The following is a 113714-nucleotide window of genomic DNA, read 5'->3' as shown; positions in this document are numbered from 1 at the left end:
GCTTCCGCGTCGGCGGACGGCTGGCAACCCTGAACGTCGATGAAGGCGATGAAATTCGCCGCGGGCAAACCCTCGGCGAACTTGACCGCGCGCCGTATGAGAACGCGCTGCAGCAGGCGCAGGCCAACGTCTCCACCGCCCAGGCGCAGTACGATTTGATGATGGCGGGCTACCGTGCCGAAGAGATTGCGCAGGCGGCGGCCGCGGTTAATCAGGCGCAGGCCGCCTGGGTCTATGCGCAGAATTTTTATCAACGTCAGCTCGGCCTGCGCGCCAGCAGCGCGATTTCAGCCAACGACCTCGAAAACGCCCGTTCTTCACGCGATCAGGCGCAGGCGACCCTAAAATCGGCGCAGGACAAACTGCGTCAATATCGCGCCGGTAACCGCCCGCAGGAAATTGCCCAGGCCAAAGCCAGCCTTGAACAGGCGCAGGCGGCCCTGGCGCAGGCCAAACTGGACCTGCACGATACCGTACTGACCGCGCCATCCGACGGTACCCTGATGACCCGAGCCGTAGAGCCCGGCACCATGTTGAACGCCGGCGGCACGGTGTTGACGCTATCGTTAACCCATCCGGTTTGGGTACGCGCCTACGTTGACGAGAAAAACCTTGGCCAGGCGCAGCCGGGGCGCGAAGTACTGCTGTATACCGATAGCCGGCCGAACAAGCCCTATCATGGTAAAATCGGCTTTGTCTCCCCCAGCGCCGAATTCACGCCGAAGACCGTGGAAACACCGGATTTGCGTACCGATCTCGTCTACCGCCTGCGCATCGTGGTGAACGACGCCGACGGCGCGCTGCGTCAGGGCATGCCGGTCACCGTCTCCTTCAGCAACGGAAACGGGCATGAGTAAGGACGCGATAACTTTAACCGGACTGACACGCGGTTTTCCCGGTATGGACCGACCCGCGGTCGCGCCGCTGAACTGTACGATTCACTCAGGCTACGTCACAGGGCTCGTCGGCCCCGATGGCGCGGGTAAAACCACCCTGATGCGAATGCTGGCCGGTTTACTTAAGCCTGATGAGGGCAGCGCCAGCGTTATCGGCTTCGATCCGCTCAAGGACGACAGCGCGCTGCACGCGGCGCTCGGCTATATGCCGCAGAAATTCGGCCTGTATGAAGATCTGACGGTGATGGAAAACCTGAACCTGTACGCCGATCTGCGCAGCGTCACCGGCGAGGCGCGGAAGAAAATATTCGAGCGCCTGCTGGAATTCACTTCTCTTGGCCCTTTCACCGGGCGATTAGCCGGCAAACTCTCCGGCGGCATGAAGCAAAAACTGGGGCTCGCCTGTACGCTGGTAGGCGATCCGAAAGTGCTACTGTTAGATGAGCCCGGCGTCGGAGTCGATCCTATCTCGCGCCGCGAGCTGTGGCAGATGGTCCACGAACTGGCCGGCGACGGCATGCTTATTTTGTGGAGCACCTCTTATCTCGATGAAGCCGAGCAGTGCCGCGATGTGCTGCTGATGAACGAAGGTAAATTGCTTTACCAGGGCGAACCGAAGGCGCTGACGCAAACCATGGCCGGGCGCAGCTTTCTGGTCTCCAGCCCGCAGGAAAACAACCGCCGTCTGCTGCAGCGAGCGCTGAAACTCCCGCAAATTAGCGATGGCGTGATTCAGGGCAAATCGGTGCGTTTGATTCTGAAAAAGGAAGCCCGCATTGATGAAGTTCAGCAACATAACGACATGCCGCCGCTACAGGTGGCCGAAACCGCGCCGCGTTTTGAAGACGCCTTTATCGACCTGTTAGGCGGCGCCGGAACCGCCGAGTCGCCGCTGGGAGAGATTATTCATCACGTGGACGGCAGCAAAGACGAAACGGTCATTGAAGCACGGTCGTTAACGAAAAAGTTTGGTGATTTCGCCGCCACCGATCACGTCGATTTCCAGGTTAAGCGCGGTGAGATTTTCGGCCTGCTCGGGCCCAACGGCGCCGGTAAATCCACGACCTTCAAAATGATGTGCGGCCTGCTGGTGCCGACCGACGGAAAAGCGCTGGTGCTGGGGATGGATCTCAAGGTTAGCTCCGGTAAAGCGCGCCAGCATCTGGGCTACATGGCGCAAAAATTCTCGCTGTATGGCAACCTCAGCGTCGAGCAGAACCTGCGTTTTTTCTCCGGCGTTTACGGCCTACGCGGCCGGGCGCAAAATGAAAAAATCGCGCGCATGAGCGATGCCTTCGGCCTGAAAAGTATCGCCAGCCACGCCGCCGATGAGCTACCGCTCGGCTACAAGCAGCGGCTGGCGCTGGCCTGCTCGCTAATGCATGAACCCGACATCCTGTTTCTCGATGAACCCACCTCCGGCGTCGACCCGCTTACTCGCCGCGAATTCTGGCTGCATATCAACAGCATGGTCGATAAAGGGGTTACGGTGATGGTGACTACCCACTTTATGGATGAGGCGGAATACTGCGACCGCATCGGGCTGGTCTACCACGGTAAGCTTATCGCCAGCGGCACGCCGGACGCGCTGAAGGCGCAGGCGGCGAATGACAGTCAGGCGGATCCCACCATGGAACAGGCGTTTATTACCCTGATTAACCAATGGGACAAGGAAAACGGTCATGAGCAATAGCATTCTCTCCTGGCGACGGGTTCGCGCGCTGTGCGTCAAAGAGACCCGGCAGATCGTCCGCGATCCCAGCAGTTGGCTGATTGCGGTGGTGATCCCGCTACTCCTGCTGTTTATCTTCGGCTACGGCATTAACCTCGACTCCAGTAAACTGCGGGTCGGCGTATTGCTGGAACAGCAGAGCGAAGAGGCGCTGGACTTTGTCCATACCATGACCGGCTCGCCCTACATCGACGCCACCGTCAGCGATAATCGCCAGCAGTTGATTGAGCTGATGCAGGCCGGGCGCATTCGCGCGATGGTCGTCATTCCCGTCGATTTTGACCGTCAGATGGCCCGCGCCGGCGCCAATGCGCCGATTCAGTTGATTACCGACGGCAGCGAGCCTAACACCGCTAACTTCGCGCAGGGCTACGTCGAAGGTATCTGGCAGATCTGGCAACAGCAGCGGGCGGAAGACCGCGGTGAAACCTTTGAACCGCTTATTGACGTGCAGATGCGCTACTGGTTTAACCCAGCGGCCATCAGTCAGCACTTTATTATCCCCGGCGCAATTACCATCATCATGACCGTGGTCGGCGCGATATTGACCTCGCTGGTGGTAGCGCGCGAATGGGAACGCGGCACCATGGAAGCGCTGCTATCCACCGAAATCACCCGCGCCGAACTGCTGCTGTGCAAGATAATTCCCTACTATTTCCTTGGCATGCTGGCGATGTTGCTGTGTATGCTGGTATCGGTATTTATTCTCGGCGTGCCCTATCGCGGCTCGCTGCTAATTTTGTTTGTCATCACCAGCCTGTTTTTGCTCAGTACGCTGGGAATGGGGCTACTGATCTCGACCATTACCCGCAACCAATTTAACGCCGCGCAGGTCGCGTTGAACGCCGCTTTTTTACCGTCGATTATGTTGTCGGGGTTTATTTTCCAGATAGACAGTATGCCGGCGGTGATCCGCGCGGTGACCTACGTGATCCCGGCGCGTTATTTCGTTAACACCCTGCAAAGCCTGTTTCTGGCGGGCAATATTCCCGTGGTGCTGCTGGTGAACGTGCTGTTTTTGATTGCTTCGGCGGTGATGTTTATCGGCCTGACGTGGCTTAAAACCAAACGGCGTCTGGATTAACCCTGGCGCTCGAATTTTGCCCGGTGGCGCTACGCTTAACGGGCCTACGATAGGTTTCGGTCGCCCGGGTCCGACATGAGGAAGGTTCTATGTTTCATCGTTTATGGACATTAATCCGCAAAGAGCTGCAGTCGCTGCTGCGCGAACCGCAAACGCGGATGATTTTAATCATGCCGGTGCTGATTCAGGTACTGCTGTTTCCCTTTGCTGCCACGCTTGAGGTGACCAACGCTACCATCGCTATCTATAACGAAGATAGCGGCCGCCACGCGGTGGAGCTCACCCAGCGCTTTGCCCGCGCAAAGGCCTTTACCCACGTCCTGCTGCTGAAAAGCCCGCAGGAGATCCAGCCGACCATCGATGAACAAAAAGCCCTGCTCGTGGTGCGCTTCCCGGCGGATTTCTCGCGTAATCTCGACAACTATCAAACCGCCCCGCTACAGCTACTGCTCGACGGGCGTAACTCCAACAGCGCGCAAATCGCCGCTAACTATCTACAGCAGATTGTTAAAAACTATCAGCAGGATCTGCTGCAGGACAAAGCGAAACCGAACAACAGCGAACTGGTGGTGCGCAACTGGTACAACCCGAATCTCGACTATAAATGGTTCGTGGTGCCGTCGCTTATCGCCATGATCACCACCATCGGGGTGATGATCGTCACCTCGCTGTCGGTGGCTCGCGAGCGCGAACAGGGCACCCTCGATCAGCTGCTGGTTTCACCGCTCGCCACCTGGCAAATATTCGTTGGCAAAGCGGTACCGGCGCTGATAGTCGCCACGATGCAGGCGACTATCGTGCTGGCAATCGGCATCTGGGCCTATCAGATCCCATTTGCCGGCTCGCTGCTGCTGTTCTATTTCACCATGCTGATTTACGGACTCTCTCTGGTGGGCTTTGGCTTATTGATTTCTTCGCTGTGTTCAACCCAGCAGCAGGCATTTATCGGCGTGTTCGTCTTTATGATGCCGGCGATTCTGCTTTCCGGCTACGTTTCACCGGTAGAAAACATGCCGCAGTGGCTGCAGGACATCACCTGGATCAACCCTATCCGGCACTTTACCGATATCACCAAACAAATTTATCTGAAGGATGCGAGTCTGAAGATTGTGTGGGGAAGTTTGTGGCCGCTATTAGTCATAGCGGCCACTACCGGCTCAGCGGCGTATGCGATGTTCCGAAGAAAGATTGCCTAGTTTTTTATCTTTCGCCAGCAGCGATACCACCGCCGGGCCTGCCAGTATGACCAGCCCGGCGAGGGCCAGCAGCAGGTTGTTGTGCAGCACGCGCGACAACAACCAGAGCACTATCATGGCGGCGCCGAAGTACCAGGTTGTGGTGAGCTCCTCAAGGAAGTCCCCCACATCGCGCCAGCGTGCTTCATGGTGACGCTGTAAAAACAGCATCGCCAGCAGCGTGACGCCGTACAGTACGCACAGCCCTAATCCGACGCGCACCAGCGCGCCGCTCATCCAACCCATCACCAGTACTGCCACGACCAGTAGATGCAACATAATCTGCCAGCAACTAAGACCTGTTGCGACGCGTACACGTTGTTGCCACTTCATGGCTTCTCTCCTGAAGGATTTTTCTCTGCTACTCAGAGTACCGCACTTTACGGAAAATTCCGTATCACCGCATCTTTTTGTGACGTCTACTACACTATTTTATTCAGGAAAGTGACATTAACTGGAGAATTATGGCTGAGCCAACGTCGCGAATTTCGGTGAACGTGCTGACAATTAACACTCATAAAGGCTTTACGGCGTTTAATCGGCGTTTTATTTTGCCCGAACTGCGCGAGGCCGTTCGCAGCGTCAGCGCCGACATAGTTTGCCTACAGGAAGTGATGGGCGCGCACGAAGTGCACCCTTTGCATATCGAAAACTGGCCTGACACCACCCATTACGAGTTTCTTGCCGACACCATGTGGAGCGATTACGCCTACGGGCGCAACGCGGTCTACCCCGAAGGCCATCACGGCAATGCGGTACTGTCGCGCTTTCCCATTGAATACTATGAAAATCGCGATATCTCAGTCGGCAATGGCGAAAAACGCGGCCTGCTTTACTGTCGCATCGTACCTCCGCGCAGCGGCGTGACGATCCACGTCATCTGCGTGCATCTCGGTCTTCGCGCGCACCAGCGGCAGGCACAGCTAACGATGCTGGCGGAGTGGGTCAATACGCTACCGGCAGACGATCCGGTGGTAGTAGCTGGTGATTTCAACGACTGGCGCCAGCAGGCTAATCAGCCCTTAAAAGCGCAGGCGGGGCTTGAAGAGATTTTTACTCGCGCCCGCGGGCGGCCGGTGCGCACCTTTCCGGTCGCTTTTCCGCTGCTGCGCCTCGATCGTATTTACGTTAAGAATGCTCATGCCAGCCATCCGAAGGCGCTGGCTCTTAAACACTGGCGGCATCTGTCCGATCATGCGCCCCTGAGCGTGGAGATACATCTGTGAAATGTCGCTGGCAGGAAGGCAATCGTATTACCCTACTGGAGAATGGCGACCAGTATTATCCGGCGTTATTCGCCGCCATTGGCCGCGCGCAGCGCAAGGTGATCCTCGAATCCTTTATCTGGTTTGAAGATGAGGTGGGCTGGCGCCTGCATGCGGTGCTGCTGAAAGCCGCCCGCCGCGGTATTCAGGTGGAAGTGCTGCTCGACGGCTACGGCTCGCCTGATCTCAGCGATGAGTTTGTTGGCGAACTCACCGCCGCTGGCGTGGTCTTCCGCTACTACGATCCGCGCCCCCGGCTAATGGGTATGCGTACCAATTTATTCCGCCGCATGCATCGAAAAATCGTGGTGATTGACGACACAACGGCGTTTGTCGGCGGCATCAACTACTCTGCCGAGCACATGAGCGATTACGGTCCGGAGGCGAAACAAGATTATGCCGTGCAGGTTGAGGGGCCGGTGGTGCTCGATATTCTACAATTCGAGCTGGAGAACCTGCCCACCAGCGAGGCAGCCCGCCGCTGGTGGCGTCGCCGTCGCCATCAGCCGGAAATTAACCAAACCCCTGGCGAAGCGCAGGCGCTATTTATCTGGCGCGATAATCACGAACATCGTGACGATATTGAACGTCACTATCTGAAGATGCTGACCAGCGCCCGCCGCGAGGTCATCATCGCCAACGCCTATTTCTTTCCCGGCTACCGTCTGCTGCACGCCATGCGCAATGCCGCCCGGCGCGGCGTACGGGTCAAGCTGATTGTCCAGGGCGAGCCGGATATTCCGATTGTTAAGTTTGGCGCCCATCTGCTGTACCACTACCTGATTAAAGGCGGCGTTCAGGTGTATGAATACCGCCGCCGTCCGCTGCATGGCAAGGTAGCGCTGGCGGACGACCACTGGGCCACCGTCGGTTCCAGTAACCTCGACCCGCTGAGCCTGTCGTTGAATCTGGAGGCCAACCTGATTATCCACGACCGCGAGTTCAACCAGACCCTGCGCGATAACCTCAACGGCCTTATCGCCAGAGATTGCCAGCAGATAGATAAGTCTATGCTGCCAAAACGCAACTGGTGGCGGCTCGGCGTCAGCGTGCTGGCCTTCCACTTTCTGCGCCACTTCCCCGCCTGGGTCGGTTGGCTGCCGGCGCATACCCCGCAGTTGGCCAGGGTCAGCCCGCCGGTGCAGCCGGAAATCGAAACCCAGGACCGGGTAGAAACGCAAACCAGAGACAATCCGCTATGAGCAAATCGCATCCCCGCTGGCGGATGGTGAAAAGAGTGCTGACCGTGCTCTTTTTTATCGCCGTTATCGTATTGCTGGTGATTTACGCGCAAAAGGTCGACTGGCAGGATGTATGGAAGGTTATCCGCGGCTACGATCGTCTGGCGCTATTTAGCGCCGTTGGGTTGGTTATCGTCAGCTACCTGATTTATGGCTGCTACGATCTGCTCGGGCGAGCCTGGTGCGGCCATAAGCTGGCAAAAAAACAGGTGATGCTGGTGTCGTTTATCTGCTACGCCTTTAACCTGACGCTGAGTACCTGGGTCGGCGGGATCGGAATGCGCTATCGGCTATACTCGCGGCTGGGGCTGAACGGCAGCACCATTACCCGTATTTTCTCGCTTAGCATTACCACTAACTGGCTGGGCTATATTCTGCTGGGCGGCGTCATATTCACCGCGAATCTGGTGACGCTGCCGCCGCACTGGTACATCAGTCAAACTACGCTACGTATTATTGGCAGCTTTCTGCTGCTTTTTACCCTGCTCTATCTTTTCGCTTGCGCCTTCGCTAAACGCCGCCACATGACGATTAAGGGGCAGCGGCTGGTGCTGCCCTCTTTTCGTTTCGCTCTACTACAGATAGGGATTTCGGCGGCGAACTGGATGGTGATGGGGGCGATTATCTGGCTGCTCCTGGGCAGCGAGATTAACTATTTTCTGGTGCTGGGCGTGTTGCTGGTGAGCAGTATCGCCGGTGTTATCGTTCATATTCCCGCCGGAATTGGCGTGCTGGAGGCGGTGTTTATCGCCATGCTCTCCGGCGAGTCGATTTCGAAGGGGGCGATAATCGCCGCTCTGCTGGCGTGGCGCGCGCTGTACTATTTTCTGCCGTTGCTGCTGGCGACCGTCGCCTATCTGGTGCTGGAGAGTCGGGCGAAAAAGCTGCGGCAGAAGAACGAACGCAAGCTGGCCCGCGGATGAAACGGCCCGGTTGCGCTCACCGGGCGACATTTTTGCGGATTGCCTGGATTGGTAGCCCGGATAAGGCGCATCGCGCCGCTATCCGGGATAACATTAACGGCGGTTGCCGAAGATACGCAGCAGCATCAGGAACAGGTTGATGAAGTCCAGATACAGCGTTAAAGCGCCGAGAATCGAATATTTACGCAGCGTGGCGCTATCGCGGGTATCAATCTGCTCGCCGATGTTTTTCAGCTTCTGGGTATCGTAGGCGGTCAGGCCGACAAACACCACCACACCAATGTAAGTCACCGCCCACATCAGCGCTTCGCTCTTCAGCCACAGGTTAACCAACGACGCCAGCACGATACCAATCAGCCCCATAAACAGCATGCTGCCGAAGCCGCTCAGATCGCGCTTGGTGGTGTAACCATACAGGCTCATCGCGCCGAACATTCCGCCGGTCACCACAAAAGTACTGGCGATAGACGAATAGGTATAAACGATAAAGATGCTCGCTAAGGTTAGCCCGGTCAGCGCCGAATAAAGCATAAATAGCGTTGTCGCCATGCCCGCGCTTAAGCGCTGCACCATCCCCGAGAGCACAAACACCAGCGCCAGTTGGGCGATAATCAGCCCGAAGAAAGTGATTTTGCTTGAAAAGACGAACATCATGACCGCCGGGGTATTCGCCGCAAACCACGCGATAAACGCGGTTAACAACAACCCGACCGTCATCCAGCCGTAAACCTGCGCCATATAGGTCTGCAGGCCGCTGCGGCTCTGAACAATTGAATCGGAACGAGGGAATCTGTCCATGACTATCTCCTGATTAACAAGTTTCTCTCAGTAAGCGTATCACACTACCAGCGCTCTGCCGCCTGATGATCGCTGTCGCGGGCATCGACCCAGCGTTCGCCTTCCGGCGTCGCCTCGCGTTTCCAGAACGGCGCGCGGGTTTTCAGGTAATCCATAATGAACTCGCCGGCGGCGAAGGCGCTGCCGCGGTGGGCGCTGGTCACGCCAACAAAAACAATCTCTTCGCCCGGCCACATTTCGCCAATGCGATGGATAACCGTCACCCGGCCAAGCGGCCAACGCTCTCGCGCCTGTTCGACGATTTCCGCCAGCGATTTCTCGGTCATGCCCGGATAGTGCTCCAGCGTCAGCGCTTTCACGCTGTCGCCGAGATTATGATTACGCACTTTGCCGGTGAAGGTGACCACCGCGCCGTCTTCATCGCGCTCGGCCAGCCACGGATACTCATCGCCGACGCAAAAGCGCGCCGGGCTAACCACGATACGAGTTTGCGTCATCTTAGCCCCCGGTGACCGGCGGGAAAAACGCCACTTCGTCGCCGCTCGCGACCGGATGGTCAAACGAGGTCAGCGTCTGGTTGACTGCCGCCAGCAATTTTCCCTCTTCCAGCGCCAGCGCCCAGCGGTCTCCGCGCGCGGCAAGCTGCTGACGCACGGCTTCAACGGTCGGCAATTCGCTGGCGTCGAGAGTCAGGGTATCGGTGCCAACCAGTTCGCGCACCTGGGCAAAAAACAGGACGTTAATCATGGGCTTCCTCCACCTTAAAATCGCCGGACTTACCGCCGCTTTTCGCCAGCAGACGTACCGGGCCAATCACCATATCTTTCTGTACCGCTTTACACATATCGTAAATCGTCAGCGCGGCAACCGAGGCCGCGGTCAGCGCTTCCATTTCTACGCCGGTTTTACCGGTCAGGCGGCAGAGTGACTCAATGCGCACGCGGTTATGTTCCGGCTGCGCCTGCAGGTTCACTTCTACTTTGCTGAGCATCAGCGGATGACACAGCGGGATCAGCTCCCAGGTACGTTTCGCAGCCTGGATCCCGGCGATACGCGCGGTGGCGAACACATCACCTTTATGGTGGCTGCCGTCAATAATCATCGCAAGCGTTGCGGCCTGCATTTCAACGTAAGCCTCAGCGCGCGCCTCGCGTACCGTTTCCGCTTTGCCGGAGACGTCAACCATGTGGGCTTCGCCCGCGGCGTTAATGTGGGTCAGTTGTGACATAAACTATTTCTTTAAATGAGGAATGAAGTTACACGGGCGAGTGCGTGCATCCAGCTGCGGCGCGATAATATTGTCCCACGCGGTGGCGCAGGCCTTAGTCGAGCCCGGCATGGCGAAAATCAGCGTGCGGTTGGCAACACCGGCAACGGCGCGGGACTGCAGCGTCGAGGTGCCAATCTCTTCAAACGAAAGCATACGGAACACTTCGCCAAAACCTTCGACCTCGCGGTCAAACAGCGGCAGCAGCGCTTCCGGCGCCTGATCGCCGTCGGTAAAACCGGTACCACCGGTGATCAGCACCACCTGCACCTCATCGCTGGCAATCCACGCCGAGACCTGGGCGCGAATCGCGTAGCGGTTCTCTTTCACAATCGCCTTATCGACGAGGGTATGTCCCGCTTCGTGCAGCGCATCGCGCAGCCAGTGGCCGGAGGTATCGTCCTCTTCGCCGCGGCGGTTGGAAACGGTAAGAATAGCAATACGGGTCGGGATAAACTCAGCGCTAGCCTGGCTCATCTGAATGCTCCTTTCGAAAACGATTATCCGCCAATATACGATAGATTCTGCGTAATACCGGTGTTGCCCTGGTGCAGGAAATGGGTCTGCTTTTTATGGGTTAAGGCTTCGGCTATCCGCGCTTCCAGCTCGGCCTGCTGCTCGTCCTCGGCCATCAGGTCGCGCAGATCTACGCCGCCTTCGCCAAACAGACACAGGTGCAGTTTGCCAACGGATGAGACGCGAAGACGGTTACAGGTGGCGCAGAAGTCTTTTTCATAGGGCATGATCAAGCCGATTTCGCCGGCGTAATCCGGATGGCAAAAGACCTGTGCCGGGCCATCGCTTCGCTGACGGATCTGATGGATCCAGCCGCGACGCAGCAGTTCATCGCGCAGCACCATGCCGGAAATGTGGTGACGGCGGAACAGGTCGCTGCCCTCGCCGGTTTCCATTAACTCAATAAAACGCAGCTGAATACGACGTGGTTTGATCCACGCGAGGAAGGTGTCGAGCTGGTGATGGTTGACATCACGCATCAGCACGGTGTTGACCTTAACCTTTTCAAAACCGGCGGCAAAGGCGGCGTCAATACCGTCCATCACCTGCTGGAATTTATCCTGACCGGTAATGGCATGGAACTGGCGAGCGTCGAGGCTATCGACGCTGACGTTTATCGCCGTCAGCCCGGCATCGCGCCAGCGTTCGACATCGCGAGCCAGACGGTAACCATTGGTGGTCACCGCGATCTGACGAATCGCGCTGTTTTCACGCACGGCGGCAATAATCTCGGTAAAGTCGCGACGTAAAGAGGGTTCGCCGCCGGTAAGGCGGACTTTTTCCGTGCCAAGGGCGGAAAAAGCGCGCGTCACGCGGCGCACTTCGTCTACGCTAAGAAAGCCCTTGTTGGTCACGGCGCCGGGCTTGTAGCCGTCCGGCAGGCAGTAGGTGCAACGAAAGTTACACACGTCGGTAATCGACAGGCGCAAGTAATAAAACTTACGCGCAAATGCATCAGTAAGCTGTGAGGCCATATACACCTTTCCAAGTACGGGAGGCGTGGTCATTTCTTTCCACGCCCTGGCGACAGCGCGGCTGCCGCGGCCAGAGCACCATATCTTGCGACACAGGTACTAAGGCTAGAGTGTTAGTTGGTTATGCCGATAGTAGCGCTTTCACGATGGTTTCGCCATTTTCATTTTCGCTATATAATCATCTATATATCGCTAATATCTTGCATTTTCAGTACAGAATAGCCAAAAATCACACTTTAACATTGATATCGGTCAGTTTGACGGAAACCGGGCATTATCTTTTAGGGGTAGATCGGATACGCTAAACCCGAACATTGAACAGAAGGAATTCGTATGCGCAATCGCACTTTCGCCGATCTGGACCGCGTCGTCGCCCTTGGCGGAGGCCATGGTCTGGGGCGGGTGATGTCGTCGCTCTCGTCGCTCGGCTCGCGCCTGACCGGCATCGTGACCACCACCGATAACGGCGGATCAACGGGGCGAATTCGCCGCTCGGAAGGGGGGATCGCCTGGGGCGATATGCGCAACTGCATTAATCAATTAATCGCCGAACCCAGCGTCGCTTCAGCAATGTTTGAGTACCGTTTTGGCGGCAATGGCGAGCTTTCCGGACATAACCTCGGAAATTTGATGTTAAAGGCACTGGATCACCTGAGCGTACGGCCTTTAGAGGCCATCAATTTGATCAGAAATCTGCTTAAAGTAGATGCTTTCCTGATTCCGATGTCGGAACAACCAGTCGATCTGGTGGCGCTCGATCATGAAGGCCATGAAGTTTATGGTGAAGTGAATATCGATCAGTTGGATCACGTGCCTCAGGAACTGATGCTGAGCCCACCGGTGCCGGCGACTCGCGAAGCGGTTGAGGCCATCGCCGAGGCCGATCTGATCCTGATTGGGCCCGGAAGCTTCTACACCAGCCTGCTGCCCATTTTACTGCTCGACGAAATGGCCCAGGCGCTGCGGCGGACCCCGGCGCCCATGGTGTTTATCGATAACCTGGGTAAGGAACATAGCCCAGCCGCCAATCTGACGCTGGCGGACAGAATTACTATTCTGGAACATTACGTCGGCAAAAAAGTGATTGATGCCGCCATCGTCGGGCCGAAAGCCGATGTTAAGGGTATGGAAGAACGACTGGTGATTCAAACCGCGCTGGATGCCAGCGATGTCACCTATCGGCATGACCGCGTACTGCTTCGCCAGGCGCTGGAGCAGGCTATTCAGGCATTAGGTTAATCCTCAAGCGGCACTATTGTAAACAAGACGACGCCTCAGATTAAAATCTTAAGGTTGTCTTAAAATATCGCTGTCAACATAACGAGCATCTCCTACTACGGGTATTCGTTATGTCGTTTATTTCTTTACGTCGGCCGGTACTCGGCCGCACGGCTTATTTGATTCTCTTTGCCTGTTATATCGGTATCTTTCTTAACCTGGCCTTTTATCGCCAGGTTTTCCCGCTGCTGCCGGTAAACAATCTCCATAACTGGCTGGTTTTCCTCAGTATGCCGATCGTGGCGATTAGCGTGATGAACATCATCACCACCCTCGCCTCGTTCTTAAAACTCGACCGGGTGGTCATCAGCCTGTTTATTCTGCTGAGCGCCTCGGCGCAGTACTTTATCTGGACCTTCGGCGTGGTGATTGACCGTTCGATGATCGCCAATATCTTCGATACGACACCTGCGGAAAGCTTTGCTCTGCTGTCGACGAAAATGGTCATCATACTGGGCCTCTCCGGGCTATTGATGGTTCTGGTCGCCTGGTGGATTAAAGTTCGTAAACCGGCCTCTTTCTGGCGCGGCGCGGCGATGCGCCTGCTCAATATCGCCGTTTCAGCACTGCTGATTGTGCTGGTGGCGGCGCTGTTCTACAAAGATTACGCCTCGGTGTTCCGTAACAATAAAGAGCTGGTGAAATCGTTAAGTCCCTCCAACAGCATTGTGGCGCTGAACTCATGGTATGCGCATAACCGGATGGACAACCTGCCGCTGGTGAAGATCGGCGAAGATGCCAAACAGAAAGCGGTGATGCATAACGGCGCGCGTAAAAATCTGACCATCGTGGTGCTTGGAGAAACCTCACGCGCCGAGAATTTCTCGCTGGGCGGCTACGATCGCGAGACTAACCCGCGCCTGAAGCAGGACGATGTGGTGTACTTCCCGAAAACCACCTCCTGCGGCACCGCAACCGCGATTTCCGTCCCCTGCATGTTCTCCAATATGCCGCGCGCGCATTACGATGAAGAACTGGCGCACCATCAGGAAGGCGTTCTGGATATTCTGCAACGCGCCGGTGTGCAGGTGCTGTGGAACGACAACGATGGCGGCTGTAAAGGCGCCTGTGATCGCGTACCGCACCAAAACGTCACCAACCTGAACCTTAGCGGCCAGTGCATTGATGGCGAGTGCTACGATGACGTGCTGTTCCATAATCTTGATAGCTATATCGATAATTTACAGCAGGATGGCATTATCGTTCTGCACACCATTGGTAGCCATGGCCCGACCTATTACAACCGCTACCCGGCTGAATTCAAAAAATTCACCCCGACATGCGATACCAATGAAATCCAAAGTTGTACACAACAACAGTTGACCAATACCTATGACAACACCATTTTGTATGTCGACTATGTGGTTGATAAAGCGATAAAATTGCTGCAATCAAAACAAGATAGATTTACCACCAGTCTGGTGTATTTATCTGACCACGGCGAATCGCTGGGTGAAGATGGCGTGTATCTGCATGGCCTGCCTTACTCAATTGCGCCGGACACGCAAAAACACGTGCCGATGCTGCTGTGGCTGTCGCCGGATTATCAGCAACGCTATGGCGTATCCAGCCAGTGTTTGCAACAACAGGCGAAGGCGAACGATTATTCACAAGATAATCTGTTTTCTACCCTGCTTGGCCTGCTCGGGGTAGACACCCGCGAGTATCAGGCAAAAGACGACCTTTTAACGCCATGTAGAGAGACCGGCAGATGAAAATCTTAGTCATTGAAGACGATGCGCTCCTGTTACAAGGGTTAATCCTGGCCATGCAAAGCGAAGGCTATGTCTGCGATGGCGTCGCCACCGCGCACGAAGCCGCGCTGTCGCTAGCCAGCAACCATTACAGTCTGGTGGTGCTCGACCTGGGCCTGCCGGATGAAGACGGTCTGCATTTCCTGGCGCGTATGCGCCGGGAGAAATTCACCCAGCCGGTGCTCATCCTCACCGCCCGCGATACCGTAGGCGACCGCATCAGCGGGCTGGATACCGGCGCAGACGATTACCTGGTGAAACCTTTCGCGCTTGAAGAGCTCAACGCCCGCATTCGCGCGCTGCTGCGTCGTCATAATAATCAGGGCGATAATGAGCTGACCGTCGGCAACCTGCGCCTTAATGTTACCCGTCGTCAGGTGTGGCTGGCCGGCGAATCGCTGGAGCTGACGCCAAAAGAGTATGCCCTGCTCTCGCGCCTGATGATGAAGGCCGGAAGCCCGGTGCATCGCGAAATTCTCTACAATGATATCTACAGCTGGGATAACGAACCGGCCACCAATACCCTCGAAGTGCATATCCATAATCTGCGCGACAAGATTGGTAAAGCGCGGATCCGCACCGTCCGCGGCTTTGGCTACATGCTGGTGAATAATACGGAGTCAGAATAACGCTATGGCACTGTTTGCGACCGAAACCTGGACCATGCGCCACCGCCTGCTGCTGACCATCGGCGCGATTCTGGTGGTCTGCCAGCTGATCAGCGTATTTTGGCTATGGCATGAAAGCAAAGAGCAAATCCAGCTGCTGGTTGCCAGCGCCATTGAGGGTCATAACAATCAAAGGCACGTCGAGCATGAGGTACGCGAAGCTGTCGCCAGCCTGCTGGTACCCAGCCTGCTGATCATCGGGCTGGCGCTGTATATCAGCCTGGTGGCGGTGAAGAAAATCACCCGTCCGCTATCAAATCTGCAGAGCGAGCTGGAAAGCCGGACGCCGGATAATCTGCAACCCATTATTCTGCAGGAGTCGGTGCCGGAAGTGACCGCAGTGACCATGGCGATTAACCAACTGGTGTCGCGGCTGACCATGACGCTCGATCGCGAGCGTTTGTTTACCGCCGACGTCGCCCACGAACTGCGTACCCCACTTGCCGGGCTGCGCCTGCATCTGGAACTGCTGGCGAAGGTTCACGGCGTCAGCGTTGATCCCTTAATTCAACGTCTCGATCAGATGACCAACAGCATTTCTCAGCTGCTACAACTGGCGCGCGTTGGGCAGTCGTTTTCCGCCGGGAGTTACCAGCAGGTTCATTTGCGCGAAGATGTGGTGGAGCCTCTGCAAGATGAGCTGAAAACAATGCTCGAAGCGCGCCAGCAGACGCTGGAGATAGAAAGCGGCGCAGGCGAGGATCTCATTTCCGGAGATGCGACGCTGGCGCGGGTGATTTTACGCAATCTGGTGGAGAATGCGCACCGTTATAGCCCCGCGGGGTCGAAGATTAAGATTTCGGTAAAACCGGGAAATACGCCGATTCTGGCAGTAGAAGATGAAGGGCCGGGCATTGATGAGGCCAAGAGCGGAGAGCTGAGTAAAGCGTTTGTCCGCATGGACAGCCGCTATGGCGGAATAGGCCTCGGTTTAAGCATTGTCACCCGCATCGCTCAACTTCACGATGCGCAATTCTTTTTACATAACCGCCAGCCCGGGCCGGGCGTCCGCGCCTGGGTGCTGTTCCCACGCAGTTCGCGTCAGAAGGTTAATACCCATTGATGGAAGAAGGCGACCACAATCACAAAGGCGGTCGCAATGGCCAGATATTCACGGTTGGTCAGTTTTTGCATGGCGCTATCCTCATTAAACTGAGGATAGTTTGGCTGAAGAAAATTAAGCCAACATTAAGACCCTAAGATAATAGCGTGACGGCAATTGCAAATTACGCATTGCCGTCATTTTTTAACCGTTCCCCGTATCGCCCTCACGATGCCGCAATAAACAGTTCGCGTAGCTGATGCAATTGATCGCGAATCTGTGCCGCTTCCTCAAACTCAAGGTTCTGCGCGTGCTGCATCATTTGCCCTTCCAGCTCGTGGATCTTCTGCTGCAGCGCTTTCGGCGTCAGTTCGACGCTATCGGCTTCCACCGGAGAACGGGCTTTACCGCGGCCTTTGGCTTTGGTCTTCGCGATGTTCTGACCCAGCGCCAGAATATCGACCACTTTCTTATTCAGCCCCTGCGGCACAATACCGTGCTCTTCGTTATAACGCTGCTGCTTCTCGCGGCGGCGTTCGGTTTCACCGATCGCCTTCGCCATCGATGGCGTGATTTTATCGCCGTAAAGGATCGCCTTGCCGTTCACGTTACGCGCCGCGCGGCCGATGGTCTGGATAAGCGATCGCTCGGAACGCAGGAAGCCCTCTTTATCGGCATCAAGTATCGCCACCAGCGATACTTCCGGCATATCCAGCCCTTCGCGCAGCAGGTTGATACCCACCAGCACGTCGAACTCGCCAAGACGCAGATCGCGAATAATTTCCATGCGCTCGACGGTATCGATATCGGAGTGCAGATAGCGCACCCGCTCGCCGTGCTCTTCCAGGTATTCGGTTAAATCTTCCGCCATGCGTTTGGTCAGCGTCGTCACCAGTACGCGCTCATTAATCGCCGCACGGGTACGGATTTCTGATAACAGGTCGTCGACCTGCGTCGCCACCGGACGCACCTCGATGACCGGATCCAGCAGCCCGGTTGGGCGGACGACCTGATCTACCACCTCATCGCCGGATTTTTCCAGCTCATAGGCGCCCGGCGTCGCCGAAACGTAGATAGTCTGCGGCGCCAGCGCTTCAAACTCTTCGAACTTCATCGGCCGGTTATCCAACGCCGACGGCAGGCGGAAGCCATATTCCACCAGCGTCTCTTTACGCGCCCGGTCGCCGCGGTACATACCGCCGATTTGCGGGATAGTCACGTGCGATTCATCGATAACCAGCAGGCCATCCGCCGGCAGGTAGTCGAACAGCGTCGGCGGCGGCTCGCCCGGCCCGCGGCCGGAGAGAAAGCGCGAGTAGTTCTCAATTCCCGAGCAGTAGCCCAGCTCGTTCATCATCTCGAGGTCGAACTGAGTGCGCTGGCTCAGCCGCTGCTCTTCAAGCAGTTTGTTGTTCGCCAGCAGTACCTTGCGGCGGTCAGCGAGCTCGTCTTTGATCTCTTCCATCGCCTGAACGATACGCTCGCGCGGCGTAACGTAGTGGGTTTTCGGATAGATGGTATAGCGTGGAATGGACGATTCAACGTGGCCGGTCAGCGGATCAAACAGCGATAGCCGTTCGACCTCTTCGTCAAACAGTTCAATACGCAGCGCGATATCATCGGATTCCGCCGGGAAGACATCGATAACTTCGCCGCGCACGCGGAAAGTGCCGCGCTGGAAGGCCTGATCGTTGCGGGTGTATTGCAGTTCCGCCAGCCGGCGCAGGATCGCCCGCTGGTCGATCAGCATGCCGGTGGTCAGGTGCAGCATCATCTTCAGATACAGATCCGGATCGCCAAGACCGTAGATGGCGGAAACCGAAGCCACCACCACCACGTCGCGCCGTTCGAGCAGCGCTTTGGTGGCCGACAGACGCATCTGCTCAATGTGTTCGTTCACCGAGGCGTCTTTTTCGATAAAGGTATCCGAGCTCGGAACGTAGGCTTCAGGCTGATAATAATCGTAATAGGAGACAAAATACTCCACCGCATTCTCGGGAAAGAACTCTTTCATCTCGCCATACAGCTGCGCCGCCAGGGTTTTGTTCGGCGCCAGCACCATCGTCGGGCGCTGTAAATCAGCGATAACGTTGGCGATGGTGAAGGTTTTCCCCGAACCGGTTACCCCAAGCAGGGTCTGATGCGCAAGGCCATCTTCCAGCCCCTCTTCCAGGCGGCGGATGGCTTCGGGCTGATCGCCGGAAGGACGGAATGCGGAGTGCAGCTTGAACGGTTTGCTCATATTTCAGGACCTGAAGATGGGATTGGCCAGCAGGTGTTTAATTCTACCCTTCAGTTTGACTTTTGCCAATAAATAATACTGGATATAAAAACAGTATCGCATTATTGTATGGCGGTAAACGGACGCGTTGTACTCTGACGGCGGGCGTAAAATGCGCGCTTTGCGGAATAATCCACCAGCCTGTGTGGTTATCCCCAGAAACATTTATCATTTAACATTTGTCAAGCAAGGTAATGAATCTTTTATGGCAGCCGGTGACACTTTTCTGACAGCCATTGCTTTTATTTAACTTGCTGAAATAAAACATAATTTACCAAAAGACGGGTTTCGCGCCAATTTGCTCGCAGGCCGCGTACTCTCTAGCTTACCGCAAGTTTTCTAACTCTAATACACAAGGTTATCCACAGGAATAGTGGATAACTGTCTGCAGGCCGCGAGGTCTGCCACCCGGCAGAAAAGTCTCATCGGACCAAAGCCCGCGGCTAAAAAAAATTATCGAATTTTTTTTGATATTTATCAGCTAAAGACGGCTGGATTTTTTGCGTTTTCTGGACCACATTTCATCGTCCTGTCAACAAAAAATAGAGCCGTCTCGCAGGCTTATGCGGGATTATTGCAGTGGGCTCAGATCCAGGTACTGCGCGAGATCCTTACGCTGCGATGCGTCGGCAAGCCAGGGAATTTCCCCCAGCAGCGGCGCTGGCAATACCCGCGTTAAGGTTTGCAGATATTCGCGATGGCGTTTACCCGGCGGCTGGATATCGTTGGCGATCCAGCCCACGAGCGGCAGCCCTGCCTTGCGTACCGCCTGGGCGGTGAGCATCGCGTGATTGATACAGCCAAGCTTAACGCCGACCACTAAAATCACCGGCAGTTGTTCCTGCTGCGCCCAGTCGGCGAAGGTCAGGGTTTCCGAGAGTGGCGTAAACCAGCCGCCCGCCCCTTCCACCAGCACCCAATCGGCCAGGCGTTCCAGCTCGCGTAAGCCGCAGGAAAGCGTGGTCGCGGCGATTGGTCGTCCTTCATCGGCGCTAATAATATGCGGCGAGGTCGGCTCGGCAAAGGTATAAGGGTTAACCTGTTCATAGCGCAGCGCTACCCGGCTATTGCGCTGGAGTGCCAGCGCATCTTCATTGCGTAACCCGTGTGCGGTCAGGTCGCTACCGGAAGCCACCGGCTTATAGCCCGCGGTGTTAAATCCCAGCTGATTCGCCGCCTGCAGCAGCGCGCTGCTGGCGACCGTTTTACCGACTTCTGTATCGGTTCCGGTAACGAAGAAACGTTTAGTCACGTTCAATGACTCCTGTAAAAAGATGATACGTCAGCGGGCACTGGCCCTGCTGTTGCGGCCAGGCCAGCTGCAGTTCGCGCAGCTTGCCGCGGCTAAGCGGCGCAGACGACCGCCCCTGGTGTAAATGGGTGGCGCCAATGCCCTTTAGCGAGCGCATGGCGCTTAACGCGTCGGCGAACGGTAAGCTAATCTGATGCACGACGCCTTCGGCGCGCAGGCCGCTCAGCGCCGCCCTTACCGCCTGTTCGCTGAGAAAACGGTTAGCATGGGGATGGTCGTCGACCGCCCGCCACGCTTGATTGAGTTCCGGTAGCGATCCGGCGAGCAACGTGGTGAACGCTACTCGCCCGCCGGGCCGCACCACCCGGTACAGCTCGCCGATTGCCGCGCCTAGCTCGTCACACCACTGCACCGCCAGGTTACTCCATGCCAGATCGAAGCAGGCATCCGGCAGCGGCAGCGCTTCGATATCCCCCTGCAGATAATGCTGCGCGGCGCCGTTGCGTTGCGCCTGCGCCAGCATCCCGGCGGAGAGATCCAGCGCGGTAACTTCGCTTCCCGCTTCGCGCCAGTAACGGCTCATGCTGCCGGGGCCGCAGCCGGCATCGAGCACCCGGGAAAAATCGCTCCTCGCCAACTGGCGCAGCAGCAGTTCAGCACTGCGGCGCTGCAGCTCATCATGTTGCGTATAGCCGCTGGCCGCCCGACCAAACGCCGCGGCGACCGCCAGCTTATTCACCGTGGTCATGCAGCACCTCCAGTAAACGAGCAATGTCCTCAGCCTGATGAGCGGCAGTCAGAGTCAGGCGCAGGCGAGCGCCGCCGACGGGAACCGTCGGCGGGCGAATAGCGGTAGCCCAACAGCCGGCCCCGCGTAGGCTGGAGGCCAGGGCCAGCGCTCGCGCGTTGTCGCCGACAATCAGCGGCTGAATCGCGCTCCGGGAATCGGTCAGCCCCAGCGCAACATCGCCCATTCCTGCGCGAAACTGACGGATGCGGGCGCTCAAGATTTCCCGCCGCTGCTGGCCCTCATCGCTGCGAATGACCCGCAGGGCCGCGCTCAGCGCCACCGCCTGCGCCGGCGGCATCGCGGTGCTGTAGATAAGATGACGGGCAAACTGCAGCAGATAGTCGGCCATCGATTCATTGCACAGTACCGCCGCGCCGCTTACCCCAAACGCCTTGCCGAAGGTGACTACCAGCAGCTCCGGACGAACCGCCTGCGTATGACAGCTTCCGCGCCCTTCATCGCCAATCGCCCCGATTCCGTGAGCATCATCAACCAGTAATAATGCTCCGGCGCTGCGGGCTGCCGCCTGAATGTCAGCCAGCGGCGCGCTGTCGCCGTCCATGCTGAAAATCCCTTCGGTAACGACTAACTGCTGGCCGTCCAGCGGTTTCGCCAGCAGTTGAGCGAGCTGTTGCGGGTCATTGTGGGTAAAGCGGCGCAGCTGCGCCGGGCTGAGGCTTGCCGCCTCCAGCAGGGAGGCATGGCTCAGGCGATCGGCCACAATCCGATCGTCTTTTTCCGCCAGCGCGGCAATCAACGCCTGATTCGCGGCAAAGCCGGAGATAAACAGCAACGCGCGCGGATAGCCCAGCCAGTCGGCAAGTTCCTCTTCCAGCACGCGATGCGCCTCGCTATAGCCGCTAACGTGGCCCGACCCGCCGGAACCGACGCCATAACGTTCCGCTCCCTGCTGCCAGGCGGCGATAATCTCGCCATGCTGGCTCAGGCCGAGGTAGTCATTACTGGAGAAGTTGAGCCAGCGCTCCCCTTCACGCTCCAGCCAGCGTCCGGCGCCGTGGCTTACCGGTAGGCGGCGACGTAAAGCCTCCGCCGCCCGCCGTTCATCCAGCGCTCGATCGATTCGTTGCTGCCAACTCATAGCGCCGCCGCGTTGTAGTATTCCTCTGTGTCCGGGGTGAGTAAGGCCTGCTCCAGGCGCTGCTGCTGCTCATTATCGCCTTCCAGCACCGCCGTCTGCTGCGGATTGATCCCCAGCTTGCGGAACAGCTGCAGGTCTTTATCTTCTTCCGGGTTAGGCGTCGTCAGTAGCTTGCAGCCATAGAAAATCGAGTTCGCCCCGGCCATAAAGCACATCGCCTGAGTCTGCTCGTTCATCTGCTCGCGCCCGGCGGAGAGACGCACGTAGGAGGTAGGCATCATGATGCGCGCAATAGCGATCGTGCGGATGAAATCGAAGGCGTCGACATCGTCGTTATCCGCCAGCGGCGTACCTTTGACCTTCACCAGCATATTGATGGGCACGCTTTCCGGCGGCGTTGGCAAATTGGCCAGCTGCAGCAGCAGCCCGGCGCGATCGTTCACGGTTTCCCCCAACCCGACAATGCCGCCGGAGCACACTTTAATCCCGGCATCGCGTACCTTATCCAGCGTATCCAGACGTTCCTGATAGGTACGGGTGGTGATGATGTTGCCGTAAAATTCCGGCGAGGTGTCGAGGTTATGGTTGTAGTAATCCAGCCCCGCGCCGGCCAGACGCTGCGCCTGACTATCGGTAAGGGTACCGAGCGTCATACAGGACTCCAGCCCCAGCGCCTTGACGCCTTTCACCATCTGTTCCAGGTACGGCATATCGCGGTCGTTGGGGTTCTTCCACGCCGCGCCCATGCAGAAACGGGTCGAGCCGGCGTTTTTCGCCTGACGCGCCGATTCCAGCACCTGCTCGACTTCCATCAGGCGCTCGGATTCAAGGCCGGTTTTGTAGCGTGCGCTTTGCGGGCAATATTTACAGTCTTCCGGACAAGCGCCGGTTTTAATCGATAGCAACGTACTGACCTGCACCTGACGCGGGTCAAAATGCTGACGGTGGATTTGCTGCGCTTCAAATAGCAGATCGATGAGCGGTTTATTAAATAACTCAGTAACTTGCGACATTGTCCAGCGTGCGTGGTGAGCCATTAGCCTCTCCAAAGGGTTTTGTTAATTTACGGTTCGGTTTATACTCGTAAACCTAAATGTTTTCAAAATGGTTTACAAGTCGCTTATGACACTGGACGATCTCGCTTTCGATCGGCGCCACATCTGGCACCCCTACACCTCTATGACTTCCCCCCTGCCGGTCTACCCGGTGGTTTCCGCCCACGGTTGCGAGCTGTCCCTCGCCGGCGGCGAACAGCTGATTGACGGCATGTCCTCCTGGTGGGCGGCGATCCACGGCTACAATCACCCGCGCCTGAATGCGGCGATGAAAGCGCAGATCGACCAGATGTCGCACGTGATGTTCGGCGGGATCACCCATCCGTCGGCGGTGGCGCTCTGTCGCCAGCTGGTGGCGATGACGCCGGAATCGCTGGAGTGCGTTTTCCTCGCCGATTCCGGTTCGGTGGCGGTAGAAGTGGCGATGAAAATGGCGCTGCAGTACTGGCAGGCTAAAGGCCAACCGCGCCGTCGTTTCCTGACCTTCCGCAACGGCTATCACGGTGACACCTTCGGCGCGATGTCGGTCTGCGATCCGCAGAACTCGATGCACAGCCTGTGGCAGGGCTACCTGCCGGATAACCTGTTTGCCCCCGCGCCGCAAAGCCGCTTCGACGGCGAGTGGGATGAGATGGATATGGTGCCGTTTGCCCGCCTGATGGCCGCGCATCGCCACGAAATCGCCGCGGTGATCCTCGAACCGGTAGTCCAGGGCGCCGGCGGGATGCGCATGTACCATCCGGAGTGGCTAAAGCGAGTGCGTAAAATGTGCGACCGGGAAGGGATTTTGCTGATCGCCGATGAGATTGCCACCGGCTTTGGCCGTACCGGCAAACTGTTCGCCTGCGAGCATGCCGGTATCTCCGCCGATATTCTGTGTCTGGGTAAAGCGCTGACCGGCGGTACCATGACCCTTTCCGCCGCCATCACCACCCGAACGGTAGCTGAAACCATCAGCAATGGCGAAGCCGGCTGCTTTATGCACGGCCCCACCTTTATGGGCAATCCGCTGGCCTGCGCGGTGGCGAGCGAAAGCCTGCGCCTGCTGGAGAGCGGCGAATGGCAACAGCAGGTGGCGGCGATTGAAGCCCAGCTGAAGGCCGAGCTGGCTCCGGCGCGTGAGTCAGAATGGGTCGCCGACGTGCGCGTACTGGGCGCGATTGGCGTGGTTGAAACCCGTCATCCGGTCAACATGGCCGCTCTGCAGCGCTTTTTCGTTGAGCAAGGGGTATGGATCCGCCCGTTTGGCCGCCTGATTTACCTGATGCCGCCGTATATCATCAGCCCGCAACAGCTGACTCGCCTGACGCGAGCAGTCAATATGGCGGTACAAGAAGAAACATTTTTTAGCGAATAAACAGCGGAATTGCGCCGTCGGGAAGGCTACACTTCTTTGTTAATCAGCGCATTATCAATGAGGATGAAGCATGAAACTGACCAGTCACGATCTGCAAGACGGCGGCAAGCTGCCTAATCGTCACGTATTCAACGGTATGGGGTACGATGGCGATAATCTTTCGCCGCATCTGATGTGGGACGACGTTCCCGCAGGAACCAAAAGTTTTGTCGTCACCTGCTACGACCCGGATGCGCCGACCGGTTCCGGCTGGTGGCACTGGGTGGTAGCCAACCTGCCTGCCGATACCCGGGTTTTACCGCAGGGGGCCGGTTCCGGTCAGGCGGAGCTACCGGAAGAGGCCATTCAGACCCGCACCGATTTTGGTAAGGCCGGCTACGGCGGCGCCGCGCCGCCGAAGGGGGAAACCCACCGCTACATATTTACCGTACACGCGCTGGATATCGATAAGATTGATGTCGACGCCGAGGCGAGCGGCGCGATGGTCGGCTTTAATGTCCATTTCCATTCGCTCGCCAGCGCTTCCATCACCGCCCTGTTCAGTTAATTATCCCCCCGGATAGCGGCTTGCGCCTTATCCGGGCTACTCGCTATGGTCAGTGCCATTTGTAGCCCCGGTAAGCGCAGCGCCTCCGGGGAAATTGACCTTACTGTTCAGTGGCCACCTGCAACGCGGTTTTACGCACGCGCGCGTACCACACCACCGTCAGCAGCCCCAGCCACACCAGCCCGGCTAACAGCGCCACGCGCGTCTCTTCCACCATTCCCAACACGGCGATTACCAGCCCCATAAACAGTAGCGTCAACAGCGGGCCAACCGGCCAGAAGGGGATCGGGAATTCGATCTTACTGCGCTCTTCAGCCGACAAACCGCGGCGCATCGAGAAATGAGAGAGCAGGATCATCAGCCACACCCAGACGGTGGCGAACGCCGCCAGCGAGGCAATCAGGACAAATACCTGTTCCGGCATCAGATAGTTAAGCACCACCGCCACCAGCAGCGCCACGCCCATCACCACGACCGTCATCCAGGGTACGCCGTTGCTGGCGATCCGCTGGAAGCACTTCGGCGCCAGCCCCTCTTTCGACATACCGTACATCATGCGTCCGGCGCCAAAAATATCGCTGTTAATCGCCGAGATACTGGCGCTAATCACGATGATATTCAGCACGGTCGCCGCCGCCGGGATCCCGAGACCATCGAAGATAAGCACAAACGGACTGCCCTGCTCGCCAAAACTATTCCACGGGAAGATCGCCATCAGCACCGCCAGGGTGCAGACGTAAAACAGAATAATACGCAGCGGAATGGTGTTGATGGCCTGCGGGATGACCTTCTTCGGGTTCTGCGCTTCCGCCGCGGTGACGCCGATAATTTCCACGCCGCCGAAAGCGAACATCACGATGCCAAGGGAAGCGATGATCCCCTGCCAGCCATTTGGCGCAAAGCCGCCGTGGCTCCACAGATTTTCCAGCCCGGTGGCCGGGAAACTATGGCCAAAGCCAAAGAAGATGATCCCCGCGCCCGCCGCCATCATGGCGATAATCGCTACCACTTTAATCAGCGACAGCCAGAACTCCATCTCGCCGAACACCCGCACGTTGCACAGGTTCATCGCGCCGATAAAGAAGATGATGCTGAGGATCCAGATCCAGCGCGGCACATCGGGATACCACAACCCCATATAGATACCGAATGCGGTGACGTCGGCCAGCGCCACGATCACCATTTCAAAGGTATAGGTCCAGCCGGTAATAAATCCGGCCAGCGGCCCAAGATACTGGCGGGCGTAGCTGCCGAAAGAGCCGGAAACCGGATTGCGCACCGCCATTTCACCCAGCGCGCGCATCACCATAAAGACCGCCGCGCCGCCTATCAGATAGGCCAGCAGTACCGCCGGCCCCGCCGCCTTAATGGCGGAGGCCGAACCGTAGAACAGCCCGGTGCCGATAGCGGAACCGAGCGCAATAAAACGAATGTGTCGGGCATTCAGCCCGCGCAGCAGATGCGGTTTGTGTTGTTGTTGCATATACAGGTGTCCTGGTTTTTTTATATGACGACAAATATGCGATGTAGGACGGCCGGGGGGATGACATCCCCCCGACGCGGGTACAGAGAACAACGGTGATTAATTCAGGCCAGGCAATACGGCAGGCAGCAGACGCGTCAGGTGACGTGCGGCCAAAAGCTCGGTGGCATTTTCAATATCAGGAGCGAAGAAACGGTCTTGCGTATAGTGCGGCACGCGTTCGCGCAGCAGATGACGCGCCTCTTCCAGCAGCGGACTGGTGGTCAGCCCTTCGCGCATATCCAGCCCCTGCGCCGCCGCCAGCCACTCGACGGCCAGCACCCCACGGGTGTTTTCCGCCATCGCCCACAGGCGACGACCGGCAGCCGGCGCCATGGAAACATGATCTTCCTGGTTCGCGGAAGTTGGCAGGCTGTCAACGCTATGCGGGTGCGACAGCGCTTTGTTTTCACTGGCTAAAGCCGCCGCCGTGACCTGAGCAATCATAAAGCCGGAGTTGACGCCGCCATTTTTGACGAGGAACGGCGGCAGCTGCGACATATGGCTGTCCATCATCAGCGCGATACGGCGCTCGGAGAGCGAGCCGATTTCCGCGATCGCCAGCGCGATATTATCCGCCGCCATCGCTACCGGTTCGGCATGGAAGTTACCGCCGGAGATGACGTCATTTTCGGCGGCAAAGACCAGCGGGTTATCGGAGACCGCGTTCGCTTCGGCTAACAATACTTCCGCCGCCTGACGAATCTGCGTCAGGCAGGCGCCCATCACCTGCGGCTGACAGCGCAGAGAGTACGGATCCTGCACCTTGGCGCAGTTATGGTGCGACTGCGAAATCGCGCTGTCATCGGTCAACAGATGGCGATACAGCGCCGCCGCATCAATCTGGCCACGCTGGCCGCGCACCTCGTGAATACGTGCGTCGAACGGACGACGCGAACCCAGCGCCGCTTCGGTGGTTAACGCTCCGCAAACGACCGCGGAGGCGAACAGATCTTCGGCTTCGAACAGGCCGCGCAGCGCAAAAGCCGTCGACGCCTGGGTGCCGTTCAGCAGCGCCAGACCTTCTTTCGCCGCCAGGGTAATCGGCTCCAGCCCCGCCTGACGTAACGCTTCCGTCGCCGGCAGCCATTCGCCGCCGCGTACCCGCGCTTTGCCTTCGCCAAGCAGCGTCAGCGACATATGCGCCAGCGGCGCGAGGTCGCCGGAGGCGCCGACGGAACCTTTCGCCGGGATCCACGGTGTCACGCCGGCATTGACCAGGCCAATCAGCGCCTGGATCACGCTCAGGCGGATCCCGGAGAAGCCGCGGGACAGGCTGTTAATCTTCAGCACCATAATCAGGCGCGCCAGGTCATCGTCCAGCGGCTCGCCAACGCCCGCCGCATGGGATAACACCAGCGAACGCTGCAGATTCTCCAGATCTTCCGTCGAGATACGGGTCTGCGCCAGCAGGCCAAAACCGGTGTTAATACCGTAGGCGGTCCGCCCTTCGGCAAGGATGGCGTTAACGCAGGCCACGCTCTCATCGATTGCCGCAAACGCGCTGCTATCGAGGGTGATGTTCAGCGGGTGGCTGTAAACGTCGCGGAGCTGCGACAGGCTCAGTTGCCCCGGAATTAGCGTTAAAGATTTCATTTAGCGTTCCCCTGCGTTGCCGCAACCATCGGAAGATTCAGACCCTGTTCCGCCGCACATTCAATGGCGATATCGTAACCCGCATCGGCATGACGCATCACACCGGTCGCCGGGTCGTTATGCAGGACGCGAGCGATACGCGCCGCCGCTTCATCGGTACCATCACAGACGATAACCATCCCGGAGTGCTGCGAGAAGCCCATGCCTACGCCGCCGCCGTGGTGCAACGACACCCAGGTCGCGCCGCTGGCGGTGTTAAGCAGTGCGTTGAGCAGCGGCCAGTCGGATACCGCATCCGAGCCGTCTCGCATGGCTTCGGTTTCGCGGTTCGGGCTGGCGACGGAGCCGGAATCAAGGTGATCGCGGCCAATCACGATCGGCGCGGAGACTTCGCCGCTACGCACCATTTCGTTAAAGGCCAGCCCCAGCTTCTGCCGCCACTCCAGACCTACCCAGCAGATACGCGCAGGCAGTCCCTGGAAGCTGATGCGCTCGCGCGCCATATCCAGCCAGTGGTGCAGATGCTTATCATCTTTAATGATCTCTTTCACTTTCGCGTCGGTTTTGTAGATATCCTGCGGATCGCCGGACAGCGCCACCCAACGGAACGGGCCGATACCACGGCAGAACAGCGGGCGGATATACGCCGGCACGAAGCCCGGGAAATCGAAGGCGTTGCTGACGCCCATTTCCTGCGCCATCTGGCGGATGTTGTTGCCGTAGTCGAAGGTCGGTACGCCCATTTCATTAAAGGCCAGCATCGCCTGAACGTGGTCGGCCATCGAGCGTTTGGCCGCCAGAATAGTGCCCTGCGGATCGGATTCGGCTTTCTGCTGATACTCTTCCCAGCTCCAGCCTTTCGGCAGATAGCCGTGCAGCGGGTCGTGGGCGCTGGTCTGGTCGGTGACCATATCCGGGCGCACGCCGCGTTTCACCAGTTCCGGAACGATATCCGCGGCGTTGCCGCACAGCGCGATGGAGATAGCGCGGCCTTCGGCGGTATATTTTTTGATGCGCGCCAGGGCGTCATCCAGAGAAGTGGCCTGTTCATCCACGTAGCGGGTACGCAGACGGAAATCGATGCGGCTCTGCTGACATTCAATGTTCAGCGAGCAGGCGCCTGCCAGCGTCGCGGCCAGCGGCTGCGCGCCGCCCATACCGCCCAGACCGGCGGTTAACACCCAGCGGCCTTTCAGGCTGCCCTGATAGTGCTGGCGACCGGCTTCGACGAAGGTTTCGTAGGTGCCCTGTACGATGCCCTGGCTACCGATGTAGATCCAGCTGCCGGCGGTCATCTGGCCGTACATCGCCAGCCCTTTGGCATCCAGTTCGTTGAAGTGTTCCCAGGTGGCCCAGTGCGGAACCAGGTTGGAGTTAGCGATCAGCACGCGCGGCGAGTTTTCATGCGTTTTAAATACGCCGACCGGTTTACCGGACTGCACCAGCAGGGTCTCATCGCTTTCCAGGTTTTTCAGCGCCTTCACGATAGCGTCATAGCATTCCCAGTTGCGCGCAGCGCGACCAATACCGCCATAGACCACCAGCTCATGCGGGTTTTCGGCGACATCGGGATCGAGGTTGTTCATTAACATACGCAGCGGCGCTTCGGTCAACCAGCTCTTGGCGGTCAGCGTCGTGCCTCTCGGGGCACGTACGTCCAGCTGGCGATATTTGCTTTGCGACATCGGGGTTTCTCCTGACAATTAACGTTGTGTACGTAGATACATATACTTGTCTATACAACTCTACGCAAGCCAGGATTTAACAGAAATGATACAATTTTGTTATATTGCGTCAGCAATCACGTTTTGCTGACGCCAGGGTAAATTACGAGCTGAAATGGCCCTGCAGGCGGTAGCGCGCGCCGGGGAACAGCAGGCGAGCGTGTGAGACAATATGCGTCGTCGACCAGGTGCGGCGGCGAATAAGCAGACAGGGATCGTGCGGCATGATGCGCAGCAGCGCGCACTCTTCTGACGTCGCCTGCACCGCCTCGACGATATGTTCGCCTTCGGTTAACGGCGCGATGAGCGACAGATAATCATGCGGCGTGGTGGCGGTGTAATCCTGTAGTAGATAGTCCGGCACCACCGCGGCATTGACGCAGCGATCTTCAATTTGTACCGGGACCTCGTTTTCGAAATGCACCATCAGCGAATGGAAGATACGCGTGCCTTCGGCGACGTTGAGCGCCTCCGCCTGGATAACGTCCGCTTCGGTCTCCTCTAAAAGCAGCACCTCGCAGCGGTGCTGGTGACGGCGGGAGGCAATCTCATCGGCTATGCTGCGCACTTCAAACAGCGCCGACTGCCCTTTCGGCTCGGCGACGAAGGTACCGACTCCCTGTAGCCTCACCAGCAAGCCTTCATCCGTCAGTTCGCGCAGCGCGCGGTTGATGGTCATGCGGCTGAAGCCGAACTGGGCGACCAGTTCAGCCTCCGAGGGAATTCGGTCGTGCGGACGCCACTCGCCGCGGTGGATCTTTTCGCTGATCGCCTGCTTCACCTTTTCATAGAAAGGCGCGGGCGCGGAACGAGGTTGTTGTGCAAACATGGCCTGGCTTTCCTTATGCGTAATAAGCGGAGCGGCGAAACGAAAATAATAGCGCGGATCGCTAGCGCCACCAATGGGCGATTTGCCATGCCAGACGGGCCGCCGCGCGGGCGCCCTGTCCGTCGATGTCAAATTGCGGATTAAACTCGACCAAATCCACCGCCTGTAGCTTACCGCTGCGGCACAACGGCTCTACGATCCGCAGCAGGGTCGCCAGCGGCACGCCCAGCGCCGCTGGCGCGGAAACCGCCGGCATTTCGCGCGCCGGCAGCACGTCGAGATCGATAGTCAGATACAGACGGTCGAATTGCGCGATATTGCGCTCAAGCTCCGGCAACACGCGAGTTTCGAAGGCCTCCAGCACCTCCAGATCCTCAACGATAGCCACCTGGCGGCGCGCCGCTTCATCCCACAGCGCCTGGGTGTTCGCCGCCCGGCTCACGCCGATGCAGGTATAGTGAAAACCTCGCTGCTGCGCCTCACACTCCAGCGCCAGCTGGCGGAACGGCGTCCCGGAGCTGGCGCATTCGGCAAAGCGTAAATCCAGATGCGCGTCGAGATTAATAATGCCCACGTTTTCGCCCGGGAAGGCATCCAGTACCCCAGCGCCGTGGCCGAAGGCCGTCTCGTGGCCGCCGCCCAGCACCAGCGTGCGTTTGCCGGCGCGTTGACAGGCGGCCACCGCCTCCCGCAGCGCCTGATGCGCGGCTTCTAACTGTTCACCGTCGACGCTAATCGTGCCCATATCCACGCAGCGGTCATGGCCCTGATGGCTGGCCATATTGGCCAACGCCCGGCGTAGCGTTTCCGGACCATGTCCGGCGCCGGTACGACCTTTATTACGCCGTACGCCTTCGTCGCAGGCGAAGCCGAGCAGCGCGATATCGCCGGGCATCTCCTGCGGCGCGAAGCGTTCCGCGCGGGCGATGGTCTGGAACAGGCGCAGCGCATTGGGCGCTTCCGCGCTATCATCACGCCCCTGCCAAAGGTTGGCGGGCGTAGCTTGCCACAGCATCATTGCAGTTCTCCTCGTACCACGCGCCCCCAGAGCGGCGCGCGCCCCGGCTCATACACCATCTCGACCGGGTGCTCGGCATCCCAGATAGCGAAGTTTGCGACAAAGCCCGCCGCCAGCTGACCATGACTCTCCTGTCGCCCCAGCGCCCGCGCGGCATGGCGAGTCACCCCGGCCCAGGTCTCCTCCGGCGTTAAACCAAACTTGACGCAGGCCATGTTCATCGCCAGATGCAGGCTAGCGAAGGGGCTGGTGCCCGGGTTGAAATCAGTCGCCACCGCCATCGGCACCTGGTACTTGCGCAGCAGTTCCACCGGCGGTTTGCGGGTTTCGTTAAGGAAGTAAAACGCGCCGGGGAGCAGCGCTGCCACGGTGCCGCTTTCGCGCATCGCCGCCACGCCCTCTTCCGTCAGATACTCGATATGGTCGGCGGAAAGCCCGTGATAGCGGCTCACCAGCTGAGCGCCGCCCAACGACGAGAGCTGCTCAACGTGGCCTTTTACCGGAATGCCCAGCGCCTGCGCGGCCTGAAAGACGCGCTCGGTTTGCTGTGGGCTGAAGCCGACGTTTTCACAGAAGACGTCAACGCTTTCAAACAGTCCCTCTTGCCACAGCGTCGGCAGTATGGTCTCGCAGACCAGCGAGATATAGCCATCGGCGTCGCCATGATATTCCGGCGGCGTGGCGTGGGCGGAGAGCAGCGTCGCCGACAGTTCTACGCCATTGTCGTCGGCCAGTTGTCGGGCGACCCGCAGCATTTTGCGTTCGTTTTGCAGATCGAGACCGTAGCCTGATTTAATCTCCAGCGTTGTCACCCCTTCACGCAGCAGGCGAGCAAGACGCGGCTGCGCCAGCGCCAGTAGTTCTGCTTCGCTGCTTTCGCGCGTGGCGCGCACGGTGGAGTTAATGCCGCCGCCGTTGGCGCTGATGGTTTGATACGACACGCCGTTCAGCCGCTGCTCCCACTCCTGCGCCCGGCTACCGCCAAAAATCAGGTGAGTGTGGCAGTCAATGAGGCCCGGCGTCAGTAGCCGGCCTTGGAGGTCGATACGACGCCCCGCCGGGGCATCAGCATCGTCGACGATCGCCTCAATGCGGCCGTTACGCACCAGCAGCGCATGGCGCTCCAGCAGGCCGTACGGTTGGGAATAATCAGGGTTCAGGGTGGCGAGACGCGCGTTTCGCCAGATAACGAGTTCAGAGGTGGCTTCAGTCATAGCGTTCAACTTGTCATGGGTTGTATAGACATTTATTTTCATAACGCCGGTAATGTCAATAAAAGCGCGGGTAAATGTTATTTTTTTGTGACTACAGACGTTCCACTGTCACCAGGTATTGCGTAAAGAAGTGAAGTTTTTGAACTGGCATCTTCCCGTTTCGTTCAAGTTAGTATAAAACAGCAGGTTTTAAAGGACTTATACCCTGTCGCGCACAAAGGGTATGTAACTTTGCATATTATCGCCCGGAGCAACATGAACACATATTCCGTTTCCCGTCTGGCGCTGGCGCTGGCCTTCGGCGTGACGCTGTCCGCCTGTAGCTCGACGCCTGCCGATCAAAAGCCCTCAACGCAGACTGCACCGGGCAATACCGCACGGCCAATTCTTAGCGCCGATGAAGCGAAAAACTTCACTCAGGCAGCTTATTTCCAGTCGCTGACGCCGAATGCCGCCGCCTGGACGCCATCCGCGATCAGCCTGCCGGCACAGCCTGATTTCATCGTCGGCCCGGCGGGCGCCCAGGGCGTGACCCACACGACTATTCAGGCCGCGGTCGATGCGGCGATTGCCCGTCACTCCGCGCGTCGCCTGTTCATCGCCGTTATGCCGGGCGAATATGCGGGTACCGTCTATGTGCCTGCCGCGCCAGGCGCGCTGACCATTTATGGTACCGGTGAAAACCCTGCCGACGTCAAAATCAGCGAAGCGATTGATTCCGAAATGGACCGCAATAGCTGGCGTCACCTGGTCAATCCGGGCGGCAAATACATGCCGGGCAAGCCCGCGTGGTATATGTTCGACAGCTGCCAGAGCAAATCCGCCGCCACCGTGGGCGTGATGTGTTCCGCGGTCTTCTGGTCGCAGAATAATGGCCTGCAGCTGCAGAACCTGACTATCGCCAACAATCTCGGCGATAGCGTCGATGCCGGTACCCACCAGGCGGTGGCGTTGCGCAGCGATGGCGACCAGGTGCAGATCAACAAGGTCAACATTCTTGGCCGCCAGAACACCTTCTTTGTGACCAATAGCGGCGTGCAGAACCGTCTGCAGGACAACCGTCAGACCCGCACGCTGGTGACCAATAGCTATATTGAAGGCGATGTGGATATCGTTTCCGGTCGCGGCGCGGTGGTATTCGATAATACCGATTTCCGCGTCGTGAACTCGCGTACGCAGAAAGAAGCCTACGTTTTCGCACCAGCAACGCTGAAAAGCATGACCTACGGCTTCCTGGCGACCAATAGCCGCTTCACCGCGTCCGGCGATAACGTCGCGCAGCTTGGCCGCGCGCTGGACGTCGACGGCAACAGCAATGGCCAGGTGGTGATTCGCGATAGCGTCATCAATGAAGGCTTTAATATTGCTCAACCATGGGCGGCGGCGGTCGGTTCTAACCGCGCTTTCAGCGGTAACGTTGGCGCGCAGGATGATAAAGGCAACCCGCAGCGTAACCTTAACGACAACGGCTTCAACCGCATGTGGGAATATAACAACCGCGGCGTGGGCAGCTTTGTGGTTGCCGCTCCGAAACAGTAATATTATCGGCCCGCGCTCTCCCCAGGCGCGGGTTTTTCTTGTTAACGCATACTCTCACCACAACCCCAATTAATAATTTTCGCCAACGGCGAATAAATCCTCCCGCTCGCGCGTTTACTCCTCAGAACCGACAACGCGATGCTTTATCGCGTCTCTCGCCCTCCTGGAGGTCACCATGAACGCACAAATTTCTCCCATCAGGCGCTTAGTCGTTCCGGCGCTGCTATTTTTGTTATATACCCCGGCGGCGTTGGCCATGGGCGATAACAGCCCGAGCAAACAAACCCCGGATTGCCCGAGCGGTCAGGCCTACGACAGCGTGAGCCAAAAATGCGTTCCGCAAAAAACCAGCAGCCTTAGCGATGAAGATAAAACCAATTATGCCTGGCATCTGGCGAAAAAAGGGGAATATCAGGCCGCGCTTAACCTGCTGGATACGCTGCACAACGCCAATACGCCTGAGGCGTGGAACTATCGCGGCTACGCCACGCGTAAGCTCGGCAGAACCGATGAAGGAATTGGCTATTATCAGCGGGCGCTGGCGCTGAAACCGGACTACGCGAAAGCCCGCGAATACCTTGGCGAAGCATGGATGGTTAAAGGACGCCCCGATCTGGCTAAGCAGCAGCTGGCGGCGATTGCCGGCATTTGCGGCCAAAGCTGCGAAGAGTACCGCGATCTTCAGTCGGCAATAAACGGACATCCTGAATCCTGATAGTCGTGATTCGCCAGAATCAATAAGGATAAGAACATCGCTAACCGTATCGTTGATAGCCAACTGGCCGCCCATCTTCCTCGCCTGTGGCGCTACGGCCTCGTACTCTCGCACAACCGCGACGTCGCCGAGGAACTGGTGCAGGCCACCTGCCTTCGCGCGCTCGAAAAGAGCGCGCAGTTTACCCCCGGCACCCGCATCGACAGGTGGCTATTTTCCATTTTGCACTCAATCTGGATTTCAGAGCTGCGCGCCCGCCAGGTCCGCCTCGGCCAGGGGTTTGTCGAGTGTGAGGAGCTGGCCGCCCCCGAGCCGGGCGAACAGGACGATACGCGGTGGCGCTATCGGCAACTTATGCTGCGGGTTAATCAACTGCCCGAGGCGCAGCGTAATGCCGTCTTTTTGGTGTATGTCGAGGGGTTTAGTTATCAGGAAGCCGCCGAGACGCTATCGGTACCTATTGGCACCATTATGAGTCGGCTGGCCGCCGCGCGGGAAACGCTGGCCAAAACGCCGGCGATTTCCCCCCCGGCGCAGGAGAAACGCTCATGAACCCTATTCGCTTTTCCCCACCCTGGCAGGACGAGGCCATTGTCGCCTGGCTTGATGGCGAAATGTGCGCGGAGGACGCCCGCCGTTTTAGCGAAACCTTTGCCCGCGACCCGCAGCTCGCCAACCGCACCGCCACGTTGATGAATAATCATCAGCCTTATCAACATGCTTTCGCCGCCCTGCTTGATGAAGCGCCCGTGGCGCGGATGCAGGCGAAACTGGCGCCCTATCTCGCCGCACCGGAAATTGAAGCGCAAAATCAGGCGCGCTTCAGCCGCCGCGCGCTGATCGCCGCCTCACTGGGCCTGTTGGTTATCGGTAGCGCAACAAGTTACTTCTGGCGGCCTGCGCCGCAGGAGGACGATGACGAGAATATTCGCCGTCTTGAAGCCCAGTACATGTCGCTATATAGCGCGGAAACCGTGGCCGATGTTGATAATTCACCTGAGATGCTCGACCGTGGCCTGCGTCGTTCGGCGCAGGATACAGGACTGTTGCTAGAACGACGCCAGCTCGCCTTACCTGAGGCGGAGCTGAAAATGGTCCGTATGCTGCGCTACGAAAGTACCTCGATCACGCAAATTCTCTGGCTGCATACCGGTTACGGCCCGGTCGCGCTGTGTATTTCACCCGCCGCCAGGCAAACCGCCTCGCCGCCGCAAAATGAGCAGCGTCAGGGCATGAACCTGCGCTGGTGGCACCACGGCGGCTACCAGTTTACGTTAATCGGCCGTATGCCAACACCCGCGCTCAACGATGCGGCGCACACCCTGCGGCAGGCGATAGTTTAAGCCTTCGCCTGCCGCACCCAGACCAGTTTGTTAACCGCAAAACCGAGCTCAGCGGCCAGGGCAAGGTACTGCTGTCGGATGTGGGACGGAATATCCGGGGTGCGCGAAAGCAGCCATAAATAGTCGCGGTTTGGCCCGCTCACCAGCGCGTATTGATAATCCTCGTCGAGCGCGATCACGTTATATCCGCCATAGAAGGGACCGAAGAACGAGACTTTCAGCGCTGCCGTGGTGGAAGCGCCGGTGAAATAGGCTTTGCCTTCGCTTTCGCGCCAGCGGTTGTTTCGCGGGTCAAATCCTCGATTAAGTACGCGAATGCCGCCGTCATCACGCATGCTGTAAGTTGCCGTTACCTGCTGCAGACCTCGTTCGAAACGGTTTTCCAGGCGCGCGACTTCATACCAGCGCCCCAGATAGCGGCTGGCGTCAAAGTGGTTTATCGGTTTTACTCCGTGAGGCGGCGTGGGAGTCTTACAGGCGACTAACGCCAGCGATACCGCAACCCCGGTCAGAATTGGCCATAGTTTCATCGCATTCCCTCCTTTTTCTCTTTCCTGGCAGACAAGTATAACCCCGCGCAGAGAGCATTCGTCGTTTTTCAGAGAGATTTACCGCCTGGCCTGTACAAGAAAGAAGAAAATAAAAATCATACATATCAACAATATAAACAAAAACACATTAACCCATCGCTAATTTGTACAAATTAATTCGCAGAAATTTGTACAACTTTTCCCTGAGCGTCTATAGTTGACGGGTAGCTCGATTTTACGCGCGCGCTCGGGTCAGCACTCTGCGCCAACGCCGCGGTTATTTTGAGGTGGTTCCTGCTTTACCGTTGCCTGTCCGCAATGTTTTGGCGTAAACGATGTGCAAATCGTTTACGCCAGCGGCTTTTATTTATCGCGTGGGAGATTCAGGGTTATGCATATCAAAAATACGATCCCTGTGCAGTTTATAGCTAACTGCGCATTGCTGAAAAACATTGAAAATAGCTTATTGCAGGAAAATAAAACCGTGGATGACCTTCAATTAATTAGCGAGATTAATCAACGGTTACAAATAGAAAGTAATGAAATCCTTGCCGACCTCTATTTACAGGCGCTGGATATTCTGCGCTGTGGTGTTCATCATTAATCCGTCCATCCGCTTCGTGGAGACCAAAATGTTCAGTAAACACACGCACATTTGTTCCGAACGCTATGACCTGTGGATTGACAACCACTATCTTCTGAGCGGCATCAGCCTCATTCTGCGTACGCTGCCAGAAAGATGCTTCAGTAAAAAACATGTCTTTTTTACCAGCGACAGTTATTTTTCGGTATTACAGCATAAATACAATCGCCGGGAGACGGTTTTTGTTTTATTAACTGAAGGCAACGATCTTAATTTCCTTAGCGAGCTGCCAATGTTACGCATCCCCGCCAGATCGACCCCTGCTGAATTAAAAACATTTCTCAATCAACCGACCCGATATTATAAATCGCATACTTCTCCTGGCGAACTGATACAGTTTACCGAGCGAGAAAAGAAAGTCATTCAGCTCATCAGTAATGGCGAAGCCATTGCCAGTATTGGTCGCTCGCTAAATTTGCATATTAAGACAATTTATCAAATCCGCTTGAATCTGATAAAAAAACTTGGCTGCAGCGGCAGGACAGATTTCTTTAATATCAGCCGTAGCGAAACATTTAAGTCCTGGAGTCAAATCCATCTGTAAGCGCGCGCGGCGTGAGCAAACAGAAACCTGCCTCACTTAAAAGGCAGGTTTTTTTATTCGTTACCGTGGAAGTGAATACTGAAACCCTGTTCCTGCCAGTGGCCCAGCAGCTCCAGTTGCAGCGGCGAAGCGGGGCGCCCGGTCCAGACGAAGATATGTTGCCCAGGAAACAGCTCCGGGCGAGGAGATTCTAACGGTTCCGCCAGCACGTTGACGTGCCAGCCACGCTGAGAAAGGCGCCAGGCTTCCAGCCATAGGCCGGTGCGGTCTTCATTCCCCCACCCCACCAGCAGCGTCTCCTTACCATTTTTTTTACGCGATTCCGCTAAAAACAGCGCCACGCAATCAATCAATATGCCATCCAACATGCTACTAATGACCATTGAGGTATTTTGATCGAGTTTCAGCCGCTGGCGCACCGGCGCGAACAGGCTATCAAGCAGGGTGTCGACGGGATGCTGATGGCTTAATGCGGTGATTTTGGCGCGGATTTTTGCCGGCTGCATATAGCGCAGGATACTCATCATCTCTTCCTGCAACTGTGCGGATTCGTCACGGGCGGCAGGTAGCTGGCCTTCAAGCAGCGCCTTCACTTTGCCCACTGAAACGCCACGCTCTATCCAGCGCTTAATTTCTTCGATTCGCTGAATATCTTCTTCATCAAACTGACGGTGCCCGCCTTCGCTACGCTGCGGTTTCAGCAAACCATAACGCCGCTGCCAGGCTCGAAGGGTGACCGGATTGATTCCGCAACGCTCGGCTACTTCACCGATACTGTAAAAAGCCATAAGCCGCCTTTTCTCAACCTGATACTTTAGCGCCTAAACTAACGAATTTAGGCATACTGTACAACTCTCTTTTCTTGTACAGATAAAGATATCAGGTTGCAGCTCACAGCTTGCGGGAAAAAGGATGAAAGTGCGTTTACGCTATCTCAGAGTGGATCATATTTTCCCCGGCCAGGCGATAGCCGGCAGGCCACCCAGTCGCGGACTGGCAAACAGATTTCCCTGAAAATGAGAAATACCCGCCGCCTCCAGCCACATCCACTCCTCCGCCTGCTCAACGCCAACCACCGATACGGAAATTTCCAGCGAGTGACAGCATTTAATAATCGCCTGCACGATAGCCTGACGCGGCCCGTCACGATGGATGTTGCGGATCAGCTGCTGATCAATTTTAATTCGATCCGGTTGATAGTGCGCCAGCAGCGATAGCCCGGCAAAACCGGCGCCAAAGTGATCGATAGCGACGCGAATTCCCGCCCCCTTCAATTTGCGTACGGCATCGGTAAACTCATCCATCCGCGAGATCACTTCACGCTCGGTGAATTCAACAATAATCTGTTCCGGGATCAGATCGTTGCGCTGAATTTCCGTTAGCAGGAATGGCACCGCATCCGCCACTTTCACCAGCGTCATCGGCAGCAGATTGATGGTCAGCGTACGTTCACGCAGGCCTAATTTACCGGCAATGGCCAACGCAACCCGTTTACATTGCAAATCCGCGACGTAAACCTCATCGCCGGACAAACCGGCAAAGTAGGCCGCAGGCGGCTCTCCATCAACGGTGCGTAGCAGCGCTTCCCAGGAGACTATTTCACAGGCAAAAGGGTCAACCACCGGCTGAAAAGCAAAACAGCATGATTCAGCGCGGTCGATACAGGGCGCGGCCGGGTAAAACGAGCTCTCATCAGCAGTAAAATCCCAGCTATCAGCTGACGGAATTTCATAATAATTCTCTTTTTCCGTCGCTTCGACAAAGGTACGGAAAAAATGTAGCGCCCGGTCGTCGTAAGTCAGCTGATATTTTGTCGTCCCCTTATCCAGCACGTTCTGTAATACCGCGTCGCGATCGTGTTCCCTTAAATCAAACAGCTCCATGCCGACCTTACCAAAGCGGCGAGACGGCGCGTAATCGCACAGAAGCTCCACCAGATTGTAATGACGCGGGTCCGCGCAAATATGCCGATAGATTTGCTGTACGTTTTCTTCTGGTCCCTCAATGAGTTGGAAGAAATGCGTACCGTTAAAAAGTAAAATCCCGGTGACATCCGCCTGACCATTTCTCTCGTTAGCCGCAGCAACCATCGACTCGAGCGATTTGAATGAGACATCGTCGCAGATATGGCTGCGATAAATGATGGTGGTGAGCATAGCGATTCCAGATGAGAGGTATAAGCATTCACAGTAGCAGTTACTGTTCGATACGTCTTGCGAAACAAGTATTTATATTAACAAAAATTGAACACACAACGCCGCCAGGCTGTATAATCTTGTACAAACTGTCACGCTTAGAATCCTCATCGCAATTTTACACAAAATAAAAAAACAACAAATTTATCGTTAGTTTTCAATAAACTATACTCAAATCACAATTTATTGCGCAACACGCTATGTACAAGTTACAGATTATTGTATAAGTTTACTCACAGTTAACAGATGAGTGAAATTAAAGGAGCGCATATGCAGCAGAATGGTTACATTCCAGATACAGCGAACGCGATAGCCCAGTATTTCAACAAAGCATCGTTACCTTCCCAGCAGGAGACGCTGGGCGAAATCGTGATGGACATACTCACCGAAGGGCGGCATTTAAACCGCAAAGCGCTCTGCACCAAGTTACTGAGCCGTCTTGACGTCGCACGAGCTCCGGAAGAAGAAAATCATTATCAAACGTTGATTGGCCTGCTGTTTGAGCGTCAGGAGTAAACGCTGACTGTCGGCCTGCACCTGACCTGGCTTACAGGAACAACGAGGCATGCAGAGGGACGATGATGAAAAGCAGTCAATCAGAACGGCTTAGCGATGAGATTATTGGCGAGGCGGTTTTATCCCTTCTTAAAACAAACCGGCCAATTAATATTCCGACGCTGCTAGTCAAACTTCGGTTAATGCAGGCAGCGGAAACGAACCACCAGCGAAGGAATGCAATTATTGCCGTTATTGATGAAATTAGCGTCAGACTCACGACGCGCGGCAATCACGCTCCGGTCATTAAAAAGATTAACGGCCAGTGGGAAAACAGAGCCGTTGTTGTGGATGGTAACGTCGAACCGACGGGTAAAAAAATACACTGATCCCCAATCAAGTTTAATAAACAAGTGAGAATATGATGAGACAGACTATGCATCAGCAATCAGATATTTACGCAGGACTGCAGGATAGAGCGCTCTCAGAATATTTCCGCGCCGCCGGAGATAAATTAGTCGATGAATCTGCGGTAATGTCGCTGGCAATCGACAGCATCCTCAGCTCAGATGGGCATCTGAGCAATAAGGCGCTTATTTTATGGTTGATCAATGCCCTGGAAACCACCGATAACGTGGTCACCGCGGATGTGATTCGCAAGACGCTGGAAATTGTCGTCGGCTATACGATGGATGATATTTAAGCCTGTCAGTCCGAATAAAAAAACCTCGCGGCGCGAGGTTTTTTTATTCCATCAGTAGCACATTAATGCGCGTTAACCACTACCCACATCGGTCCCTGACCAACGGCATAACGCCCTTTCTCTTTTAACAGCCCCTGCTCGCCGGCAATTTCATATACTGCGATATGATGCGATTTCTGCCCGGCGGCAATCAAATACTTACCGCTGTGATCGAGATTAAAGCCGCGCGGCTGCGCTTCGGTCGGCTGATAGCCTTCAATAGACAGTACGCTACCGTCTTCAGAAACGCTGAAGATGGTAATAATGCTGGCGGTACGATCGCAGGCATAAAGATGACGGCCATCCGGCGTAATATGAATATCCGCAGCCCAGCGCACGCCGGTGAAATCTGGCGGCATCATATCCAGTGTCTGCACGCACTCAATTTTCCCGTGCGGATCTTTAAGCTCCCACACGTCAACGGAGCTGTTCAGTTCATTCACACAGTAGCCGTACTGCTGGTTCGGATGGAACACCATATGCCGCGGACCGGCGCCTTCAACGGTAGTGACTTCCGCCGGCTCCTGTGCGGCCAGATAGCCGTCGTCGCTCAGGTTAAACAGGCAAATACGATCCTGCTTCAGCGCCGGTACCCATAGCGTGCGGTTGTCCGGCGAAATATTGGCCGAGTGACAGCCTTCCAGCCCCTCGACGACGGTGACCGTTTCGCCCGGCAGGCCATCAACCAATGGCGTCACGCTCACACAGCCCTGATTGTAGGAAGCGCTAAAAACAAAACGGCCCTGATGGTCGGTGGAGATATGCGTCGGGCTCCCCGGCAGCGCGGCTTCACCGGCGAAAGTCAGCGCGCCATTATCTGGCGCAATGCGGTAAGCCAGGACGCGAAACTCCGGACGAACGCCGACATAGAGATACTCTTTGTTCGGGCTTACCACCATCGGCTGCACCTGGCCCGGGGCATCAACAACCTGAACCAATGTCAGATTTCCCTCAGCATTGAGGCTCCAGACGTGAATCTGATGGCTCTCCGGGCTGGCGGTATATACGGTTTGTTTCATGACTACTCCTTTCCTCACTGCTCGTGAAACTGCTCGTGGACATCGTTATACATTTCATCCGGCGCGCGACGCAACGATGAATGGTATAGACGTTTTTAACGGTAGATGCTGAAAAATTTGCCCCTGAGACGAAGCCGTGTACCATCATGGCAGACAACTTTTCATCATTTACCGGAACCAACACATGACCTCACGCGTGATCGCCCTCGATTTAGACGGCACCCTACTGACCTCGAAAAAAACGATTCTTCCGGCGTCGCTCGATGCGCTGGCTCGCGCCCGGGAGGCTGGATATCAGGTGATCGTCGTAACCGGCCGACATCACGTCGCTATCCATCCTTTTTATCAGGCACTGGCTCTCGATACACCTGCAATTTGTTGTAATGGTACTTATTTGTATGTGTCGCATGATTTACAACATTCGATAAGACATTGAAAATTCAGACCTGAACTACCAAAGCACCTACCTAATGATGGTAACAATTTTGACGTAAATGTTAAGCATTGTACTATCGAATATCTCCCTACCGAAACATAGCGAATCTGGACATGAACTATAAAGTAATCGCCCTTGATCTGGACGGAACACTACTAACACCCGAAAAAAAAATCCTTCCCGAATCGTTAACTGCCCTACAGAAAGCTCAAAACGCGGGGGCAAGAGTAATAATCGTAACTGGGCGACATTATGTAGCTATTCACCCTTTTTATCAGGCATTAGCTCTTGATACACCTGCAATATGCTGCAATGGTGCTTTATTGTACGATTATTGCCAAAACACAGTAATTGACTCAGATCCATTGCAAGCAGAACAAGCCACAAAATTGATTGCCATGCTCGATAGTTATAGTGTTCATAGTTTGATGTATGCCGATGATGCCATGTTCTACCAAGAACCAACGGGGCATATTGTCCGTACAGAAAATTGGGCTAAATCTCTTCCAGCGTCACAACGTCCAATCTTCAAACAAGTCCCCTCTCTTAGTGAAGTATCGCAAAATGTTGATGCTATCTGGAAATTCGCCCTTACTGATTCTGATACTGAAAAACTACATAGCTTTGGTCAGATCGTAGAGCGTGAGCTTGGTCTTGCTTGTGAATGGTCTTGGCACGACCAAGTAGACATAGCACAAGCCGGAAATAGTAAGGGTAAACGCCTTGCACAATGGGTAGAATCACAAGGTTTATCTATGAGTCAAGTAATAGCCTTTGGCGATAATTTCAACGATTTAAGCATGTTGAAAAATGCTGGTTTGGGTGTTGCTATGGGTAACGCCGTTGATGAAGTAAAAGCCTGTGCTGATTTAGTAATAGGGGACAATACAGAGACTGGTATTGCTCAAATAATTAACCAATATTTTTAAAATCAAGTAATGTGATATACATCTTGTTATGACGGTAAAAATTTATAAATTTTTACCGTCATAATCTACTAACACACTTTCACATATAACCTTTGTACCGTTCCATTCATCTTTGTAAATACTCGTATCGATACCCACACCCGGATGCAATTCTAAACCAGTGTCATTAATAAAACGTAGGTACTTAGTAGATGAGTAAGTTACTATACTAGCAATACATATGTATCAAGGAGAATGCATTGGATACTACAGAACAGATAAATGGATATTACTTCGATGGGAAGTCAAATCTAAGCGAAAGTGAACTGTTGTTTTGGCTACTCATGGATGAGAGTTATAAACAGTTTGGTGATTTGCTGGATTACTTCGCGTGGGGCTCAATGATTCTTAGTCTTCCTCTTGTTCCAGTACGGGGCAAGGTAGACTATCGGCGTGCAACTAGAGGTACAAGCCCACTCTCCCTGGTTTTTCGTAAGGTGTTCACTGGTTCCTTTGAGACACGTAAGAAAACACTTACTATTAAGTCGATACTCCGCAAGGATTGGGCATACACTACCAGTATTGGCGGCTACATTGGACGTTGGGTACCGTGGATTGGTGTTATGATCACTGTTTACGATATTGGTGTCATTACTACTAATGTCGTTCACCGTTATCGATTAATTACGGGGAAATAGGCATGGATATTGATGCTACTGTTCACAGACTGATCGAAAAGCACTTTTGGAAGATGGACAATGATACATCACTGAGTGATGGTGATAATGTAGTGCTTCCAGAGGATATGGACTCATTTCTAAATGACTACTCTCAATCATTGCATGTAGATATCCAGAGTTTTAACTTTCGTCGCTATTTTCCTAATATTGGTATTTGGTTTCTGCCAAACGCTATTCTTCCTGAATACCTCAAAACAGACCACCACAAACCAGAACCATTGACGGTACAAATGTTTATTGAAAGTGCTAAAGCTGGAAAATGGATTTATGATTAAGATAATTATTTCTGTATCATTTATCTTTTATTATTACTAAGTATCATCACTCATGAAATTTTGGAATAACATACTGCTTTCTACCGTTCTTTTATTATTCATTGTAGCTATAGTTACATTTATTAAAGTTTTAACTTACGGGGCTAGTACCATGGAAATTGGTAGTGTTACAGACTGGATAAGTGCTTTAAGTACATTTGGTACTCTTGTAGTCGCATACATCGCTTTAAGGAAAGCTCCTGATTGGCTTGCACAGAAACATTACGAAAAAGCATTTTCTGCCGTCGAGGATTCAATTTTTAACGAGTTGTATAATGTTCGCTCATCCAGTTTAAAACTAAAAGAAGTATTTACAAGGTTAAGTGGTATATACATTCGGTCTATTACTGCTCGTGAGGACGTCCCATTTTCTCACCTCGAAGCCATGCAAGAATTGACAGTATACACAACTGATTTTCAAAAAAGAGCACACATCATAATCAATCAAATAAAAGCCATTTCAAGAACACGATACGAAATAACAGGTTACACTGAATCCATTTTAGATATTTTAGTTAAGACATCTGAGAAATATAATGATCTTGATGGCTCATTATTCATCTCAACTGGCGAGGCGTGTTATTTAAAAGATGCTGATGATGCGGCCATACAGATTACCGTTAAAGAATTACGTTCAATACAAAAACAAGCCATAGAAACGCACAAAGAATTATCTGTTCTGATTATTAAAATATATGACGACAATAAGCCTATTGATGACTTTATCAATTTCAAGAAAAAATAATCCTTTGGTAAAAGTAAATGAAAAAGAAAATAATATTGAATAGTTTATCTCCATCACACATAGCATGGTTGGTATCTGGAGTTCTTCTTGCTGAAGGTATTAACTGGCTATTATATAAAGATGTTAAACGAGTGACCGCACCAGGTTTGTCATCACTAGTTGCCATATGTGCTTTAGTATTAGCCATTTACTCTGCTTTTCAAGTTAAGAAGTGGTTAGGTAACAAAGTTAATGAAAAGGGTTTTAAAAAGTGTGAAGAGATCATTGATCAACTTAGTGAGATCTCTATGGGATTGACATATATTAATATTAAACTTTCTTATGTGTTAGAAATGAATAAAAGAATAGAGATATCACAACAAGAATTTAAAACAGATCTTGATACACTATATCATGATACATATCAAGAGATTGAGAATTATATTGATATGGCATTAAAAACATATGTATTACAAAAGGAATTATACGTATGGAATTTTAAAATGAATCCCAAGTTCGACACATGGAATATACATCAAAATACAGTAAATTATAGCAATGCATTGAATACATTTTACTTCGCTATAGTACATAACGATTATAAACTAGAGTACGATATGGCAGAACTAGAAACAACCTATGTCGAATTAATTAAATCAATAAAACCATTTCACAGAAATAGCTTTAACGATATATTCACTGCAGTACCTTCGAATAAGTAAAAACGAAGTAGCTACTTATACTAACGGCTTCGTTACTAATTTTGGAGTGTATATTCAAACATTTTTCGCTTCCCCCACTTCTACGGCGTGGACACTGCATGTGGGGCTGGGCATTGCCGGGATACTTACACATGCACCAAATTATATTATGCCACAAAAATCCCACCTCATGGGTAGTATCATTTCTTCGTATTGATTGCATCATATTAACCTGATGGCTGTTATTATGGCTTGTTCGTACCATTCATAGTTTTCATACAGTACTAAATTGGTAATGTTTCATATTATTCTCATTTGGAGCGGTACCGGAGCAACGATCCCCACTGGAAAAAATCGGAAGTTTTTCTTGTCACTATAACCTACAGCATATAATACTATTTATCATTTGAGATAGGTGAAGAATTACTTTCATTCCTAACATTTGTGATACCCCTCGATCCTCCATTGCTACGATCTCGTACTGGTCTAAACCATTGCGGGTAACATAGTCTCTTACGTCAGCCTCTTGGCGGAATAATCCACTCTTAGTAAGCTGTTCCTGGGTGGAGACCCTGCTATAGATGAAGGTTTTGATCATTGTAAAGCCCCGGTAAAATCGAGTATATTTTCACTTGGTCTGACCACGGTGTGCTTTTGTAAAATGGTCAACTCCTTTGTATGATTATCATGCAAAAAAGGTTCTCGAGTCCGATCCGATGCCGGTGGATAAAGCCCTCAGCCTGACCAACATGCTCGCCGAACACGATATTCACGGTCTGATGTACGTCGATAACGCCATGCTTTATGAACGTCCGACCGGCCACGTGATCCGCACCACTAACTGGGCGCAGTCGTTGCCGGTTGAACAACGCCCGATTTTCACCCAGGTGGATTCTCTGGCGCAGGCGGCGCGTGAAGTACAAGCGGTATGGAAATTCGCCCTTACCGACGAAAATATCCCGAAACTGCAGGCCTTCGCGCAGACCGTCGGCCAGAAACTGGGCCTGGAATGCGAATGGTCGTGGCACGATCAGGTTGATATCGCCCGCGCCGGCAATAGTAAAGGCAAACGCCTGGCGCAGTGGGTCGCCGCGCAAGGATTATCCATGCAGGACGTCATCGCTTTTGGCGATAACTACAACGACCTCAGCATGCTGGAAGCCGCCGGGACCGGCGTGGCGATGGGTAACGCGGTTGAGGAAGTAAAAGCGCGGGCCAACGTGGTAATCGGCGAAAACGAAACCACCAGCATCGCCGACTTTATCAATCGTAACTTGCTGTAATCAGGCCGCGATCGACACGCTCTTAATTTGCGCATACAGCCACTGGCCTGGGCTGACACCCAGGTCATCCCGCGCCCACGGGCTAATGCGCGCCCATAGCGTTTTGCCGCTGACCGTAAGCTGTACCTCAATCTGACCGTTGGTTTCCACGCAGCCAACAACCTGCGCGCGCAGAATATTCCGGATACTGGTCTGTCGCGGATGCTCCAGCACCAGCGACACATCCGACGCCTGAATACGAATACGCGCCGCTTCGCCCGGCTCCCGCGCCAGTTGATTAACCCATAGTTGCTGATCGCCCAGCGCCAGCGCGGTCATCGCATATTGCGGATGCTGCGCGATCACCGAGACGTTAAGAATTGTGCTCTGCTGCTCCTGCGGCAGCCAAGGATGCATCACGCTGCTGCTCCAGACCGTTTCGAGATCGCCAAACGCCTTCACTTTCCCCGCCTCCAGCACCAGCACGTTATCGGCCAGGTGCTGAATTTCATCGAGCGAGTGGCTGACATATAGCATCGGGATATGGATCTCGCGCGCCAGTCTCTGTAAATAGGGGAGTAATTCGCGCTTGCGCGGAATATCCAGCGAGGCCAGCGGCTCATCCAGCAGCAGCAATTCCGGCGCGGTCAACAGGGCGCGGCCAATCGCCACCCGCTGTTTTTCCCCGCCAGACAAACTACCGGGCAGTCGTTCAAGCAGGTGCTCAATGCCCAACAACGCCACCAGCTTATCAAATTGCGCGGCCATGCTTTTGGCCATCCCATATTTCAGGTTGCCGCGCACTTTATAGTGAGGAAACAGCCGCGCGTCCTGAAACACATAGCCGATGCGCCGCTTCTCCGGCGCCAGGCAGATGCGCTGTCGCGCGTCATTGAGTACCCGACCATTGAGCACAATGCGCCCCTGCTGCGGCTGCGTCAGCCCGCCGATCGCATTAATCAGCGAGGTTTTGCCCGCGCCCGAGACGCCGAAAATTGCGGTAATGCCGCTGGCGGGCAAGGTTTCATGTACTTCAAGACAGTGGTTGCCCAGCGTCTGGCTAAAATCGAGCTCCAGCATAGTTATTTTCCCATCCGCTTACGGCTAAGGCGCGCCAGCCATTCGGAGACCAGCAGCGATACCAGCGCCAGGACAATAGAGATGATGCACAACCGCGCGGCGGCGCCTTCGCTGCCTGGCGTTTGAATCAGGGTATACATCGCGGAAGGAATGGTGCGCGTTTCGCCAGGAATGTTTGAGACAAAGGTGATCGTCGCGCCAAACTCCCCCAGCGAACGGGCGAAGGCCAGCACCGTACCGACAATAATGCCCGGCAGAGTCAACGGCAGCGTGATGGTGAAAAATACCCGCCAGCGATTAGCCCCGAGGGTGCGCGCCGCCTGTTCAAGCTTTACGTCCACCCCTTCAAGGGCGAGGCGAATCGCCCGCACCATCAGCGGGAATGACATCACCGCCGCCGCCAGTACCGCCCCCCGCCAGCTGAAGGCGAAAGTCAGACCAAACCAGTCGTATAACCAACTACCGATAAAGCCGCGTCGCCCCATGGAAATCAGCAGCAGATAGCCGACCACCACCGGCGGCAGCACCAGCGGTAGATGTATAATACTATCGAGTAACGCTTTGCCGGGAAAATGGCGGCGCACCAGCAGCCAGGCGAAAAAGATCCCAAAAGGTAAGCTGCAAACCACCGCCAGGGATGAAACTTTCAGGCTCAGCAGTACCGCCTGCCATTCGGGATCGCTTAAAATCATTGCTGTGTGGTGAATCCGTAACGTTTAAAGATAGCCGAGGCTTCCGGGCCTTTGAGGTAGTCGTAAAACGCGGTTACGGTAGCATTTTTATGCCCATCAACGATAGCCAGCGGATACTCGACTTTTTTGTGCGAATCCTCCGGGAAGGTGCCCACCACTTTAACCCCCTTGCTGGCGACGGCATCAGAGCCGTAGACGATGCCCAGCGGCGCTTCGTTGCGCTCCACCAGCGCCAGCGCGCCGCGCACGTCTTCTGCCGGCGCGAGCTTCGGCGACAACGTCTCCCAGGCCCCCAGTTTCTGCAGCGCTTCTTTCGCGTAGATCCCCGCCGGCACGTGATCCGGATCGCCGACCGCCAGACGCCCGCCTTGCAGCAGGCTGACCCAGTCGGTTTTATCATTAATGGCGATATCGCCGCGATCGCTGGCTTTCGGCGCCACCACCACCAGGCTATTGCCCAGCAGCGTGGTGCGGGAAGCCGTATCGATTGATTTTTTGTCTACGGCATAGTCCATCCATTTCTGATCCGCAGAAATAAATAGATCGGCAGGCGCGCCGGCTTCAATCTGGCGCGCCAGCGTGGAGGAAGAGGCAAAGGAAGAAACCACCTCGACATGACGCTCTTTTTTATACGCCTGGGCGATATCCTGCATAGCGTTAGTTAACGACGCCGCGGCAAAAACGGTTATTTTGCCGTCCTGCGCCAGCGCATGACCAGAAACGCAGAGCGTTAATACCGCCCCGGTGAGAAAACGCGACCATTGACCTGCCATTGGAAACTCCTGCTTATTCGTTATGTAATGAATAATATAACGACTATGGTGAGAATTTCACAGCGCCAATTAAGGGTAATCAGGATGAGGACAAAAGAAAACGCCCGGCGGGCCGGGCGTTGGGGAAATCAGTGGTTTTGCTGGCTGCTGTCTTTATGACCGGCGCCGGAGAAAAGGTTGAACACTTCACCGAGACCGTAAATCAGACCGAGGATGACCGCCATCACCACAGGTACCATGACGACAGCAAATACCAGACTTTTCAACAGCTCTAACATGGTTGGCTCCAGATAGTACGAATATTTCATTGTAACCATTTTGGCCGGAAAAACACGCCCCATTTGTGCGGTGCCTCGCCGCCGCGGCAGATGGCTGTTGCAAGATAGGCGCTATCGTTCACAATACGCTTTTTACGTCAGGAATTGATTATGCAGGCCGAAATCCTTCTTACGCTTAAACTTCAGCAGCGCCTGTTCGCCGATCCCCGCCGGATCGCCCTACTCAAGCAGATTGATCGGACTGGCTCAATTAGCCAGGGGGCGAAGAACGCCGGTATCAGCTATAAAAGCGCATGGGATGCGATCAACGAAATGAACCAGCTCAGCGAACAGTCGCTGGTCGACCGCGCCACCGGCGGTAAAGGCGGCGGCGGCGCGGTGCTGACCCGCTATGGCCAGCGGTTGATTCAGTTGTACGATCTGTTGGCGCAGATTCAACAAAAAGCCTTCGACGTACTAAGCGACGATGACGCCCTGCCCCTCGACAGTTTGCTGGCGGCGATTTCCCGCTTCTCGTTACAAACCAGCGCCCGCAACCAGTGGTTCGGCACCATCACTGGTCGCGACCACCAGCAGGTACAGCAACATGTCGACGTGCTGCTGGCGGACGGCCAAACCCGTTTTAAAGTCGCCATTACCGCACAAAGCGCCGACCGTCTCGGGCTCGATGAAGGCCAGGAAGTGCTGGTGTTGCTGAAAGCGCCGTGGGTCGGCATCACGCTGGATAACGCCGTGGCGCAGCAGGCGGACAACCAGCTTACCGGGCGCATTAGCCGCATTGAACGCGGCCCGGATCGGTGTGAAGTCATCATGGCGTTGCCGGATGGGCAAAACCTGTGCGCCACGCTGTCAACGGCGCAAATTGACGGTTTGCAGGAGGGCGCGCAGGCGATCGCTTACTTCAATGCCGATCGCATCATTCTGGCCACCTTATGCTAATGGCATTGACTTTATTGCCGTGAAGACGTATCCCTGAAGTACAACGCTGCAAAAAGTGGGATACACAATGTCATCATTGCAAATTTCGCAAGGCACGTTTCGCCTTAGCGATATAAAAACCTTATATATCGATCGCCTCACGCTACGTGCTGGCGAAAGCTGGGCTTTCGTCGGCAGTAACGGTAGCGGTAAATCGGCGCTGGCCAGAGCGCTGGCCGGCGAACTGACTCTACTCAACGGGCAGCGCGAAAGCACATTTCAGCGTACGACTCGCCTCTCCTTCGAACAGCTGCAGAAACTGGTCAGCGACGAGTGGCAACGCAACAACACCGATATGCTTAGCCCCGGCGAAGAAGACACCGGACGCACTACCGTAGAAATCATCGAAGATGAAAAACGCGACCCGGAACGCTGTGCCCAGCTGGCGGAGCAGTTTGGTATTAGCCACCTGCTGTCGCGGCGCTTTAAATATCTGTCGACGGGCGAAACCCGCAAAACGCTTCTCTGTCAGGCGCTGATGAGCGATCCCGACCTGCTGATCCTCGACGAACCGTTTGATGGCCTGGATGTCGCTTCTCGCCAACAGTTGGCCGACCTGCTGGCCAGCCTGCATCAGGATGGCATCACCCTGGTACTGGTTCTCAACCGCTTTGATGAGATCCCGGAATTTATTGAATATGCCGGCGTGCTGGCGGATTGCACGCTGAGCGAAATCGGCGAGAAACAGGCCTTACTGCAACAGGCGCTGATTGCCCAACTGGCGCACAGCGAGAAGCTTACTGGCATGACGCTCCCGGAACCGGATGCTCCCGCCGCGCGACACGATTTAGCGGAGAACGCTCCGCTTATCATTCTTAACGACGGCACGGTGTCGTATAACGATAAAGCGATCATTAACCAGCTAAGCTGGACGGTGAATCCCGGCGAACACTGGCAAATTGTCGGTCCCAACGGCGCGGGCAAATCCACATTGCTGAGCCTGATCACCGGCGACCATCCGCAGGGTTACAGCAACGACCTGACGCTGTTTGGCCGCCGCCGCGGCAGCGGCGAGACCATCTGGGATATCAAAAAACATATTGGCTATGTTAGTAGCAGCCTGCATCTGGAATACCGCGTCAGCACTAACGTGCGTAACGTGATCCTTTCCGGCTATTTTGATTCGATCGGCATTTATCAGGCGGTCTCTGATAAACAGCACAAGCTGGTCCAGCGCTGGCTGGATATTCTGGGCATTGATAAACGCACCGCCGACGCCCCGTTCCATAGTTTGTCGTGGGGACAGCAGCGGCTGGCGCTGATCGTTCGCGCGCTGGTTAAACACCCGACCTTACTGATACTTGATGAACCTTTACAGGGATTAGATCCGCTGAATCGTCAACTGGTACGTCGTTTCGTTGATGTTTTGATTGGCGAAGGGGCCACGCAGCTGCTGTTTGTATCGCATCATGCCGAAGATGCCCCTGACTGCATTACCCACCGTCTGGAGTTTATTCGTAGTGGAGACGGTTACACTTACCACCTCGGCACACTGGCAGAATAGCGCTATACAGGGGTCTGCGGATCCCTGTATTTTTTCAGAGAAATAACCAAAAATCACAACAACCAACTGTTTTATAAAAGTTTATATAAAATCAGCTTTAATGTTGCACCAAGTGTAAACGATTCCACTATTTTAGCCTGTGTCACACTTTTGCCTTCTTTGGTATGCTATCTTCTTCTCACACGATAAGCCTATTGGAGCGAATCATGAAAGTACTGGTCACAGGTGGTAGCGGTTACATTGGAAGTCATACTTGCGTACAGCTGCTGCTGCAGGGACATGATGTGATTATTCTCGACAATCTCTGCAACAGTAAACGCAGCGTATTGCCGGTCATTGAACGTCTCGGCGGCAAGAAAGCCACCTTTGTCGAAGGCGATATTCGTAATGAAGCGCTGATGACGGAAATTCTGCACGATCACGCCATTGAAGCGGTGATCCATTTTGCCGGCCTGAAAGCCGTCGGCGAGTCCGTCGCCAAGCCGCTGGAATATTACGACAATAACGTCACCGGTACACTGAAATTAGTTTCCGCTATGCGCGCAGCCGGCGTTAAAAACTTTATTTTTAGCTCCTCCGCGACCGTCTACGGCGACCAGCCAAAGATCCCTTATGTTGAAAGTTTCCCGACCGGTACCCCGCAAAGCCCCTACGGTAAAAGCAAACTAATGGTTGAGCAGATCCTCGCCGACCTGCAGAAAGCCCAACCGGACTGGAGCATCGCGCTGCTGCGCTACTTCAACCCGGTCGGCGCGCATCCATCAGGCGATATGGGCGAAGATCCGCAGGGTATCCCGAACAACCTGATGCCGTATATCGCGCAGGTTGCCGTCGGCCGTCGCGAATCACTGGCGATTTTCGGTAACGACTACCCGACCGAAGACGGCACCGGCGTGCGCGACTACATCCACGTGATGGACCTCGCCGACGGCCACGTCGCCGCCATGGAAAAACTGGCGAATAAAGCCGGCGTGCATATCTACAACCTTGGCGCAGGCGTCGGCAGCAGCGTGCTGGACGTGGTCAACGCCTTCAGCAAAGCCTGCGGTAAACCGATTAATTATCACTTCGCGCCGCGCCGCGATGGCGATCTCCCAGCCTACTGGGCTGATGCCGCCAAAGCCGACCGCGAGCTGAACTGGCGCGTGACGCGCAACCTTGACGAAATGGCGCAGGACACCTGGCACTGGCAGTCCCGTCATCCGCAGGGTTATCCGGACTAATCGCCTAAAGGAAAGGCTCTAAGGAAATACCATGACGCAATTTAACCCCGTCGACCATCCGCACCGTCGTTATAACCCGTTAACCGGGCAGTGGATTCTGGTTTCACCGCATCGTGCCAAGCGCCCCTGGCAAGGGGCGCAGGAGACGCCGGCAAAACAAACGTTGCCCGCGCACGATGCGGATTGTTTCTTGTGCCCGGGTAATACCCGCGTCACCGGCGACACTAACCCGAATTACACCGGCACTTACGTGTTTACCAACGATTTTGCGGCATTGATGACCGATACGCCGGACGCCCCGGAGAGCGACGATCCGCTGATGCGCTGCCAAAGCGCGCGCGGCACCAGTCGGGTTATCTGCTTCTCGCCAGACCACAGCAAAACGCTGCCGGAACTGAGCATTGAAGCACTGGAAGGCGTGGTTAAAACGTGGCAAGAGCAGACCGCGGACCTTGGGAAAAGTTATCCCTGGGTCCAGGTCTTCGAAAATAAAGGGGCGGCGATGGGCTGCTCCAACCCACACCCTCACGGCCAGGTTTGGGCCAACAGCTTCCTGCCTAATGAGGCGGAACGTGAAGACCGTCTGCAAAAAAAATATTTCGCTGAGCAGGGTTCACCGATGCTGGTGGATTATGTGCAACGCGAACTGGCCGACGGCAGCCGTACCGTTGTAGAAACCGAACACTGGCTGGCCGTGGTCCCCTATTGGGCGGCCTGGCCCTTTGAGACGCTGCTGCTGCCAAAAGCGCATATCCAGCGCCTGACCGATTTAACCGCAGCCCAGCGCCACGACCTGGCGCTGGCGCTGAAAAAGCTGACCAGCCGTTACGACAACCTGTTCCAGACCTCCTTCCCCTACTCCATGGGCTGGCACGGCGCGCCGTTTAATAACGAAGATAATCAACACTGGCAGCTGCACGCTCACTTTTACCCGCCGCTGTTGCGCTCCGCCACGGTGCGCAAATTTATGGTCGGTTACGAAATGCTAGCCGAAACCCAGCGCGATCTCACGGCGGAACAAGCCGCCGAAAAGTTACGTGCCGTTAGCGATATCCATTTTCGTGAATCAGGAGTTGAACAATGAGTCTGAAAGAGAACACCCAGGCGCTGTTTGCTGAACAGTTTGGCTACCCTGCCAGTCACGTCATTCAGGCGCCGGGCCGCGTCAACCTGATTGGCGAACATACCGATTACAACGATGGTTTCGTGCTGCCGTGCGCCATTGACTATCAAACCGTAGTCAGCTGCGCGCCGCGTTCCGACCGTATCGTGCGGGTCATTGCCGCCGATTATGACAACCAGCGCGACGAGTTTTCCCTCGATGCGCCCATCGTTAGCCACGACACCCAACAGTGGTCAAACTACGTCCGCGGCGTGGTCAAACATCTGCAAAAGCGCAATAGCCACTTCGGCGGCGCCGATCTGGTCATCAGCGGCAACGTACCGCAGGGCGCGGGGTTAAGCTCCTCGGCGTCGCTGGAAGTCGCCGTCGGTACCGTGTTCCAGCAGCTGTATCATCTGCCGCTCGACGGCGCGCAAATCGCCCTTAACGGCCAGGAAGCGGAAAACCAGTTCGTCGGCTGTAATTGCGGCATTATGGACCAGCTTATTTCGGCGCTGGGTAAAAAAGATCATGCGCTGCTGATCGACTGCCGTACCCTTGGCACCAAAGCGGTGTCGATGCCGAAAGGCGTCGCGGTGGTGATTATCAACAGCAACTTTAAACGCACGCTGGTCGGCAGCGAATACAACACCCGCCGCGAACAGTGTGAAACCGGCGCGCGTTTCTTCCAGCAGCCCGCTCTACGTGACGTTGAGCTTGCGCAGTTTAATGCCGTGGCCCACGAGCTGGACCCGATTGTGGCGAAACGCGTGCGTCATGTATTAACCGAAAACGCTCGTACCGTTGAAGCGGCGAAGGCGCTGGCAAACGGCGACCTGCAGCGTATGGGCGAACTGATGGCGGAGTCTCACGCTTCCATGCGCGATGATTTTGAAATCACCGTACCGCAAATTGATACGCTGGTTGAGATTGTCAAAGAGGTTATCGGCGACAAGGGCGGCGTGCGGATGACCGGCGGCGGCTTTGGCGGCTGTATCGTTGCCCTGATGCCGGAAGCATTGGTTGAAAAAGTACAGCAGGCGGTAGCCGCTCAGTATGAAGCGAAAACCGGCATTAAAGAGACTTTTTACGTCTGCAAACCATCCCAGGGAGCCGGCCAATGCTAACGCTAACCCGCGAACTCGCGCCCGACGGACAGCCGTGGAACGTGATAACGCTGCGTAATAACGCCGGGATGACCGTAACGGTGATGGACTGGGGCGCGACGCTACTCTCCGCGCAAGTGCCCCTTGCCGATGGCAGCCTGCGCGAAGCGTTACTTGGTTGCGCGACGCCGCAGCAATATCGCCAGCAGGCGGCATTTCTGGGCGCATCGGTCGGCCGCTACGCTAACCGCATAGCCCACAGCCGCTTTACGCTTGACGGCCATAGCGTGGCGCTGTCCCCTTCTACCGACGCGGGCCACCAGCTCCACGGTGGGCCGGACGGCTTCGACAAGCGCCGCTGGCAAATTATCAGCCATGACGACAGCCAGGTACTATTCGCGCTCGACTCCGCCGACGGCGATCAGGGCTACCCTGGCCACCTGCAGGCAACGGCGCGCTATCGTCTGACTGACGATAACCGTATTTCGATTGAGTATCGCGCCACCGTAGATAAACCCTGTCCGGTGAATATGACTAATCACGTCTATTTCAATCTTGATGGCGTGCAGGGCGACGTGCGCAACCACCGTCTGCAGATTTTCGCCGACCAGTATTTGCCGGTCGAGAGCGACGGTATTCCGTATGGCGATTTGCGCGACGTGGAGTACACCAGTTTTGATTTCCGCGCGCCGAAAGTGCTTGCCGGAGAGTTTCTTGCCGATGCTGACCAGCAAAAAGTGAAAGGTTACGATCACGCCTTTCTGCTGCAGGCCAAAGGCGACGCCCGCCAGCCGGCGGCGCATGTCTGGTCGCAGGATGAAAAGCTACAGCTGACGGTGTATACCTCGGCCCCGGCGCTGCAGTTTTATTCCGGTAACTATCTCGGCGGCACGCCATCGCGCGGCAGTCAACCTTACGGCGACTGGCAAGGGCTGGCGCTGGAGAGCGAGTTCCTGCCGGACTCCCCCAATCATCCGCATTGGCCGCAGCCAGATTGCGTATTACGGCCCGGCGCCGAGTACGTTAGCCTGACGGAATATCAGTTTATCGCCAGATAACGCCATAGCCCTCCCTGCGGAGGGTTTTTTTTCGCCTTTTTGCTGTAATTTGCACCGCTAAAAGACAAAAAGCTAACCTGTGTTTTACAAGCATCTTACACTGCGTCACTATTTTCGCTATGGTTAGGGATAAGCATTGCCGTGAGGTAAATCACGGCAATATAATGAGAATAGTTATCAATCAATAAACACATACACCACAGTAGTCGGGTTGCGTGTAGGAGGAGTAAGAGAATGGCTGTAACTAAGCTGGTACTAGTCCGTCACGGCGAGAGCCAATGGAACAACGAAAACCGTTTCACCGGTTGGTACGACGTTGACCTGTCTGAAAAAGGCGTTAGCGAAGCGAAAGCGGCGGGTAAACTGCTGAAGGAAGAAGGCTTCAGCTTTGATTTTGCTTATACCTCCGTGCTGAAACGTGCCATCCACACCCTGTGGAACGTGCTGGACGAACTGGATCAGGCCTGGCTGCCGGTTGAGAAATCCTGGAAACTGAACGAACGTCATTACGGCGCGCTGCAGGGCCTGAACAAAGCGGAGACCGCTGAGAAGTATGGCGACGAGCAGGTTAAACAGTGGCGTCGCGGCTTTGCCGTCACCCCGCCGGAACTGACCAAAGATGACGAACGTTATCCGGGCCACGATCCGCGTTACGCGAAGCTGACCGATGCGGAACTGCCGACCACCGAGAGCCTGGCGCTGACCATCGACCGCGTCGTACCTTACTGGAACGAAACCATTCTGCCGCGCCTGAAAAGCGGCGAGCGCGTCATTATCGCCGCTCACGGTAACTCCCTGCGTGCGCTGGTGAAATACCTCGACAACATGGGCGAAGACGAAATCCTCGAACTGAACATCCCGACCGGCGTACCGCTGGTGTATGAGTTCGATGAAAACTTCAAGCCGATCAAACACTACTACCTGGGCAATGCTGACGAAATCGCTGCGAAGGCCGCGGCCGTCGCCAACCAGGGTAAAGCGAAGTAATACGCAACTGAATTATTTCGGCAACAAAAAAGCGTGGAATTTTCCACGCTTTTTTATTTTTAGCTATCGCTGGCGCAACGCGAAGGCAGCCAGCGATGGTAAAGCACAGGCTAGCCGCGGCGCGCTTTAACCGCATCCGCCAGCTGGCGCAGGATGGTCTCGGTATCTTCCCAGCCGATGCAGGCGTCGGTCACGCTCTTGCCGTAGGTCAGCGGTTCGCCGCTTTCCAGGCTCTGATTGCCTTCCACCAAGTGGCTTTCAATCATCACGCCCATAATCGCGTTTTCACCGCCGGCAATCTGCTGGCACACGTCGGCGCCGACTTCCATCTGCTTTTTAAACTGCTTGCTGGAGTTAGCGTGGCTGAAGTCGATCATGATTTGCGCCGGCAGACCGGCTTTTGCCAGACCCACTTTCACTTCGGCAACGTGCTGAGCGCTATAGTTCGGCTCTTTACCGCCGCGCAGAATGATATGGCAATCGCTGTTGCCGCTGGTGTTCACAATAGCGGAATGGCCCCACTTCGTTACCGATAAGAAACAGTGCGGCGCGCCAGCTGCGTTGATCGCATCGATAGCGACCTTGATGGTGCCATCGGTGCCATTTTTGAAGCCAACCGGGCACGAGAGGCCGGAAGAGAGTTCACGGTGCACCTGGGATTCAGTGGTACGCGCGCCGATTGCGCCCCAGCTCATCAGGTCCGCCACATATTGCGGGGTGATCATGTCGAGGAACTCGCCCGCCGCTGGCAAACCGCTGTCGTTGATTTCCAGCAGCAGCTTACGCGCGATACGCAGCCCGTCGTTGATGCGGAAGCTGTTATCCATATGCGGATCGTTAATTAGCCCCTTCCAACCGACGGTGGTGCGCGGTTTTTCAAAATAGACGCGCATAACGATTTCCAACTCGCCTTTGAGCGCTTCACGCAGCGTCAGCAGGCGGCTGGCGTACTCTTTCGCCGCGGCAGGGTCGTGAATAGAGCACGGACCAATTACCACCAGCAGACGATCGTCGTTGCCTTTGAGGATGTTGTGGATCGCTTTGCGAGCATGTGCAACGGTATTGGCAGCATTTTCGGTAGCGGGGAATTTTTCCAGGAGCGCAACGGGAGGTAATAATTCGTTGATCTCTTTAATGCGTAAATCGTCGTTCTGATAATTCATCTTCTTTCCAGGCGTTGCCATACTTATACAATGAAATGCAATCCTTCCAATCTATCTCTTCGGTCAAAAAGTGTAAACGTGATTTTACACTGACGATGGAATAATCCTGGAATTAGGGAAAAATACGCCATAAAGTAGCGAAATCCCGCCAGCCAACTACAATTTTTAACTGCAACATCCAATTAAATGTTTATTTTCAGTATTATATTTTAAATCCTCACGCTAAGGCGGAGTGTTAAACCATAGCACCGCAGATCCCTGGCACATCTCTGTTGGCCGCGTTTAGCCAACAAATCGACTAAGCAGGAGTATCCGATGAATATGAATAAACTCACAGCCCTACTTATCACCGCCACCTTAAGCTTAGCCAGCGGCGCCGCACTGGCCGCCGATAGCGGCGCGCAATCGAACAACGGCCAGGCCAATTCCGCCGCTGATGCCGGACAGGTTGCGCCCGATGCCCGTGAAAACGTGGCGCCTAATAATGTCGATAACGACAAAATTAACTCCGGTGGCACCATGCTTCACCCTGATGGTTCGACGATGAATCATGACGGAATGTCGAGCGACGAGGTCCATAAAAACAGCATGTGCAAAGATGGACGCTGTCCGGATACGGATAAAAAAATGGAAAGCGGCAATGGTATGAACCACGATGCCAGCAAAACGGATGGCACTACGCAGTAATTGAAACGGGTAAGAAAAGGGATCGAGGTGACCAACGTTCACCTCGATCCCTTTGTTCGCTGAATTTCGGTAAGATGTCATAGTGTAATAATGATAACTATTAAGGGATGACATCATGGCACATGCACATTCACCGACCCCTGCTGGCGAAAACAGTAACGCCAACCGGCTGCTTTGGGCTTTTATCGTAACCGCCGGTTTTATGATTATTGAGGCCATCGGCGGCGTCATTTCCGGTTCGCTGGCCCTGCTGGCCGATGCCGGACATATGCTCACCGACTCCGCCGCCCTCCTGTTCGCTCTGCTGGCGGTACGCTTCGCCAGCCGGCCGCCAAATAGCCGCCACACCTTTGGCTGGCTGCGTTTAACCACTCTCGCCGCCTTCGTCAACGCCATCGCCCTGGTAGTCATTACCATTTTCATCTTCTGGGAAGCGGTACAGCGTTTTAACCATCCGCAGCCGGTCGCGGGAAAAACCATGATGGTTATCGCCGTCGCCGGACTGTTGGCCAATATTCTCGCCTTCTGGATCCTGCATCGCGGCAGCGCCGAAAGTAATCTTAACGTTCGCGCGGCGGCGCTACATGTACTGGGCGATTTGTTGGGTTCCGTCGGCGCCATCGTGGCCGCTATCGTGATTCTGATGACCGGCTGGACGCCGATTGACCCGATCCTCTCGGTGCTGGTGTCGTGTTTAGTGCTGCGTAGCGCCTGGCGGCTGCTGCAGGAGAGTATGAATGAGCTGCTGGAAGGGGCGCCGCGCTCGCTGGATGTCGAAGCATTAGGCCGCGATCTACGCCGCTCGATACCTGAAGTCCGCGACGTTCATCACGTTCACGTCTGGCTGGTAGGGGAAAAACCGGTGATGACGCTACATGTACAGGTCGTGCCGCCACACGATCATGATGCGCTACTTGATAGCATCCAGCATTTTATTGAGCATAAATATGAAATTGAGCATGTGACGGTACAGATGGAGTATCGCCCCTGCAGCGGCCCGGAATGCCACCTGAATCTGGCGCATTCCGGACATGAGCATCATCATCACCATTAACGTGAAAGCGCGTGAGAACCTCGCTCACGCGCGCTGTTAATCCACATCCGGCTGCCGTTCAGGGCAATGAACGTGAGCAGCAAATACTCCAGCGACATCGCGTACACGCCCTGCAGAGCGAAAATCACCACGCTGATGACGTTGATGATCACCCACAGCAGCCAGTTCTCCACGTATTTACGCGTCATCAATACCATCGCGGCAATCGACAGCACCATCATGCAGGAATCCCAGAATGGGAAAGCATCGGGTTCCAGCGTCGGCATCGCCACCTGTAGCCCGAGCATTTGCATCAGGTTGACGGCGATGCGGGTCAGGAAGGCAAACACCGGGTTAATAAACACCGTCATCAGGCCGATAGCCACTACGCAGCCCGCCAGCCAGGCTAGCGCTTTTGGCAGCGGCAGCCAGCGAATTTTCAGTTCCGCTTCGTTATCGCTGGTCTGCCTTGACCACGCGTACCAGCCGTAAACGTTCGCCGCGAAGAAAAACAGCTGCAGCAGCAGGCTGGCGTACAGTTGGATCTGGAAGAAGATGATCGCAAAAAGCGTTACGTTCACCAGGCCGAAGGCATAGTTGCTGATTTTTTCCAGGCTCGCCAGCCAGATGCACAGCAGGCCGGCGATGGTCCCCACCGCCTCAATCCACGACAGATCGTAGCCGCCGGCGCCGATCGGTATATGCACTAAAATATTCTGCGTACTGAAAAAATCCATTTTATCCCCTAAGCGTAACGCGACGCGGTAATGAGTTATCCCCGTAGTGTAGCCGCAAATTCCAGCATACGGTTAAGCGGAATTAATGCCCCGGCACGCAGTTTGGCGTCGACGTGAATTTCGTGTTCAATGCCGCCCTGCTCTAACCCTTGCGCTATCGCTTTCAGGCCGTTCATCGCCATCCATGGACAATGGGCGCAGCTGCGACAGGTTGCGCCCTCACCTGCCGTAGGCGCTTCCAGCAGCTCTTTTTCCGGTACCGCCTGCTGCATTTTATAGAAGATCCCGCGATCGGTAGCCACGATAAGCTGGCGCTGCGGCAGGCTTTTCGCCGCGGCAATTAATTGGCTGGTTGATCCTACCGCATCCGCCATGTCGACAATCGCCTGCGGTGATTCCGGATGCACCAGGATCGCCGCATCGGGGTAGAGCCCCTTCATGCGCGCCAGCGCCTGGGTTTTGAATTCATCATGGACGATGCAGGCGCCCTGCCAGCACAACACGTCGGCCCCGGTCTGGCGCTGTACATAGCGACCAAGATGGCGGTCCGGCGCCCAAAGTATCTTTTGTCCGAGGCTATCGAGATGTTCAATCAACTCCACCGCGATGCTGGAGGTCACCACCCAGTCGGCGCGCGCTTTTACCGCCGCCGACGTATTGGCATAGACCACCACGGTGCGATCCGGGTGAGCATCGCAAAACGCATTAAAGTCATCAATGGGACAGCCGAGATCCAGCGAGCACTCCGCATTCAGCGTCGGCATAAGGATGGTCTTTTCCGGACTAAGAATTTTGGCCGTTTCGCCCATAAAACGCACTCCGGCAACCAGCAGCGTGGAGGCCGGGTGACGCGCGCCAAAACGCGCCATTTCCAGCGAGTCGGCAATACAGCCGCCGGTCTCTTCGGCCAGTTGCTGAATTTCGGGATCGGTGTAGTAATGCGCCACCATCACGGCGTCGCGCTCACGCAGCAGGCGTTTAATTTTCTCGCGGTAAAACGCTTTTTCGTCACGGTTCAACGGTTGTGGTTTTGGCGGGAAAGGATAAATCGCCGTTTCAGGATCAAACATTACGCTCATCATGCAATCTCGTTTTACTGGCTTAACTTTGAAACCGTAAATATCGCTATGTATCGCCATAATACGGTTACTATGTTTTATATGCTAAACAAGATAGCCGATCGCAAGCGAAATGTCGTGATGAATTTTGTATTCCCCGGGGACGATGCTGCGCATCTTCCCGGGCTACCGGTTCGTGCCTTATTTAGCCACGGTAAGCGTGGTGCGAACATGGAGTTGATTGTGGAGAATGACGCATAGCAAAAAGGCGCCTTTAGGGCGCCTTTTTACATTGGTGGGTCGTGCAGGATGACTCGGCTTCGCCTCGCCCTACGGGCCGTTGCTGACGCAACGTTATCCTTCACGTTCAACATCAAAGTTCAATGTTGAATGGTGGGTCGTGCAGGATTCGAACCTGCGACCAATTGATTAAAAGTCAACTGCTCTACCAACTGAGCTAACGACCCCTTGCGGGATTTTACTGCTGTAATCATTCAGGATGGTGGGTCGTGCAGGATGACTCGGCTTTGCCTCGCCCTACGGGCCGTTGCTATCGCAACGTTATCCTTCACGTTCTACCAGAAACCACCGTTAAAGATTGGTGGGTCGTGCAGGATTCGAACCTGCGACCAATTGATTAAAAGTCAACTGCTCTACCAACTGAGCTAACGACCCTAAGGGTGTTACCTGAAAGATTTTGTACTCGGCACCATCATTTTAGATGGTGGGTCGTGCAGGATTCGAACCTGCGACCAATTGATTAAAAGTCAACTGCTCTACCAACTGAGCTAACGACCCGAGTGGTGGGTGATGACGGGATCGAACCGCCGACCCCCTCCTTGTAAGGGAGGTGCTCTCCCAGCTGAGCTAATCACCCGAAACTGCGCTGGATACTACCGATACTGCTTCCACCGACCCCATCATTAAGATGGTGGGTCGTGCAGGATGACTCGCTTCGCTCGCCCTACGGGCCGTTGCTGAAGCAACGTTATCCTTCACGTTTAACATCGAAGTTCGATGCTAAAGATGGTGGGTCGTGCAGGATTCGAACCTGCGACCAATTGATTAAAAGTCAACTGCTCTACCAACTGAGCTAACGACCCGGTGGTGGGTGATGACGGGATCGAACCGCCGACCCCCTCCTTGTAAGGGAGGTGCTCTCCCAGCTGAGCTAATCACCCGATACTGCGCTGGATACTTCTACTAAGTGGTGGGTCGTGCAGGATGACTCGGCTTTGCCTCGCCCTACGGGCCGTTGCTGACGCAACGTTATCCTTCACGTTTTACTATCGCGTTCCACCAGAACGATTGGTGGGTCGTGCAGGATTCGAACCTGCGACCAATTGATTAAAAGTCAACTGCTCTACCAACTGAGCTAACGACCCACTCTGGCGTCGCTTTGGGCTTGTTCGATATCCCTTGGCAACGGCGGCATATATTACTGATTTCAGATTTCAGCGCAACTAAAATTTCGATAAAGATCACTTAACTGCTTGGGATTCGCGCGACAAGACCAGAAATAACGCGATTTCTGGTCATGCCATAATCAACCCAGGGCGTTAAGACGTTTTTGCGCTTGTTTCGCACCATCGGTGCCAGGGAATTTGCTGACCACCTGCTGGTAAACCGCTTTCGCTTTCGCGGTGTCGCCTTTGTCCTGCATGATGACGCCGACTTTAAACATCGCATCCGGCGCTTTCGGGGATTTCGGATAGTTTTTCACCACCGAGGCAAAATAGTATGCCGCATCGTCTTTTTTCCCCTTATTGTAGTTCAACTGTCCGAGCCAGTAGTTGGCGTTCGGTTGATAAGTTGAATCCGGGTACTTCTTGACGAAGTTCTGAAACGCGACCATCGCGTCATCCTGGCGGGACGAATCTTTTACCAGCGCAATAGCCGCGTTGTAATCGGTGTTGGCATCCCCGGTCATCGCTGGCGCCCCAGAGGCCGCTGGCGCTGTACTGGCGGTAGCCGAACTCTGATCGCCGGAAGATGACTGAGCCTGCGCCTGCGCGCCTGCTGCCGCTGCTCCGCCACCGCTCGTCAGTCCGTCGATCTGTTGCAGAATCTGCTTCTGGCGTTCGACAATCTGATTGAGCTGATACTGATTTTCCTGAATCTGACCGCGCAGGGAATCAATATCGCTTTGGTTATCGGAGAGCTGTTGCTGGAGTTGGGTTAAAAGCTGGCTGTGAGCATTGGAAATACGCTCAAGTTGAGTGACGCGGTCTTCGACCGAGCCTGAGCCGACACTACTGATTGGCGCCTGAGCAAAAGCGGCCCAGGGGGCCGCTATGCCAACCAGTAACGACAGACTCAATAAATGATGTCTGAAGTTACTGCTCATGCAATTCTCTTAGTAAACCAGTACGGCGCGACGGTTTTTGGCATATGCCGCTTCGTCATGACCCAGTACTGCAGGTTTTTCTTTACCGTAAGAAACGATGGAAATCTGGTCAGCAGAAACACCTTTGCCCTGCAGATACATCTTAACGGCGTTAGCACGACGCTCACCCAGAGCGATGTTGTATTCCGGAGTACCGCGCTCATCCGCGTGACCTTCTACGGTCACTTTGTAGGACGGGTTGCTACGCAGGAAGTTAGCGTGCGCATCCAGCATTGCAGCGAAGTCAGAACGGATATCGTACTTGTCCAGATCGAAGTAAACGATGTTGTTCTGCTGCAGCTGCTGCATCTGCAGACGCGCTTGCTCTTCGGAAGACATGTTGCCGCCGTTACCGTTAGCGTCCATACCAGTGCCGGCACCCAGCATGCCTTCACCGCTCTGGTCGTTGCTGGCGTTCTTGTTAGAAGAACACGCCGCGATTGCCATAACCGGCAGAGCGATCATCAGCCCTTTCAGCACTTTGTTCAGTTGCATTTCTTTGATTCCTTTAATAATCAATTATTTATTATCACAGATACGGCGACCAGGCAGGGAATTTTACCTGTCCATCAGTTGCCGGAAGACGCGCTTTGAAACGCCCATCTGTAGAAACCAGATTCAGCACGGATCCCATCCCCTGAGAAGAGCTGTAGATTACCATAGTGCCGTTAGGTGCCAGACTTGGCGTTTCATCTAAAAACGTTGATGACAGAACCTGTACACCACCCGCTTCCAGATCTTGCTTAGCAATGTGTTGCTGACCGTTGGCCGAGCTTACCATTACCATAATTTTACCATCAGCGCTGACGTCAGCATCCTGGTTCTGTGAACCTTCCCAGGTAATACGCTGCGGCGTACCGCCGTTGATGTTGACTTTATACACCTGAGGACGGCCAGCCTGGTCGGAAGTAAACGCCAGGTTCTGGCTATCCGGGAACCAACTCGGTTCGGTGTTATTGCTGCGACCGTTAGTCACCTGACGAATCTGGCCGGAGCCGAGGTCCATCACGTACAGGTTCAGGCTACCGGTTTTCGACAGTGCGAATGCCAGTTTGCTGCCATCCGGCGAGAAGGCCGGCGCGCCGTTGTGCTGCGGGAAGGAGGCAATCTGACGGACTGCGCCATTCGCCAGCGTCTGGACTACCAGCGCGGAACGGCCGCTTTCGAAGGTCACATAGGCCAGTTTAGAACCGTCCGGAGACCATGCCGGCGACATCAGCGGCTGCGATGAACGGTGAACCAGGAACTGGTTGTAGCCATCGTAGTCAGAGACGCGCAGCTCATACGGGAACTGGCCGCCGTTGGTGCGAACCACGTAAGCGATACGGGTACGGAAAGCGCCTTTAATTCCGGTCAGCTTTTCAAATACCGCGTCGCTGGCAGTATGTCCGGCATAACGCAGGTACTGCTTGGTCACTTTGAAAGAGCCTTGCGACAGGATGGTACCCGGCGCACCGCCGGTATCCACCAGCTGATAGGCAACCTGGTAAGAACCGTCAGGGTTTGGCGTCACCTGGCCTACGACCACGGCGTCAACGCCCAGCGCGGACCATGCCGCAGGCTGCACTTCCTGAGCGCTACCCGGCTGCTGAGGCAGGCGCGAGCGATCCAGCGGATTAAACTTGCCGCTATTGCGCAGGTCAGCCGCTACCACGCCGCCAATATCTTCAGGCGCAGCGCCCGGGCCAGCCCACTGGAATGGCACCACACCGATGGGGCGCGCCGAGTCCACCCCTTGGGTGATCTCGATGCGTACTTCTGCGTGCAGCACCGCCGCCCACAGCATCAAAAAACCAAATGCTACTCGTAATGCCTGCTTCATCATATCTCCCTTATCCGGGCGGAAAGCCCACGATAATTTAGCAGAATGTTAACAAACCCAAATACACAAAACTACCAAAACCCTGTGACTACCATAGATTGTTTTTCCCCGCTTGCACGGGGAAAAACGATTACAGTTTAAAGTCTAGTGTGGCATTTTTTATTTTCTCATAAACAGCCTGACTTGGCGGTTTAGGAATACTCGCAGTACGTGCTGCCGTTAATGCCGCCTGACACAGCGCAGGGTCGCCTCCTTCAGAGGTGATATCCTTCAATGTACCGTCAGGCCTAAGATTGATATGCAACACGCAACGCTTGCCTTGATAGAGGCTGGCATCATACAGGCGGCTTTGAATAGCCATTTGTATTTGCTTTGCGTATGCGCTGATATCAGCGCCCGTAGCCCCACCGTTGGCGCCAGAGGCGCCGCTATCTTTCGATGGCTGGCCATTGCCTTTAGCTCCACCGCCGGTTTTCGGCGCATTCTTACCTGAACTCAGATCGCCGAGCAGATCGTCAACACCGCTTGCTTCTTTAGCTGCAGCGGCTTTCTTGGCCGCGGCGGCCTTCGCGGCTGCGGCTTTGGCCGCTTTATCAGCCGCCGCTTTTTCTGCGGCGGCTGCTTTGGCGGCCGCGGCTTTTTCGGCAGCTGCGGCTTTTTCAGCAGCGGCCTTCTCGGCTGCAGCTTTTTCCGCGGCAGCTTTCTGGGCAGCGGCCTTTTCTGCCGCAGCCTGTTTCGCCGCTTCCTGCTGAGCTTTCTTCTCGGCCTGCTGCTGCGCTTTCTTCTCTGCATCCTGCTGAGCTTTTTTCGCCGCTTCCGCTTCGGCTTTCTTCTGCGCATCCGCGGCGGCTTTCGCCGCTTCGGCTTCCGCCTGCTTCTTGGCGTCGGCTGCCGCTTTGGCAGCCGCCTTAGCGGCAGCCGCTTCCGCGACTTTCGCCTGGGCATCGGCCTTCGCTTTGGCATCGGCGGCGGCTTTGGCGGCAGCTTCCTGCGCCTCTTTCGCCTGGGCATCCGCTTTCGCTTTTGCCGCGGCGGCAGCCTTGGCTGCGGCCTCTTCAGCCTGTTTCTGCTGTTCTTTCGCTTCTTTCGCCGCTTCCTGCGCCTGCAGACGTTCTTGTTCCATTTGCTTCAGGCGTTCCTGCTCGGCAGCCTGTTTTTCCCGCAGTTCCTCGGCCTGCTGCTGAGCCTGCTTTTCACGCTGCTCGGCCGCGCGACGCGCGCTGGACTGCTGTTGCTGCTGGCGGTTGTAGTTGTTGACTACCGCGCCAGGATCGACCATCACCGCATCAATGGACGAACCTCCGCCGCCGCCGGAAGTATCCAGATGCTCATCGAACGAACTCCAGATCAGTAGCGCAATCAGAATGATGTGCAGCACCACTGAAACTATGATCGCTCGTTTAAGCTTATCGTTTTGTTCGGTTGCCTTTGACACTATCGGTTCCCAAAAACTGTTCGCCTGTTGCCGCTTAAAAGCAGCGGCGGAATGCTATCGATATCCACCGCCGCTCGCTTCGCGGGACGATTAAATAGGCTTGGTCATTAAGCCAACCGATTTAACCCCTGCGCTATGCAACAGGTTAAGCGCTTTAATAATTTCATCGTAAGGCACATCTTTCGCGCCGCCGATAAGGAACACCGTCTTCTCATTCGCTTCGAGTCGGCGCTTCGCTTCAGCAATGACCTGCTCCGGCGGCAGTTGGGACAACGTTTCCTGACCGACTTTCACGCTGTACTGCCCTACTCCGGAGACTTCAACGATAACCGGTGGTTCATCGTTGCTTTTCACCGCTTGCGACTCCGTGGCGTCCGGCAGATCGACTTCCACGCTCTGCGTAATGATCGGCGCTGTCGCCATGAAGATCAGCAACAGCACCAACAGGACATCCAGCAGCGGAACGATGTTAATCTCGGACTTCAGTTCGCGACGTCCGCGTCCACGTGCTCTGGCCATGGCTTACCCCTTATTGCTTTCGCTGCTGGTAAACGCCTGACGGTGCAGAATGGCGGTGAACTCTTCCATAAAGTTGTCGTAGTTCAGTTCAAGTTTGTTCACGCGCTGGTTCAAACGGTTGTAGGCCATAACCGCCGGGATGGCGGCGAAAAGACCGATTGCCGTGGCGATCAGCGCTTCCGCGATCCCCGGCGCAACCATCTGCAGCGTCGCCTGCTTCACCGCGCCGAGGGCGATAAAGGCGTGCATGATCCCCCAGACGGTACCGAACAGGCCAATATACGGACTGATGGAACCCACGGTGCCAAGGAACGGAATATGCGTTTCCAGCGTTTCCAGTTCGCGGTTCATCGAGATACGCATCGCGCGCGACGCCCCTTCGACAATCGCTTCCGGCGCATGGCTGTTGGCGCGATGCAGACGCGCGAACTCTTTAAAGCCGCTGTAAAAAATCTGCTCGGAACCGGCGAGGCTATCGCGACGGCCCTGGCTCTCCTGGTACAGGCGAGACAGTTCAATGCCGGACCAGAACTTATCTTCAAACGCTTCGGCTTCGCGGCTGGCGGAATTGAGGATACGCGTTCTCTGAATAATAATAGCCCAGGAAGCGATAGAAAAACCAATCAAAATCAACATGATAAGTTTAACCAGAAGGCTTGCCTTCAGGAACAAATCAAGGATATTCATGTCAGTCACTGCTTAAACTCCGCGACAATAGACTTGGGAAGCGCACGAGGCTTCATTAAGAGTGGATCAACGCACACAATGAGAACTTCAGCTTCGTTCAAAACTGTATTCTCGGCGTTGACGATTCGCTGCGTGAAAACCAAAGAGGTGCCTCGCATCGAGGTAATTTCCGTCTGGATTTCGAGCATGTCGTCGAGTCTGGCGGGCGCAAAATACTCCAGCGTCATTTTGCGAACGACAAAGGCAACTCGTTCAGCCAACAGAACCTGCTGACTGAAGTGATGGTGGCGCAGCATCTCTGTGCGTGCTCTTTCATAAAAAGCGACGTAACTGGCGTGGTAAACCACACCACCGGCATCGGTATCTTCGTAGTAGACCCGGACCGGCCATCGAAACAGCGTTGTATTCACTTTACATCCCGGTAATGCAAAAAAAGAGTAGTGCTTTCAAACTTCGCTACTATACGCGCGGGAATCGTGGTTTGGAATGGGAGAAAGTAAACGGCGAGTAAATTTTTATGGGCTTATGCAAGCCCATGCGGTTAACAGACTTCTCTTATACTCTTATCTTTCAAAAGAAGAAAAAGATCAGGCCTGCGAAGAGAACGATATCAGCGATAAGCGGACAAAAAATCCCCTGCCAGTGCACGGCCTTCGGACGAAAGCCCACCCCGTGAATGACGCCGGCGCACACCGCCCACATCAGCAAGAAACCATGCCAGATTTCAAGCTCGCTGGTCTTCGCCGCAAAGCGCGAAGGATCCCAGAAGATGCAGCCTGCCAGCAGCAGCGCCATTAATAAGGAAAGCGCCCTTAACGGGCGCTTGTCCATTATCGCGTAAAGGGTCGCGATAATTTTCATCAATGCTCTTCTTTACCTGCTTTGGTAGCTTCCACGTGCTCAAGCGCCAGCGCGGTAATCACCCCAAAGGCACAGGCAAGCAGCGTTCCCAAAATCCATGCGAAGTACCACATATATAGCTCCTTACCTTAGTACAGCGAGTGGGTGTTCTTTTCGATGTCTTCGCGGGTAATGCGGCCAAACATCTTCCAGTAACACCAGGTGGTGTAGCCGAGGATAATCGGCACAAACACGATAGCCACGTAGGTCATCACATTCAGCGTCAGCTGGCTGGAGGTTGCATCCCACATCGTCAGGCTCGCATTCAGCATCGTGCTGGACGGCATGATGAACGGGAACATCGCGATACCCGCGGTCAGGATGATGCAGGCCAGCGTCAGCGAGGAGAACAGGAACGCCATGGCGCCTTTATCTGCTTTTGTTGACGCGACGGTCAGCAGCGGCAGCACCACGCCCAGGGCAGGAATGGCCCACAGCGCTGGCATGTTGTTAAAGTTCACCATCCACGCGCCGGCTTCACGCGCCACTTCTTTGGTCAGCGGGTTAGACGGGCCGGTATGATCCAGCACCGATTTCACCACGTAGCCGTCGATGCCGTAGTAGACCCAAACGCCCGCCAGCGCGAAGCAGACCAGCGTCACCAGCGCCGCCACCGTGGAGACGGTGCGGGTGCGCAGGTGCAGTTCGCCTACGGTACGCATCTGCAGGTAGGTCGCGCCCTGCGTCAGGATCATCGCCACACTGACGATACCGGCCAGCAGACCAAACGGGTTCAGCAGCTGGAAGAAGTTGCCGGTGTAGTACAGACGCAGATACTCATCGATATGGAACGGTACACCCTGCAGCAGGTTGCCGAAAGCCACGCCGATTACCAGCGGCGGCACAAAGCTCCCCACGAAGATGCCCCAGTCCCACATGTTACGCCAGCGGGTATCTTCAATCTTAGAACGGTAGTCAAAGCCCACCGGACGGAAGAATAAAGATGCCAGCACCAGAATCATCGCCACATAGAAGCCGGAGAACGCGGCGGCGTACACCATCGGCCAGGCAGCAAACAGCGCGCCGCCGGCGGTGATGAGCCACACCTGGTTTCCGTCCCAGTGCGGGGCGATGGAGTTGATCATGATTCGACGCTCGGTGTCATTACGACCGAGGAAACGGGTGAGCATGCCCACCCCCATGTCGAAACCGTCGGCGACGGCGAAGCCAATCAGCAGAACGCCGATCAGTAGCCACCAGATTAAACGCAATACTTCATAATCGATCATTTGACGACTCCTGTCTTAGCGTGCCGACTGAATAGCCGCGGAGGACTGTTCAAAGTGATAGCGACCCGTTTTCAGGCTGCTCGGTCCTTTGCGGGCAAACTTGAACATGAGGAACAGTTCAGCCACCAGGAACAGCGTATACAGACCGCAGATCAGCAACATCGAGAAGATCAGATCGCCCGCGGTCAGCGACGAGTTCGCCACCGCGGTTGGCAGCACTTCACCAATCGCCCACGGCTGACGGCCATACTCGGCAACAAACCAGCCCGCTTCAACGGCAATCCACGGCAGCGGCAGGCCGAAGAACGCGGCGCGCAGCAGCCATTTTTTCTCGCCAATACGGTTGCGAATCACGGTCCAGAAAGAGGCGCCGATAATCAACAGCATCAGTACGCCGCACGCCACCATGATACGGAAGGCGAAGTACAACGGCGCTACGCTCGGAATAGAGTCTTTGGTCGCTTTGGCGATCTGCTCTTCCGTGGCGTCAGCGACGTTCGGGGTATAGCGCTTGAGCAGCAGACCATAACCGAGGTCTTTCTTAACGTTATTGAACTGATCGCGAACCGCCTGGTCAGTCGAACCGGCGCGCAGCTGTTCCAGCAGCGCATAGGCTTTCATCCCGTTACGAATACGCTCTTCATGCTGCGCCATCAGATCTTTCAGGCCGATAACCGGCTTATCCACCGAGCGGGTAGCGATGATACCCAGCGCGTATGGGATCTGGATGGAGAAGTGGTTGGTTTGCGCTTCCTGGTCGGGAATACCAAACAGGGTAAAGGCAGCCGGCGCCGGCTGGGTTTCCCATTCCGCTTCAATCGCCGCCAGTTTGGTTTTCTGCACGTCACCCATTTCGTAACCGGACTCATCGCCGAGGACGATAACGGAGAGGATAGCGGCCATACCAAAGCTTGCAGCAATCGCGAAGGAGCGTTTAGCAAAGGCGAAATCACGGCCTTTAAGCATGTACCAGGAGCTGATGGCAAGGATGAACATCGCGCCAGTCACATAGCCGGAAGCCACGGTGTGGACGAATTTAACCTGAGCAACCGGGTTCAGGACCAGCTCGGAGAAGCTGACCATCTCCATACGCATGGTTTCAAAGTTGAAATCCGATGCGATCGGGTTCTGCATCCAGCCGTTGGCCACCAGGATCCACAGCGCGGAGAGGTTAGACCCCAGAGCGACCAGCCAGGTCACCGCCATGTGCTGAACTTTGCCCAGACGATCCCAACCGAAGAAGAACAGACCTACAAAGGTAGATTCGAGGAAGAAGGCCATCAGACCTTCAATGGCCAGCGGCGCACCGAAGATATCGCCCACATAGTGAGAGTAGTAAGACCAGTTAGTCCCGAACTGGAACTCCATGGTCAAACCGGTTGCGACACCCAGAGCGAAGTTGATACCAAACAACTTGCCCCAGAACTTGGTCATATCTTTATAAATCTGTTTGCCGGAAAGGACGTAGACCGTTTCCATGATGGCCAGCAGGAACGCCATACCGAGCGTTAGCGGCACAAAAAGGAAGTGGTACATCGCGGTCAAGGCAAACTGTAAGCGCGACAGTTCGACTATATCTAACATCATGACTCCTTGCTCATCGCATGAAGACTCCGAGAACGAACCCAATAATTCAGGTTCATACGCATGCCCCAATACAAAATTATTTGCTCCCTGGTACGTTACTGCTCATCTGGCGATGAAACAGTGCCCTCGCAAAGGTTACAAATACGTTAACGAAAAAACCAAATGATTCTCTAATATATTACGCCGCAATAACCTTACAATAAATAGGATTTTATTGTTCCAGCTTTACATTTTTCGACGGTGATCAATATATAGCGAAAATGCCCGGAATAGGCCAATTTGATTTGCGACAATTTAACGTTTTTTGGTGATTTTTTCCAAGGATTAAGCATTGATATAAATCAATTTTTTCTTCTTATGTTAATTATGTGGCGCAATAAAGAATAACGGTGAAATTGATGTTAAAAATGTGTTTAAAGTCTGCCGCTAGCGGTTACTAAAAAGGGGGAAATGAGAATTATAGGTAATATAATTTTAACTTTAACCAATTTAAGGCAAGAAATGATGCGATCCTAATAATGTTAGACCGGTCACACTATTTTTCCCAATCGAAATGCAAAAAAATAACGTCTGCGTTTTCCTGTTTATTTTCACATAAAATTAACCACCTCCCCTCCCCCGGACAAGCGGCGAGTGATTATTCCCAATAATATTCATCAAATCAATAGAATAGCGTTTTTTAACGTAAGAGAGCGCCTGCGGCTGACGACAAGGCAAAAAAAAGGCCACCTGACGGTGGCCAACCATGTCGAAATCGGACATTAGTCTGCTCCTGAGAGCAGTGAGGGTTTACTTGATGATAGCTTTCAGCGCTTCGCCGATATCCGCCAGGCTGCGAACGGTTTTCACACCGGCCGCTTCCAGCGCAGCAAATTTCTCATCAGCGGTGCCTTTACCGCCAGCGATGATGGCGCCTGCGTGGCCCATACGCTTACCTTTCGGCGCGGTAACGCCCGCGATGTAGCCGACAACCGGCTTAGTCACGTGCTCTTTAATGTAAGCTGCCGCTTCTTCTTCCGCGCTGCCGCCGATTTCACCGATCATGACGATCGCTTCGGTCTGCGGGTCTTCCTGGAACATTTTCAGGATATCGATGAAGTTGGAGCCCGGGATCGGGTCGCCGCCGATACCGACGCAGGTAGACTGGCCAAAGCCATAGTCGGTGGTCTGCTTAACCGCTTCATAGGTCAGGGTACCGGAACGGGAAACGATGCCCACTTTACCCGGCTTGTGGATGTGACCCGGCATGATGCCGATTTTGCACTCGCCCGGAGTGATAACGCCCGGGCAGTTCGGGCCGATCATGCGAACGCCAGCTTCGTCCAGCTTCACTTTCACGGTCAGCATATCCAGGGTCGGGATACCTTCAGTGATGGTGATAATCAGCTTAATGCCCGCGTCGATAGCTTCCAGAATGGAGTCTTTGCAGAACGGCGCCGGAACGTAGATGACGGTCGCAGTCGCGCCGGTGGCTTCAACGGCTTCACGCACGGTGTTAAATACCGGCAGGCCCAGGTGAGTGGTGCCGCCTTTACCTGGCGTTACGCCGCCAACCATCTGAGTGCCGTAAGCGATCGCTTGTTCAGAGTGGAATGTACCCTGGCTACCGGTAAAGCCCTGGCAGATAACCTTGGTGTCTTTATTAATTAAAACTGACATTATTTCCCCTCCACTGCGGCAACAACCTGCTGTGCTGCGTCCGTCAGACTTTTCGCTGCAATAATATTCAGGCCGCTGTCAGCCAGTTTTTTCGCGCCCAGTTCGGCGTTGTTACCTTCGAGACGTACAACAACCGGTACGTTAACACCCACTTCTTCAACCGCGCCGATGATGCCGTCAGCGATCAGGTCGCAACGTACGATACCGCCGAAGATGTTAACCAGAACCGCTTTAACGTTGTCGTCAGAGAGGATGATTTTGAACGCTTCGGTTACGCGCTCTTTGGTGGCGCCGCCGCCAACGTCGAGGAAGTTAGCCGGTTCGCCGCCGTGCAGCTTAACGATGTCCATGGTGCCCATCGCCAGGCCTGCGCCGTTAACCATGCAACCGATGTTGCCGTCGAGAGCAACGTAGTTCAGTTCCCACTGCGCCGCCTGAGCTTCGCGCGGATCTTCTTGAGACTGGTCGCGCATTTCGCGCAGATCCGGCTGGCGGAACAGCGCGTTGCCGTCAGCGCCCAGTTTGCCGTCGAGGCAGATCAGGTCGCCCTGCTTGGTGATAACCAGCGGGTTGATTTCGATCAGCGCCAGGTCGCGCTCCAGGAAGATGGTCGCCAGACCCATGAAGATCTTGGTGAACTGCTGAACCTGTTTGCCTTCCAGACCCAGTTTGAACGCCAGTTCACGACCCTGGTAAGGCATCGGGCCCGCCAGCGGATCGATAGCGATCTTGTGGATCAGGTGCGGGGTTTCTTCCGCCACTTTTTCGATTTCCACGCCGCCTTCGGTAGACGCCATGAACACCACGCGACGGGAGCTACGGTCAACAACCGCGCCCAGATACAGCTCTTTATCAATGTCGGTCGCCGCTTCAACCAGGATCTGGTTTACCGGCTGGCCGTTAGCATCTGTTTGGTAAGTCACCAGGCGTTTGCCCAGCCAATGCTCAGCAAAAGCGCGAATCTCTTCTTTGCTCTTAACTACTTTCACACCGCCCGCTTTACCGCGGCCACCAGCGTGAACCTGACATTTCACTACCCACGGACCCGCGCCGATTTTTGAAGCGGCTTCTTCTGCTTCACGCGGAGTAGTACAGGCATAACCCACCGGCGCCGGTAAGCCATAGCGGGCAAAAAGTTGTTTTGCCTGATATTCATGTAAGTTCATGTGTTCAGTCCATCCTTCAGGTAATAATTATCTTTAAACCTGTAGGCCTGATAAGACGCGCAAGCGTCGCCATCAGGCATCTCATCAACGCCGGATGGCGGCGCGAACGCCTTATCCGGCCTACGGTAGGTAATACTCTTACTGACTACACGTCCAGCAGCAGACGAGTCGGATCTTCCAGCAGCTCTTTAATCGCTACCAGGAAGCCTACCGATTCACGTCCATCGATCAGACGGTGGTCGTAGGAGAGCGCCAGGTACATCATCGGCAGAATTTCTACCTTGCCATTCACCGCCATCGGACGGTCTTTAATGGCATGCATACCCAGGATGGCGCTCTGCGGTGGGTTGATGATCGGCGTGGACATCAGAGAACCGAATACGCCGCCGTTGGTAATGGTGAAGTTACCGCCGGTCAGGTCATCTACGGTCAGCTTGCCGTCACGGCCTTTCACTGCCAGCTCTTTAATATTCTTTTCGATATCCGCCATGCCCAGCAGGTCAACGTCACGCAGAACCGGAGTCACCAGGCCGCGCGGCGTAGAAACCGCCATGCTCACGTCGAAGTAGTTGTGATAAACCACGTCATCGCCATCGATGGAAGCGTTCACTTCCGGGTAGCGTTTCAGCGCTTCAACCACCGCTTTCACGTAGAAGGACATGAAGCCCAGACGGATACCGTGACGTTTTTCGAACGCTTCGCCGTACTGCTTACGCAGATCCATAATCGGCTTCATGTTGACTTCGTTGAACGTCGTCAGCATGGCGGTAGAGTTTTTCGCTTCCAGCAGACGCTCGGCAACGCGTTTGCGCAGACGGGTCATCGGTACGCGTTTTTCAGAGCGGTGGCCCAGTTGCGCAACCGGCGCCGCAGCAGCGGCTGGCGCTTTCGCTTCAGCTTTCGCCGGCGCGCTCGCCAGATGCTTCTCAACGTCTTCGCGGGTCAGACGGCCGCCAACGCCGGTGCCTTTAATCGCCGCCGCGTCGAGGCTGTGTTCAGCCAACAGGCGACGGATAGCCGGGCTAAGCGCGTCGTTGCTTTGCTCTTCCAGAGACGCTTGCTGACGCTGAGCCGGGGTGGACTCTTTAGTATCAGCTTTCGCATCAGCGGCTTTACCGGCGCTGTTGCCTTCACGCAGGCGGCCCAGAATCTGACGAGACAGCACGGTGGCGCCTTCGTCTTCCAGTACTGCATCCAGAATGCCGTCCGCTGATGCCGGTACTTCCAGTACCACTTTGTCAGTTTCGATTTCGACCAGAACTTCGTCGCGGACTACCGCGTCGCCCGGTTTTTTGTGCCAGGTGGCGACGGTTGCGTCAGCTACGGACTCAGGAAGGTCGGGAACCAGAATATCTACGCTACTCATTGTGTATCCTTTAATTAATCGACGTTCAGCGCGTCATTGACCAGATCTTGTTGCTGTTTCTGGTGAACGGACATATACCCTACCGCCGGAGAGGCGGAGGCCGGGCGGCCTGCATAACGCAGAGAGGCCCCAAATGGAACTACTTCACGAAGGTGGTGCTGGCTGCAGTACCATGCGCCCTGGTTGAGCGGCTCTTCCTGGCACCAGACAAAATCGTGGACGTGCGAATAAGCTTTCAGCGCTTCCTGCACCGCCTGATGCGGGAACGGATAGAGCTGTTCGATACGCACGATGGCGACATCTTTTTGCTCGTTTTTACGGCGCTGTTCCAGCAGGTCGTAGTAAACCTTACCAGAGCACAGTACGACGCGTTTCACGGCTTGCGGATCGAGCTCGTCGATTTCGCCGATAGCCGGCATAAAGGTGCCGTTCGCCAGTTCATCCATGCTGGAAACCGCCAGCGGGTGGCGCAGCAGAGATTTCGGCGACATCACCACCAGCGGACGGCGCATACCGCGCAGCGCCTGACGACGCAGCATGTGATAAACCTGTGCCGGAGTGGACGGTACGCAAACCTGCATGTTCTGCTCAGCGCACAGCTGCAGATAGCGTTCCAGACGCGCGGAGGAGTGCTCCGGGCCCTGCCCTTCATAGCCGTGCGGCAGCAGCATCACCAGGCCGCACATCCGGCCCCATTTCTGCTCGCCGGAGCTGATGAACTGGTCAATAACGACCTGCGCGCCGTTGGCGAAGTCGCCGAACTGCGCTTCCCAGATGGTCAGGGTGCGTGGTTCCGCGGTGGCGTAACCGTATTCGAACGCCAGCACCGCTTCTTCAGACAGCACGGAGTCCCAGACGCGGAACTGGCCCTGGCCGTTGTGTACGTTCTGCAGCGGCGTATAGGTAGAGCCGTTGCTCTGGTTATGGATAACCGCATGACGGTGGAAGAAGGTACCGCGACCGGAGTCTTCGCCGGACAGACGTACCGGAATCCCTTCGTCAACCAGGGTGGCGTACGCCAGGTTTTCCGCCGCGCCCCAGTCGAACGGCTTCTCACCGGCGGCCATCAGCTGGCGGTCGCCGTAGATTTTCGCTACGCGAGACTGCATCTCAACGGTTTCCGGCACCGTACTGATGCGTTTGGCCAGCTCTTGCAGGCGTTTTGGCTCAACTTTATCCGGGTAGCTCTCATCCCACTCATGGTTGAGGTACGGAGACCAGGTAAAGGAGTGCATGTTCATCGGACGCCACTCTTCTACCACGCAATCGCCGGCATCCAGCGCATCGCGGTAGAGGTTAACCTGTTCGGTAGCGTCTTCCAGCGTCGCGACTTTGTCCTGCTCCAGCTTGTCAGCGTAGATTTTGCGCGGAGTCGGATGCTTTTTGATTTTCTGGTACATCAGCGGCTGGGTTGCGCTCGGCTCGTCGGCTTCGTTGTGGCCGTGACGGCGGTAGCACACCAGGTCGATGAAGACATCGCGTTTGAAGGTATTACGGAAATCCAGCGCCAGACGGGTAACAAAAGCGACCGCTTCCGGGTCATCCGCGTTAACGTGGAAAATCGGTGCCTGAACCATCTTACCGATATCGGTGCAGTACGGCGTAGAACGCGCATCCAGCGGGTTGGACGTGGTGAAGCCAACCTGGTTGTTGATAACGATGCGCACGGTACCGCCCACTTCGTAACCACGCGCTTTGGACATGTTCAGAGTTTCCTGAACTACGCCCTGGCCGGCTACCGCGGCGTCGCCGTGGATGGTGATTGGCAGAACTTTGTTGCTGCTCGGCTCGTCCAGACGATCCAGACGGGCGCGTACGGAGCCGATAACCACCGGGCTGACGATTTCCAGGTGCGACGGGTTAAACGCCAGCGCCAGGTGAACCAGACCGCCTTCGGTTTCCATATCGGAAGAGAAGCCCATGTGGTACTTCACGTCGCCGGTGCCGAGGTGTTCTTTATGTTTGCCCGCGAATTCGTCAAACAGGTCCTGCGGTTTTTTACCCAGCACGTTGACCAGTACGTTCAGACGACCACGGTGCGCCATGCCCAGCACCACTTCACGGGTGCCGCTCTTACCGGCGTGACGGATGATCTCTTTGAGCATCGGGATTAACGCATCGCCGCCTTCCAGCGAGAAGCGTTTCGCGCCCGGGAATTTGGCGCCGAGGTAGCGCTCCAGGCCTTCCGCGGCGGTCAGTTCGCTCAGGAAGCGCTTTTTCTCTTCCGCGGTGAAGCTCGCTTTGCCTGCTACTGACTCAATGCGCTGCTGGATCCAGCGTTTTTCTTCAGTAGAGGTGATGTGCATGTATTCCGCGCCGATGGAGCCGCAGTAGGTTTGCTTAAGCGCCGCGATCAGGTCGCCCAGCTTCATCGTGTCTTTTCCGATGGCGAAAGAACCTACGTTATAGCTTTCCTGGAAATCGGCCTCGGTGAGATCGTGGTAAGCCGGATCGAGATCCGCCACTCTCTCTTGCTGCCACAGTCCCAGCGGATCGAGATTCGCCTGCTGGTGACCGCGGAAGCGGTATGCGTTGATGAGCTGCAGGACTTTAACCTGCTTCACATTGGTATCAGGGTCGGATATCGAAGAAGTGTAACGTGAGGCATCCTTCGCCAGTCGACGGAAATAATCACGTGTTTTCGAATGAAATTGATCCGGTTTAACTCCGGTGCCAGGTAACTGCTGGAACATCGAACGCCAGTTGGCGTCAACAGAGTCAGGATCGGTTAAGAAGTCTTCATAGAGCTGTTCTATCCAGCTCTGGTTCGAACCAGAGAGGTAAGAAGAGTCCAGCCAGGCTTTCATTGCGCCGTTCTGCATCGTGATCCCTTAAGCATTTTTATGCTTATTTCGCCGTAGAAACTACCACGCACACCGAGTGCACGTGCCGGGGTTCACTTGTTGCGGACGAGTTGTGGTTTCTATCCGCTAAGGAACCTTTAAAAACTGTCTAACTATCAGGGGCAGTTTTTAGAGGTTTCCTGCTATCTCTATTGCCTGATGGCGCTTCGCTTATCAGGCCTACACATTACTGGTACATCTTGTGGCGGTTTTTAAAGATTTCCTGCTATATCCCCGGCGGCGCTAACGCTTGCCGGGGCTACTGCTTTGGTAGCCCGGATAAGCGCAAGCGCCATCCGGGACAGACCGTGTTGCTTACGCGCTGCGCTGCAACAGCATCGACTTAATATGGCCGATGGCGCGCGTTGGGTTCAATCCCTTAGGACAAACACTGACGCAGTTCATAATGCTGTGACAGCGGAATACGCTGAAAGCATCGCTCAGACCTTCCAGACGCTCGCTGGTTTCGGTATCGCGGCTGTCGATCAGGAAGCGATACGCGGCCAGAAGGCCTGCCGGGCCGATGAACTTGTCCGGGTTCCACCAGAACGACGGGCAAGAGGTCGAACAACATGCGCACAGAATACACTCGTACAGACCATCGAGTTTCTCGCGCTGCTCAGGCATCTGCAGATGCTCGCGAGCCGGAGGATTTTGCCCATTATTCAATAAGTAAGGCTTGATCTTCTCATATTGTGCGTAGAATTGCCCCATGTCTACCACCAAATCGCGGATAACCGGCAATCCAGGCAGCGGACGGATAACAATTTTCTTACCCGGCTGATTCAGCGCGGAGATCGGCGTGATGCACGCCAGACCATTTTTACCGTTCATGTTCAGGCCATCGGAACCGCACACCCCTTCACGGCAGGAGCGGCGGAACGACAGCGACGGATCTTTTTCTTTCAGCTGTATAAGCGCATCCAGCAGCATCATGTCGCGACCTTCTTCCGCGTCGAGGGTGTAATCCTGCATATGCGGAGCGTCGTCAACATCCGGGTTATAGCGATAAATTGAAAACTCGAGTTTCATATTCCTGTCTCCGCATTAATAAGTACGAATCTTCGGCGGGAATGCCGGACGCAGTTTCGGTTCCATGTTGACCGCTCGACGCGTCATGGATTCCGACTCTGGCAGATACAGGGAATGGCACAGCCAGTTTTCATCATCACGTTCCGGGAAGTCGAAGCGGCTATGCGCGCCGCGGCTTTCGGTACGGAAGTTAGCGGATACCGCCGTGGAATACGCGGTTTCCATCAGGTTATCCAGCTCCAGACACTCGACGCGCTGGGTATTGAACTCGCTGGAAGTGTCGTCCAGGCGCGCATTTTTCAGACGCTCGCGGATCTCTTTCAGCTGTTCCAGACCTTTATGCATCGCGTCGCCTTCACGGAAGACCGAGAAGTTATGCTGCATACATTCCTGCAGCGCTTTGCGGATAGCGACCGGGTCTTCGCCGGAACGGGTGTTGTTCCAACGGTTGAGGCGGTCCAGGGAAGCTTCGACATCGGACTCGCTGGCAGCGCGCAGCGCGCCCTGCTCGGCGATGGATTCCTGCAGATGCAGACCCGCCGCGCGGCCGAAGACCACCAGGTCCAGCAGCGAGTTGCCGCCCAGACGGTTGGCGCCATGTACCGATACGCAGGCGATTTCGCCAACGGCGAACAGGCCCGGGATCACCACATCTTCGCCCTTCTCGTTCACGGTCAGCGCCTGACCAGTCACTTTGGTCGGAATACCGCCCATCATGTAGTGGCAGGTTGGGATAACCGGAATCGGTTCTTTAACCGGGTCAACGTGGGCAAAGGTACGAGACAGTTCAAGAATGCCCGGCAGACGGGATTCCAGCACTTCTTTACCCAGGTGATCCAGTTTCAGTTTAGCGTGCGGGCCCCACGGACCATCGCAGCCGCGGCCTTCGCGGATTTCGATCATGATGGAACGCGCCACCACGTCACGACCCGCCAGGTCTTTCGCGTTCGGCGCATAACGCTCCATGAAGCGCTCGCCGTGTTTGTTCAGCAGGTAACCGCCTTCGCCGCGGCAACCTTCGGTGACCAGCACCCCTGCCCCGGCGATACCGGTCGGGTGGAACTGCCACATTTCCATATCCTGCACCGGAACGCCCGCGCGCAGAGCCATACCGACGCCGTCGCCGGTGTTGATGTGGGCGTTGGTGGTGGATTGATAAATACGGCCTGCGCCGCCGGTCGCCAGCACGGTAGCGCGGGCTTTGAAGTACACCACTTCACCGGTTTCGATGCACAGTGCGGTACAACCAACCACCGCGCCGTCCTGGTTTTTCACCAGATCGAGGGCATACCATTCGGAGAAGATAGTGGTGTGGTTTTTCAGGTTCTGTTGATACAGGGTGTGCAGCAGCGCGTGACCGGTACGGTCGGCCGCCGCCGCGGTGCGTGCCGCCTGCTCGCCGCCGAAGTTTTTCGACTGGCCGCCAAACGGACGCTGATAAATACGGCCGTCATCAAGACGGGAGAACGGCAGGCCCATATGTTCCAGCTCAAGAATCGCTTCCGGGCCGGTCTTACACATATATTCGATGGCGTCCTGGTCGCCGATATAGTCCGACCCTTTTACGGTGTCGTACATGTGCCATTCCCAGTTATCTTCATGGGTATTACCGAGCGCGACGGTGATGCCACCCTGCGCGGAAACGGTATGGGAACGGGTAGGGAAAACTTTAGAGAGCAGCGCACAGGTCTGTCCGCTCTGGGAAATCTGCAGCGCCGCGCGCATACCTGCGCCGCCGGCACCAATTACAACTGCATCAAATTCTCTGACTGGCAATTTCATTACACACCCCACACCACAACAAATCCATAAAGAACGTAAGCCACCAGCGCCACAACGATAATCAGTTGCAGAACTAAGCGCACGGCCAGTGGTTTAACGTAGTCCGTCAACACCTGCCACATACCGATCCAGGCGTGAATCAGGATGGAAACGAGAGCCAGCAGGGTAAAGACTTTGGTGAACGCGGAGGAGAAGAATCCGGTCCAGATTTCCCAGGAGATCTCACCGGAGGTGGCGAAGAAGCCAACCATGTAGATGATGTAGAGGGTCAGAACGATGGCGGTAGCACGGACCAGAATAAAGTCATGTACGCCGTTGCGTCCCAGTGCTGAGGCGTTGCTTACCATACGAGGACTCCTGCGAGAAGTGAAAGCACGACAGTAATAACAAAAGAAATTTTGGCGGAGCGTGTCCCTGCTTCGAGGGTTTCTTCCAGATAGCCAAAGTCCATCAGCAGATGGCGGATACCGACAACGGCGTGGTAAGCCAGCGCGGTGAGGATGCCCCACATGATGAACTTCACGAAGAAGCTATTCATGATGGAAGCGGCCGTCAGGAAGCCCTCCGGAGAGGAAAGGCTGGTGCCCAGCAACCAAAGCAGAATACCGACCGCCACAAAAGTGATCACACCGGATACGCGATGGAGAATGGACGCTATCGCCGTGATTGGGAATCGAATCGTTTGTAGATCCAGATTGACAGGTCTTTGTTTTTTCACATTTCTTACCATGAATAACGCCCACATGCTGTTCTTATTGTTTCCTTCCTCCGGTCTGCTTGCGGGTCAGACAGCGTCCTTTCTATAACCAGAAGTCATGTTAAAACCCCTTTCCAGGAGTAAAAGCGTGACCAAACAACGCTGGGTGGCTCGGGATTGCAGGGTGTTCCGGAGACCTGGCGGCAGTATAGGCCGTTCACAAAATCATTACAATTAACCTACATATAGTTTGTCGGGTTTTGTCCGGAACAGTGATCAAGGTCACGATTACAACATTATTTTAAATTTTAATCACCTGATTTGACAAATATTAAACATTCTTGTTACAACCATTACTAGATTAATGCAATAATGCCCAAAAGTTATGGGGTCACTCTTTCACCTGAGAATAAGTTATGTAACAGTGTGATGGTATTGACCGATGTAATCAGGACAGTTATTAGTGGTATACAGGTTTTAATATTCGGGCTGCTAAAACGCTGATTTGCTGCCGTTTCACTCCCGGGCTGAAGACGTACCATCAAGCGCCTGCGCTCTGTACCCTGCAATTTTCGCGACACAGAGCTGTGAGCAACATAACAATCTGGTAACGTAGTCAGGTTCGGGCCGAATGCAAATCCACCACCCGGCAGTCTTAAGCAATAAAAGGCGCTAAGGAGACCATAAATGTCTGATGCTAAAGCAAAAATCACCCTGGGTGGTGACACTGCTATTGAACTTGATGTGCTAAAAGGCACGCTCGGTCAGGATGTTATTGATATTCGTAGTCTTGGTTCAAAAGGTGTCTTCACCTTCGACCCCGGTTTCACTTCAACAGCCTCGTGTGAATCTAAAATTACTTTTATCGACGGCGATGAGGGGATCCTGCTGCACCGCGGTTTCCCGATCGATCAGCTGGCTACCGAGTCAAATTATCTTGAAGTGTGCTACATCCTGTTGAACGGCGAAAAACCGACTCAACAGCAGTACGACGAATTCAAAACTACCGTTACCCGCCACACCATGATCCACGAACAGATTACCCGTCTGTTCCACGCGTTCCGCCGCGACTCTCACCCGATGGCGGTGATGTGCGGTATTACCGGCGCGCTGGCGGCGTTCTATCACGACTCCCTGGACGTAAATAATCCACGTCACCGGGAAATCGCCGCCTATCGTCTGCTGTCCAAAATGCCGACCATGGCAGCGATGTGTTACAAGTATTCTATCGGCCAGCCTTTCGTGTATCCGCGCAACGATCTCTCCTACGCGGGTAACTTCCTGAATATGATGTTCTCCACGCCGTGTGAAACCTACGAGGTTAACCCGGTGCTGGAACGCGCGATGGACCGTATCCTGATCCTGCACGCTGACCACGAACAGAACGCATCAACCTCTACCGTCCGTACCGCAGGCTCTTCCGGCGCTAACCCGTTCGCCTGTATCGCTGCGGGTATCGCCTCCCTGTGGGGACCGGCGCACGGCGGCGCCAACGAAGCCGCGCTGAAAATGCTGGAAGAGATCAGCTCCGTTGAACACATTCCGGAATTCGTGCGCCGCGCGAAAGACAAGAATGACTCTTTCCGCCTGATGGGCTTCGGCCATCGCGTGTACAAGAACTACGATCCGCGCGCCACCGTTATGCGTGAAACCTGCCACGAAGTGCTGAAAGAGCTGGGCACCAAGGACGATCTGCTGGAAGTGGCGATGGAACTTGAGCATATCGCGCTCAACGACCCGTACTTCATCGAGAAGAAACTGTATCCGAACGTCGATTTCTACTCCGGCATCATCCTGAAAGCGATGGGTATTCCATCCTCGATGTTTACCGTCATCTTCGCGATGGCGCGCACCGTCGGCTGGATTGCCCACTGGAACGAAATGCACAGCGACGGTATGAAAATTGCCCGTCCGCGTCAGCTGTATACCGGCTACCAGAAGCGCGATTTCAAGTCCGATCTCAAGAAGTAATTTTAACCCTGTCGGGGTGAGCAATAAAAAAATCGGGGATCTTCCCCGATTTTTTTATTTAAACGTGCAAATAAATTTTAATCGCTCAACAACTGGCATTAGTGCTGGCAGCCGGGGCACCAGTAAAAGGGTCGCGATGACAGCATCGTTTTCTCAATGATGCTGCCGCAGCGTTCGCAGGCCTCACCCTCGCGATGAAAGACCTTAAAGCGGAACAGCGCGCCATGATGTTTGTTTTCATCCACCTGGCCGCGGGTACGGTAAGAAAGGCGCGGGATATCCAGCAGCGCGTGCGCCAGCGCATCGAGCTGCGTTTCATTGAGCTCGGCGGCTTTATGCTGCCCGGTCAGCCCCACCTGCCACAGGATCTCTACCCGCAGATAGTTCCCGAGCCCGGCGAGAAACGCCTGGTCCAGCAACAGGCCGGAAAACTGGCGATTGCGAAATTTCGCCGATAACAGCCGCTCTCTGACCTGCCCGGCGGTTAACGTCATATCCAGCACATCCGGCCCGACCCGTTGTAAAAACGGATGATGGGCCAGCTGTTGCGCCGTCAATATCTCAATCTCCGAGGCGCTATAGAGCAAAATCGCCTTGCGTGCGGTCTGCAGTCTGACGCGCAGCACGCGGTTCGATTGCGGCTCAACGCCGGCATCCACCACGCGCCAGACGCCATATAGCTGGTTATGGCTATACAGCGTCAATCCGCCGGAGAAGTGGGTTAACAGGGCCTTGCCGCGGGTGGTGATATGGGTCACCCGCTGGCCAATCAACTGGCTTTGATAGGGTTGCAACTGTGGAAAGGCGAACCAGGCTTCGGTTAACGGTTCGCCTTTGATAGCCGCCTCCAGGTTATCCGCCGCGCGGCGGATCTCCGGGCCTTCAGGCATAGTTTCGTCCTTTTGTTAGTGCGTGGCGCCGCCGCCAATTTTGACATCGTCATTCTGTTCAAGAGCGACGGCAATTGCCGTTTCCAGCGCCGCGCGTACCGTCGCGACCGACATACTCGCCTCGCCAGGGTGGGCCGCCGCCTGTTCAGGCAGATACGGAATATGGATAAAACCGCCCTTCTGCCCGCTTTTTCCCTGCAGCTGATGCAGCAAACCATACATCACGTGATTGCAGACAAAAGTGCCCGCGGTTTGCGACACCGAGGCCGGGATCCCCTGCTGGCGCAGCATGTTAACGATCGCTTTGATCGGTAGCTTGCTGAAGAAGGCCGCGGGACCGTTTGCGACGATCGGCTCATCGATCGGCTGCTGGCCTTTATTGTCGGGGATCCGCGCATCATCGACGTTGATAGCCACACGTTCGACGGTAATATCGACACGGCCGCCGGCCTGCCCGACGGCAATCGTTAGCTGCGGTTGATAGGTTTCAAGCGCGGCGTTCAGCACCGTTAGCGCCTCGCCGAACACGCAGGGTAACTGTTTAGCCACCACCTGCTGCCCGCGAATAATCACGCCATCAAGCTGCTTAACCACTTCCCATGAAGGATTAACCGTTTCGCCGCCGAACGGCTCAAAACCGGTAATTAATACGCCAGCCATCATCCCTCCTTACAGGAACATCAGGAAATAGAGTAAGAATACGTTGACGATCAGCAGCAGGATACCGGTCGGTACCTGGGCTTTAATCACCGCGTTTTTATCCGGCAGTTCCAGCAGCGCCGCCGGTACGATATTAAAGTTCGCCGCCATCGGCGTCATCAGCGTGCCGCAGTAGCCGGAAAACATACCAATCGCCGCCATTACCGCCGGATTGCCGCCGTGCTGCAGGACTAAAATCGGAATGCCAACCCCGGCGGTCACGATCGGGAAAGCGGCAAAGGCGTTGCCCATCACCATCGTCAACACCGCCATGCCGATGGCGTACACGGCCACGGCGATAAAGCGGTTATCTACCGCCAGATAGTGCTCGGTCAGCCATGAAATGCTGGTTCCGACGCCCGCCGCGGTAAATAGCAGCCCCAGCACCGCGAGGATTTGCGGCAGGATAAAGGCCCAGCCGACAGAATCCAGCAAACGGCGCGCTTCCTGCATCGGCTGCGCCACCGTTTCATGGGTCATACGAATCGCCATCGCCAGGCCAATCAGCGTACCGACGGTCATCGAGAACAGGGTAATCAGCGTCGCGTGGTTGCCCGGCCCGAAGAGCGCCACCTGCCATGAAGGCAGATTGTTAAACAGCAGTACGCCAATGACGGTGACGACCGGAATCGCCAGCGCCGGATAGAAAAGTTTGTTGCCGAGGCGTTTCGCGCTGGCGGTTTTCTCTTCCTGGGTACGCTGATGGTAGCTGCCGAGGCGCACACCGCCAAAGCCAGCGATCAGCGCCAGTACCACCACCACCCCGCCGACGGCGATATTCACCGTACGCTTATCGCCCACCAGTTGATACGTCCAGTCGCCGAGCAAGAACACCAGCCCGTACAGGCCCCAGAACAGGCCGGTTGTCAGGCGCCGCGGATTGCTTTTGTCGCGCCAGGACATGATAGCCACGACCAGCAGTACCGCGCCGGCCAGCCAATATAAATACGTTTGTTGGAAGTTCATGCCGCACCGCCTTTCGCCTGCCCGGCGTTAACCCGGTCCAGCTCGCGCTGGAGATGGCGATCGAGGCGCCACAGGCGCGCGGCGTGGATCAGGAAGGCGCAGATCGCCGTCGGGATCCCCCACAGGGCAATATGCAACGGCTCGGTCTGGATCCCGCCCGACTCCAGCATAAAGTTGTGCATGAAGATGATCGCGCCAAAGGCGACAAAAATATCTTCACCGAAGAACAGGCCAACGTTGTCGGTCGCCGCCGACATTGCGCGCAGCCGGTAGCGCACATTGCCCGGCAGCGGGCCAAAGCGCTTTTCCGCCGCCCCTTCCGCCATCGGCGCTAGCAGCGGGCGCACCATTTGCGGATGTCCGCCGAGGCTGGTCAAGCCCAGGGCGGCGGTGGCTTCGCGCACGAAAAGATAGACGATCAGCAGTCGTCCGGCAGTCGCGCTATGGATCTTCGCGATCCACGCCTGCGCCCGCTCTTTCAGACCATGGCGCTCCAGCAGCCCGATCACCGCCAGCGGCAACAGCAGAATAAACGGCAGATTACGGGTATTGAGGAAGCCCTCGCCCAGTTTCTCCAGAATAGTGGCTATTGGCATATGCGCCGCCACGCCGGTGACGATCCCGGAGATAATCACCACCAGCACCGGGTTAAAGCGTAATAGAAAACCGACCACAATCACGGCAATGCCGATCAGCGGCCAGAGGGATATCACCTCTTGCATAATAACGTCCTGTTGAGTTGTGAGTGTTGTTAGTTATTTGATTTAATTATTATTAATAATACTCAGGCGGACTATTAATCAATGTCCGCGCTGACGTCGATATTGCGCCCTGCGAAAGCAGCGCGCAAGCGTCGGGCGAAATCGAGCGCATGAGCGCCATCGCCATGCAGGCAGACCGTTTCCGCCTTCACATGCGCCCATTCGCCGCTCAGGCTGCGCACCCGGTTGTGCTGCACCATTTCCAGCGTTTGCGCCAACGCCTGTTCTTCGCTCTCAATCAGCGCGCCCGGCTGGCTGCGCGGCACCAGGCTACCGTCAGCGAGATAACCGCGATCGGCGAAGACTTCCTGGCGCGTCGTCAGCTGATAGCGCTGTCCGGCGCGGATAAGCTCGCTCCCCGCCAGCCCGACCAGTACCAGCCCGGCGTCGGCATCGCGCACCGCGCGAGCGATGGCATCGGCCAGCGGTGGCTCTTTCGCCGCCTGGTTGTACAACATGCCGTGCGGTTTGACGTGCCGCAGCTCGCCGCCCTGGGCATGCACGATCGCCGCCAGCGCGCCAATTTGGTACAGCACCTGGGCGTAGACCGTCTCTGGCGGTAACTGCATCGCGGTGCGGCCGAAATTTTCCCGGTCCGGGAAGCTTGGGTGCGCGCCAATAGCAACGCCGTTTTTCAGCGCCTCGCGCACGCACTGCTGCATGAGCAGCGCATCACCGGCGTGAAAGCCGCAGGCGATATTGGCGGAAGAGACCAGCTGCAGCAGCGCGCTATCGCTGGCGCAGCCTTCGCCGAGGTCGGCATTTAAATCAATTTTCATCGCTTAATCTCCAGGCCAGTTGTTCAAGGTAACGCTGCTGGTCGGCGCGCGCTTTCAGCGCTTCTTCCAGCGAACAGGGGACGAAATGGATCGGCTGACCCAGCGGAATTTGCGCCAGTTGGTACATATCGGCTTCAATAATGCAGGCTATACGCGGATAGCCGCCGGTGGTCTGCGCATCGTTCATCAACACAATCGGCTGGCCGTTATGCGGCACCTGTACCACCCCGGGCAGCAGGCCATGGGAGAGCATTTCCCGGTCGGTTGTGCGTTTGAGCGGCTGGCCCTGCAGGCGGTAGCCCATACGGTTGCTCTGCGGGCTAAGGCGCCACGGCGAACGCCAGAAAGACTCCTGCGACACGCTGTCGAATTCGTGATACTCCGGCCCCGGCAGCGCGCGAATGATATTACCGGTCGGTAGCTGTTTAACGCCGCGCGAGGCGCTAAAGCGGCGGGAGGATTTCCCAATCTTCAATTGATCGCCATCCTGCAACCGGCGCCCTTCGATTCCGCCGATACCGACTTTCAGATCGGTAGAGCGGGAACCTAAAACTTCAGGCACGTCGATACCGCCCGCCACCGCCAGGTAGCTGCGGATCCCATGCTGCGGAGTTTTCAACACCAGCCGCTGCCCGGCCTTCGCTTCCATTCGCCAGCCCAACCAGACCGGCGCGCCGTCGAGCGTCGCTTCACAGGCGGCTCCGGTCAACGCGAACCAGCAATGGCGGGTAAACTGTACATCGACCTGACCCAGCGTAATTTCCAGCGCCGCCGTCTCCGGCGCATTGCCCACCAGCAGATTGGCAATAGTCATTGCCGGTTTATCCAGCGCGCCGCAGCGGCTAATTCCCCACTGGCGCTGGCCTTCCCGGCCGCCATCCTGGACCGAGGTGTACATGCCGGCGCGGATAAATTTCAACATACCCCCTCCTTCTGCGGCACAAAGCGCACGCGATCGCCAGAACGCAGCAGCACCGGCTCTTCACGTTTTGGATCGAATAATGCCAGCGGCGTGCGACCCAGCAGCTGCCAGCCGCCCGGCGTCGCCAGCGGATAAATACCGGTTTGCGATCCGCCGATACCTACCGATCCCGCCGGTACCAGTACGCGCGGCTCGGCGCGACGCGGCATCGCCAGCTGCTCCGGCAGGCCGCCAAAGTACGGAAACCCCGGCTGGAAACCCAGAAACCACACCATGTACTCCACTGAAGAGTGCAGTTCGACCACCTGCTTTTCGCTCAACCCGCTATGGCGCGCGACATCGCCAAGGTCTGGCCCCGCCTCGCCGCCGTAGACAACCGGGATACTTATCTCGCGGGATTCCGGCTCCAGCGCATCGCTCTCTTCCCACCAGCGCTGCAGCTTGTCAATCGCCTCCCACGCCATCTCCTGCGGACGACGCAGCACAACGGTGATGTTGTTCATCCCCGGAATCACTTCAACCACCTCTTCGCGATCGGTCAACCGCTGCGTCAGGCCCCAGATACGTTTTTGGCTCTCCAGGGTCACCGGAGGCTCAAGCTCCAGGACCACCGCCGTTTCACCTAATAGATAACAACGCGCTCGCTGCACTTTTTTCTCTCTCATCAGGCCGGGTTAGGGATATCAATAAAGGTGACGTCCAGGTCAGTATTTTCCGTCAGCCACTCGCTCAGGGCGCGAATACCACCGCGCTCGGTGGCATGATGGCCGGCGGCATAAAAATGCAACCCCTGCTCACGGGCGGAATGAATCGTCTGCTCAGACACTTCGCCGGTAATAAAGGCATCGACGTCAAAGCGGGCCGCGCTATCGATAAAGCTCTGGCCGCCGCCGGTACACCAGGCGACGCGGGTAACTTTGTCCGGCCCGGTATCGCCGCACCACAGCGGTTTACGCCCTAATCGCGCTTCAATCCACGATGCCAGTTCCAGCCCGGATACCGGCATAGAAAGCTCGCCCCACGGCACCAATGGTTCGATTTCCCCCATTACATTGATCCCCAGCAGCTGCGCCAGCTGGGCGTTATTGCCCAGTTCCGGATGCGCATCCAGCGGTAAATGCCAGCCATAAAGGTTGATATCGTTGGCCAGCAGCGTTTTCAGCCGATTGCGCTTCATGCCGCGGATCACCGGCGACTCGCCTTTCCAGAAGTAACCGTGATGCACAATCACCGCATCCGCCTGCAGACGAACGGCTTCATCAAGTAGCGCCTGGCTGGCGGTCACGCCGGTGACGATTTTCCGCACCGTCTCCCGCCCTTCCACCTGCAGGCCGTTCGGGGCGTAATCACTGATGGCCGCGCTATTCAGTTTTTCGTTAATTAATTGTTCCAGTTCGCTATTTTTCATTGCCGCTCCATCAGAAAATCAGTTTGCACAAACCTATAACATAACCACATCCGCCCGAGTCGTCGATAGCGACGCCAAAGGGTCCATTTCAGCCATTCGCGTAATCGCCCAAATTGCCTCTTCCCCTCACCGCGCATTAGTGTATATTTATGCACTTATAAAGCATATTAAATAACCAGAAAGCCATTTAGGCCATGAATAACACCAAACAAACGCTATTCATGCAGAAAGATCGACTTTCGTTTTACGGCCAGGAAATGAACGTTACATGAACAGACAAACTTCACAGCCACGGGCGATTTATTACGTCGTTGCGCTGCAAATTTGGGAATACTTCAGTTTTTACGGCATGCGGGCGCTGTTAATCCTGTACCTCACCAACCAGCTCAAGTACGACGATAACCACGCCTACACCCTGTTTAGCGCCTACTGCTCCCTGGTCTACGTCACCCCTATTCTCGGCGGCTTCCTCGCCGACAAACTGCTCGGCAACCGCATGGCGGTGATGCTCGGCGCGCTACTCATGGCTATCGGTCACCTGGTGCTCGGCGCCAGCGAAGTCGCTCCCACCTTCCTGTATCTGTCGCTGGCGATTATCGTTTGCGGTTACGGACTGTTTAAATCCAACGTTAGCTGCCTGCTTGGCGAACTGTACGAGCCGACCGATCCGCGCCGCGATGGCGGCTTCTCGCTGATGTACGCCGCGGGGAATATTGGTTCGATCATCGCGCCTATCGCCTGCGGCTACGTGCAGGAAGAGTACAGCTGGGCGATGGGCTTTGCGCTGGCGGCAGTCGGCATGATTGCCGGACTGGTGATTTTCCTCTGCGGCGGTCGCCACTTCCGCCATACCACCGGCGTTAACCGCGAGGCGCTGCGCGCGCGGACCTTTGTCCTGCCAAACTGGGGCTGGCTGCTGGTTTTGCTGGTGGCGACGCCGCTGCTGATTACCGTGTTGTTCTGGCAGGAGTGGTCGGTGTATGCGCTGATCGTCGCGACGGTGATTGGCCTGGCGGTACTGGCGCGCATTTATCTGCGCGCGGAGAACGACAAACAGCGTAAAGAGCTGCGCCTGATTATCGTCCTCACCGGTTTTAGCCTGCTGTTCTGGGCCTTCGCCCAGCAGGGCGGCAGCTCCATCAGCCTCTATATCGACCGTTTCGTGAACCGCCACGTCATGAGCTATGAAGTACCAACCGCGATGTTCCAGTCGGTTAACGCCTTTGCGGTGATGCTCTGCGGTATGGTGCTGGCATGGCTGGTTAAAGAGAACATCAAGGGCAACCGCACCGTGCGTATCTGGGGGAAATTCGCCCTCGGTCTCGGGCTAATGAGCGCCGGGTTCTGCATTCTGACCTTAAGCGCCCGCTGGTCGGCCGCGTATGGCCACTCCTCCATGCCGCTAATGGTACTGGGGCTGGCGGTGATGGGTTTCGCCGAACTGTTTATCGATCCGGTAGCGATGTCGCAAATCACCCGGATCGAAATCCCCGGCGTCACCGGAGTGCTGACCGGTATCTATATGCTGCTTTCCGGGGCGATCGCCAACTATCTGGCCGGCGTCATCGCCGACCAGACGTCGCAGGCGTCGTTTGATGCCGCCGGCGCGGTAAACTATTCGATTGAAGCCTATATCGACGTCTTCAGCCAGATCACCTGGGGCGCGCTGGCCTGCGTCGGCCTGGTGCTGGTCATCTGGCTGTATCACTCCGTGAAGGTCAAAACCCGCCAACTGGCGGTAGAATAAAAACTATCTGGCGGCTTCCCAGGCCGCCAGCGTCTCCAGCCGCGCCTGCTTATGGTCAACCAGCGGGCGCGGATACTTCAGCGCTACCCCCTGTTTATCCGCCCACAGCCACGGCTGATGCAGCGCTTTCTCTGGTACTTCCGCCAGTTCCGGCAGCCAGCGGCGAATAAACTCGCCCTGCTTATCAAATTTCTCCCCCTGGGTCGTCGGATTGAAAATACGAAAGTAAGGGGCTGCGTCGGTACCGGTCGAGGCCGCCCACTGCCAGCCGCCGTTGTTGGCCGCCAAATCGCCGTCGATCAGTTGGCTCATGAAATAGCGCTCGCCTTGCCGCCAGTCGAGGCGCAGGTCTTTCGCCAGGAAGCTGGCGACAATCATCCGCAGGCGGTTGTGCATCCAGCCGGTGGCGTTAAGCTGCCGCATGGCGGCATCGACGATGGGGAAACCGGTTTGCCCCTGTTGCCAGGCCCGCAGTTCATCCTCATTGCTGCGCCAGGCGACCTTGTCGGTCCAGGCGACAAAGGGCCGGCCTTTACACAGTTTCGGGTAGTAAACCATCAGATGACGATAGAACTCGCGCCAGATAAGCTCGTTCAGCCAGCTTGCGCCCGCTTCGCCATCCAGCGCGCCGGGCTGCTCCCGTAGCAAGCGATGCAGGCACTGGCGCGGCGACAGTACGCCTACCGCGAGACACGGCGATAGCCTGCTGGTTCCTTCTATTGCCGGGAAATCGCGCTGCTGATCGTAATCCGCCGCCGGCTGCTGGCAAAACGCGCGCAATCGAGCGAGCGCTGTTTTTTCATCCGCCGCGAACAGATCGGTGTCAAATGCCGTTTGCGGATAGTTGATTTCAGGCAGCGGCGGCGCCTGACGGGCGGCTGACGGGCATGGTTTAGGCGCCGCCACGCACTCCGGCAGCCCTTCACGCAGGCGGCGGATAAAGGCATTTTTAAACGGCGTAAAGACTTTATACATCTCGCGGTTGCCGGTCATCACGCTGCCCGGCGGCAACAGCACGCTGTCGTCAAACCCCTGACAGGTAACTTCTGTCAGGCTTTTCTCAACACCGGCATCGCGCCGGCGCTCATTAAACTCATACTGATAGTTATAAAATAGATGGCTCACCTGGTGCTGTTTACAGAAGCGCGTCAGCAGCTCGATGCTGGCGGCGAAATCGTCCGCTTCTTCTACCAGCAGCGGAATACCGCGTTCCGCTAATGCCGCGTGCAGGCTGCGTAAATGGCTGGCGATAAAGGCCGCCTGGCGCGGCGCCATATGATGCTGGCGCCACTGCTCTGGCGTGGCGATATACAGCGCCAGCACCTGCGCCTGCGGGTCTCGGCAGGCGGCGGCCAGCGCCAGATTATCGTGAAGGCGTAAATCCATGCGAAACCAGACCAGATGGGTGGCCATAAAACTCCTCACTCTCCGTAAGCAAAACTCATCACTCAGGCCGGCAAAATAGCGCGCTGCGGCAAAATAAGCACCTGCCAATTCTGCCACGGCGCGTGAAAGCTAAGTGTAGACAGCAGACGAAAAAAAACCGCCGGTCGTCAACCGGCGGTTTTTATATTCGTCGCAGCAGCGCGGATTAGTAGAAATCGTGCGCGGCTTTTTCCGCCTGCGCCATCCATACCGGCTGCTCACTGGTTTTCGCCCATACGCGATGCAGCCAGCTGTAGTAACGGGCACGATCTTTCCAGAACAGCATCACCGGCAGCGCAGCAACCCCGGCCACGACGGCGAAAGCGCGACGCATCAGGATAATGTGAGCAGGATAAGCTTTGTACAACGCCATAATTTCTCTCCCCTTTGTCAGGCCGGCAAGCAACGCCGGTAAATGTCACAATGTTTGTCTGCACAAATAGTACCGCGCTGGTTGTAATTTTACTACTCATCCGACCACTAAAAAGCACTTATTTATACTTAATTTACATTCATGGCGTAATTGAGTTACAAAAAAGTTAAATTAATACTAATCATTAGTTAAATTGTGCCTTTAGCCATTTTTATACTTTTTTTACACCGCCCGCGGCGATTTTTGCGAAATCTTTGCGCCGAAATTCCTACCCTCTCGGTATATCAATAAGAGACACACCCGGAGGTGGAAAGTGACTACAGGCATCATTGCCGGCGTAACGCTGGTGTTCCTGCTGCTGGCGTATCTGGTCTATGCCCTGATACATGCGGAGGCGTTCTGATGGCCGCGCAAGGGTTCTTACTTATCGCCAGCTTCCTGCTGGTACTGCTGGTGCTGGCGCGGCCACTCGGTTCGCTGCTGGCGAAAATGATCAACGACGTCCCGCTTCCAGGGCTTGCCGGCGTTGAGCGCGGTATCTGGCGGCTGGCGGGGATTCGCAGCCAGGAGATGGACTGGCGGCAGTACCTGATAGCCATTGTGCTGTTTAACGCTATTGGTCTCGCGGCGCTGATGGCGCTGCTAATGTGTCAGGGGTGGCTGCCGTTCAATCCGCAGCACTTCCCCAACCTGTCATGGGATTTAGCGTTGAATACCGCGGTAAGCTTCGTCAGCAACACTAACTGGCAGGCCTACGCCGGGGAAACCACCATGAGCTATCTCAGCCAGATGGCGGGCCTGGCGGTGCAAAACTTCCTGTCGGCCGCGACCGGTATTGCGGTGATCTTCGTACTGACCCGCGCCTGGGCGCGACAAAAAGTCAGCACCCTCGGCAACGCCTGGGTCGACCTGACCCGCATTACGCTATGGCTGCTACTGCCTGTCGCTCTGCTGATCGCGCTGTTCTTTGTGCAACAGGGCGTGCCGCAGAACCTGCAGGCTTATCAGCCATTCACCAGCCTGGAAGGGGTTCGCCAGTGGCTGCCGATGGGGCCAGTCGCCTCGCAGGAAGCAATCAAAATGCTCGGTACCAACGGCGGCGGTTTCTTTAATGCCAACTCATCGCATCCGTTTGAGAACCCGACGGCGTTAACCAACCTGGTGCAGATGCTGGCGATCTTCCTGATCCCGGCGGCGCTGTGTTTTGCCTTTGGCGAAGCGGTCGGCGATCGCCGTCAGGGGCGCGCCATCCTGTGGGCGATGGCGCTGATTTTCGTGGTCTGCGTAGCGGTGGTGATGTGGGCGGAAACCCGCGGAAATCCGCATCTGCTCAGCCTTGGCGCCGACAGCAGCCTGAATATGGAAGGGAAAGAGAGCCGCTTTGGCATTCTCGCCAGCAGCCTGTTTGCGGTAGTCACTACTGCGGCCTCATGCGGCGCGGTCAACGCGATGCATGATTCCTTCACCGCGCTGGGCGGCATGGTGCCGATGTGGCTGATGCAGATTGGCGAGGTGGTCTTCGGCGGCGTGGGCTCCGGGCTGTACGGCATGCTGCTGTTCGTCATGCTGGCGGTATTTATCGCCGGGCTGATGATTGGCCGCACGCCGGAATATCTCGGCAAGAAAATCGACGTGCGCGAAATGAAAATGATCGCGCTGGCGATTCTGGTAACCCCGACGCTGGTACTGCTCGGCACCGCGCTGGCGATGATGACCGAAGCCGGACGCAGCGCCATGCTGAATCCTGGGCCGCATGGCTTTAGCGAGGTGTTGTACGCGGTCACCTCGGCGGCCAACAACAACGGCAGCGCCTTCGGCGGCTTAAGCGCCGGCACGACCTTCTGGAACCTGCTGCTGGCGTTCTGCATGCTGGTGGGCCGCTTCGGGGTGATCGTCCCGGTGATGGCGATTGCCGGGTCGCTGGTGAATAAGAAAATTCAGCCCGCCAGCTCCGGGACGCTCGCCACCCACGATGCGCTGTTTATCGGCCTGCTGATCGGCACCGTCCTGCTGGTCGGCGCCCTGACCTTTATCCCCGCACTGGCGCTCGGCCCGGTGGCGGAACACTTCTCTTTACTTTAAGCGATGCGGAGCAGCCTGTTATGAGTCGCAAACAATTAGCCCTGCTGGAGCCGACGCTGGTGCGTCAGGCGCTGCTGGATGCGGTGAAAAAACTCAGCCCCTCGGTGCAGTGGCGTAACCCGGTAATGTTTATCGTCTGGATCGGCAGCGTGCTGACCACCCTGCTGGCGATGGCCATGGCCGGGGGGTATCTCGCGGGTCACGCCGGTTTTACCGCCGCCGTCAGCCTGTGGTTATGGTTTACCGTACTGTTCGCCAACTTCGCCGAAGCCATGGCCGAAGGACGTAGCAAAGCGCAGGCCAATAGCCTGAAAGGGGTGAAGAAAACCGCTTTCGCCCGTAAGCTGCGCGCGCCCCAGCACGATGCCCCGATGGATCACGTCCCGGCGGAAGAGTTACGCAAAGGCGATATCGTGCTGGTGGAAGCCGGCGACATTATCCCCTGCGACGGCGAAGTGATCGAAGGCGGCGCTTCGGTAGATGAAAGCGCCATCACCGGGGAATCCGCGCCGGTGATCCGCGAGTCCGGCGGCGATTTCGCCTCGGTCACTGGCGGTACCCGGATCCTTTCTGACTGGCTGGTGATCCGCTGCAGCGTCAACCCTGGTGAAACCTTCCTCGACCGGATGATCGCCATGGTTGAAGGGGCGCAGCGCCGTAAAACGCCGAACGAAATCGCATTGACGATCCTGCTGATCGCCCTGACGCTGGTATTCCTGCTGGCTACCGCCACCATCTGGCCCTTCTCGGCGTGGAGCGGTAATGCGGTTAGCGTTACCGTGCTGGTGGCGCTGCTGGTGTGCCTGATCCCAACCACCATCGGCGGCCTGCTTTCCGCTATCGGCGTCGCCGGGATGAGCAGAATGCTCGGCGCCAACGTTATCGCCACCAGCGGTCGCGCGGTGGAAGCCGCCGGCGATGTCGACGTACTGTTGCTGGATAAAACCGGTACCATCACCCTCGGCAACCGTCAGGCCTCGGCATTCCTGCCGGCGCGCGGCGTCGAAGAGCGCGTGCTGGCCGATGCCGCCCAGCTGTCGTCGCTGGCGGATGAAACGCCGGAAGGCCGCAGCATCGTGGTGCTGGCGAAACAGCGCTTTAATCTGCGCGAACGCGACCTGCAGTCGCTGCACGCCACATTTGTCCCCTTTACCGCCCAGACCCGTATGAGCGGTATCAACATCGACCAACGTATGATCCGCAAAGGGTCGGTAGACGCGATTCGCCGCCATATCGAAGCTAACGGCGGCCACTTCCCGGCCGATGTCGATAAGCAGGTAGAAGAGGTCGCCCGCCAGGGGGCCACGCCGCTAGTCGTCGCGGAAGGCGAGCGCGTACTGGGGATTATTTCGCTTAAAGATATCGTCAAAGGCGGCATTAAAGAGCGTTTCGCCCAGCTGCGCAAAATGGGCATTAAAACGGTGATGATCACCGGTGATAACCGCCTGACCGCCGCCGCCATCGCCGCCGAAGCGGGGGTTGATGATTTTCTGGCCGAAGCGACGCCGGAAGCCAAGCTGGCGCTGATTCGCCAGTATCAGTCGGAAGGACGGCTGGTGGCGATGACCGGCGACGGCACCAACGACGCCCCGGCGCTGGCGCAGGCTGATGTGGCGGTCGCGATGAACTCCGGCACCCAGGCGGCGAAAGAGGCGGGCAATATGGTGGATCTCGACTCAAACCCGACCAAGCTGATTGAAGTGGTGCATATCGGTAAACAGATGCTGATGACCCGTGGGTCGTTAACTACATTCAGTATCGCCAACGACGTCGCCAAGTATTTCGCGATTATTCCGGCCGCCTTCGCCGCCGCCTATCCGCAGCTGGCGATGCTGAACGTGATGCATCTGCACTCGCCCTCTTCGGCGATCATGAGCGCGGTTATTTTCAACGCCCTGATTATCGTCTGCCTGATCCCTTTAGCGCTGAAGGGCGTGAGCTATCGTCCGCTGTCGGCATCGGCGATGCTGCGCCGCAACCTGTGGGTTTACGGCCTCGGCGGCCTGATTGTGCCTTTCGTTGGTATTAAAGCCATCGACCTGTTGCTGACCCTGACCGGTCTGGTGTGAGGAAACTACCATGTCATTGATTCGTCCGGCATTTGTGCTATTTATTCTGTTAACCCTGCTCACTGGCGGCCTGTATCCGTTGCTGACTACCGCCTTAGGGCAGTGGTGGTTCCCGCAGCAGGCTAACGGCTCGCTGATCCAGATCGACGGCGAAGTGCGCGGCTCCGCGCTGATCGGGCAGAACTTTACCGCAGCCGGTTATTTCCACGGCCGCCCTTCCGCGACGGCCGAGGTGGCGGATAATCCGCTGGCCTCTGGCGGCAGTAATCTGGCGGTCAGCAATCCGGCGCTGGATAAAGCGATTAGCGAACGGGTACAGGCGTTACGCGCCGCGAACCCGCAAGCGAACCCAACGGTGCCGGTCGAGTTGGTTACCGCATCGGCCAGCGGGCTGGATAACAACCTGACCCCTGCCGCGGCGCTGTGGCAGGTACCGCGCGTCGCTAAAGCGCGCAATCTCAGCGACGCGCAGGTGAAACAGCTAGTGGATCAGGCGACGCAAAAACCGTTGCTCAGTTTTCTCGGTCAACCTGTGGTAAATATACTGCAACTGAATATGGCGCTGGATGCCCTAAAGGATTAATCAATGAGTGACGAGCCGCTGCGTCCGGACCCTGACCGTCTGCTGCAACAAACCGCTGCGCCGCATCGCGGCAAGCTGAAGGTGTTTTTCGGCGCCTGCGCCGGGGTGGGCAAAACCTGGGCAATGCTGGCGGAAGCGCAGCGGCTGCGCGCTCAGGGGCTGGATATTCTGATCGGCGTGGCGGAAACCCACGGCCGCAAAGATACCGCCGCCATGCTGGAGGGGCTCAGCACCCTCCCGCAAAAACGCATTTCCCATCGCGGACGCTACGTCCATGAATTTGACCTTGATGCCGCGCTGGCCCGCCGTCCGGCGCTGATCCTGGTGGACGAACTGGCGCACAGCAACGCGCCGGGTTCGCGCCACCCGAAACGCTGGCAGGACGTCGAAGAGCTGCTCGAAGCCGGTATCGACGTCTTCACCACCGTCAACGTCCAGCATCTTGAAAGCCTCAATGACGTGGTCAGCGGTATTACCGGCGTGCAGGTGCGCGAGACCGTCCCCGACCCCTTCTTCGACGCCGCCGATGATGTAGTTCTGGTGGATTTACCGCCGGACGATCTGCGCCAGCGCCTGAATGAGGGCAAGGTGTACATTGGCGGCCAGGCCGAACGCGCCATCGAAAACTTCTTCCGCAAAGGTAATTTGATCGCCCTGCGCGAGCTGGCGCTGCGCCGTACCGCCGACCGGGTAGACGAACAAATGCGCGCCTGGCGCGACCGCCAGGGGCAGGAAAAAGTCTGGCACACCCGCGACGCCATTCTGCTGTGCATCGGCCACAACACCGGCAGCGAAAAACTGGTTCGCGCCGCCGCCCGGCTGGCGGCCAGGCTCGGCAGCGTCTGGCACGCGGTATACGTGGAAACCCCCTCGCTGCACCGTCTACCGGAGGCCAAACGGCGGGCGATCCTCGCGGCGCTGAAGCTGGCGCAAGAGTTAGGCGCCGAAACCGCCACCCTCTCCGATCCATCGGAAGAAAAAGCGGTACTGCATTACGCTCGCGAACATAACCTCGGCAAAATTGTGATTGGTCGCCAGGGGGAGCGACGCTGGTGGGAACGAGCCGGATTTGCCGACCGTCTGGCGCGCCGCGCCCCGGACCTCGATCTGGTGGTGATCGCGCTGGATGAAAAACCGGCTTCTCTGCCCGCCCGCGCGAACGACAACCGCACGGCGATCGATAAGTGGCGCCAGCAGTTGAAGGGCTGTCTGCTGGCCGTGGCGCTGTGCGCCATTATCACCGTGGTTGCCATGCAGTGGCTGATGGCCTTTGAGGCCGCCAACCTGGTGATGCTCTATCTACTGGGTGTGGTGATAATCGCTCTGCTGTATGGCCGCTGGCCATCGGTGCTGGCGACCTTTATCAACGTCATTAGCTTCGATCTCTTTTTTGTCGCCCCACGCGGTACGCTGGCGGTTTCCGACGTCCAGTATCTGCTGACGTTCGGCGTGATGCTGACCGTTGGTCTGGTGATCGGCAATCTGACCGCCGGGATGCGTTACCAGGCGCGGGTGGCGCGTTATCGCGAGCGACGTACCCGGCATCTGTATGAAATGTCGAAAGCGCTGGCGGTCGGACGCAGCCGCGAAGATATCGCCGCCACCAGCGAACGCTTTATTACTTCCACTTTTCAGGCCCGCAGCCAACTACTGCTGCCGGATGAGAACGGGCAGCTGCAGCCGATGACCCAGCAATCCGGCGTTTTCTCGTGGGATGATGCGATTGCCCGCTGGAGTTTTGATAAAGGCCAGCCAGCCGGGGCCGGCACCGACACTCTCCCCGGCGTACCATATCAAATTCTGCCGCTACAAAGCGCCGCCCGCACCTGGGGGCTGCTGCTGGTCGAACCGGAAAATCTGCGTCAGCTGATGATCCCGGAACAACAGCGACTGCTGGAAACCTTTACCCTGCTGGTGGCCAGCGCCCTTGAGCGCCTGACCCTGACCGCCAGCGAAGAGCAGGCGCGCTTGACCAGCGAACGCGAAAGCCTGCGCAACTCACTGCTGGCCGCCCTCTCTCACGATCTGCGGACGCCGCTGACGGTCCTGTTCGGCCAGGCGGAGATCCTCACTCTCGATCTGGCCAGCGAAGGTTCGAAGCACGCGCCGCAGGCCAACGAAATTCGCCAGCACGTGCTCAACACCACCCGGCTGGTGAATAATCTACTGGATATGGCGCGTATCCAGTCCGGCGGTTTTAATCTGCACAAAGAGTGGTTAACCCTCGAAGAGGTTGTTGGCAGCGCCCTGCGTATGCTGGAGCCTGGGCTTGGCGGCCAGCGCATCCAGCTGTCGCTGCCGGACCCGCTGCTGCTGGTCCACGTTGACGGCCCGCTGTTTGAACGGGTGCTGATCAATCTGCTGGAGAACGCGCATAAATACGCCGGCGCGCAGGCGCAGATTGGCATTCACGCCGAAGCGGATAGGCAGCAGTTGATCATTGAAGTCTGGGATAATGGTCCTGGGATCCCGGCAGGCCAGGAACAGGCTATCTTTGATAAATTCGCCCGTGGTAATAAAGAGTCTGCTATCCCCGGCGTCGGCCTGGGGCTGGCCATTTGCCAGGCCATTGTCGAGGTGCACGACGGTAGCATTACCGCCAGCAACCGTCCGGAGGGCGGCGCCTGTTTCCGTGTTACACTGCCGCGAGAAGCGCCCCCAGAACTGGAAGAGTTAACCGAGGAATTGTGATTAACGTTTTAATCATCGAAGACGAACACGCTATCCGCCGCTTTCTGCGCACTGCGCTGGAAGCTGACGGCATGCGCGTATTTGAAGCCGAAACCCTGCAGCGCGGGCTAATCGAAGCCGCCACCCGCAAACCGGATTTAGCGATCCTCGATCTCGGCCTGCCGGACGGGGATGGTAATGATTTTATCCGCGAAGTCCGCCAGTGGAGCCAAATGCCGATTATCGTGCTGTCGGCGCGCAGCGAAGAGCATGACAAAATCGCCGCCCTTGACGCCGGCGCCGATGACTACCTCAGTAAACCGTTCGGCATTGGTGAACTGCAGGCGCGGCTACGCGTCGCGCTGCGCCGTCACGGCAGCGCGCAGGCCGATGAGCCGGTGGTGCGTTTTGCCGATATTAGCGTCGATATCCCCGCCCGCCGTATCGTGCGCGGCAGTGAAGAAATTCACCTGACGCCCATCGAGTTTCGCCTGCTGGCGGCGCTGCTGAACAATCCGGGCAAAGTGCTCACCCAGCGCCAGCTTCTGAATCAGGTATGGGGGCCTAACGCCGTCGAACACAGTCACTATTTGCGGATTTATATGGGGCACTTACGGCAAAAACTGGAGGTTGACCCGGCGCGGCCGCAGCACCTGCTGACCGAAACCGGGATTGGCTATCGCTTTATGCCCTGAAATTCGCCTCTGCAGTACCAGAGAGTGGCGATTTTCAGCCCTTCAGAGAGCAGCAGGAAGCCTGCCAGGATCGCTAAATTCCTGACGCCGGCGGCTTGAATCAGCCACAGACCCAGCGACAGCGAAGGCTGCATAAATACCAGCCTGAGCGGCGCCTGCCCCCAGGCCAACCACAGCGCATAGCGGCTCTGACGGAAAAATAGGATCATCGACAGCGGAATGCTGATAATCAGCAGAACATTCAGCGGGTACAGCCAGGCCGCCGCTGCGCCGTAAGTGTGCAGCAGCTGAAGATACGCCAGTAGATCGTCGTAGAAAGGAAGACGGCGGTGGGAAATATTCCACCATAAGAATTGCAGGACGAAAAAGAGATCCATCCACGCCCAGAACAAAAAAAGGGACTTCCGTTGTAATTTCATCGCATTCCTTGCGAAAAAAATCAGGCCCGCAGGGGGGCCTGATGCTGATAGGACAATCAGGCGTTTTTCAGCACTTCGCTGACAATCTCTACCGCTTCTTTTTCAATTAGCTTGCGATGCTCTTCGCCAAGGAAGCTCTCGCAGTAGATTTTGTAGGCGTCTTCGGTGCCTGACGGACGGGCCGCAAACCAGCCGTTGTCGGTCATCACTTTCAGCCCGCCGATAGAAGCGCCGTTGCCCGGCGCCGCGGTCAGACGCGCGGTGATCGGATCGCCCGCCAGCGTATCGGCGCTCACCATTTCCGGCGAAAGCTTAGACAGCGCCGCTTTCTGCGCGGAAGTGGCGGAGGCCTGCAGACGGTTGTAGCTCGGGGCGCCAAAGCGTTGCGCCAGCTCGTTATAGTGCTCCTGCGGGTTCTTACCGGTGACCGCGGTGATTTCAGCCGCCAGCAGGCACATGATGATACCGTCTTTATCTGTGGACCACGGCGTGCCGTCGAAACGCAGGAACGATGCCCCGGCGCTCTCTTCACCACCGAAGCCGAAGCTGCCGTCGAACAGACCGTCAACAAACCACTTGAAGCCTACCGGCACTTCCACCAGCTTACGGCCCAGATCGTTAACCACGCGGTCAATCATCGCCGAAGAAACCAGCGTTTTACCAACCGCAACATCTTTGCCCCACTGTGGGCGATGCTGGAACAGGTAGTTGATAGCCACCGCCAGATAGTGGTTCGGGTTCATCAGCCCAGCCGGAGTCACGATACCGTGACGGTCGTAATCCGGATCGTTGGCGAAGGCCAGATCGAACTTATCGCGCAGCGCCAACAGACCCGCCATTGCACACTCGGAGGAGCAGTCCATACGGATCGCGCCATCTTTATCAAGGTGCATAAAGCGGAACGTCTGATCGACCTGATCGTTGACGATGGTCAGATCCAGCTTGTAGTGTTCGCCGATACGTTTCCAGTATTCGATACCCGAGCCGCCCAGCGGATCGACGCCCAGTTTCAGGCCCGCTTTCTGGATAGCCGCCATATCGACGATATCCGCCAGCCCTTCAATAAACGGCTGCACCAGGTCCTGCTCTTTTACGTGGCCGGACGCCAGCGCGGCGTCGAGAGAGATACGCTTCACACCCTGCAGACCGGCGGCCAGCAGTTCATTAGCGCGGTTCTCCACTACTTTCGTCACGTTGGTATCAGCCGGGCCGCCATTTGGCGGGTTGTATTTGATACCGCCATCTTCCGGCGGGTTGTGCGATGGCGTGATCACAATACCATCCGCCAGCGGGCCGCCTTTTTTGTTATGCACCAGAATCGCGTTGGAGACCGCCGGCGTCGGAGTGAAACCGTTGTTTTCCTGAACGATCACATCAACACCGTTCGCCGCCAGCACTTCCAGCACGGAAATGAATGCCGGTTCGGATAAAGCGTGGGTATCCTTACCCACGTAGCACGGGCCGGTGATGCCGTTTTTCGCGCGGTTTTCCGCAATCGCCTGCGCAATCGCCAGAATATGCTGCTCATTGAAATTGTGGCGCCCTGCGCTACCGCGATGGCCGGAGGTGCCGAACTTAACCGCATGCTCCGCATTACCCGCTTCCGGCTTCAGCACATAGTACTGAGCGGTCAGCTGGGCGACGTTAATCAAATCACTCTGTTGTGCCGGCTGACCCGCACGTTTATCGATTGCCATTGCCTGATCCTTCTGGTGCAAAGTTTAATTAACTAGATCGTGCCGCAAACCTTTTCAATCAGCTCCGCAGGGAACTGCATTGATTGCATGATGTGTTCGATCATGCTGCATTTACGGCCGGTATTAGTATTGGTGATAACCCACCACGGCGTACCAGGAACCTGTTTCGGTTTGGTCTGATTACCGCTTTTCAGCAGCGTCCGTGAATCTTCGGCGAAGTATACGCGGGTGCGCCCGTGCAGAGATTCAGTGGCTTCTGAAAAAGCCTTACTGTCTAACGAGTAAAGCGTAGTCAATACCAGCATGAAGCGGTTAACCGCGCGCTTTTGTTCAGCGTATTCGTCAGATAACAGCAGTTCGCGCATGGCGCGGACTTTATCTTTAACCGGGTTGGCCGGCTTCGCTTCGACGACTGGCGCCGACGCAGGAGCAGCCGCCGGCGCGGCTTTCGCCGCAGGCGCGCCAGATGCAGGCTGAGAAACGGCGGTAAATTTCAGCATGCGCCGTAAAATGTCGGATGCGCTCTCGCCGATATGCAGAGTGTGGCTGGCAATATAGCGGTAGAGCTCATCATCAACTTCGATTGTTTTCATCTTAATCCAGTGCGATTTCTTTGTTTCTGAATACAAGTCGTCGGGATTAACTATCCTTTGTCTTTCACACTACTGCGCAAAAGGCATCAGATAGAGGACAAATCCCAACCGCGAATAGCGTCAAACCAGGATGGCGGTAAAACTCAGAATGCTTCCGGGTCTTGCAGCCTAATGGCAGAATGTCCAACATAATACCCTAACCCGACGGAGCGAAAAAAAGAACTTTGCCATGAAATTAAATAGCCGAGCGCAATCTGCACAAAACCCGCACAATAAATCCCCAATCGTCCTGGTACACGGCCTGTTCGGCAGCCTGGACAACCTTGGGATCCTCGCCCGCGATCTGGTCGCCGACTACGATATATTGCAGGTCGATATGCGCAACCACGGCTTATCGCCGCGTTCGCCGGAGATGACCTACCGCGCGATGGCGCAGGATCTGTTGGATACTCTTGACGATCATCAGATAGAGAAAGCGACCTTTATCGGCCATTCAATGGGCGGCAAAGCGGTGATGGCGCTGACCGCGCTGGCGCCGGATCGCATCGCCGGGCTGGTGGCGATTGATATTGCGCCGGTGGCTTATCACGTCCGCCGTCATGATGAGATCTTCGCGGCGATTAACGCCGTCAGCGAATCCGCCGCCAGCACCCGCCAGCAGGCGGCGCAGGTGATGCGCGAGCATATAAATGAAGAAGGCGTCATTCAGTTTCTGCTGAAATCCTTTGTCGACGGCGCGTGGCGCTTCAACGTGCCGGCGCTGTGGGATCAATATCCGCATATTGTCGGCTGGGAAACGGTGCCAGCCTGGCCGCACCCGGCGCAATTTATTCCCGGCGGCAACTCCCCTTATGTCACCGATGAATACCGCGACGCGCTGCTGGCGCAGTTCCCGCAGGCCCGCGCTCACGTCATTGCCGGCGCCGGACACTGGGTGCATGCGGAAAAACCCGAGGCGGTTTTACGCGCAATTCGCCGTTATCTGAGCACAATTGAAGCCTGAGTGGCTAAAAAACGCCCGACCGCGCGGCATAATGCCTGCGGTCGTTGGCGCAGCGGTTCGCCTGATGTATTATGGCGCGCTATCTGCGCCGGCTATAGCCCGGCAGCTTGTTTCCCCGAAGTCACTCTGAATCATGGCAAAAGAACAAACGGACCGAACGACATTAGATTTGTTCGCAAATGAGCGTCGCCCGGGTAGACCGAAAACCAATCCGCTTTCGCGCGATGAACAACTGCGCATCAACAAACGCAATCAGCTCAAACGCGATAAAGTTCGCGGCTTGAAACGCGTTGAGTTGAAGCTCAACGCCGATGCGGTCGACGCGCTTAATGAGCTGGCGGAAGCCCGCAACATGAGCCGCAGCGATCTTATCGAAGAGATGCTGATGCACCAACTGGCCTGCCTGCGTAACCAGGGCGAAGTCTGAAAAACGCAAAAAAATCGCTTTCATGTAGCAGAGTGTGCACCAGGACGTTATTGCTGTTTCCGCGCCCTTCCCTGTTCTGCTATGATTGCCGTTAACTGTAGGCATAATGCCACTACCACATCATTAAGTTTCAAGAGGTTATTTTACTCATGGCAATCATCGGCATCTTTTTTGGCAGCGACACCGGCAACACCGAAAATATTGCAAAAATGATCCAAAAGCAGCTCGGTAAAGACGTTGCTGAAGTTCACGACATTGCCAAGAGCAGCAAAGAAGATCTGGAAAGCCACGATATTCTGCTGCTCGGCATCCCAACCTGGTACTACGGCGAAGCGCAGTGCGACTGGGACGACTTCTTCCCGACGCTGGAAGAGATCGACTTCAACGGTAAGCTGGTAGCCGTGTTTGGCTGCGGCGACCAGGAAGATTACGCAGAATACTTCTGCGATGCGCTGGGCACCATTCGTGACATCATTGAACCGCGCGGCGCAACCATCGTTGGCCACTGGCCGACCGCGGGCTACCACTTTGAAGCTTCTAAAGGCCTGGCAGACGACGATCACTTCGTAGGTCTGGCGATTGATGAAGACCGTCAGCCGGAACTGACCAACGAGCGCGTTGAGAAGTGGGTGAAGCAGATTTCCGAAGAGCTGCATCTGGAAGAAATCAAAAACGCCTAAGAATCAAACAGCGCAGCTATTAAGCTGCGCTGAATTAATAGATAAAAGCAATCAAACTAATAGCTACAAGTTTTTAACTTTTCATCACATATCTGTACAATGTCCTCTGATTCCACGAGGTCACGTGACACAGTTTGTAGCTGGTAATTCGTTTTTGACAGCTTACAAGGCGCGATGGTTGCAGTTTTCATTTCAGAGTTGCAGCTCTATAATGAGACGCATTACATCGGGTGATTCTCTGTATTGCTTCCCTTTGAAGGAAGCCGATCTTTAGCAACAGGACAGATTCCGCATGACTGACAACAATATCGCATTAAAGAAGGCTGGCCTGAAAGTCACACTTCCCCGACTGAAAATTCTGGAAGTGTTGCAGGAACCGGATAACCATCACGTCAGTGCGGAAGATTTATATAAACGCCTGATCGATATGGGTGAAGAGATTGGTCTGGCTACCGTTTACCGCGTGCTGAACCAGTTCGACGATGCAGGCATCGTGACTCGTCACAACTTCGAAGGCGGTAAATCCGTATTCGAGCTGACTCAGCAGCACCACCACGATCACCTGATTTGCCTCGATTGCGGCAAAGTGATCGAGTTCAGCGATGATTCTATCGAATCCCGCCAACGTGAAATTGCTGCGCAACACGGCATCCGCTTAACCAACCACAGCCTGTACCTGTATGGCCACTGTGCGGAAGGCGACTGCCGCGAAGATGAACATGCCCACGATGCGGTGAATAAATAATTTCCCGTCTCGTTTGTCGTAAAAAGCCAACCTCAAGGTTGGCTTTTTTATGGGCGAAATCCGCCGGCATGCGTATTCTGTCAGAGCATAACGCCTTGTACGGAGAGTCAATATGGAGCTGCGCCAGCTACGCTATTTTGTCCGCATTGTGGAAACCGGCAGTATGGGCCGCGCCGCGCTCGATCTGAATATTGGCGTTTCTGCGCTCAGCCAGCAAATGGCGCGTCTGGAAAATGAACTCGCTATCCGCCTGCTGCAACGGACTTCGCGCGGCGTAATGCCCACCAGCGCCGGCCTCGCATTTTACTCGCAGGCGCAACTGGCGCTACGCCATGCTGACGATGCTATTCTCGCCGCGCGCGAGGCGCGCCTTTCCGGTCACGTCAGCGTCGGTATGGCGCCGAGCACCGCTTCTGTTCTGGGCGTACCTTTTATCAACGCCATGCGCGAAAGCTACGCCGACGTCCGCCTGCACCTGGTGGAGAGCCTCTCCGGCAATCTGGAACGGATGATCAACACCCGCCAGCTCGATTTAGCCATCGTTTTCCAGAAAGAGAAGATCCTGCGCTGGAGCGCCCGACCCATTCTTGAGGAACGTCTGTTCCTGATTGGCGCCCATGACGTGCTGGCGCCGCTGCCCGGCGATAGCATCTCCCCGAACCAACTGGCCGCCATTCCGCTGATTATGCCAAGCCAGGGGCATGGCCTGCGCGGCAGGCTGGACGCTATTTGCCAGGAGCACGCCATCAACGTTGACGTGGTGGCTGAAATCGATGGCCTGGCCCTGCTGATGCGCGCCGTTCGTGACGGGCTCGGCGCCACGCTGCAGCCGGGCGCGGCGATTTCTCATCTCGACAGCCAGGCGCTAAGAGTGATCGGCGTCGATAATCCGGTACTTAGCCGACCGAATTTTCTGGTCAGTCTTTCCGATGACGAACTCACCCCGGCAGGCCTTGCGGCACGGGTAATGCTGGCAAAAGTCATGCGCCAGCTAGTTGAATCCGGCAACTGGCCGGGCGCCAGCCTTTACACACACTAAACCCCCCTTTAGCTTTACGCCATAGCGCCTGCCGCCCCTGCGCCTTACATTTCCATTACAAATTTAACAATTAGTCAAAGCGTAATGGAGCCGATAATGGTGGATGTACTGGTGATTGGCGGCGGCAACGCCGCGTTATGCGCCGCCTTAACCGCCCGGGAAGCAGGCGCATCCGTCCTGCTGCTGGAAGCCGCGCCGCGGGAATGGCGGGGCGGTAACTCTCAGCACACGCGTAACCTACGTTGTATGCACGATGCGCCGCAGGATGTCTTAGTCGACAGCTATCCGGAAGAAGAATACTGGCAGGATCTGCTGCGCGTTACCGACGGCAATACCAACGAAGCGCTGGCCCGTCTGGTGATCCGCACCTCGTCGCACTGCCGGGACTGGATGCGCCGCCATGGCGTTAACTTTCAACCGCCGTTATCCGGCGCCCTCCACGTCGCCCGCACCAACGCCTTTTTTATGGGCGGCGGCAAAGCCCTGGTCAATGCCTATTACCGCAGCGCCGAACAGATGGGCGTACAGATCCGCTATAACACCCCGGTGCAGGCGCTTGAATTACGTGATGGCGAATTCGTCGCCGCGCTGGCGGGCACTGAGCGGATCGCCGCGAAAACCTGCGTACTCGCCGCCGGTGGGTTTGAATCTAACCGCGAGTGGCTGCGCGAAGCCTGGGGGCAAAATGAACGCGGCGAATGGCCTGCAGACAACTTTCTCATCCGCGGCACCCGTTTTAATCAGGGAGTGCTGCTCAAATTTATGATTGATGCCGGGGCCGATATCATCGGCGATCCTTCACAGTCGCACTGCGTCGCCATTGACGCCCGGGCGCCGCTCTATGACGGCGGCATCTGTACCCGCGTTGACTGCGTGTCGCTGGGGGTGGTGGTGAACCGCGATGCCGAGCGCTTTTATGATGAAGGGGAAGATTTCTGGCCCAAACGTTACGCCATCTGGGGCCGTCTGGTCGCCCACCAGCCGGGGCAAATCGGCTATTCGATCATCGACAGCAAAGCCGTTGGACAATTTATGCCGCCGGTATTTCCGGGCGCCCAGGCCAATACCATCGTAGAACTGGCGCGCCAATTGGGGCTGGACGGCGAACGTTTGTCACAGACCATCGCCAGCTACAATGCCGCCTGTACGCCAGGCCAGTTCGACCATACCCGTCTTGATAACTGCACCACCTCCGGCCTGACGCCGCCGAAGACCCACTGGGCGCGGCCTATCGATACGCCGCCTTATTATGGTTATGCCCTGCGTCCAGGGATCACCTTCACCTACCTCGGGCTGTACGTCAATCAACACGCCGCCGTCCACTTTGCCGGTAAGCCGAGCCGCAACCTGTTTGTCGCCGGCGAAATGATGGCCGGCAACGTACTGGGCAAAGGCTATACCGCCGGCGTAGGCATGTCGATTGGCACCACATTCGGCCGCATTGCCGGTCAGCAAGCCGCCCTGGCGGCACAGCAGGAGAAACATCATGAAGTCGCTTGAAAAGCTGATCATCGAGGCGCAAATCATCACCGAGCCGGAAGCGGAAGTCGAACGGGTGATGCAGGTCTGTAACGCCTGCCGCTATTGCGAAGGCTTTTGCGCCGTATTTCCGGCCATGACCCAGCGTCTGGAATTTGGCAAGGCGGATATTAACTATCTGGCGAACCTGTGCCACAACTGCGGCGCCTGCCTGCACGCCTGCCAGTATGCCCCGCCGCACGAGTTTGCGATTAATGTTCCCAAAGCGATGGCGGAAGTGCGGCTGGAAACCTATCAACATTACGCCCGGCCCGCCGCTTTCGGCAGTTTATATCGCCGTGCGGGGATCGCCACGGTGCTGGCGCTGGTCGCGGGTCTTGTCCTGTTTCTGCTGTTGGCGATGGGGCTCAAAGGCTCTCTGTTGCACCCGCCGCTGGCCGGTGATTTCTACCAGATTTTCCCGCATAACCTGCTGGCGTGGATGTTCGGTTCGGTTTTCATTGCGGCCATCGGTTTACTGATGAGCGGGGTGATTCGTTTCTGGCGCGAGATCTCACCGGGCCAACCGCAGGCTGGCGATATCGCCAGGGCCTCACATGATGCGCTGACGTTGAAATATCTCGACGGCGGACACGGTAAAGGCTGTAACGAGGCCGATGACGCCTTCACCCTGATGCGCCGCCGTTTTCACCACTTCACTTTCTACGGTTTCATGCTCTGTTTCGCCGCCACGGTTGTGGCCACGGGCTATCACTATCTCGCCGGTTGGGAGGCGCCCTACCCGTTCTTTAGCGTACCGGTACTGCTGGGCACGCTCGGCGGCATCGGGCTGCTGGTAGGCCCTGCGGGTTTGCTATGGCTGAATCTGCGCCGCTCGCCGCTGCACGGCGACGCGCGGCAAAAACCGATGGATCGCGCTTTTATCCTGCTGTTGCTACTGACCAGTTTTACCGGGCTCGCGCTACTGGCGGGCCGGGACACCTCGTGGATGGGCATTCTGCTCGCTATCCATCTCGGGGTGGTGATGGCGCTGTTTTTAACGCTGCCTTACGGAAAATTTGCCCACGGATTTTATCGCTGTGCGGCGTTACTCAAGTGGGCGATTGAGAAGCGGCGCGGAAAACAGGCGGCAGTCGCAGGCGACTAACCCGCTCCCTCTTACCTCTATAACAACAAGATAAAGACAATGGAGAGCAAACCCTATGACCCAACCAAC

General features: G+C 56.0%; 116 protein-coding genes, 7 tRNA genes, 1 pseudogene and 1 riboswitch (2 of these 125 running past the window's edge). Of the genes and pseudogenes, 55 read left to right on the top strand and 69 right to left on the bottom strand.

All coding sequences use genetic code 11. The annotated features are described in order from the left end of the window. The 4 genes from hlyD to PGS10_RS04125 form a co-directional block, all read left to right on the top strand. On the top strand, positions 1-857 hold the 3' portion of the coding sequence (hlyD, locus tag PGS10_RS04140; protein ID WP_045395045.1) for a secretion protein HlyD. Its footprint begins 136 nt before the window's first position; the window shows 857 of its 993 coding nt (coding positions 137-993); the start codon falls outside the window, past its left edge; its stop codon occupies positions 855-857. Continuing rightward, on the top strand, positions 850-2589 hold the full coding sequence (locus PGS10_RS04135; RefSeq protein WP_045395046.1) for an ATP-binding cassette domain-containing protein: 1740 nt from the start codon (positions 850-852) through the stop codon (positions 2587-2589). Before hlyD ends, PGS10_RS04135 begins: the two co-directional genes overlap by 8 nt. Continuing rightward, complete coding sequence (locus PGS10_RS04130) at positions 2579-3712, top strand: ABC transporter permease (protein ID WP_042895141.1); 1134 nt, start codon at positions 2579-2581, stop codon at positions 3710-3712. The genes PGS10_RS04135 and PGS10_RS04130 overlap by 11 nt, the downstream gene beginning before the upstream one ends. 89 nt (positions 3713-3801) lie before the next feature. Beyond that, positions 3802-4908 carry an ABC transporter permease gene (locus PGS10_RS04125; protein ID WP_049059646.1) on the top strand — a complete coding sequence of 369 codons (1107 nt, stop codon included), beginning with the start codon at positions 3802-3804 and terminating at the stop codon, positions 4906-4908. Here the strand turns inward: PGS10_RS04125 and PGS10_RS04120 are convergent. Further along, entirely contained in the window at positions 4870-5280 is a 411-nt protein-coding gene (locus PGS10_RS04120; protein WP_047049141.1) for a YbhQ family protein, read from the bottom strand. The genes PGS10_RS04125 and PGS10_RS04120 overlap by 39 nt on opposite strands. A gap of 131 nt (positions 5281-5411) precedes the next feature. Here PGS10_RS04120 and PGS10_RS04115 point away from each other — a divergent pair, with 131 nt between their 5' ends. Genes PGS10_RS04115 through PGS10_RS04105 form a run of 3 tightly spaced genes read left to right on the top strand, consistent with a single transcriptional unit; the run spans position 5412 to position 8376 of the window. Continuing rightward, positions 5412-6173, top strand: a complete 762-nt coding sequence (locus tag PGS10_RS04115; protein WP_047049144.1) for an endonuclease/exonuclease/phosphatase family protein — start codon at positions 5412-5414, stop codon at positions 6171-6173. Further along, positions 6170-7414, top strand: coding sequence for a cardiolipin synthase ClsB (gene clsB, locus PGS10_RS04110; RefSeq protein ID WP_015704806.1), 1245 nt, complete (start codon positions 6170-6172; stop codon positions 7412-7414). Before PGS10_RS04115 ends, clsB begins: the two co-directional genes overlap by 4 nt. Next, positions 7411-8376 (top strand): lysylphosphatidylglycerol synthase domain-containing protein, encoded by a 966-nt coding sequence (locus PGS10_RS04105; protein ID WP_316422472.1) that lies wholly within the window; start codon positions 7411-7413, stop codon positions 8374-8376. The genes clsB and PGS10_RS04105 overlap by 4 nt, the downstream gene beginning before the upstream one ends. A 93-nt stretch (positions 8377-8469) precedes the next feature. Here the strand turns inward: PGS10_RS04105 and PGS10_RS04100 are convergent, their stop codons facing one another. The 6 genes from PGS10_RS04100 to moaA all read right to left on the bottom strand — a co-directional run bounded on the left by PGS10_RS04100 (position 8470) and on the right by moaA (position 11931). Next, entirely contained in the window at positions 8470-9174 is a 705-nt protein-coding gene (locus tag PGS10_RS04100) for a Bax inhibitor-1/YccA family protein (RefSeq protein WP_045395050.1), read from the bottom strand. Between the two features lie 44 nt (positions 9175-9218). Next, a complete protein-coding gene (gene moaE / locus PGS10_RS04095) occupies positions 9219-9671 on the bottom strand; it encodes a molybdopterin synthase catalytic subunit MoaE (RefSeq protein WP_032707649.1) in 453 nt (150 codons plus the stop codon). Position 9672: 1 nt separating this feature from the next. Continuing rightward, the gene (moaD, locus tag PGS10_RS04090; RefSeq protein WP_015367604.1) at positions 9673-9921 is read right to left on the bottom strand and encodes a molybdopterin synthase sulfur carrier subunit; all 249 of its coding nucleotides are present in this window, start codon (positions 9919-9921) and stop codon (positions 9673-9675) included. Further along, positions 9914-10402: a cyclic pyranopterin monophosphate synthase MoaC gene (gene moaC, locus PGS10_RS04085; RefSeq protein WP_015367605.1), complete on the bottom strand. Its 489-nt coding sequence runs from the start codon at positions 10400-10402 to the stop codon at positions 9914-9916. Before moaC ends, moaD begins: the two co-directional genes overlap by 8 nt. A gap of 3 nt (positions 10403-10405) precedes the next feature. Further along, complete coding sequence (gene moaB, locus PGS10_RS04080; RefSeq protein WP_045395052.1) at positions 10406-10918, bottom strand: molybdenum cofactor biosynthesis protein B; 513 nt, start codon at positions 10916-10918, stop codon at positions 10406-10408. A gap of 23 nt (positions 10919-10941) precedes the next feature. After that, entirely contained in the window at positions 10942-11931 is a 990-nt protein-coding gene (gene moaA / locus PGS10_RS04075) for a GTP 3',8-cyclase MoaA (protein ID WP_059304916.1), read from the bottom strand. Next, positions 11919-12056: riboswitch (molybdenum cofactor riboswitch) on the bottom strand. (Overlaps the previous gene by 13 nt.) 208 nt (positions 12057-12264) lie before the next feature. Between moaA and yvcK the strand changes: the two genes are divergently transcribed. The 4 genes from yvcK to pmrB all read left to right on the top strand — a co-directional run bounded on the left by yvcK (position 12265) and on the right by pmrB (position 16694). Then, positions 12265-13170, top strand: a complete 906-nt coding sequence (gene yvcK, locus PGS10_RS04070) for a uridine diphosphate-N-acetylglucosamine-binding protein YvcK (RefSeq protein WP_045395054.1) — start codon at positions 12265-12267, stop codon at positions 13168-13170. A gap of 110 nt (positions 13171-13280) precedes the next feature. After that, positions 13281-14924, top strand: a complete 1644-nt coding sequence (eptA, locus tag PGS10_RS04065; protein WP_316422470.1) for a phosphoethanolamine transferase EptA — start codon at positions 13281-13283, stop codon at positions 14922-14924. Next, complete coding sequence (pmrA, locus tag PGS10_RS04060; RefSeq protein WP_032705592.1) at positions 14921-15592, top strand: two-component system response regulator PmrA; 672 nt, start codon at positions 14921-14923, stop codon at positions 15590-15592. The genes eptA and pmrA overlap by 4 nt, the downstream gene beginning before the upstream one ends. A gap of 4 nt (positions 15593-15596) precedes the next feature. After that, entirely contained in the window at positions 15597-16694 is a 1098-nt protein-coding gene (gene pmrB, locus PGS10_RS04055) for a two-component system sensor histidine kinase PmrB (protein WP_047064968.1), read from the top strand. Positions 16695-16899: 205 nt separating this feature from the next. Here the strand turns inward: pmrB and uvrB are convergent, their stop codons facing one another. The 5 genes from uvrB to bioB all read right to left on the bottom strand — a co-directional run bounded on the left by uvrB (position 16900) and on the right by bioB (position 23132). Further along, the gene (gene uvrB / locus PGS10_RS04050) at positions 16900-18915 is read right to left on the bottom strand and encodes an excinuclease ABC subunit UvrB (protein ID WP_045395058.1); all 2016 of its coding nucleotides are present in this window, start codon (positions 18913-18915) and stop codon (positions 16900-16902) included. 610 nt (positions 18916-19525) lie between these two features. Continuing rightward, positions 19526-20206, bottom strand: a complete 681-nt coding sequence (gene bioD / locus PGS10_RS04045) for a dethiobiotin synthase (protein WP_045395061.1) — start codon at positions 20204-20206, stop codon at positions 19526-19528. Continuing rightward, positions 20199-20954, bottom strand: a complete 756-nt coding sequence (bioC, locus tag PGS10_RS04040; protein ID WP_316422469.1) for a malonyl-ACP O-methyltransferase BioC — start codon at positions 20952-20954, stop codon at positions 20199-20201. Before bioC ends, bioD begins: the two co-directional genes overlap by 8 nt. Next, on the bottom strand, positions 20938-22095 hold the full coding sequence (gene bioF, locus PGS10_RS04035; protein ID WP_316422468.1) for an 8-amino-7-oxononanoate synthase: 1158 nt from the start codon (positions 22093-22095) through the stop codon (positions 20938-20940). Before bioF ends, bioC begins: the two co-directional genes overlap by 17 nt. Further along, positions 22092-23132 carry a biotin synthase BioB gene (bioB, locus tag PGS10_RS04030; protein ID WP_032714117.1) on the bottom strand — a complete coding sequence of 347 codons (1041 nt, stop codon included), beginning with the start codon at positions 23130-23132 and terminating at the stop codon, positions 22092-22094. Before bioB ends, bioF begins: the two co-directional genes overlap by 4 nt. 85 nt (positions 23133-23217) lie before the next feature. On the opposite strand from bioB, the gene bioA reads away from it, so the two are divergent. Both bioA and PGS10_RS04020 read left to right on the top strand, forming a co-directional pair. Continuing rightward, complete coding sequence (gene bioA, locus PGS10_RS04025; protein WP_026612368.1) at positions 23218-24507, top strand: adenosylmethionine--8-amino-7-oxononanoate transaminase; 1290 nt, start codon at positions 23218-23220, stop codon at positions 24505-24507. Positions 24508-24577: 70 nt separating this feature from the next. Further along, positions 24578-25054, top strand: a complete 477-nt coding sequence (locus PGS10_RS04020) for a kinase inhibitor (protein WP_015704792.1) — start codon at positions 24578-24580, stop codon at positions 25052-25054. A gap of 100 nt (positions 25055-25154) precedes the next feature. On the opposite strand, the gene PGS10_RS04015 is transcribed toward PGS10_RS04020, so the two are convergent. The 6 genes from PGS10_RS04015 to hutI all read right to left on the bottom strand — a co-directional run bounded on the left by PGS10_RS04015 (position 25155) and on the right by hutI (position 32999). Next, positions 25155-26537, bottom strand: a complete 1383-nt coding sequence (locus tag PGS10_RS04015) for an amino acid permease (protein WP_015367620.1) — start codon at positions 26535-26537, stop codon at positions 25155-25157. A gap of 99 nt (positions 26538-26636) precedes the next feature. Further along, positions 26637-28172 (bottom strand): histidine ammonia-lyase, encoded by a 1536-nt coding sequence (hutH, locus tag PGS10_RS04010; RefSeq protein ID WP_015367622.1) that lies wholly within the window; start codon positions 28170-28172, stop codon positions 26637-26639. Beyond that, positions 28169-29857 carry a urocanate hydratase gene (gene hutU, locus PGS10_RS04005; RefSeq protein WP_015367623.1) on the bottom strand — a complete coding sequence of 563 codons (1689 nt, stop codon included), beginning with the start codon at positions 29855-29857 and terminating at the stop codon, positions 28169-28171. Before hutU ends, hutH begins: the two co-directional genes overlap by 4 nt. Positions 29858-29999: 142 nt before the next feature. Continuing rightward, complete coding sequence (locus tag PGS10_RS04000; RefSeq protein ID WP_045395067.1) at positions 30000-30725, bottom strand: histidine utilization repressor; 726 nt, start codon at positions 30723-30725, stop codon at positions 30000-30002. A gap of 61 nt (positions 30726-30786) precedes the next feature. Further along, a complete protein-coding gene (gene hutG / locus PGS10_RS03995; protein ID WP_047049171.1) occupies positions 30787-31743 on the bottom strand; it encodes a formimidoylglutamase in 957 nt (318 codons plus the stop codon). Beyond that, the gene (hutI, locus tag PGS10_RS03990; RefSeq protein WP_316422467.1) at positions 31740-32999 is read right to left on the bottom strand and encodes an imidazolonepropionase; all 1260 of its coding nucleotides are present in this window, start codon (positions 32997-32999) and stop codon (positions 31740-31742) included. The genes hutG and hutI overlap by 4 nt, the downstream gene beginning before the upstream one ends. Before the next feature lie 213 nt (positions 33000-33212). Here hutI and PGS10_RS03985 point away from each other — a divergent pair, with 213 nt between their 5' ends. The 4 genes from PGS10_RS03985 (at position 33213) to PGS10_RS03970 (ending at position 36554) form a co-directional block, all read left to right on the top strand. Continuing rightward, positions 33213-34496, top strand: coding sequence for a putative acyl-CoA thioester hydrolase (locus tag PGS10_RS03985; RefSeq protein ID WP_045395070.1), 1284 nt, complete (start codon positions 33213-33215; stop codon positions 34494-34496). A gap of 175 nt (positions 34497-34671) precedes the next feature. Further along, entirely contained in the window at positions 34672-35211 is a 540-nt protein-coding gene (locus PGS10_RS03980; RefSeq protein WP_047049178.1) for a tetratricopeptide repeat protein, read from the top strand. An 18-nt stretch (positions 35212-35229) separates the two neighbouring features. Continuing rightward, positions 35230-35763, top strand: a complete 534-nt coding sequence (locus tag PGS10_RS03975) for an RNA polymerase sigma factor (protein WP_045395072.1) — start codon at positions 35230-35232, stop codon at positions 35761-35763. After that, entirely contained in the window at positions 35760-36554 is a 795-nt protein-coding gene (locus PGS10_RS03970) for an anti-sigma factor family protein (protein WP_047049182.1), read from the top strand. Before PGS10_RS03975 ends, PGS10_RS03970 begins: the two co-directional genes overlap by 4 nt. On the opposite strand, the gene blc is transcribed toward PGS10_RS03970, so the two are convergent. Continuing rightward, the gene (blc, locus tag PGS10_RS03965) at positions 36551-37084 is read right to left on the bottom strand and encodes an outer membrane lipoprotein Blc (RefSeq protein ID WP_047049185.1); all 534 of its coding nucleotides are present in this window, start codon (positions 37082-37084) and stop codon (positions 36551-36553) included. The genes PGS10_RS03970 and blc overlap by 4 nt on opposite strands. A 391-nt stretch (positions 37085-37475) precedes the next feature. On the opposite strand from blc, the gene PGS10_RS03960 reads away from it, so the two are divergent. Together PGS10_RS03960 and PGS10_RS03955 are read left to right on the top strand one after the other, a co-directional pair. Beyond that, positions 37476-37688: a hypothetical protein gene (locus PGS10_RS03960; RefSeq protein ID WP_045395075.1), complete on the top strand. Its 213-nt coding sequence runs from the start codon at positions 37476-37478 to the stop codon at positions 37686-37688. A 28-nt stretch (positions 37689-37716) separates the two neighbouring features. Beyond that, positions 37717-38271: a helix-turn-helix transcriptional regulator gene (locus PGS10_RS03955; RefSeq protein ID WP_045395089.1), complete on the top strand. Its 555-nt coding sequence runs from the start codon at positions 37717-37719 to the stop codon at positions 38269-38271. 53 nt (positions 38272-38324) lie between these two features. On the opposite strand, the gene PGS10_RS03950 is transcribed toward PGS10_RS03955, so the two are convergent. Together PGS10_RS03950 and PGS10_RS03945 are read right to left on the bottom strand one after the other, a co-directional pair. Beyond that, entirely contained in the window at positions 38325-39059 is a 735-nt protein-coding gene (locus tag PGS10_RS03950; protein WP_015704784.1) for a MerR family transcriptional regulator, read from the bottom strand. Positions 39060-39215: 156 nt separating this feature from the next. Next, positions 39216-40427, bottom strand: coding sequence for a diguanylate phosphodiesterase (locus PGS10_RS03945; RefSeq protein WP_045395076.1), 1212 nt, complete (start codon positions 40425-40427; stop codon positions 39216-39218). 309 nt (positions 40428-40736) lie between these two features. Between PGS10_RS03945 and ycgZ the strand changes: the two genes are divergently transcribed. The 3 genes from ycgZ (at position 40737) to PGS10_RS03930 (ending at position 41664) form a co-directional block, all read left to right on the top strand. Beyond that, positions 40737-40982 (top strand): regulatory protein YcgZ, encoded by a 246-nt coding sequence (ycgZ, locus tag PGS10_RS03940; protein ID WP_015367637.1) that lies wholly within the window; start codon positions 40737-40739, stop codon positions 40980-40982. 65 nt (positions 40983-41047) lie between these two features. Further along, positions 41048-41350 (top strand): hypothetical protein, encoded by a 303-nt coding sequence (locus PGS10_RS03935; protein ID WP_316422561.1) that lies wholly within the window; start codon positions 41048-41050, stop codon positions 41348-41350. Between the two features lie 47 nt (positions 41351-41397). Then, positions 41398-41664, top strand: coding sequence for a biofilm development regulator YmgB/AriR family protein (locus tag PGS10_RS03930; RefSeq protein WP_045395077.1), 267 nt, complete (start codon positions 41398-41400; stop codon positions 41662-41664). A gap of 62 nt (positions 41665-41726) precedes the next feature. On the opposite strand, the gene pgl is transcribed toward PGS10_RS03930, so the two are convergent. After that, the gene (gene pgl / locus PGS10_RS03925; RefSeq protein ID WP_316422466.1) at positions 41727-42722 is read right to left on the bottom strand and encodes a 6-phosphogluconolactonase; all 996 of its coding nucleotides are present in this window, start codon (positions 42720-42722) and stop codon (positions 41727-41729) included. 184 nt (positions 42723-42906) lie between these two features. Between pgl and PGS10_RS03920 the strand changes: the two genes are divergently transcribed. The 7 genes and pseudogenes from PGS10_RS03920 to PGS10_RS03890 form a co-directional block, all read left to right on the top strand. Next, on the top strand, positions 42907-43158 hold the full coding sequence (locus tag PGS10_RS03920; RefSeq protein WP_266098739.1) for an HAD-IIB family hydrolase: 252 nt from the start codon (positions 42907-42909) through the stop codon (positions 43156-43158). A gap of 113 nt (positions 43159-43271) precedes the next feature. Continuing rightward, entirely contained in the window at positions 43272-44087 is an 816-nt protein-coding gene (locus tag PGS10_RS03915) for a pyridoxal phosphatase (protein WP_316422465.1), read from the top strand. 239 nt (positions 44088-44326) lie between these two features. Continuing rightward, positions 44327-44764 carry an STM2901 family protein gene (locus PGS10_RS03910; RefSeq protein WP_315709691.1) on the top strand — a complete coding sequence of 146 codons (438 nt, stop codon included), beginning with the start codon at positions 44327-44329 and terminating at the stop codon, positions 44762-44764. A gap of 2 nt (positions 44765-44766) precedes the next feature. After that, positions 44767-45081, top strand: coding sequence for a DUF1493 family protein (locus PGS10_RS03905; RefSeq protein WP_316422464.1), 315 nt, complete (start codon positions 44767-44769; stop codon positions 45079-45081). A gap of 151 nt (positions 45082-45232) precedes the next feature. Next, positions 45233-45865 (top strand): hypothetical protein, encoded by a 633-nt coding sequence (locus PGS10_RS03900; RefSeq protein WP_316422463.1) that lies wholly within the window; start codon positions 45233-45235, stop codon positions 45863-45865. Positions 45866-45882: 17 nt separating this feature from the next. Further along, positions 45883-46566 carry a hypothetical protein gene (locus PGS10_RS03895; RefSeq protein ID WP_316422462.1) on the top strand — a complete coding sequence of 228 codons (684 nt, stop codon included), beginning with the start codon at positions 45883-45885 and terminating at the stop codon, positions 46564-46566. Between the two features lie 647 nt (positions 46567-47213). Further along, positions 47214-47828 (top strand): annotated as a pseudogene (locus PGS10_RS03890) (pyridoxal phosphatase); the annotation flags it as partial. Here the strand turns inward: PGS10_RS03890 and modC are convergent. From modC to PGS10_RS03870, 4 genes are all read right to left on the bottom strand, one after another. Beyond that, on the bottom strand, positions 47829-48887 hold the full coding sequence (modC, locus tag PGS10_RS03885) for a molybdenum ABC transporter ATP-binding protein ModC (RefSeq protein ID WP_045395080.1): 1059 nt from the start codon (positions 48885-48887) through the stop codon (positions 47829-47831). Positions 48888-48889: 2 nt separating this feature from the next. Then, entirely contained in the window at positions 48890-49579 is a 690-nt protein-coding gene (gene modB, locus PGS10_RS03880) for a molybdate ABC transporter permease subunit (protein ID WP_015367643.1), read from the bottom strand. Further along, complete coding sequence (gene modA, locus PGS10_RS03875) at positions 49576-50352, bottom strand: molybdate ABC transporter substrate-binding protein (protein WP_316422461.1); 777 nt, start codon at positions 50350-50352, stop codon at positions 49576-49578. The genes modB and modA overlap by 4 nt, the downstream gene beginning before the upstream one ends. 128 nt (positions 50353-50480) lie before the next feature. Next, the gene (locus PGS10_RS03870; protein WP_045395091.1) at positions 50481-50630 is read right to left on the bottom strand and encodes an AcrZ family multidrug efflux pump-associated protein; all 150 of its coding nucleotides are present in this window, start codon (positions 50628-50630) and stop codon (positions 50481-50483) included. 150 nt (positions 50631-50780) lie between these two features. Between PGS10_RS03870 and modE the strand changes: the two genes are divergently transcribed. From modE to gpmA, 7 genes are all read left to right on the top strand, one after another. Continuing rightward, entirely contained in the window at positions 50781-51569 is a 789-nt protein-coding gene (gene modE, locus PGS10_RS03865) for a molybdenum-dependent transcriptional regulator (protein WP_047049194.1), read from the top strand. A 67-nt stretch (positions 51570-51636) separates the two neighbouring features. After that, the gene (gene modF / locus PGS10_RS03860) at positions 51637-53112 is read left to right on the top strand and encodes a molybdate ABC transporter ATP-binding protein ModF (RefSeq protein ID WP_316422460.1); all 1476 of its coding nucleotides are present in this window, start codon (positions 51637-51639) and stop codon (positions 53110-53112) included. Positions 53113-53318: 206 nt separating this feature from the next. Continuing rightward, positions 53319-54335, top strand: a complete 1017-nt coding sequence (gene galE / locus PGS10_RS03855; protein WP_045364697.1) for a UDP-glucose 4-epimerase GalE — start codon at positions 53319-53321, stop codon at positions 54333-54335. Between the two features lie 31 nt (positions 54336-54366). Then, positions 54367-55419 (top strand): galactose-1-phosphate uridylyltransferase, encoded by a 1053-nt coding sequence (gene galT, locus PGS10_RS03850; protein WP_047049199.1) that lies wholly within the window; start codon positions 54367-54369, stop codon positions 55417-55419. Further along, positions 55416-56564 carry a galactokinase gene (gene galK, locus PGS10_RS03845; RefSeq protein WP_045395085.1) on the top strand — a complete coding sequence of 383 codons (1149 nt, stop codon included), beginning with the start codon at positions 55416-55418 and terminating at the stop codon, positions 56562-56564. Before galT ends, galK begins: the two co-directional genes overlap by 4 nt. Then, on the top strand, positions 56558-57601 hold the full coding sequence (galM, locus tag PGS10_RS03840; protein ID WP_316422458.1) for a galactose-1-epimerase: 1044 nt from the start codon (positions 56558-56560) through the stop codon (positions 57599-57601). Before galK ends, galM begins: the two co-directional genes overlap by 7 nt. Positions 57602-57835: 234 nt before the next feature. Continuing rightward, positions 57836-58588, top strand: coding sequence for a 2,3-diphosphoglycerate-dependent phosphoglycerate mutase (gene gpmA, locus PGS10_RS03835; protein ID WP_015367652.1), 753 nt, complete (start codon positions 57836-57838; stop codon positions 58586-58588). A gap of 110 nt (positions 58589-58698) precedes the next feature. On the opposite strand, the gene aroG is transcribed toward gpmA, so the two are convergent. Beyond that, positions 58699-59751, bottom strand: a complete 1053-nt coding sequence (aroG, locus tag PGS10_RS03830) for a 3-deoxy-7-phosphoheptulonate synthase AroG (RefSeq protein ID WP_015367653.1) — start codon at positions 59749-59751, stop codon at positions 58699-58701. A 315-nt stretch (positions 59752-60066) separates the two neighbouring features. Here aroG and PGS10_RS03825 point away from each other — a divergent pair, with 315 nt between their 5' ends. After that, positions 60067-60438 carry a YbgS-like family protein gene (locus tag PGS10_RS03825; protein WP_047049202.1) on the top strand — a complete coding sequence of 124 codons (372 nt, stop codon included), beginning with the start codon at positions 60067-60069 and terminating at the stop codon, positions 60436-60438. Between the two features lie 115 nt (positions 60439-60553). Beyond that, complete coding sequence (gene zitB, locus PGS10_RS03820) at positions 60554-61492, top strand: CDF family zinc transporter ZitB (protein ID WP_015367655.1); 939 nt, start codon at positions 60554-60556, stop codon at positions 61490-61492. Here zitB and pnuC read toward each other — a convergent pair. From pnuC to sdhC, 29 genes are all read right to left on the bottom strand, one after another. After that, a complete protein-coding gene (gene pnuC, locus PGS10_RS03815; RefSeq protein WP_015367656.1) occupies positions 61489-62208 on the bottom strand; it encodes a nicotinamide riboside transporter PnuC in 720 nt (239 codons plus the stop codon). The genes zitB and pnuC overlap by 4 nt on opposite strands. Before the next feature lie 35 nt (positions 62209-62243). Beyond that, entirely contained in the window at positions 62244-63287 is a 1044-nt protein-coding gene (gene nadA, locus PGS10_RS03810; protein ID WP_047049507.1) for a quinolinate synthase NadA, read from the bottom strand. Between the two features lie 370 nt (positions 63288-63657). Beyond that, positions 63658-63733 (bottom strand) — tRNA-Lys (locus tag PGS10_RS03805). A 132-nt stretch (positions 63734-63865) separates the two neighbouring features. Next, positions 63866-63941: transfer RNA gene (locus tag PGS10_RS03800), tRNA-Lys, on the bottom strand. Between the two features lie 47 nt (positions 63942-63988). Then, positions 63989-64064, bottom strand: a tRNA-Lys gene (locus tag PGS10_RS03795). A 3-nt stretch (positions 64065-64067) separates the two neighbouring features. Next, positions 64068-64143, bottom strand: a tRNA-Val gene (locus PGS10_RS03790). Positions 64144-64293: 150 nt separating this feature from the next. Further along, positions 64294-64369, bottom strand: a tRNA-Lys gene (locus tag PGS10_RS03785). Between the two features lie 2 nt (positions 64370-64371). After that, positions 64372-64447 (bottom strand) — tRNA-Val (locus PGS10_RS03780). Positions 64448-64575: 128 nt separating this feature from the next. Continuing rightward, positions 64576-64651, bottom strand: a tRNA-Lys gene (locus tag PGS10_RS03775). A 161-nt stretch (positions 64652-64812) separates the two neighbouring features. Beyond that, complete coding sequence (gene cpoB, locus PGS10_RS03770) at positions 64813-65613, bottom strand: cell division protein CpoB (protein WP_047049205.1); 801 nt, start codon at positions 65611-65613, stop codon at positions 64813-64815. A 9-nt stretch (positions 65614-65622) separates the two neighbouring features. Further along, the gene (pal, locus tag PGS10_RS03765; RefSeq protein ID WP_002895068.1) at positions 65623-66147 is read right to left on the bottom strand and encodes a peptidoglycan-associated lipoprotein Pal; all 525 of its coding nucleotides are present in this window, start codon (positions 66145-66147) and stop codon (positions 65623-65625) included. A gap of 34 nt (positions 66148-66181) precedes the next feature. Further along, positions 66182-67474 carry a Tol-Pal system beta propeller repeat protein TolB gene (tolB, locus tag PGS10_RS03760; protein WP_015367659.1) on the bottom strand — a complete coding sequence of 431 codons (1293 nt, stop codon included), beginning with the start codon at positions 67472-67474 and terminating at the stop codon, positions 66182-66184. Positions 67475-67604: 130 nt separating this feature from the next. Continuing rightward, entirely contained in the window at positions 67605-68909 is a 1305-nt protein-coding gene (tolA, locus tag PGS10_RS03755) for a cell envelope integrity protein TolA (protein WP_316422457.1), read from the bottom strand. A gap of 90 nt (positions 68910-68999) precedes the next feature. Continuing rightward, positions 69000-69428 carry a colicin uptake protein TolR gene (tolR, locus tag PGS10_RS03750; protein WP_015367661.1) on the bottom strand — a complete coding sequence of 143 codons (429 nt, stop codon included), beginning with the start codon at positions 69426-69428 and terminating at the stop codon, positions 69000-69002. A gap of 3 nt (positions 69429-69431) precedes the next feature. Next, on the bottom strand, positions 69432-70124 hold the full coding sequence (gene tolQ / locus PGS10_RS03745; RefSeq protein ID WP_015704769.1) for a Tol-Pal system protein TolQ: 693 nt from the start codon (positions 70122-70124) through the stop codon (positions 69432-69434). Beyond that, entirely contained in the window at positions 70121-70525 is a 405-nt protein-coding gene (gene ybgC / locus PGS10_RS03740) for a tol-pal system-associated acyl-CoA thioesterase (RefSeq protein ID WP_004859689.1), read from the bottom strand. The genes tolQ and ybgC overlap by 4 nt, the downstream gene beginning before the upstream one ends. 160 nt (positions 70526-70685) lie before the next feature. Then, on the bottom strand, positions 70686-70976 hold the full coding sequence (gene ybgE / locus PGS10_RS03735) for a cyd operon protein YbgE (protein WP_045393047.1): 291 nt from the start codon (positions 70974-70976) through the stop codon (positions 70686-70688). Further along, on the bottom strand, positions 70976-71089 hold the full coding sequence (gene cydX, locus PGS10_RS03730; RefSeq protein ID WP_004100325.1) for a cytochrome bd-I oxidase subunit CydX: 114 nt from the start codon (positions 71087-71089) through the stop codon (positions 70976-70978). Before cydX ends, ybgE begins: the two co-directional genes overlap by 1 nt. A 15-nt stretch (positions 71090-71104) precedes the next feature. Next, positions 71105-72244, bottom strand: a complete 1140-nt coding sequence (gene cydB, locus PGS10_RS03725; RefSeq protein ID WP_047049210.1) for a cytochrome d ubiquinol oxidase subunit II — start codon at positions 72242-72244, stop codon at positions 71105-71107. Between the two features lie 15 nt (positions 72245-72259). Continuing rightward, positions 72260-73828 carry a cytochrome ubiquinol oxidase subunit I gene (gene cydA, locus PGS10_RS03720; RefSeq protein ID WP_047049214.1) on the bottom strand — a complete coding sequence of 523 codons (1569 nt, stop codon included), beginning with the start codon at positions 73826-73828 and terminating at the stop codon, positions 72260-72262. 603 nt (positions 73829-74431) lie between these two features. Next, complete coding sequence (locus PGS10_RS03715) at positions 74432-74593, bottom strand: hypothetical protein (protein WP_080758832.1); 162 nt, start codon at positions 74591-74593, stop codon at positions 74432-74434. Positions 74594-74620: 27 nt separating this feature from the next. Continuing rightward, entirely contained in the window at positions 74621-75490 is an 870-nt protein-coding gene (gene sucD, locus PGS10_RS03710; RefSeq protein ID WP_015367669.1) for a succinate--CoA ligase subunit alpha, read from the bottom strand. After that, positions 75490-76656, bottom strand: coding sequence for an ADP-forming succinate--CoA ligase subunit beta (gene sucC, locus PGS10_RS03705; RefSeq protein WP_015367670.1), 1167 nt, complete (start codon positions 76654-76656; stop codon positions 75490-75492). Before sucC ends, sucD begins: the two co-directional genes overlap by 1 nt. A gap of 145 nt (positions 76657-76801) precedes the next feature. Continuing rightward, on the bottom strand, positions 76802-78022 hold the full coding sequence (gene odhB, locus PGS10_RS03700) for a 2-oxoglutarate dehydrogenase complex dihydrolipoyllysine-residue succinyltransferase (RefSeq protein WP_020079338.1): 1221 nt from the start codon (positions 78020-78022) through the stop codon (positions 76802-76804). Positions 78023-78036: 14 nt separating this feature from the next. Beyond that, complete coding sequence (gene sucA, locus PGS10_RS03695; protein ID WP_047049217.1) at positions 78037-80844, bottom strand: 2-oxoglutarate dehydrogenase E1 component; 2808 nt, start codon at positions 80842-80844, stop codon at positions 78037-78039. A 336-nt stretch (positions 80845-81180) separates the two neighbouring features. Then, positions 81181-81897, bottom strand: coding sequence for a succinate dehydrogenase iron-sulfur subunit SdhB (sdhB, locus tag PGS10_RS03690; RefSeq protein ID WP_020079339.1), 717 nt, complete (start codon positions 81895-81897; stop codon positions 81181-81183). Between the two features lie 15 nt (positions 81898-81912). After that, entirely contained in the window at positions 81913-83679 is a 1767-nt protein-coding gene (gene sdhA, locus PGS10_RS03685; protein WP_032707635.1) for a succinate dehydrogenase flavoprotein subunit, read from the bottom strand. Beyond that, the gene (sdhD, locus tag PGS10_RS03680) at positions 83679-84026 is read right to left on the bottom strand and encodes a succinate dehydrogenase membrane anchor subunit (RefSeq protein ID WP_015367674.1); all 348 of its coding nucleotides are present in this window, start codon (positions 84024-84026) and stop codon (positions 83679-83681) included. The genes sdhA and sdhD overlap by 1 nt, the downstream gene beginning before the upstream one ends. After that, positions 84020-84424, bottom strand: a complete 405-nt coding sequence (gene sdhC / locus PGS10_RS03675; RefSeq protein ID WP_020079340.1) for a succinate dehydrogenase cytochrome b556 subunit — start codon at positions 84422-84424, stop codon at positions 84020-84022. The genes sdhD and sdhC overlap by 7 nt, the downstream gene beginning before the upstream one ends. 324 nt (positions 84425-84748) lie before the next feature. Here sdhC and PGS10_RS25180 point away from each other — a divergent pair, with 324 nt between their 5' ends. Beyond that, positions 84749-84880: a hypothetical protein gene (locus tag PGS10_RS25180; protein ID WP_418268990.1), complete on the top strand. Its 132-nt coding sequence runs from the start codon at positions 84749-84751 to the stop codon at positions 84878-84880. Between the two features lie 183 nt (positions 84881-85063). Then, a complete protein-coding gene (gene gltA / locus PGS10_RS03670) occupies positions 85064-86347 on the top strand; it encodes a citrate synthase (RefSeq protein WP_015367676.1) in 1284 nt (427 codons plus the stop codon). A 98-nt stretch (positions 86348-86445) separates the two neighbouring features. Here gltA and nei read toward each other — a convergent pair whose 3' ends face one another. From nei to ybgI, 8 genes are all read right to left on the bottom strand, one after another. Then, positions 86446-87237: an endonuclease VIII gene (gene nei / locus PGS10_RS03665; protein WP_047049221.1), complete on the bottom strand. Its 792-nt coding sequence runs from the start codon at positions 87235-87237 to the stop codon at positions 86446-86448. A 15-nt stretch (positions 87238-87252) separates the two neighbouring features. Then, complete coding sequence (gene pcp / locus PGS10_RS03660; RefSeq protein WP_316422456.1) at positions 87253-87897, bottom strand: pyroglutamyl-peptidase I; 645 nt, start codon at positions 87895-87897, stop codon at positions 87253-87255. A 9-nt stretch (positions 87898-87906) separates the two neighbouring features. After that, complete coding sequence (locus tag PGS10_RS03655; RefSeq protein ID WP_047049226.1) at positions 87907-88902, bottom strand: DUF979 domain-containing protein; 996 nt, start codon at positions 88900-88902, stop codon at positions 87907-87909. After that, positions 88899-89624: a DUF969 domain-containing protein gene (locus PGS10_RS03650; RefSeq protein WP_045393033.1), complete on the bottom strand. Its 726-nt coding sequence runs from the start codon at positions 89622-89624 to the stop codon at positions 88899-88901. Before PGS10_RS03650 ends, PGS10_RS03655 begins: the two co-directional genes overlap by 4 nt. A 74-nt stretch (positions 89625-89698) precedes the next feature. Next, a complete protein-coding gene (pxpA, locus tag PGS10_RS03645; RefSeq protein WP_015367681.1) occupies positions 89699-90442 on the bottom strand; it encodes a 5-oxoprolinase subunit PxpA in 744 nt (247 codons plus the stop codon). Then, on the bottom strand, positions 90432-91364 hold the full coding sequence (gene pxpC / locus PGS10_RS03640; protein WP_213797409.1) for a 5-oxoprolinase subunit PxpC: 933 nt from the start codon (positions 91362-91364) through the stop codon (positions 90432-90434). The genes pxpA and pxpC overlap by 11 nt, the downstream gene beginning before the upstream one ends. Beyond that, the gene (gene pxpB, locus PGS10_RS03635) at positions 91358-92014 is read right to left on the bottom strand and encodes a 5-oxoprolinase subunit PxpB (protein WP_316422455.1); all 657 of its coding nucleotides are present in this window, start codon (positions 92012-92014) and stop codon (positions 91358-91360) included. Before pxpB ends, pxpC begins: the two co-directional genes overlap by 7 nt. A gap of 14 nt (positions 92015-92028) precedes the next feature. Then, positions 92029-92772, bottom strand: coding sequence for a radiation resistance protein YbgI (gene ybgI / locus PGS10_RS03630; RefSeq protein WP_316422454.1), 744 nt, complete (start codon positions 92770-92772; stop codon positions 92029-92031). 268 nt (positions 92773-93040) lie between these two features. Between ybgI and dtpD the strand changes: the two genes are divergently transcribed. Then, positions 93041-94519: a dipeptide permease DtpD gene (gene dtpD, locus PGS10_RS03625; RefSeq protein ID WP_047049237.1), complete on the top strand. Its 1479-nt coding sequence runs from the start codon at positions 93041-93043 to the stop codon at positions 94517-94519. 3 nt (positions 94520-94522) lie between these two features. On the opposite strand, the gene phrB is transcribed toward dtpD, so the two are convergent. Both phrB and PGS10_RS03615 read right to left on the bottom strand, forming a co-directional pair. Next, entirely contained in the window at positions 94523-95932 is a 1410-nt protein-coding gene (gene phrB, locus PGS10_RS03620) for a deoxyribodipyrimidine photo-lyase (RefSeq protein ID WP_316422453.1), read from the bottom strand. A gap of 178 nt (positions 95933-96110) precedes the next feature. Continuing rightward, a complete protein-coding gene (locus PGS10_RS03615) occupies positions 96111-96317 on the bottom strand; it encodes a DUF2517 family protein (RefSeq protein ID WP_015367687.1) in 207 nt (68 codons plus the stop codon). A gap of 313 nt (positions 96318-96630) precedes the next feature. Between PGS10_RS03615 and kdpF the strand changes: the two genes are divergently transcribed. Genes kdpF through kdpE form a run of 6 tightly spaced genes read left to right on the top strand, consistent with a single transcriptional unit; the run spans position 96631 to position 104416 of the window. Then, positions 96631-96720: a K(+)-transporting ATPase subunit F gene (kdpF, locus tag PGS10_RS03610; RefSeq protein WP_020079348.1), complete on the top strand. Its 90-nt coding sequence runs from the start codon at positions 96631-96633 to the stop codon at positions 96718-96720. Next, complete coding sequence (gene kdpA, locus PGS10_RS03605; protein WP_063414724.1) at positions 96720-98399, top strand: potassium-transporting ATPase subunit KdpA; 1680 nt, start codon at positions 96720-96722, stop codon at positions 98397-98399. The genes kdpF and kdpA overlap by 1 nt, the downstream gene beginning before the upstream one ends. 20 nt (positions 98400-98419) lie before the next feature. Beyond that, a complete protein-coding gene (gene kdpB, locus PGS10_RS03600; protein WP_045381543.1) occupies positions 98420-100468 on the top strand; it encodes a potassium-transporting ATPase subunit KdpB in 2049 nt (682 codons plus the stop codon). A 10-nt stretch (positions 100469-100478) separates the two neighbouring features. Then, on the top strand, positions 100479-101051 hold the full coding sequence (gene kdpC, locus PGS10_RS03595) for a potassium-transporting ATPase subunit KdpC (RefSeq protein ID WP_045393015.1): 573 nt from the start codon (positions 100479-100481) through the stop codon (positions 101049-101051). Between the two features lie 3 nt (positions 101052-101054). Next, on the top strand, positions 101055-103742 hold the full coding sequence (kdpD, locus tag PGS10_RS03590) for a two-component system sensor histidine kinase KdpD (protein ID WP_047068327.1): 2688 nt from the start codon (positions 101055-101057) through the stop codon (positions 103740-103742). After that, on the top strand, positions 103739-104416 hold the full coding sequence (gene kdpE, locus PGS10_RS03585) for a two-component system response regulator KdpE (protein WP_047049246.1): 678 nt from the start codon (positions 103739-103741) through the stop codon (positions 104414-104416). Before kdpD ends, kdpE begins: the two co-directional genes overlap by 4 nt. Here the strand turns inward: kdpE and PGS10_RS03580 are convergent. The 3 genes from PGS10_RS03580 to seqA are packed head-to-tail and all read right to left on the bottom strand — an operon-like array spanning position 104398 to position 107125. After that, positions 104398-104835, bottom strand: a complete 438-nt coding sequence (locus PGS10_RS03580) for a hypothetical protein (protein ID WP_045393008.1) — start codon at positions 104833-104835, stop codon at positions 104398-104400. The genes kdpE and PGS10_RS03580 overlap by 19 nt on opposite strands. Before the next feature lie 56 nt (positions 104836-104891). Continuing rightward, entirely contained in the window at positions 104892-106532 is a 1641-nt protein-coding gene (pgm, locus tag PGS10_RS03575; RefSeq protein WP_047049249.1) for a phosphoglucomutase (alpha-D-glucose-1,6-bisphosphate-dependent), read from the bottom strand. A gap of 32 nt (positions 106533-106564) precedes the next feature. Further along, complete coding sequence (gene seqA / locus PGS10_RS03570) at positions 106565-107125, bottom strand: replication initiation negative regulator SeqA (RefSeq protein WP_047049252.1); 561 nt, start codon at positions 107123-107125, stop codon at positions 106565-106567. A 229-nt stretch (positions 107126-107354) separates the two neighbouring features. Here seqA and ybfF point away from each other — a divergent pair, with 229 nt between their 5' ends. The 8 genes from ybfF to PGS10_RS03530 all read left to right on the top strand — a co-directional run. Next, positions 107355-108128, top strand: coding sequence for an esterase (ybfF, locus tag PGS10_RS03565; RefSeq protein ID WP_045393004.1), 774 nt, complete (start codon positions 107355-107357; stop codon positions 108126-108128). A gap of 133 nt (positions 108129-108261) precedes the next feature. After that, positions 108262-108555, top strand: a complete 294-nt coding sequence (ybfE, locus tag PGS10_RS03560; RefSeq protein ID WP_015367696.1) for a LexA regulated protein — start codon at positions 108262-108264, stop codon at positions 108553-108555. Positions 108556-108704: 149 nt separating this feature from the next. Continuing rightward, positions 108705-109235 carry a flavodoxin FldA gene (fldA, locus tag PGS10_RS03555; RefSeq protein ID WP_015367697.1) on the top strand — a complete coding sequence of 177 codons (531 nt, stop codon included), beginning with the start codon at positions 108705-108707 and terminating at the stop codon, positions 109233-109235. Between the two features lie 292 nt (positions 109236-109527). Beyond that, entirely contained in the window at positions 109528-109980 is a 453-nt protein-coding gene (gene fur, locus PGS10_RS03550; protein WP_015367698.1) for a ferric iron uptake transcriptional regulator, read from the top strand. A 112-nt stretch (positions 109981-110092) separates the two neighbouring features. Further along, positions 110093-111019, top strand: a complete 927-nt coding sequence (tcuR, locus tag PGS10_RS03545; protein ID WP_045393001.1) for a tricarballylate utilization LysR family transcriptional regulator TcuR — start codon at positions 110093-110095, stop codon at positions 111017-111019. A gap of 96 nt (positions 111020-111115) precedes the next feature. Continuing rightward, positions 111116-112519 carry an FAD-dependent tricarballylate dehydrogenase TcuA gene (tcuA, locus tag PGS10_RS03540; protein ID WP_316422452.1) on the top strand — a complete coding sequence of 468 codons (1404 nt, stop codon included), beginning with the start codon at positions 111116-111118 and terminating at the stop codon, positions 112517-112519. Continuing rightward, positions 112506-113645 carry a tricarballylate utilization 4Fe-4S protein TcuB gene (gene tcuB, locus PGS10_RS03535; RefSeq protein ID WP_063447454.1) on the top strand — a complete coding sequence of 380 codons (1140 nt, stop codon included), beginning with the start codon at positions 112506-112508 and terminating at the stop codon, positions 113643-113645. Before tcuA ends, tcuB begins: the two co-directional genes overlap by 14 nt. Before the next feature lie 55 nt (positions 113646-113700). After that, positions 113701-113714, top strand: the 5' portion of a protein-coding gene (locus PGS10_RS03530) for an MFS transporter (protein WP_047049261.1). It continues 1282 nt past the right edge of the window; only the first 14 of its 1296 coding nucleotides appear in the window; the start codon lies at positions 113701-113703; its stop codon lies beyond the right edge, outside the window.

The sequence above is a fragment of the Klebsiella sp. 141153 genome, assembly GCF_032601995.1.
In the GTDB taxonomy this organism is placed as follows: Bacteria; Pseudomonadota; Gammaproteobacteria; order Enterobacterales; family Enterobacteriaceae; genus Klebsiella; species Klebsiella aerogenes.
This window is presented reverse-complemented; position numbering and strand designations above follow the sequence as displayed.

Coding starts and splice junctions, on each gene's coding strand:
- PGS10_RS04135 (WP_045395046.1), top strand. CDS start 850: ATGAGTAAGGACGCGATAACTTTAACCGGACTGACACGCGGTTTTCCC.
- PGS10_RS04130 (WP_042895141.1), top strand. CDS start 2,579: ATGAGCAATAGCATTCTCTCCTGGCGACGGGTTCGCGCGCTGTGCGTC.
- PGS10_RS04125 (WP_049059646.1), top strand. CDS start 3,802: ATGTTTCATCGTTTATGGACATTAATCCGCAAAGAGCTGCAGTCGCTG.
- PGS10_RS04120 (WP_047049141.1), bottom strand. CDS start 5,280: ATGAAGTGGCAACAACGTGTACGCGTCGCAACAGGTCTTAGTTGCTGG.
- PGS10_RS04115 (WP_047049144.1), top strand. CDS start 5,412: ATGGCTGAGCCAACGTCGCGAATTTCGGTGAACGTGCTGACAATTAAC.
- PGS10_RS04105 (WP_316422472.1), top strand. CDS start 7,411: ATGAGCAAATCGCATCCCCGCTGGCGGATGGTGAAAAGAGTGCTGACC.
- PGS10_RS04100 (WP_045395050.1), bottom strand. CDS start 9,174: ATGGACAGATTCCCTCGTTCCGATTCAATTGTTCAGAGCCGCAGCGGC.
- moaE (WP_032707649.1), bottom strand. CDS start 9,671: ATGACGCAAACTCGTATCGTGGTTAGCCCGGCGCGCTTTTGCGTCGGC.
- moaD (WP_015367604.1), bottom strand. CDS start 9,921: ATGATTAACGTCCTGTTTTTTGCCCAGGTGCGCGAACTGGTTGGCACC.
- moaC (WP_015367605.1), bottom strand. CDS start 10,402: ATGTCACAACTGACCCACATTAACGCCGCGGGCGAAGCCCACATGGTT.
- moaB (WP_045395052.1), bottom strand. CDS start 10,918: ATGAGCCAGGCTAGCGCTGAGTTTATCCCGACCCGTATTGCTATTCTT.
- moaA (WP_059304916.1), bottom strand. CDS start 11,931: ATGGCCTCACAGCTTACTGATGCATTTGCGCGTAAGTTTTATTACTTG.
- yvcK (WP_045395054.1), top strand. CDS start 12,265: ATGCGCAATCGCACTTTCGCCGATCTGGACCGCGTCGTCGCCCTTGGC.
- eptA (WP_316422470.1), top strand. CDS start 13,281: ATGTCGTTTATTTCTTTACGTCGGCCGGTACTCGGCCGCACGGCTTAT.
- pmrA (WP_032705592.1), top strand. CDS start 14,921: ATGAAAATCTTAGTCATTGAAGACGATGCGCTCCTGTTACAAGGGTTA.
- pmrB (WP_047064968.1), top strand. CDS start 15,597: ATGGCACTGTTTGCGACCGAAACCTGGACCATGCGCCACCGCCTGCTG.
- uvrB (WP_045395058.1), bottom strand. CDS start 18,915: ATGAGCAAACCGTTCAAGCTGCACTCCGCATTCCGTCCTTCCGGCGAT.
- bioC (WP_316422469.1), bottom strand. CDS start 20,954: ATGACCACGGTGAATAAGCTGGCGGTCGCCGCGGCGTTTGGTCGGGCG.
- bioF (WP_316422468.1), bottom strand. CDS start 22,095: ATGAGTTGGCAGCAACGAATCGATCGAGCGCTGGATGAACGGCGGGCG.
- bioB (WP_032714117.1), bottom strand. CDS start 23,132: ATGGCTCACCACGCACGCTGGACAATGTCGCAAGTTACTGAGTTATTT.
- bioA (WP_026612368.1), top strand. CDS start 23,218: ATGACACTGGACGATCTCGCTTTCGATCGGCGCCACATCTGGCACCCC.
- PGS10_RS04020 (WP_015704792.1), top strand. CDS start 24,578: ATGAAACTGACCAGTCACGATCTGCAAGACGGCGGCAAGCTGCCTAAT.
- PGS10_RS04015 (WP_015367620.1), bottom strand. CDS start 26,537: ATGCAACAACAACACAAACCGCATCTGCTGCGCGGGCTGAATGCCCGA.
- hutH (WP_015367622.1), bottom strand. CDS start 28,172: ATGAAATCTTTAACGCTAATTCCGGGGCAACTGAGCCTGTCGCAGCTC.
- hutU (WP_015367623.1), bottom strand. CDS start 29,857: ATGTCGCAAAGCAAATATCGCCAGCTGGACGTACGTGCCCCGAGAGGC.
- PGS10_RS04000 (WP_045395067.1), bottom strand. CDS start 30,725: ATGTTTGCACAACAACCTCGTTCCGCGCCCGCGCCTTTCTATGAAAAG.
- hutG (WP_047049171.1), bottom strand. CDS start 31,743: ATGATGCTGTGGCAAGCTACGCCCGCCAACCTTTGGCAGGGGCGTGAT.
- hutI (WP_316422467.1), bottom strand. CDS start 32,999: ATGAAAATAAATGTCTATACAACCCATGACAAGTTGAACGCTATGACT.
- PGS10_RS03985 (WP_045395070.1), top strand. CDS start 33,213: ATGAACACATATTCCGTTTCCCGTCTGGCGCTGGCGCTGGCCTTCGGC.
- PGS10_RS03980 (WP_047049178.1), top strand. CDS start 34,672: ATGAACGCACAAATTTCTCCCATCAGGCGCTTAGTCGTTCCGGCGCTG.
- PGS10_RS03970 (WP_047049182.1), top strand. CDS start 35,760: ATGAACCCTATTCGCTTTTCCCCACCCTGGCAGGACGAGGCCATTGTC.
- blc (WP_047049185.1), bottom strand. CDS start 37,084: ATGAAACTATGGCCAATTCTGACCGGGGTTGCGGTATCGCTGGCGTTA.
- PGS10_RS03960 (WP_045395075.1), top strand. CDS start 37,476: ATGCATATCAAAAATACGATCCCTGTGCAGTTTATAGCTAACTGCGCA.
- PGS10_RS03955 (WP_045395089.1), top strand. CDS start 37,717: ATGTTCAGTAAACACACGCACATTTGTTCCGAACGCTATGACCTGTGG.
- PGS10_RS03950 (WP_015704784.1), bottom strand. CDS start 39,059: ATGGCTTTTTACAGTATCGGTGAAGTAGCCGAGCGTTGCGGAATCAAT.
- PGS10_RS03945 (WP_045395076.1), bottom strand. CDS start 40,427: ATGCTCACCACCATCATTTATCGCAGCCATATCTGCGACGATGTCTCA.
- ycgZ (WP_015367637.1), top strand. CDS start 40,737: ATGCAGCAGAATGGTTACATTCCAGATACAGCGAACGCGATAGCCCAG.
- PGS10_RS03935 (WP_316422561.1), top strand. CDS start 41,048: ATGAAAAGCAGTCAATCAGAACGGCTTAGCGATGAGATTATTGGCGAG.
- PGS10_RS03930 (WP_045395077.1), top strand. CDS start 41,398: ATGCATCAGCAATCAGATATTTACGCAGGACTGCAGGATAGAGCGCTC.
- pgl (WP_316422466.1), bottom strand. CDS start 42,722: ATGAAACAAACCGTATATACCGCCAGCCCGGAGAGCCATCAGATTCAC.
- PGS10_RS03920 (WP_266098739.1), top strand. CDS start 42,907: ATGACCTCACGCGTGATCGCCCTCGATTTAGACGGCACCCTACTGACC.
- PGS10_RS03915 (WP_316422465.1), top strand. CDS start 43,272: ATGAACTATAAAGTAATCGCCCTTGATCTGGACGGAACACTACTAACA.
- PGS10_RS03905 (WP_316422464.1), top strand. CDS start 44,767: ATGGATATTGATGCTACTGTTCACAGACTGATCGAAAAGCACTTTTGG.
- PGS10_RS03900 (WP_316422463.1), top strand. CDS start 45,233: ATGGAAATTGGTAGTGTTACAGACTGGATAAGTGCTTTAAGTACATTT.
- PGS10_RS03895 (WP_316422462.1), top strand. CDS start 45,883: ATGAAAAAGAAAATAATATTGAATAGTTTATCTCCATCACACATAGCA.
- modC (WP_045395080.1), bottom strand. CDS start 48,887: ATGCTGGAGCTCGATTTTAGCCAGACGCTGGGCAACCACTGTCTTGAA.
- modB (WP_015367643.1), bottom strand. CDS start 49,579: ATGATTTTAAGCGATCCCGAATGGCAGGCGGTACTGCTGAGCCTGAAA.
- modA (WP_316422461.1), bottom strand. CDS start 50,352: ATGGCAGGTCAATGGTCGCGTTTTCTCACCGGGGCGGTATTAACGCTC.
- PGS10_RS03870 (WP_045395091.1), bottom strand. CDS start 50,630: ATGTTAGAGCTGTTGAAAAGTCTGGTATTTGCTGTCGTCATGGTACCT.
- modE (WP_047049194.1), top strand. CDS start 50,781: ATGCAGGCCGAAATCCTTCTTACGCTTAAACTTCAGCAGCGCCTGTTC.
- modF (WP_316422460.1), top strand. CDS start 51,637: ATGTCATCATTGCAAATTTCGCAAGGCACGTTTCGCCTTAGCGATATA.
- galE (WP_045364697.1), top strand. CDS start 53,319: ATGAAAGTACTGGTCACAGGTGGTAGCGGTTACATTGGAAGTCATACT.
- galT (WP_047049199.1), top strand. CDS start 54,367: ATGACGCAATTTAACCCCGTCGACCATCCGCACCGTCGTTATAACCCG.
- galK (WP_045395085.1), top strand. CDS start 55,416: ATGAGTCTGAAAGAGAACACCCAGGCGCTGTTTGCTGAACAGTTTGGC.
- galM (WP_316422458.1), top strand. CDS start 56,558: ATGCTAACGCTAACCCGCGAACTCGCGCCCGACGGACAGCCGTGGAAC.
- gpmA (WP_015367652.1), top strand. CDS start 57,836: ATGGCTGTAACTAAGCTGGTACTAGTCCGTCACGGCGAGAGCCAATGG.
- aroG (WP_015367653.1), bottom strand. CDS start 59,751: ATGAATTATCAGAACGACGATTTACGCATTAAAGAGATCAACGAATTA.
- PGS10_RS03825 (WP_047049202.1), top strand. CDS start 60,067: ATGAATATGAATAAACTCACAGCCCTACTTATCACCGCCACCTTAAGC.
- zitB (WP_015367655.1), top strand. CDS start 60,554: ATGGCACATGCACATTCACCGACCCCTGCTGGCGAAAACAGTAACGCC.
- pnuC (WP_015367656.1), bottom strand. CDS start 62,208: ATGGATTTTTTCAGTACGCAGAATATTTTAGTGCATATACCGATCGGC.
- nadA (WP_047049507.1), bottom strand. CDS start 63,287: ATGAGCGTAATGTTTGATCCTGAAACGGCGATTTATCCTTTCCCGCCA.
- cpoB (WP_047049205.1), bottom strand. CDS start 65,613: ATGAGCAGTAACTTCAGACATCATTTATTGAGTCTGTCGTTACTGGTT.
- pal (WP_002895068.1), bottom strand. CDS start 66,147: ATGCAACTGAACAAAGTGCTGAAAGGGCTGATGATCGCTCTGCCGGTT.
- tolB (WP_015367659.1), bottom strand. CDS start 67,474: ATGAAGCAGGCATTACGAGTAGCATTTGGTTTTTTGATGCTGTGGGCG.
- tolR (WP_015367661.1), bottom strand. CDS start 69,428: ATGGCCAGAGCACGTGGACGCGGACGTCGCGAACTGAAGTCCGAGATT.
- ybgE (WP_045393047.1), bottom strand. CDS start 70,976: ATGAAAATTATCGCGACCCTTTACGCGATAATGGACAAGCGCCCGTTA.
- cydX (WP_004100325.1), bottom strand. CDS start 71,089: ATGTGGTACTTCGCATGGATTTTGGGAACGCTGCTTGCCTGTGCCTTT.
- cydB (WP_047049210.1), bottom strand. CDS start 72,244: ATGATCGATTATGAAGTATTGCGTTTAATCTGGTGGCTACTGATCGGC.
- cydA (WP_047049214.1), bottom strand. CDS start 73,828: ATGTTAGATATAGTCGAACTGTCGCGCTTACAGTTTGCCTTGACCGCG.
- PGS10_RS03715 (WP_080758832.1), bottom strand. CDS start 74,593: ATGTCCGATTTCGACATGGTTGGCCACCGTCAGGTGGCCTTTTTTTTG.
- sucD (WP_015367669.1), bottom strand. CDS start 75,490: ATGTCAGTTTTAATTAATAAAGACACCAAGGTTATCTGCCAGGGCTTT.
- sucC (WP_015367670.1), bottom strand. CDS start 76,656: ATGAACTTACATGAATATCAGGCAAAACAACTTTTTGCCCGCTATGGC.
- odhB (WP_020079338.1), bottom strand. CDS start 78,022: ATGAGTAGCGTAGATATTCTGGTTCCCGACCTTCCTGAGTCCGTAGCT.
- sucA (WP_047049217.1), bottom strand. CDS start 80,844: ATGCAGAACGGCGCAATGAAAGCCTGGCTGGACTCTTCTTACCTCTCT.
- sdhB (WP_020079339.1), bottom strand. CDS start 81,897: ATGAAACTCGAGTTTTCAATTTATCGCTATAACCCGGATGTTGACGAC.
- sdhA (WP_032707635.1), bottom strand. CDS start 83,679: ATGAAATTGCCAGTCAGAGAATTTGATGCAGTTGTAATTGGTGCCGGC.
- sdhD (WP_015367674.1), bottom strand. CDS start 84,026: ATGGTAAGCAACGCCTCAGCACTGGGACGCAACGGCGTACATGACTTT.
- sdhC (WP_020079340.1), bottom strand. CDS start 84,424: ATGTGGGCGTTATTCATGGTAAGAAATGTGAAAAAACAAAGACCTGTC.
- PGS10_RS25180 (WP_418268990.1), top strand. CDS start 84,749: ATGCCCAAAAGTTATGGGGTCACTCTTTCACCTGAGAATAAGTTATGT.
- gltA (WP_015367676.1), top strand. CDS start 85,064: ATGTCTGATGCTAAAGCAAAAATCACCCTGGGTGGTGACACTGCTATT.
- nei (WP_047049221.1), bottom strand. CDS start 87,237: ATGCCTGAAGGCCCGGAGATCCGCCGCGCGGCGGATAACCTGGAGGCG.
- pcp (WP_316422456.1), bottom strand. CDS start 87,897: ATGGCTGGCGTATTAATTACCGGTTTTGAGCCGTTCGGCGGCGAAACG.
- PGS10_RS03655 (WP_047049226.1), bottom strand. CDS start 88,902: ATGAACTTCCAACAAACGTATTTATATTGGCTGGCCGGCGCGGTACTG.
- PGS10_RS03650 (WP_045393033.1), bottom strand. CDS start 89,624: ATGCAAGAGGTGATATCCCTCTGGCCGCTGATCGGCATTGCCGTGATT.
- pxpA (WP_015367681.1), bottom strand. CDS start 90,442: ATGAAAATTGATTTAAATGCCGACCTCGGCGAAGGCTGCGCCAGCGAT.
- pxpC (WP_213797409.1), bottom strand. CDS start 91,364: ATGTTGAAATTTATCCGCGCCGGCATGTACACCTCGGTCCAGGATGGC.
- ybgI (WP_316422454.1), bottom strand. CDS start 92,772: ATGAAAAATAGCGAACTGGAACAATTAATTAACGAAAAACTGAATAGC.
- dtpD (WP_047049237.1), top strand. CDS start 93,041: ATGAACAGACAAACTTCACAGCCACGGGCGATTTATTACGTCGTTGCG.
- phrB (WP_316422453.1), bottom strand. CDS start 95,932: ATGGCCACCCATCTGGTCTGGTTTCGCATGGATTTACGCCTTCACGAT.
- PGS10_RS03615 (WP_015367687.1), bottom strand. CDS start 96,317: ATGGCGTTGTACAAAGCTTATCCTGCTCACATTATCCTGATGCGTCGC.
- kdpA (WP_063414724.1), top strand. CDS start 96,720: ATGGCCGCGCAAGGGTTCTTACTTATCGCCAGCTTCCTGCTGGTACTG.
- kdpB (WP_045381543.1), top strand. CDS start 98,420: ATGAGTCGCAAACAATTAGCCCTGCTGGAGCCGACGCTGGTGCGTCAG.
- kdpC (WP_045393015.1), top strand. CDS start 100,479: ATGTCATTGATTCGTCCGGCATTTGTGCTATTTATTCTGTTAACCCTG.
- kdpD (WP_047068327.1), top strand. CDS start 101,055: ATGAGTGACGAGCCGCTGCGTCCGGACCCTGACCGTCTGCTGCAACAA.
- PGS10_RS03580 (WP_045393008.1), bottom strand. CDS start 104,835: ATGAAATTACAACGGAAGTCCCTTTTTTTGTTCTGGGCGTGGATGGAT.
- pgm (WP_047049249.1), bottom strand. CDS start 106,532: ATGGCAATCGATAAACGTGCGGGTCAGCCGGCACAACAGAGTGATTTG.
- seqA (WP_047049252.1), bottom strand. CDS start 107,125: ATGAAAACAATCGAAGTTGATGATGAGCTCTACCGCTATATTGCCAGC.
- ybfF (WP_045393004.1), top strand. CDS start 107,355: ATGAAATTAAATAGCCGAGCGCAATCTGCACAAAACCCGCACAATAAA.
- ybfE (WP_015367696.1), top strand. CDS start 108,262: ATGGCAAAAGAACAAACGGACCGAACGACATTAGATTTGTTCGCAAAT.
- fldA (WP_015367697.1), top strand. CDS start 108,705: ATGGCAATCATCGGCATCTTTTTTGGCAGCGACACCGGCAACACCGAA.
- fur (WP_015367698.1), top strand. CDS start 109,528: ATGACTGACAACAATATCGCATTAAAGAAGGCTGGCCTGAAAGTCACA.
- tcuR (WP_045393001.1), top strand. CDS start 110,093: ATGGAGCTGCGCCAGCTACGCTATTTTGTCCGCATTGTGGAAACCGGC.
- tcuA (WP_316422452.1), top strand. CDS start 111,116: ATGGTGGATGTACTGGTGATTGGCGGCGGCAACGCCGCGTTATGCGCC.
- tcuB (WP_063447454.1), top strand. CDS start 112,506: ATGAAGTCGCTTGAAAAGCTGATCATCGAGGCGCAAATCATCACCGAG.